Raw genomic sequence first — 115,343 nt, 5'->3', positions numbered from 1 at the left:
CACGAAGGCCCCAGGCACATCGGCAAATCCACTCGTCAGAACCCTGATGTAGTCGTCAACCCAGTCCGGCCAGGCATCGTGCCATTGGGCACCCGCCGGCAGCGGTGCGTCCCTTCCCCAATCAGCATTGCGACAAATCATCTCGCAATCGCTATAGGCATGTCGATAACCCGCCGCCTCGGCCAACGCCCTGTGCGGCGCCCAGACAAGGGTAATGGCGAGCTCACTCGCCTTGGCACCCAACGTCACGGCACGCCGCGCCAGCTCGGCCAGAAGATCCGCAGCGAGGGAGGGACTGAGCTTGCCGCCGGCAAGTCCCACGACTTCGAAAGGAACAGCGCCGTTGCTCCCGATCACGGCATCAAGCAGGACAGCGACGACACCGCGGTCGCGCCAATCGATGATGGCCTGCGGACCGGTATTCAGACGGCCAAGAAAACGCGGCGCATCCATATCCGGGACGGGATGCGCCGCGCAGAACCCGATCAGCGTCTCAAGCGTGGCCGAAAACCCGCTGGAAGATGTCGTCGACATGCTTGAAATGGTAGTCAAGGTTGAAGCATTCCTCGATCTGCTTGGTCGACAGGCGCTTCATGACGTCGGCGTCGGCCTTGAGCTCCGTCATGAAATCCTTGCCTTCAAGCCAGACTTTCATCGCGTTGCGCTGCACCGCCTGATAGGAATCCTCGCGGCTCATGCCGGCCTGGGTGAGAGCCAGCAGGACGCGCTGCGAGTGCACCAGACCGCTATAGCGGTCGAGGTTGGCCTGCATCGAGTCAGGATAGATAATCAACTTCTCAACCAGCCCGACCAGGCGGTTGAGCGCGAAATCCAGAGCGATCGTAGCATCCGGTCCGAAGACACGCTCGACCGAGGAATGGCTGATATCGCGCTCATGCCACAACGCCACGTTCTCCAGTGCCGGATTAACGGCTGCACGCACGACACGGGCAAGGCCGGTCAGATTCTCCGACAGGACCGGGTTACGCTTGTGCGGCATGGCACTCGACCCTTTCTGGCCGGGCGAAAAGAACTCTTCCGCCTCGCGCACTTCGGAGCGCTGCAGATGCCGGACCTCGATCGACAGATTCTCGATCGAACTCGCCACCACGCCGAGGACGGCAAAAAACATGGCATGGCGATCGCGCGGAATGACCTGGGTGGAGACCGGCTCGACCTTCAATTCCATCTTGCGCGCGACATGCGCTTCGACCCGCGGGTCGATATTGGCGAAGGTGCCGACCGCGCCGGAGATGGCACAGGTTGCAACATCATCGCGCGCCGCTGCCAAACGCTGCTTGGCACGGGCAAAGGCAGCGTAATGCGAGGCCAATTTGAGCCCAAACGTCGTCGGTTCGGCATGAATGCCGTGGCTGCGGCCGATCGTCGGGGTGAGCTTGTGCTCGAAGGCGCGCTTTTCCAGCGCCTTCAGCAACCGGTCGAGATCGTCGAGCAGCAAATCAGCCGCCTGGCGTAACTGAACCGCGAGGCAAGTATCGAGCACATCCGATGAGGTCATGCCCTGATGCACGAACCGAGCGGACGGCCCGACATGTTCGGCAAGATTGGTGAGGAAGGCGATGACGTCATGCTTGGTTTCGCGCTCGATTTCATCGATGCGCTCAACTTCCCATTTCCCCTTGGCCCAGATTTCCGCAGCGGCTTCCTTGGGGATGACCCCCAATTCCGCCAGCGCGTCGCAGGCATGGGCCTCGATCTCGAACCAGATGCGGAAACGATTCTCCGGGTCCCAGATCTTGGTCATTTCGGGACGGGAATAGCGCGGGATCATGGGAACCTCGTCGGAAGGGCGTGATTGGCGCCAAATCAGCGGCAAAGGAGCGCAAAGTCAACCTCGATTTGCCGATTTGGGGCCAAAGAGCGGCAAGTTCACCCTTCAAAGCCGGCCCCGGGCGCGATAGGTTCGCCCCAGTTCCCGCCAGTTGACCAGAACGAGCCGAACATGACCTCCTTCGCCCGCCTGTTCCAGCCCTTCGACATCCGCGGCTGCCGCATCAAGAACCGCATCTTCTCGACCGGTCATGATACGACCATGCCGACCAAGGGCGTGCCCAACGAACCGCTCATCGCCTACCACAAGGCCCGGGCCGAAGGTGGTGCGGGCCTAATCATCATGCAGGTTGCCGGCGTCCATGAAACGGCGCGATACACGTCGCACCTCATCATGGCGACGACCGATGATTGCATCCCCGGCTACCGTGCCGTGGTCGACGCCTGCAAGCCCTATGGCACCAGGATTTTCGGCCAACTCTTCCATCCCGGACGCGAGATCATGGAGAGCCAGGACGGCACGGCGCCGGTTGCCTATGCGCCGTCGGCGGTCCCCAATGAGCGCTTCCACGTCATGCCGCGGCCACTCTCAAAGCAGATGATCCAGGAGATCATCGACGGCTATGCCAGTGCCGCCGAGCGTCTGCAGCGCGGCGGCCTCGACGGTGTCGAAATCGTTGCCAGTCATGGCTACCTGCCGGCGCAGTTCCTGAACGAACGCACCAATCTGCGCACCGATGAATATGGCGGCAGTTTCGAGAACCGGCTGCGCTTCACCCGTGAAGTGGCGCAAGCCATCCGCGCCAAGGTCGGTCCCGACATGGTCATAGGCCTGCGCATCAGCGGCGATGACAAGGATTACAATGGCCTGCAGGAGAGCGAGAGCCTGGCGGCGATCGTCGCCCTTGATGACGTGATGGACTATTTCAACGTCATTGCCGGCTCGTCGGCGAGCTTTGGCGGCGCCGTCCATATCGCGCCGCCGATGGCCTTCGCCAATGGCTATGTGGCCCCATTCGCCGCGGCCGTGAAGGCCAAGGTGAAAGCTGCCGTGTTGGTGGCTGGCCGCATCAACCAGCCACAGGATGCGGAGAAGATTCTGGCCGGCGGGTCGGCTGACCTCATCGGCATGACCCGCGCCATGATCTGCGATCCCGAGATGCCAGCCAAAGCCGAGGCCGGCCGGCTCGACGACATCCGAGCCTGCATCGGGTGCAACCAGGCCTGCATTGGCCATTTCCATATGGGCTACCCGATCTCGTGCATCCAGCATCCGGAAACTGGCCGCGAGATTGCCTATGGCACACGCAAGCCGATCCAGCGCAAGAAAAAGATCCTCATTGCCGGTGGCGGCCCCGGCGGCATGAAGGCTGCCGCCGTCGCCTCGGAACGCGGCCACCAGGTCATCCTGTGCGAGGCCGGAGACCGCCTCGGCGGCCAGGCGCTGCTCGCGCAATTGCTGCCGAGCCGTGCTGAGTTCGGCGGCATCATCACCAACCTGACCCGCGAAGTGCAATTGGGCGGTGCCGAGATACGGACGCGAACCAAGGTCACCCGCGCCTTGGTCGACGCGGAGAGGCCAGACGCCGTCATCATTGCAACCGGCGCCAAACCTCGCAGCGCAGTCGACGCTGGCGTGGAAGGCGTTGACAGCGGCCATGTCGTCAGCGCCTGGGACGTCATCCGTGACCAGGTCAATATCGGCAGTTCGGTCGTCGTGGCCGATTGGCGCTGTGACTGGATCGGGATGGGGCTCGCAGAGAAGCTGGCCCGCGCCGGCTGCCGGGTGCGACTCTGTGTCGATGGCTATATGGCCGGCCAACGCATCCACCAATATGTTCGAGACCATTGGGTCGGCGAATTGCACAAACTCAATGTCGAGATCATCCCCTATGCCCGGCTCTATGGCGTGGACGGCGATACGGCCTATTTCCAGCATGCGACCAGCAACGAGCCGATCATATTCGAGGCGGTCGATACCGTCGTCGCCTCCCTTGGCCATGAACGCCAAGGCGAACTCGAGGAAGAATTGGCCAGCTGGGGTGGCGAGATCCATGTCATCGGCGATTGCCTGACGCCACGAACGGCCGAGGAAGCTGTCCTGGAAGGCCTCAAGGCGACGGCCGAGATCTGACGTCCAAGATGGACCTGCCGCTCTCGCCCTCGACCCGCGCCAGGATCCTCTGCCTGCTGCTTGGTGCCGTTGGCGGCGGGGTTTTCTATCTGCTGCACTTGCCGCTGCCCTGGATGATGGGAGCGATGACCTTTACCACGGTCGCCGCTGTCGCTGGCGTGCGCATCGCCCTGATGCCGCGGGTGCGCATGATCTTCGTGGCGATCCTGGGCATCATGCTGGGCAGCGCCTTCACCCCACAGATGCTCGACCATTTGCAATATTGGGCTATCAGCTTCCTTTGGCTCGCCCTCTACGTGGTAGTCACGACCTACCTGGTCCGTCTCTATTACATCCGTTTTGCCGGATATGATGACGTTACCGCCTATTTCGCCGCGGCCCCCGGCGGCCTTTCGGAAATGATCATGGCCGGCAGCGCCTTCGGTGGCGACGAAGCCCGCATTTCGCTGGCCCATGGCGCGCGCATCCTGGTCGCCGTGTTCATACTTTCCTTCGGCTATCGCTGGCTGGGCGGTTACACCCCCGCCAGCGCCATCACCGTTACCAGTTCGCATCCTTTAGAAGTCGCCGATCTGCTTTGGCTTGGGGGCGCCGGCTTTCTTGGCTTCTTCGGTGCCCGCCTGCTGAAGCTGCCGGCCTACGCCCTGGTTGGCCCCATGATCGTCAGCGCCGGATTGCATGTCGCCGGAATCACCGCTTCCCGCCCACCGGCGGAGCTTGTGGCCGTTGCGCAGATCGTGGTCGGATCGATGATCGGCGCCCGCTTCACAGGGTTGCCGCTGCGACTTGTGGTGCGAGGCATTCTGCTGGCCATCGGCGCCACGTCTCTATTGCTGCTCGTCGCAGTCGGTTTCGGCGTTGCTGTCGACGTAACGGCGAACATGCCTTTCGGCTCAGCACTCCTCGCTTTTTCGCCCGGCGGATTGGCCGAGATGAGCCTGATAGCACTTGCCCTCGGCATCGACGCAGCCTATGTCTCCAGCCACCACGTCGTGCGCATCTTCATGATTGTCGTGGCGGCCCCGCTCGTCTTTCGCCTACTGCGCCGCAAGGGTTAGGGCCATCGCTTTTAACCGCTTGAGATCGGTCTTGCCGGTACCGAGAACCGGCAATTCCTCGATACGGTGCAAGTCCGCCGCCTTCGGGACCCAGATCTTCGGTAGGCCAGAACTATTGAGACCCTGCCAGACCAACTCCGGCGCCATGCTCTCATCGGCCATGTAGAAGCCGATCAGTCGTTCACCCTTGGCCGCATCCGGTACGGCAGTCACATTGGCGCCATTGACACCGGGAATTTGCAGCATCGCTTCCTCGACCTTCAGATGCGGCACCATCTCGCCACCGATCTTGGAGAAGCGCGACAACCGGTCAGTGATGCGAATGAAGCCATCTTCGTCAAGCACGGCAATATCGCCGGTCACATACCAGCCTTCGCGGATCACTTCGGCCGTCTTCACCGGGTTGTTGAGGTAGCCGACCATGCGGCCGGGTCCCTTCAGCAACAGCAGCCCCTCCTCGCCTTCCTTAAGATCGGCATAGGTTTCCGGATCGACGATCCGGGCAGCTACACCTGGCACTGGATGCCCCACGGTTCCGGGCTTGTGCCCGGTCTGGCTTTCACCGGCCTCCATGACGTTGGGCACATTGACCGAAACCACCGGCCCCATCTCCGTCGCACCATAGCCCTCCAGCATATCGAGGCCGAACTTCTCCTTGAACGCCACGGCAAGATCCGGCCGCAATCTCTCAGCCCCGACCACGACATGCCGCAAACTGGCGAAGTCCTCCGGTGGGCAGATGCGCAAATAGGCCTGACAGAAGGTCGGCGTCGAAATCAGGATCGTCGCCTTGTACTTGCGAACCAATCCGCCGATCGTTTTCGCGTCCAGTGGATTGGCGTGATAGACCGCGCCGATCCCGATCACCAGCGGCAGGCAAAGCGTGCCGGTAAATCCAAATGAATGGAAAAAGGGCAAGACACCGACCACGCGGTCATCCCGCTGCACCCAGAGAATTTGCGCGATCGCCTCAAGGTTGGAGACGACATTGTGCTGCGACAGCATGACGCCCTTCGGCTCGCCGGTGGAGCCTGAACTGAACATCACGGTGCAGAGGTCATCGACCGATTGCCCGCGCGGTGCCGCGAGGCGCACGAGGAGCGAGGTCGGTGTGAGGAAAGTCACCGCATACATCAGTAGCTGCGCCAGCTTGCTCTGCCCAGCCAGCAACTCCTCGACATAGATCATGTCGGGGCGCTCGGCGAGCTTCGCCTTGGTAAGGAAGGCACGGGCCGTGACGATTGTCTTGATGCCGCATTGTTGAATGGCCGACTCCAGCGACTCCGCGCCGATGGTGAAGTTGAGATTGACCGGAATCTTCCCGGCCAGCATCAGCCCCATATTGACCAAGGCCCCGCCGACGGAGCTCGGCAACAGGACACCCACCATGCGGTCATCAGGCCGCTCTCGAGCAAACCACCGGCCGAGCAGGCGCGATCCCGTCAACGCCGCGCCGAAATTCATTTCGCGACCGAGAGAGTCCGCCAGCGCCATGCGGAACCAGCGTTTCTTGGCCGATTGGATGAAACGGATGGCGACCAAGTCGTCAACCTTGCGGCGGACGCGGAAGGCATCGCCCCCCATTTCCAGCAGCTTCTGCCGCACATTCCAGGCACGCGCACCAGATGGCAGCGGTTTCCCGAAGGTGATCGTGACCGGATAGAACAGCCGGCTCGGCCACTTCCAGAAGAATCTGCCGTCCTTGAAGCTGAAGATCGAACCCCAGACCTGATCCAGATGGACCGGGATTACCGGCACATCGATCCCGTCGACAATACGCTCGAAACCGCGCTTGAAGGGCAGCATGTTGCCGGTGCGGCTGATGGCGCCTTCGGCGAAAATGCAGACGACATGCCCGCCTTCCAATTCCGCGCGCGCCCGCTTGATGGGTTCCAGCACCTTGCCGCCGCCGGTCGGAATGGCGCGCATCAACTTCAAGAAACGGCCGAGACCCGGAATGTTGAAGAACGGCGCATAAACCATGAAGCGCACGAAGCGCTGCACGCAGGAGCCGACCAACAGGCCATCGACGAAGGAGAGATGATTGCACACCAATAGCGCCGGGCCATTGAGTGGCACATTCTCCGCCCCGACGATGCGGATGCGATAGATGGAGTGCGTGAACAACCATAACCCGAAGCGAATGAAAAAGTCCGGCAAGAGGAAGAAGATGTAACCCGTAACCAGGAACGAGAGGATGCCGCCTGCGAAGATGATGAGGTCCGGCGCCAGCCGCATGACGCTGCCGAACAGGAACACGCTGCCAGCGGCGAGCAGGATAGCCGCGAAATTGACCACATTATTTGCAGCGATGATGCGGCCGCGGGATTCGGTCGCCGATTTCTGCTGCAGCATGGCATTGAGCGGCACGGCATAGAACCCGCCGAAGAATCCGAGGAGGGCAAGGCAGATGACGGCACCCGTCGGTGTGTCCGCCCCCACCACAACCAGGGACATGAAGCCCATACCGACCGAGCCGATCGGCACCAGACCGAGTTCCACCTTGTGACCAGACAGGCGCCCGGCGACGATGCTGCCGACGCCGATACCGATCGCAACCGCGCCCCACAACATGCCGGTCAGGCCCTCGCTCAGGCCCAGGACCTGCGTGCCGTAAAGCGGAATCGAAGATTGCAGCAGGGCACCCAGAAACCAGAACCAGGATAGGCCCAGCACCGTCAGCCAGAGCCGACGATTGTGGATCAGTTCGGACATGCCCTTGTCGATGCCGGCAAGCGGGTTGAGCTGGAAGCTCGGCCGCGTCACCGGCACAGGCGTGCGGCCGATGCCGAAGGCGCAGAGCGTCCCGATGACCGCCACGGACAGGGTGAACAGACCGATATAGAGCGGATGATCTGCAGCGGATTGATAGAGCTGCCCACCGATCCAAGTGCCGACGATGATAGCGAGGAAGGTGCTCATCTCGATCAGCGCATTGCCGCGCGAGAGGTCACGATCCGGCAACAACTCGGGGAGCGAGGCGTATTTGGCCGGGCTGAAGAAGCAGGAGTGGGTGGCCATCAGGAACATAACCACCAGCAGCAGACTGAGGTCGCTCCACAGGAAACCGAGGAGGCCGATCAGCATCGCCAGGATTTCCAGTGATTTGGTGACGATGAGGACATTGCGCTTGGAATACCGGTCGGCGAATTGCCCCGCATAACCGGAAAACAGCAGATAGGGCGCCACGAACAAGGCGCCGATGACGGTGATATAGGTCGTCGCCAGCCAGCCATCCGGGTGCTGCGCGGCCAGGTCGATAGCGAAGAACGTAACGGCAAAACGATAGATGTTGTCGTTGAGCGCACCGAGGAACTGCGTCAGCAGCATCCAGCCGAAGCCTGGATCGAGAAAGAGCCGCGCATAGGACCGATCGTTCATCTTCAGACTTTCCCCCATATTACTCTGACAAAATCAGGGTGCCGAGGGGGTGAAGTCAAGTATACCAACCGGAGACTTGTTCACATTCTGCGAGCAGGCCACTAGACTGGCCCGATCATGACAGACAAAACCATCATCAAGACCACCTGCCCGCGCGACTGCTATGACGCCTGCGGGATCGCCGTCGTCAAATCGCCTGACGGCCGCATCAAGGTCCTGGGCGATCCCGACCATGCCGTGAGCCGCGGCGCGCTCTGTGGCAAATGCGCCATTGCCTATAACGGCGCCTATTTGGACCCCAAGGCGCGCCTGACGACGCCGCTCCGCCGCACTGGTCCAAAGGGGTCTGGACAATACGCGCCGGTGAGCTGGGACGCGGCCATTTCCCTGATCGCCGAGCGCTTCAAGGGTATCGTGGCCGAAAGCGGGCCGGAAACGATCTGGCACACGCATTATACCGGCACCTGTTCGGCAATCGCGGGCGGCTTTCCACAGCGATTTTTCCATAGGCTCGGCGCCAGCGAAGTCGATCCAGACAGCATCTGCAATGCCGCCGGGCATGCCGCCCTCAATTATCTCTACGGTACCTCGACCGACGGCTTCGATCCACGGGCGGCCAAGGATGCTGCCTGCATTCTGGTCTGGGGCGCCAATCCGTCCGCTTCCGCCCCGCACCGGCACAAATACTGGCTCACCGAGACACCGGCCAAGGTGATCGTCGTCGATCCCGTGCGCCATGAGACGGCTGCCCGGGCTGATCTGCATCTGCAGCCCTTCCCCGGCTCAGATGCAGCACTCGCCTATGGTCTGCTGCACGTTCTGGTGCGCGAGAAGCTGATCGACGAAGCATTCATCAACGCCCACACTTTTGGCTGGAATGAACTGGCGCCGACCATCGCCATGGCCGATCCCGCCTGGACCGAAAGCATGACCGGCGTCCCGGCCGCGGACATCGTCACCGCCGCAAAGATATATGGCAGCGGACCGGCGTTGCTCTGGCTCGGGCAAGGCCTGCAGCGCCAGCCTATGGGCGGCAACGTGTTCCGCGCGGTCGGCCTGCTGCCGGCAGCGACCGGCAATTTCGCCAAGCCGGGTGCGGGTCTTCTCTATCTCAATGGCGGCGCACGCCGCGGCATAGACGGCGACTATCTGGAAGCCCCGCATCTGCGCTCCAACGAACGGCAGACAGTCAGCCATATGGATCTGGTCGACCTCCTGCGCGACCACAGACGAGCGCGCGCGCTCGTCACCTGGAACATCAATATCGCAGCTTCCAATCCGCGTCAGGCGGATCTGCGAACGGCACTTGCCAGCGAAGATCTATTCCACGTCGCTATCGACCTCTTCCCGACCGACACGGTCGATCATGCCGATATCATTCTGCCTGCCGCGTCTTTCCTCGAATTCGACGATCTGGTGATGTCCTATTTCGACCTCACCCTTTCGGCGCAGGCGGCGGCCACGGCGCCTTTGGGCGGTGCCTTGCCCAACCAGGAAATCTTCCGACGCCTGGCAAAGGCGATGCATTATTCGGAAGCCGAACTGTTCGAAGCCGACGCCGCGATCCTCGACAATATCGCGCGACAGGTTGGCCAACCGGACTTCGCGTCTTTGAAGAAGTCCGGCACGGTCCAACGCTGGTCTGAGCCGGCGCTGCAGTTCCCTGATCTCACTTTCCCGACACCATCAGGCAAGATCGAATTGGCAAGTGTGGCTGCCGAAGCTGCCGGTTACCCACGCATTCCGCTGGCATCGGCGGACAGCAGACCGGCCGGGACGAAGCTGCGCCTGCTCTCACCCGCGTCGCGCTGGCTGATGAACAGCTCCTATCACAACGACCCCAAGATCGCGGCGAAACTTGGGCCTGAACATATCGCGTTGCATCCGGACGATGCCGCCGCACGTGGTCTCCAAGACGGCGAGCGCGCCAAAGTCGGCAACGCGACGGCAACGATCGAAATGATCATCGATATCGTGCCAACCTTGCCGCGCGGGGTGGCCCTGGCCGCCAAAAGCCGCTGGCCTAAGCTCATTCCCGGGGGTCTCAGCGTCAATGCGCTCAACCCCGGCACCAAGAGCGATATGGCGGAAAGCTCAAGTGTGCACGGGATCGAGGTAGAAGTGACGGCGGCCTGATATCAGGCCTTCACTCGCTCCATCTTCGGGTCGAAGAGCGGCTGCAGGCTGACCTTGGCCGGATAACGCTGGCACGCGATCTCCAATTCGTAGGTGCCGCTCAGCACATCCTCAGCACTGACGCCGTTCTGGGGATCGCGCACATAGCCAATGCCGATATTGGTGCCCAGCGTGTAGCCATAGCCACCGGAGGCGAGCCAGCCCACCTGCTTGCCGTTGCGGAAGATCGTCTCGCGCCCGAGCAGCACAACGTTCTGATCGTCGACCGTGAAGCAGGCCAGCAGCTTGGGGAGCTTCTTCTGCGCCAACGCGGTCAGTGCCTCGCGCCCCATGAAGGGCACGTTTTTCTTCAGCTTCACGGCCCAGCCCATGCCGGCTTCAAGTGGCGAATGGTCGGGCGTGATGTCCGACGACCAGGCGCGATAGAATTTCTCCAGGCGCAGACTTTCGATGGCGCGGTAGCCGGCATTGGCGATGCCGTGGGTCTCACCAGCAGCCCAGAGCGCATCATAGACCGCCACCATGGACTCGACCGGGATATGCAGTTCCCAGCCCAATTCGCCGACATAGGTGACCCTTAGCGCCCGCACGATGGCGCCGGCGATCGGAATTTCCTGCGCGGCGCCAAAGGGAAAGGCGGCATTGGTGACATCGCTGGCCGTGACTGCCGACAGCACGTCCCGCGCCCTCGGCCCCATCAGTGACAGGACGCCATAGCCCGACGTCACATCGACCAGCCGCGCGTCGAGGCCGGCCGGAATATGCGACGAGATCCAATGGAAATCATGCGTCGCATAGCCGGTGCCGGTGACGATGTAATAGGCATCGTCCGAAACCCGCGTGACCGTCAGGTCGCATTCAATGCCGCCGCGCTGATTCAGCATCTGGGTGTAAATGATGGTGCCCGGCTTCTTGGCGACATCATTGCTGGCGATCCAGGACAGGGCCGCTTCGGCGTCGCGCCCGACCAGCATGAACTTCGCGAACGAGGTCTGGTCGATCAGCACCACGCGCTCGCGCGCGGCTTTGTGTTCATTGCCGACATGTTCGAACCAATTCTGGCGCTCGTAGGAGTAGACATCCTTCGGTGCGACACCTTTGGGCGCAAACCAGTTGGGCCGCTCCCAGCCGAGCTTCCAGCCGAAGACGGCACCCTGCTCCTTAAGCTTTGCATAGAGCGGCGAGACGCGGACCGGACGCACGCTTTCCAATTCCTCATGCGGCCAGGCCATCGAATAGTGATGGGCATAGGCCTCGAGCGTACGTGTAAGCACCCAATTCTTGTCGCGATGGACTGAACCGAAGCGACGAATATCGACCGGCCACAGATCCATCGGCGGCTCGCCGCCGGCGACCCATTCGGCAAGCGCTCGGCCAGCGCCGCCACCCGAGGCGATACCGAAGGCATTGAAGCCGGCGCCGACAAAGAGATTCTTCACTTCCGGCGCTTCACCGAGGATGAAGTTTCCGTCCGGCGTGAAGCTTTCCGGGCCGTTGATCATCTGCTTGACGCCGGCGGTTTCGAGCGCCGGGACACGGGCCAGCGCCTGTTCCATCAGCTGGCCGAAATGGTCCCAGTCATTCTCCAGCAGCTGGAAGGCGAAATTGCCCGGCAGCGCGTAGCGGTCCTTGCCAGGCAGCCAGGGAATGGGGTTGTGCTCGTATCCGCCCATCACCAATCCACCGACTTCCTCCTTGAAATAGATCAGGCGATCGGGATCGCGGAGGGTGGGTAGGTTCTTTGGCACGCCGGCCATTGGCTCGGTGACGATGTATTGATGCTGGACCGATTGCAGCGGCACGTTGACGCCGGCCAGGGCACCGATCTCGCGTGCCCATTGGCCACCGCAATTGACGATGACATCTGCGGCGATGCGGCCCTTATCCGTCACTACCGCGACCGCGCGCCCCTTTGCCACTTCGATTCCCGTGACTGCCGTTTCCTCGATGATCTTGACGCCACCCTGGCGTGCGCCTTTGGCCAGCGACTGCGCAATGTCTGCCGGATTGGCTTGGCCGTCGGTCGGCAGGAAGGCAGCGCCCACCAGATCGCCGATATCCATGATCGGCCACAGATCCTGCGCTTCCTTTGGTGTCAGCAGGTGCATCTCCAAGCCGAAGGAGTGCGCCGTTGTCGCCTGCCGCTTGATTTCGGTCATGCGGGCCTGATTGCAGGCCAGGCGCAGACCGCCATTCATTTTCCAGCCGGTCGCCAGACCGGTCTCGGCTTCGAGCTTGTTGTAGAGTTCGACCGAATATTTGAGGAGCTGCGTAATGTTGGCCGAGGTGCGCAGCTGGCCGACCAGGCCTGCGGCATGCCAGGTTGAGCCACTGGTGAGCTTGTGGCGCTCGATCAGCACCACATCCTTCCAACCAAGCTTGGCCAGATGATAGGCGGTCGAACAGCCAATAATGCCGCCGCCAATAATGACAGCGCGCGCGGAAGTCGGAAATCCTGACATCAGTTACTCCTCACATATTCCGGAAATCGCCAAGAGCGCGCTCGAAGCGCGCCAAGTTCTCGGCGGTATAGGCGGCGTAATCGAAATCCAGGGTCGAATGGATCTCTGAAATCATGCTCCACATTGTCTCGCGCAGTAGCGAGGCGCATTTCATGGCGTGGTAGCGGCGCATTAGGTCGGCATCCGTCCGGCGCTCGAAATAAGCTTCGATCAGCTTCGCTTCGTCATCCGCCGGCACTTCATTGTTGGAGCAGAGATTGGCGAGGTCGAAGAGCGGCGAGTTGAAGCCGGCATAATCCCAATCGATCAGCCACAAGCGCTCGCCGCCATCGATGAAATTGGTCGGCAACAGGTCATTGTGGCCGTAAACGATTTCGACCGCGCCGACGGCCTTCTCCAGTTCGGCGGCAATGTTCAACAGGCGTGGCAGCGCCGCCACATGGCGGCTGTCGCCGGCTTCCAGCGAGTGACCATAGTCCCGCAGCACATGGAACACCCAGAAGATGAGCGCCGGTCCGGTGACGTAAAGCGGCATTTCGCGGTGGCATTTGCGGATCAGCGGCAGGATGCGCGCGAGCATCTCTGGCCGGCGCACGTCTTCGGCGGCAAGTGTCTTGCCATCGACAAACTCGAAGACCAATGCCCCCGGCTCGGCATGCACAACCTTGGGCGACAGGCCGCATTCGGCCGCGGCCCGGCTGGCGGCAAGTTCATTGAAACGCATCACCCCGTGGACGGGAATGTCGTCGCCGATGCGCACGAAATAGCGCCGACCTGCATCCTCGACCCGAAAATTGGCGTTGGTGATGCCCCCTTTGATGATTTCAGGCTGAACGCGCCCCGACCAGCAGGTCAGAGCCTCAACCCGCGCCATCGCCTCCCGCATATGTGGCCCCTTTATCTGCTCTTTTGCCCATCATTCGCCATCGATTGCGGCAAAAGTCAACAAAGAAGGCACAATCATTGTTGATTCGATGTTGTTATCGTAAATAAATGCTCGCTAAATCATATTTTATCCAATTGAATCAGCGCGCTCGCTTACAACACCCGCACGTTATCAAGGAAGCCCTTCACCAGAGAATCAAGTTCCGCCGACTGGCGCGCGAGTTCGCCAGCCGAGACCCGCACGCTGCTCGCAGCTTCGTTGCTGGCGCGGGCCGCGTCGCTGACGACTGAGATGTTCTGCGTCACCTCCTCTGTACCCCGAGCAGCCTCTTCAACGTTGCGGGCAATCTCGCGTGTCGCGGCAGTCTGTTCTTCGACCGCAGCGGCGATTGTGGCTGAAATCTCGTGACTGCGGCGGATGGTGTCGGAGATCTGACGGATTGCTGCCACCGCTGTGCTGGTCGACCCCTGCACGTCGCCGATCTGCTGACCGATCTCTTCGGTTGCGCGCCCGGTCTGTTGCGCGAGATTCTTGACCTCACTAGCCACGACGGCAAACCCGCGCCCGGCCTCGCCCGCTCGCGCCGCCTCAATCGTCGCATTGAGCGCCAACAGGTTCGTCTGGTTCGCAATGTCCTGGATCAGCGTCACAACCTGCCCGATCCGATCGGTGGCCGCCGAAAGGCCCGTCACTACATGGCTGGTCCGCTCCGCCTCACCGACAGCTTCCTCCGCGACTTTGGTCGACATCGTGACCTGGCTCCCGATCTCGCCAATCGACGCATTAAGTTCTTCAGTGGCAGCCGCCACCGTTTGTACATTCGCGGACGCTTCCGTGGCACCGGCGCTGACCGCCTCGGCACCGGAACTCACTGAGAGCGCCGACTGTGCCATCGATTGCGCGGTTCGCTCCATCTCCTCGACGGCATGGTTGACCGTGCCCAGAGCCGCGGCAACGGCACTGTCAAACTCCCGCGTCAGCGCCTGCATACGCTCTGCGCGTGCAAGCTGATGGCGCTGCGCTTCCGCCTGTTCTGCCGCCAGGCGCTGCGATTCCAGCATGGAGTTCTTGAACACTTCGACGCTTTGCGCCATTTGGCCGATTTCATTGCTATAGTCGGTTGCCGGAATGGTCACGTCCTGGCGACCGCCGGACAGGGCGAGCATCGCCTTCGTCATCGCTGAAATCGGACTGACAATCCTGCCGCCGATCATGGCAGCGACAATGACCGCCAATACAGCTACCACCGCGATTGCCACGGATATCCACAGCCTCGTCTTGGCGCTCAAATCCGCAGCAGCTGTGTTCGCATTAGCGAATGCGGCGCTGATCCGATCAATCATTTCCGTAACAATCGGGTCGACCTTGGCAAATGCCTCGGAGAGCTTCTTCTCATCATCAATGAGACCGAGGCGGGTAGCGGCAACCGATTGAAAGTCCTTGGCATAACCCTGCATCAGAGTCTTGATTCGGTCGCGGTCCGCAGCAGGAATGGACACCGCGTCCATATCCGACAAGAAGGCGGCAGCACCCTTTGAATGCGCCTCCGCATATTTTGGATCGAGGCGCAGCAGAAAATCCTTTTCAGCCCGGCGCAGCATGAGCATTGCAATGGTCATCTTGTCGAGCGAGAGATTCTTCAGCGCCGCCTCGGCCTCGTGCACGGATTTGCGCAACTCGCCGCGCAGCCCGAGTTCGTCCGTCAGGCCGATTTTGATCCAATCTCTGGCCGTGGCGTCAAATGCCGCCTGATATTCGGCGACACCGGCGCGGATGGTCGCTATGGGCTCTCTATATGCACCGTCGCTGTCTGCGGTTTCCAACTCGACCAGATGCAGTTCGATCGACTGCATGACCTCGGCATGCTGCTTGGCGTACTTCTCGTCCAGTCGCAGCAGAAAGTCCTTCTCACGGCGTCGCGCATTCAAGAACTCGTAGCGAAGATCCTGTGCGGTGACAAACACCGCCGTGGCACGATTGGCGATCGTCTGTTCCGATGCACGCGCGCCGTCGGCGATCAGATAGTAGACAAGGATGCCGAGAAAACCGGCAAGCGCCACTAAGCTCACCAGTTGAATCTGCCATGAAATTCTGAACGTCTTGAATACGCCGGTCATGCACGCCTCCTGCCCAACTCATGTCTCACGACCCGCATTTTGCGCGGGGATCAACTGCGTCGTTCGGAACGTCTGGCGCGGAGATTGACTACTCCGGCACCAGATACGCTTTGCCTGCGGCTAGCGAACCTAAGTATTTCAGTAAAATGCGACGGATGGGTTAATTTGGATTCAGAGGCGCATAGTCCTGTCGCGTAAGTATATGATAAGATTAACGTCCTTCAGCGCGACCTAAGCTTACCTCGCAGCTGGCTTAAGATAGCCTCAATTGTCTATCTATCTGATAGAGATTAAATCTGCTTTCGCCGTCACGACTTTTCCAAGGGGCAACTGCCTGGCGGAATCGCTCGTGACAAAAAAGGAGAGCAGACATGTCGCGACCAATCCGACGGCTTCCATCATTGAATGCCTTGCGCGCTTTCTGGGCGGCAGCGCGCCACGGCAGTTTCGCCGCTGCCGCGGAGGAATTGCACGTCACGGCCTCAGCCGTAAGCCTGCAGGTACGGCAGTTGGAAGACGAATTGGGCCAGAAACTCTTTGAGCGCACGCCGCGCGGCCTGTCTCTTACCAGCGATGGCGCCGCGATTTTACCGGGTGTCAGCGAAGCCTTCGCACGTCTCCAGGAAACGCTGATCGACGATCCGGTAAGTGGCGACCAGCAGGTCCTCACCTTATCCGTGGCACCCTCCTTTGCAACCAAATGGCTATTGCCGCGCCTTGACAGCTTCTGCACACAGAATCCCGATTTCGATGTGCGTGTGATGGCAACCCATGAGCTTACGGACTTTGCCAAGGAGAACATCGACCTCGCTATTCGCTATGGCCGCGGTGGCTATACCGGCGTCACCAGCCAATTGCTGATGCGCGAGTCCGTCTTTCCGGTCTGCGCCCCGCGCCTGCTGGAGAGCCATGCCGACGCAGACCTTCGTCAATTACTGCGCTCCCTGCCCCTGCTTCATGACGACAGCCCCGACCAGGATGAAACCTGCCCCGATTGGAAGAGTTGGTTGAAGGCGGCAAGCATCGAAGACATCGATGCCCAGCGCGGTTCCCGTTTCAATCAATCGATTTTCGCGGCCGAGGCCGCTGCGAACGGGCTTGGTGTGGCACTCGCCAAATCTTCACTGGTACAGCAGGATCTTGCCAGTCGCCGACTGGTACGCCTCAGCCATGATGACATGCCGATTGAATTTGCCTATTTCCTCGTCTATCCGCCGGAGCGCAGCAAACGACCCGCGATTGCCGCCTTCCGCAAATGGATTGAGGCCGAGATCGGCGACCACAATCGCAAGATCGGGCCCTCAACATTGGCCGACCAAGGATTCCTGCAATCGGCGCAGAGTTAATCTCGCTTGGGAACCCGCACCGGTTCCCCCTACCATCAAGGCATCAAAGGTAGTTCGTTGCTTCAATCTTTGAAGTGATGAGCCCGCGGCATTTGACGGGAGCAGCTTGCACCGCGACACCAAAGCTAAAGCGCCACGACGGAAGTCGTGGGTTCCCTTTCTTGAAAGGAATACCCGACATGACCACGCCTGAATCTATCCGTTTCCTCATCGTGGCGGATCTTTGCATCTGCCGATGCCAGCCCGGAACCTGTTGTTGAAGATCTTGTTTCAACATTCGCGAAGCCCACGCTTCATCCTGCTGTCATCAATCCCGGCTAAAGAAGAACCGGAAAGCCGGTGAGGAGAATTAGACGTGTCGAACGTTTCCATCAGCCGCGCCGCGGCCAACGAAAATATCCCCGCCTTTGCCATTGAAGTTGCCGGCGTGTCCGCTGGCCTCGCGTTGCGTGAACGGGGCGGCTTCAGCTTCTTTGCGGCCGACCCGCGCTTCCGCATCCTGGACGGCAGCCGGTTCCGCCGCTTGGCGCAGTTGGAGGAAGCTGCGCGCAGCCTCGCCCGCGCCACCGGGGTCTAAAATACTTAAAGACGTTTGAGGGTAGAGCGCTGGCCGCGGACAAGCCAGCGCTCTATCCCTAAATGGCACCGGCTAACTTATTGGCTTGACATCACTTTCTTCGCCTGGAATCGCTTTGCGCAGTTTAAGGTTGACCGCCGGCCAAATACCTAACTACTCTGATAGACTAAATAGATAACAGAGACCGAAGAGACTCCAATGGCCGAGAAGACCCGCCGCCTGCCGCCATTGAACTCGTTGCGCGCCTTTGCGGCCGCGGCGGAGCGGCTGAGCCTTGCCGCCGCCGCAGAGGATCTTCACGTAACACCGTCTGCCGTCAGCCTGCAGATCCGCCAACTGGAAGATCATCTGGGCATTCCGGTCTTCATTCGTACCGGTCGGGGATTGCAGCTGACCAATGAAGGCAAGGCGATCCTCCCCGGTATCCTGGAAGGCTTTGATCAACTGCGCATGGCCTTGTCACTTATCGATCCGAAGGGCGAGGAGAATGTGCTCACCCTTTCCGTAGCCCCCTCCTTCGCTGCGAAATGGCTGTCGCCGCGCCTTGATGCTTTCGCGCAAGCGTATCCACAAATAGACATTCGCATTCTCGCGACTGATCAACTCGTCGATTTCGCCATCGACAATGTCGATATTGCGATTCGCTACGGGAGCGGCGTCTATCCGGGCGTCACCTCGGAGCATCTCCTGGCGGAGCGCGTCTTTCCCGTTTGTGCACCACAGCTGCTGAATGCGATCGAACATCCGCTGGAACTGCTGCGCAGCCACACCCTTTTGCACGACGACAGTCCTGACCAGGACAAGACCTGCCCGGACTGGCGCATGTGGCTGCGTGCGGCACGGATCAGCGGCGTCGACTGGCGACGCGGACCGCGCTTCAATCAATCCAGCCTGGTGCTGGAAGCGGCCCTCAATGGCCGCGGCATCGCGCTGGCCAAGGCGACGCTGGCGGAAGCTGACATTGCCGCCGGCCGTCTTGTCAAACTTGCTGAGATCGATCAGCCGATCGAATTTGCCTATTACCTCGTCTATCCGGCCGAACGGCGGCAGTGGGCGAAATGCGCGGCATTCAGGGATTGGATTCTAGCTGAGGCAAAAGGCCAGACCGAGCAGGCCACGCGTCAGGCCTAGTGCATGAACCGCAAGGCAAAGCGGATCAGGCGCGGCATCATCATTGGCCGCAGCAGACGCTTGTCGTAACCGGCCATCCGCCGGTCATTCTCGCGAAGGCACAGGTCGAAGAACGACCGCTTGGTAAAGCCGCGCGCAATTGTCGCGGCACCAGCGGTCAGAAAGTTCGACTTCACGCCCTTGCGCCGGCGGCGCGTCTCAAGCGCCATGCCGATGCGAGAGGCGAATTGCTCGGTGATGGCGACCAGGCATTTGAGGTCGAACCAACAGCGCCGCAACAGCCCTAGTTTGGCGCGCCGATAGGCCACATAGTTTACAAAGAACATGATATGCCGCGCTTCCTCCTGTATCACCGGCTCGAAGGTTTCGACCAGCGCCGACGGGAAGAAGCCCGAGATTCGCGCCAGATCAAACAGGCCGAAGGCGAAGAATGAATTTATGCACTCGCCAAAGCCCGTGCGCAGGAATCCGAATTCTGGATTCTTGGGCGGCAGATAGACCGGCTCAGGCCCCAATTCGATCCGGTAGAAGGTCAGCATATTGTGCAGAACCTCCTTGTGGCGGCGTTCCTCCGCCGCATTGAGATTGAGGGCCTCGGCAATGCGCGCATCCTTGAGATCGTTCGCCTGCCACTGCATGCGCAGCGATGCCCGCCCTTCGATGGCAACGGCTGTATCCCAGAATGGCAGGGCGGAAAGCCGCGCCAGCTCCTCGGCAGATAGCTGCGGCCAGGGAATGACTGCCGGCTTATAGGGATTGTAGGTGTCCGTCAGGAGCCGGCAGAAGGCATCACGGTGCATCTCGCTGCCTGGCACGAGCCCGCCCAGGACCGGATAGGACCAATTGTAATAGGGCGTCGGATCATAATGACTCATGTCGAGCATGTCGGCTTCCACTTGATAGCTTGGCACCGCCTGCAATCGGGGCGCCTTATGCCATGGCGGCGGAATGCGGACAAGAAGCGGCTGCGACACTTGTGAATGGCCGCTTTCAAATACCCTGCGGCTAAATGACGTCGGCGTTTGGCGTGGCCGAACGGTCGTTAACGATCGTCAGCCAGGATCATCGCGGCCCCCTTTTCGGCGATCATGATCACGGGTGAATTTGTGTTGCCCGAGGTGATCGTCGGCATGATCGAGGCATCGACCACGCGCAAGCCTCGGATGCCGTGGACACGCAATCTGTCATCGACCACAGCCTCGCTGCCCGTTCCCATGCGCGCCGTCCCGACGGGATGAAAGATCGTCGTCCCGATATCGCCAGCGAGCCGCGCCAGGGCGGCATCATCCTGGTATTCTACCCCCGGCTTGAACTCAACCGGCGCAAACGGCGACATGGCCCGCGTCGCCATCAATCGGCGGGCGTGGCGGATTGAATCTGCCGCTACCTTGCGGTCCACGTGGTCTGATAGATAGTTGGGGTCGATCGCCGGCGCGTCGGTTGGCTTCGGCGACATGATCCTGACGCACCCGCGGCTTTGTGGCCGCAGATTGCACACGGACATGGTGATCGCCGGAAAGCGATGCAGTGGTTGCCCAAAGGAATCCAGCGAAAGTGGCTGGACGTGATATTCAATGTTGGCCGTGGCGAAACTCGGATCTGATTTGGCAAAGATGCCGAGCTGGCTCGGCGCCATGGTCATCGGGCCGCGCCGACGCAGCAGATAGTCGGCCGCGATCCGCGCCTTGCCGAACAGGCTTCCAGCCATCTGGTTCAGCGTCCGCGCACCTGAGATTTTGAAAATGGTCCGGATCTGCAGATGGTCCTGCAGATTGCCGCCGACGCCAGCCATTTCATGAATCACCTCGATCCCGGCCGCGCGTATCACCTCACCCGGGCCGATGCCCGAAAGCTGCAGGATCTGAGGTGATCCGATGGCGCCGGCGGCGAGAATCACCTCTTTGCGCGCCGTCATGGCAACGGCATCTCCGCCCATCCGGCATTCGATACCCGTTGCACGGCCTTCTTTCAATCGCAGTCGTTCGACCGTTACCCCCGTCATGACACCAAGGTTCTGTCGATCGAGCGCCGGCCTCAGGAAGGCCTTGGCCGTGTTCCAACGCACCCCCTTGCGCTGGTTGACTTGGAAATAGGACGAACCTTCATTATCGCCGCGATTGAAATCGTCGATTTTGGGAATGCCGACTTCCGCCGCCGCATCGCGCACGGCGTCGAGGATCGGCCAATGGATCCGGGGCTCTTCGACCCGCCATTCCCCCTCGCCGCCATGCATGCCGGATTCCGGCGCGAAATGCCGTTCGGATTTGATGAAGTAAGGCAGCACGTCGTCCCAGGCCCAGCCCTGGTTGCCGAGTTGCCGCCAGCCGTCATAGTCCTGCGCCTGGCCACGCATATAGATCATGCCGTTGATGGACGAGCAGCCGCCAAGGACGCGCCCGCGCGGGTAGTTCAAGGCTCGGCCATTCAGCCCCGGCTGCGGCACGGTCTTCAATCCCCAATCGGTACGGGGATTGTTCATGCAATAGAGATAGCCGACCGGAATGTGGATCCAGATATAGTCATCCTTGCCGCCGGCCTCGACCAGCAATACCCGATTGCCGGGGTCGGCCGACAGTCGGTTCGCCAGCACACAACCGGCCGAGCCGGCGCCGACAACGATATAGTCCCACTCTCCCAGCTCGCGGCGTGCCAACGCTGGCCCCTTGCTCAGTTGCCTTTTGCCAAAGCCTTGTCGCTGAGTGTCGCGAGGACGTCAATGATCTCCGGCACGTAATTCTGCCCCATCCCCGCCGCGTTCGACAGCGCATAGAGCTGATGGATCGCCGAGGCGACGAAGGTTGATACCGGCAGGCTCTCGGCCATCTGCAGGAAGTAGCGCACATCCTTTTGCGCGTTGGCGATGGCAAATTGCAGCTGCGTATTGTCGTTATCAATCTGATAGGCAGCCAGGCGCTGGAACATGACGCTGTTCGCGCCGCCGGCCGTCACGATCTGCCGCAGGGCGTTGAGGTCGACACCCGACTTCTTGGCTGCCGCCAGTGCTTCCGCCGTCACGGCGGCATAGCCCAGAGACAGCATGTTGTTGATGAGCTTCGCCTTATGTGCCGCACCGACACCGCCGCAATAGACGATGGTGTCGGCAAAGCATTCCAGCACGGGACGGATGTCCGCCAGCGTCGCCGGGTCGCCGCCTGTCATCAGCCCCAGCTTGCCGGCCTCGGCTTCCTTCGGCGTGCGGGTCATCGGAATATCCACGAACCGCCCGCCCTTGGCCGCAATCTCGGCGGCGAGCGCGATGCTGGAATCCGGCTGCGCTGTCGTGCAGTCCGCGATGATGCCGCCCGGCTTCAACCCGGCCAGCAAGCCGTCGCCGCGACGGACAATATCCTCCATCTGCGCCGAATTGCCGACCACGGTGATGACCATGTCGCAAGTCTGCGCAAGTTCCGCTGGACTCTTCGCCTCCTTGGCTCCCTTGGCCAACAGGTCATCGACCGGCTTGCGGTTGCGATGCGCCAGCACCGACAGCTTGAAGCCTTTCTCCAGAATATTCTTGCCGATGCCATGCCCCATGAGGCCGACACCGATCAGACCGACATGTTGGATCTTCGCCATTTTATCCTCCAATTAACCGCGGCGCCCGAGCAAGCCGCGTTGGGCCAAATTCTCCATCAGCGCCGTCGTGCCGAAGGTCCAGGGCGCCACATCCGTCGTCAGCCTGACACGATTGACCAGGGCGCCCAATTTCGGTGTCGCAATCGTAACGATGTCATCGATCTTGTGCGTAAAGCCCATGCCTGGCGCACCACGGTCCTTGATCGGCGCGAACATCGTGCCGACATAGAGCACCAATCCATCCGGATATTGATGATTGCGGCTGAGCGTCTGCTTGGCGAGATCGGTGACATCGCGGCTGATCTGCGCCATCGACGATTTGTCATCCAGTACAAACTGATCCAGTCCAGCCACTTTGACCGATAGCTCAGACTGCCGCAGTTCATCTATGTTGAATGTCTCATCAAATAGGCGAATGAAGGGCCCAAGCGCGGCGGACGCATTGTTGTCTTTGGCGCGCCCCAGCAGCAGGGCCGAACGGCCCTCGAAATCGCGCAGATTGACGTCATTGCCGAGTGTCGCCCCGACAATCCGCCCCGTCGGGTCGATCACCAGAACCACTTCGGGTTCGGGGTTGTTCCAACTTGATTCTGGATGAATGCCGATATCGAAGCCGGTGCCCACCGCCGACATCGGCTGTGATTTAGTGAAGACTTCCGCGTAGGGGCCGATTCCGACTTCGAGATATTGCGACCACATACCCCGCTCAATCAGCGCCTGCTTCAGCGTCTCAGCCTCCGCCGAGCCCGGCTTGATACGCCGCAGATCGCCGCCAATTTCCTTGGCGATCACCTGACGAATACCTTCCGCTGCAGTGGGATCGCCTTTCGCTCGCTCTTCGATCACCCGCTCCAGCATGCTGGCGGCAAAGGTGACGCCACAGGCCTTGATCGCCTGCAGATCTGTCGGCGCCAGCAGATAAGGCTTGGCGGGGTTTTGCCTGCCCGTCGGCGTGTTGGCGAGGCATTCTTCCAAGCGGCAAAGCGTCGGCGCCGACTTGGCCGCATGGCGCACGGCCTGCAGCGCATCCGGTTGGGCCAACAGACCCGACATGGTCGGAAAGCTCTGCGAAAGATCCTTGATGTCATCGCCGTTGACCAGCACTACACTGGGCCCGGATGGATTACCCGGCACCCAGGCACGGCCGATCAGAGTGCCAGCAACACCGTCATGCGGAAGAACAGTGGCCGTCGTAAGAGAAACATCCATGATGCATTCCTGTTGCTCGCGCGCCTGGCGCGGAAAGTTATCTCAGCGCTTCTGCGACCCGCTGCTGGCCAAAGTAATCACCGAAATGATGATGAGCCCGGTCATGATGAGCCGCAACCCCGCACTGGCCCCGAACGTATTGAGCATCGTGACCAGCAGATACATGAAAAGAGCCGCGCCCCAGATACCGGGCGCATTGGCGCGACCACCGGCGACCGAAGTGCCGCCAATGACCACGACGGCGATCGACGCCAGCAGATATTCCTCACCCATATTGAGCGATGAACCGCCCGAGAAGCCCGAGAGGAGCAGGCCGCTGAGAGCGGCCAGCACCGCGCTCAACACATATGTGATGAACCGGGTGCGCTCAACCGGTATGCCGGCAAGCCAGGCGGCCCGCATATTCTGCCCAACCGCCAGCACGGACCGGCCATAATAGGTTCGGGCCAGCACGACACCCATGACCGCTGTGAAAACGATGCCGCAGATGGCGAGGATCGGCACGCCGCCAATCTCGGCCGTCGTGAAATCGGCCAAGACGGGCGGTGGCTTGATGCGCAGCCCGCGCCCATAGGCGATGGCCGTCGATTGCACCAGGAAGCTTGCCGACAGAGTGGCGATGATAGGCGGGATGCGCAGCAATCTGATGAGGCCATAATTGAAAAGGCCAACCGTGAGCCCAACGGCAATCGCCACAAGAAAGCCGGTCAGGATCATGCCGTCCTGCGTATCCATGATCTTGGTCGTGATCGCACCGGAAAGGGCCATCGTCGCCGGTATCGAGAGATCGACATTGCCGGGCCCGGTAGTGATAACAAACATCTGGCCCGTGCCGACGATGATGGTAAAGGTGGCGAAGGAGAGCGCCGCGGTGAGCATCTCGCCGCCGCCATGTCCGCCAGTAAAGACAATCGTCGCCACCCAGACCGCCGCGGTCGCGATAAAAGACCAGATCCAGTCACGACTACGCAGGTAATAAAGCATGCTGCCGATCGAGTTCATCGCCGGTCACCTCTGCTGATGAGGGCGCGCAGAGCCAGAACGACGATGAGAATCGCACCCTGTGCACCGATCTGCCAATCCGGCGAGATGCGGAGAAAAATGAGGAAGGATCCGGTCAGGGTAAGCGTCAACGCGCCAAGCACTGCTCCCACCGGCGAGACACGACCACCCACGAATTCCGCCCCGCCCAGGATTGCACCGGCGATGGAATAGAGCGTGTAGCGATCGGCGATATGCGCATCGCCCGAGGTGGTCAGGCCGATCAACGACAGGCCGGACAACACGCCGAAGAAGCCAGCCAGCGCGAACATCACCATCTTGATCGACAGCATCGACCAACCGGCCCGCGCCAAAGCCTTCGGATTGCCACCCGCACCGCGCAGGACCGCGCCATAAGAGGAATGCATCAGGCCGAAATGCACGACAAATCCGATAACGGCGGCGGCAACGATGGGAAATGGAATACCAGGGATCTTAAGGCCCATCAGGGATTTGATGATATCCGGCGATTTGCCGCCTGGTGTCGGCAGGATCAGGACGGCAATCCCCAACCAGACAAAGGACATGCCGAGCGTCACCACGATCGACGGCAGGTCACGCAACTGGATGAGCGCTCCCATTCCCGCATAGATGACGATGCAACCGGCCAGCATCAGCAGGCCCAGGGCCGGTGTATCATGCAAATACGTGGCGCCGATGCAGGCAACCAGCCCCACGAAAGAGCCGATCGAAAGGTCGAGATCATTGATCGTGATGACGAACATCTGCGCCAGGGTCGCCAAGGCAATCGGCACAGCGTATTGCAGCATCAGATTGAGGCCAAAATAGCTGGCGGCATTCGGCTGAACGATGAAAACCGCCACCAGGATGGCGGCCAATGACAAGGCCGGCAAGGCGCTGCGCAGCAACCGGGCATTCAGGAAACCTGAGAGCATCGTTACGCCGCCTCGTGAAAGGAGGCACGCAAGATCCGTTCCTCGGTCATTTCAGCCCGCGGGATATCGTCGACGATCTGCCCACTGCGGAAGACATAAACATGATCGCAATTGCTGAGTTCGTCGATTTCGGTCGTGTACCAAAGGAAGGTGCGGCCGGCGGCAGCCTCCTCCTTCACCAGGTCATAGACTTCGAGCTTGGTACCGACATCGACGCCGCGCATCGGATCGTCCATCAGGACGATTTGCGCATCCGATCCAAGCGCCCGCGCAAACAGCGCCTTCTGCTGATTGCCGCCAGAGAGCGATAGAATATTGTGCTCCATATCCGGTGTCTTGATTCGCATGCGCTGTTGCCAGTTCTTGGCCATCGCGGCGGCTGCCTTGCCATCTATCAGGGCATGTTTGCGCAGGCGGCCGAGCGAGCCGACCGTCACATTCTGGGCAATCGACCATAACGGGAAAATTCCGTCGCTTTGCCGGTCGCCGGCGATAAGGGCGACGGGTGCTGCCACCTTGGTCTCGGTGTAGTGCTTTTTCGCGTTGGAGAAGATCTGCAACAGCATCCGCGTCTGCCCGTGGCCGGCAAGGCCTGCCAGGCCGACGATCTCGCCTTTGTGCGCCACCAGCTTGCGATCGTCGAGTTGGGCTGCTGGCCGCGCGTCGACCATGGCCGGCGACGAGCGGCGAAAGCCAGCGGCGTTCGCCTGATGCGCCTCTTTCTTTTCGGCGACCGTGCCCATCGCCGCCACGAGGGAGTCGCGGGTGAAAGCGCCGGCTTCACGGGCAGCAACCACTGCACCGTCTTTCATCACCACGATGCGGCTGGAACTGCTGAGGATCTCACCCAGCATGTGCGAAATAAGGATCACGCTGAGTCCCTGCCCCACCTCCTTGCGCACGAAGGCCAGCAATTGCTCAGCGGTGACGGCATCCAGCGACGACGTCGGTTCGTCCAGGATCACCAGCCGGAGCGGTTCGTCCGTGACGGTGAAGGCACGTGCGATTTCAACCATCTGGCGCCGGCCGATCGGCAGGTCGCCGACAACGTCCCCGGCTTTGATATCATTGCCGGGAAAGATCTCGTCAAGTTTGACGCGGATCAAATGCGAGGCGCGTTTGCGCCAGCCAATGCCCTTCAGGTTGCGGTGAAAGATCCGCGCATTCTCGGCAACCGTCAGATTCGGGCAGAGCGACAATTCCTGGAACACGCAGCGTATGCCGTGATGATGCGCCACCACGACATTGTATTGGGTCGACAGATCGGCACCACCCACCGCGATACTGCCGCTGTCAGGCGCCAAGGTGCCGGCAAGAGCCCCCATCAGGGTCGACTTGCCGGCACCATTGTGACCCACAAGACCCAGGCATTCACCCGTCGATACCACAAGATCGACGCCTGCCAGGGCGCGGACAGCGCCATAGCTCTTGGCCACGCCGGCCAGATGGACAATCGTTCCTGCGGTATCGGCCATGGTTATTTGCCTGCGATCACTTTCTGCGCGTCTTCCAACGAATATTCGACATTGGCGACGCCACCCTTCTCCGTCGTCTCCAGGCTCTTCTCAAGGTCGGCCTGGTTGATTTGCAGGAAGGGTACGGTCAGGTCTTTCGGCACTTCCTTGCCGTCGAGAATCTGCTGGGCCACCCAGAAGGCCAGTGTCGAGACACCCGGCGCGATGGAAACCGACATGGTTTCATAGCCATTGGCATCCTTCTGCTCCTTCCACCAGGCAAGTTCGTCCTGGCGGTTGCCCATGATGATGAGCGGCGTCGGGCGACCGGCAGCCTTGAAAGCCTGGGCCGCGCCATAGCCGTCGCCACCCTGGGTTACCACGGCCTTGATTTCCGGCAGCGACGGCAGCACGCCGGCGACGGCCTTCTGCGCAACTTCCTGCGCCCAGTCGCCATGGACCGAACCGACGACCTTGAACTGGCTATGCTTGGCAACGCCCGCTTCGATGCCTGAATGGATCGCGTCATCGACGAACACGCCGGCAAGGCCGCGGATCTCGAGCAGATTGCCGCCATCGGGGATGCGTTCATTGAGATAGTCGAGCTGGATGGCACCCATCTGCTTGAAATCGACCGCGATACGCCAGGCACAGGGTTCGCTCACGATACCGTCGAACGAAACGACGACGATGCCGGCATCGCAGGCCTGCTTCACAGCGCCATTTAGCGCATCGGGTGACGCAGCGTTGATGACGATGGCGTTATAGCCCTGCAGGATGAGGTTCTGGATCTGCGCCGCCTGCTCTGTCACCTGGTTCTCGGATGTCGTGAAGGCCGAGGCTTCGGCCACGACCCCATCCTTCACTACCTGGCCGGTGACCTTCTCCCAGCTCTTCAGCATGGCCTGGCGCCATGAATTGCCGGCATAATTGTTCGAGAGCGCGATCTTGGCCGAAGCGGTATCGGCCAAGGCGGTGCCGGCACTGAGGCACAGGCCGATTGCGGCCACGGACAGCAGTTTCAAGCGAATGCTCATTTGTCGTTCCTCCACATGTTTATTTGGTCATCTTGTTGCGTCCGGAAGGTCGACCGGCGTGATGACGCCGCCGATCTCAAGAGGTCCTTTTCAATTGGTTGTATCCCGCGCAGGGCTTCCGCCGCGCTTGGCCACATATTCATCGATATCAGCCCAGGCTTCGTCGATCAGAACCGACATGGCCGCGCGCGCGGCGTCCCCGTCATGCGCCTTGATGGCATGCAATACGTCGCGGTGACGCGGCAAGGATTCCGTCCGCGCTTCCTGTAGCTGGCTGGTGAGCTTGAAGCTGAACAGCAGAGCCGGCTCGATCAAATGGCCGGTCGAGGCGATGAAGGGATTGTTTGTCGCCTCAAGGATGCCCTGGTGGAATTTGAGATCATGGACGATATGCTCGGGCGTCTCTTCCGGCCAGGATTCCATGCCGGCGAATGCTTCCGTGATCTTCTCGATCTGGGCCGGTGTCGCTCGCCGTGCTGCGAGTGCCGCCGCTTCCGGCTCCAGCATGCGGCGCATCTCGGAAAGATGGATCGCATACTGTTCCGCCTCGCGCGACGCGAAGCTCCAGTTGAGGATATCGGGATCGAGCATGTTCCATTGCTCGCGCCCCCTCACTCTTGTGCCGATCTTGGGGCGCGGATCGACCAACCCCTTGGCGGCCAGCACCTTGATCGCTTCGCGCATCACCGGCCGGCTGACCTTGAACTCATCCGACAGCGCGTTCTCGCTGGGCAGAATGTCGCCCGGCATGAATACACCGCTCAGGATTCGCTCGCCGACCTCATTAAGGATCTGACTGTGAATGCTGCGGCGCAGGAACGGCCGCACGGTATCGCGCTTGGTAAGCACGTTGCTCTCCTCCCGACAGAAACCTGACCAACTGGATCAGAGGCGACGATTCTTGCTTGTCCAGCACGTGGGCGTCGCCACACCCCGCACCTTTTTTGTCATACAATATGCTTTAATGCCCCAGGTGACTTTGTCAAGTCAAGGCCACCATCGGAAACCGCGATCAGCCATCCGCGTTTGCGCTGGCATTGGAAGCTGCCAGGTCGAGCACCTGCTTGGCAGCTACCGACGGGACATGCTCGGCCCCGCCCGCTACCTGCACGGTCGGCTGCGCAAAGCTGATCCCGTTCTCGTTGAAGGCCTTGCGGATGAGCGCCAGCGCCTTGCGCCGGATGACGAATTGTTCGCCCGGCTTCGTCATCATCTTCATGCGGATCTGGATCGCGTAGTCACCGAACTGCTCGACACCCTGCATCTTCAGCGGCTCGATGATGAACGGCGCGTATTCCGGATTGGCGGCCAGTTCCTTGCCCACATCCTTGATAAGTTTGCGTGCCTTCTCAAGGTCGGAATCATAGGTGACGCCAATGGTCATCTTGTCGATGACCCAGTCTCGGCTCATGTTCTGCACGGCGCCCAATTCGCCGAACGGCACCGTATAGAGCGGACCGCGGTGATGGCGCAGCTTGACTGAACGCAGGCTGAAGGATTCCACCGTCCCCTTGTAGCTGCCGCTCTGGATGTACTCGCCAATACGGAAGGCGTCGTCGAGCAGGAAGAACATGCCGCTGATCACATCCTTGACCAACGTCTGCGCACCGAAACCGACGGCAACGCCGACCACGCCCGCACCGGCGATCAGCGGCCCGATCTCGACACCCATCGACGACAGGATCATCAATACGGCGATCACCAGGATGACGACAAAGAGGATATTGCGCAGAATCGGCAGCAAGGTCCGCAGCCGCGCCTGCCGCCGCATGTCCTCGCTGTCGGCATGGGCACTTGCCTGACCACCCGACATCTTCGCATCAATGACAGCGCGCGTGAAATGCCAGGCGAATTCCGCGATCAGGGCGATCACGACCGCGCTCAGCAGCCCGCGCACCAGCCGCGTCGTCAGATTGTCCCGCATGGTCATCGCGACGAGGTCGATATGCCAGGCCTTGGCCAGCAACAGCGCAGCGGCAATGATCAACAGCGCGCGCAATCCACGCTCCAGGCAGACTTCCGTAACACTCGGCGCGCTGCCTTGGGCCATCGCGGCACCCGCCGGACGCAGCACATGATTGACCGCGTGCCGTACCCCGCGGATCGCGGTCGGCAGGCCCACGAGGGCGACGGCCATCCAGAAGGTCGGCATGGCCGAAGCAACCCACAACAGCCACAGGAGCGTGAAGTAGGCCGTCAGCAGCCAATTGGTCAGCCCGCGCCCTTCATGATGTCCCTCACGCAGGTTGTCACCCGCAGCCTGCAGCAACGCCGCCGGCCGCCGCCAGACGGCCTCAATCCCAATGGCCAGCAGTATCAAGCCGAGGACATAAGCAATCAGCACGCGCGAACTGAAGGAGAGGCCCAAAGTGCCGAGGAGGCCGACGCTGACCCAGCCGATGGCGAGCCAGCCAACGGCAAGGGCGATGCGACGGTACCAGAACCATGCCGCCTCGGTCTTCATCGGCACCAGCCGGAAGCGTTCGCCGCCGGGCGCCAGTGTAAAGCGGCTTACCACCAGGGTGATGCGCAGCACCAGGAAGGCGGTCAGATAGCCAAGCACGATCTCGCGCAGCAGTGGCGGCCAGGTGAAGGCAAGAAAGGCGCCCACACTGCCCACGGCGAAGGCGACAACCAGCCCGAGCCCAAAGGAGAGCCTGATCCCCGCCGCACGCAGCCTTTCGCCGACCGTGTTGAGCGGCACGCCGACGATCCAACGCTGCAACCCCTGAGTTGCGCGCCGGAACAGCCATTCGACCAGAAACCCCAGGGCCAGAAAGCCGAAGATCAGCGACAAGACCTGCGCTATTCCGCGATCCTGGAATTCGACCATCAGGATATCGCCGGCACGGTCGAATTCGGCGGGCAGGTTCGGCACCGTCATGACCAGATTGTCGATATGCTGCCGGATATCGGCCAAACGCCGGTCCACATATCCGCTGGGGGACATTTCTTCGGTAGCTTGAGCCGCCTGTGCAGGGGCCTTCTGCTGCGCAACCCAGTCGCGGATCACAGGATCGTCGAGGAGCCGCAGCAGTTCCTGGACTTGCGGCGGGGTCACTGTATCGGTCGACTGGGCGACGGCTGGAGCGGCCGCAAAAATGACCGCCGCCAAGCCCAACAGAATCAGCAGCCGGCGCAACATAATTTCCCCCGCATCAGCTTGTTTGAGCCATGCTGCCTCTTTTTTGAGGCAAAGCCCAGGGCTAGCTCATAAGACTGTCGCATTCCCTGCAACAGTACGTTTCGGTATTGCCTATTTCCGAAACAATCTCTCCGCGCCATCTTCTGATCCATGGAAATGGACGTTCGCCCGTAACGAGGCGGCCAACGCGAGGTATTGAACAATGATCGATTTACGACCCTTTAAATCCCTGGGCGGCGCCCATCACGGCTGGTTGGATGCCAAGCACCACTTCTCCTTTGCCGACTATTACGACCCCGACCGCATGGGCTGGGGCGCCTTGCGCGTGTGGAATGACGACACGATCGCGCCAAAGAGCGGCTTTCCGCCTCACGGCCATGCCGATATGGAGATCATTACCTATGTGCGTGAAGGGGCGATCAGCCATAAGGACAGCGAGGGCAATCAGGGCCGCACTTCGGCCGGCGACGTTCAGGTCATGAGCGCCGGCACCGGTATCCGCCATTCGGAATATAATCTTGAGGATGAAACGACGCGCATCTTCCAGATCTGGATCATGCCGTCGCGCCGCGGCACCGCCCCCAGCTGGGGCGCCAAGCCGTTCCCGAAAGGCGACCGCTCGGGACGCTTCGTGACACTGGCCAGCGGCTATGAAGCCGATGTCGAGGCGCTACCGATCCGCACCGAGGCACGTGTGCTCGGTGCGACGCTGAAAGCCGGCCAGACCGCCGAATATGCTCTCGGAAAAGGCCGCCACGCCTATCTGGTGCCGGCCACGGGCGCCATTGAGATCAACAGTGTCCGGGCCACTGCCCGCGATGGAATTGCGATCACGGACGAGCCGATCCTGCGCGTGACAGCGCTTGAGGAAGCCGAGCTGGTGATGGTGGATTCAGTCTGAGGTTTGGCCTCAACGATCGAGCCGAGGGCGGATGCCGCCAGATAGAGGCAGCATCCCTCCTCGGCTTGATCTATCTCAACACGGCAATCCGGCACGACATGTCATTCTTTGCGTGTTCTCACAGACCGGACAGAAATGAAAGCTAACTTACGAGGCGCTGGCTCGACCCTCCTCATCGCGATGACGCTTCTCTCGAGCGCCGGCTGTACCCAGCCGCGCCCGATAGCCGGCAGTTCAACGCCCGCACCCGCTTTTGTAGCCGCGCCGATGGATGTACCGGCGACGATACCCGCAGCAGAACCCGCACCACCGACACAACCCGAAGACATCCTGCGCCTGCGCACGGCCATCGCCGCCTATCGACAATTGATCACGAACGGCGACTGGCCGCGCATATCTGGACCGGGCAAACTGGAAATCGGCGACTCTGGCGATGCTGTCCGCAGCCTTCGGGCACGCCTCGCCGCCAGCGGTGACCTTGCGTCCAAGACGGAAAGCGATGTCTTCGATGCCGACCTGGACGCAGCGTTGCGGCGCTTTCAGCAACGCCACGGCCTGTCGGTCGACGGAAAATTTGGGCCGAAATCTCTCGCGGCACTCAACGTCCCTATCGGCGAGCGTCTTCGCACGCTTGAGATCAATCTCGAGCGGCAGCTGGCCGAGCGCCGCCAATGGGGCACGCGCTATATCGTCGTCAACACAGCTGCCGCGACCTATCGCCTGGTCGAGGCTGGCGAAATGGTCTTTGAACGCCGCGTGATCGTCGGTCGCCCCAATTGGGCGACGCCGCCGCTTTATGGCGAAATCGATACAATCGTCTTTCACCCGACCTGGACCGTTCCAACCCGCATCGCGCAGCTGGAACTGATGCCCCGCATCCGCCGCGAGCCTGGCTACATGGCCGAACATCATATGCGCATGGTGGATGGCATGATCCGGCAGGCGGCAGGTCCGGACAACCCTTTGGGCAAGCTGAAATTCGTCTTTCCCAACGATGACAGCATCTATCTGCACGATACGAATGCACCGTCCCTCTTTGAGAAGGCGGAGCGCCACCTTAGCCATGGCTGCATCCGCGTCTCCAACGCCGAGGAACTTGCCCGCCATCTGCTGGCAGGAGAGCCGGGCTGGAGCGACGCACGAATTTCAGAGAAGCTTGGCACAGCTCAGACCGAGAATGTCCGCCTCAACCGGTCAGTCCCAGTACATATCATTTACGATACGGCCTGGGTCGACCCGGACGGTACGGTCAATTTCCGTGACGACGTCTACCAGCGCGATGGCCCGCAATAACCCCTACTGTCCGCCGCGGGTCTTTTGGATCTGTGTACCCAGCGGCCCCAGGCGCTTCAGAATTTCCGGTACCGTCATCCAGGTCATATCCGTATTGCGGGTCAGGACGACCCGGTCAACGATAGCCGCCGGCAAGGCGGCCTTCAGGGCGGCGCCAATCTTGGCCGGCGCCACGATGGCCAACTGGTCGAAACGGGTGCGCCCACCCTTCAGATAGTCCGCGAGGCGGGCGACGAAGAGGTCCTTTTCATGCTGCTTCAGCGACACGCGCGGCTCAATGCCATGGCGCGCGGCGTTGGCGCTTTCCTGGGCACGCGGCAGGCGACCAGCTGCCAGCTTGCCGCCCGTGAGGCGCGCATCCGAACTCATATCGAGGCGGACAGATACGCCGGCGTGAGCGGAATCGCTCTCCAGTATCCGCGCTTGGCCACCATCGGCAACCACGACCCAGACCCGTTTATCCTTCCCTCGGCCCGATTTTGCCGCCGTTACAGCCTTCATGACGATCCTCCTGCTGAAAGTTAAGAAATTCTAGCCTTGAGCCCGCGTGCCATATTGATGCAGGTCAAAGCTGTTTCCCTGCTTGCGGGCGCAGATTTCACATCGAGAGAAGAAGGGCTCATTCCGCCAGGTTCTGGAGAATAAGCATGCCTTCGCAGCAAGGCGACGTGAAAAAGACACGGACCCAACCGAGGCAACCCGGCAGCGATGCCGCCAACGAAGGGATGTGACCTACATGCCGGATCCCGACGAACAATCCGCTGTTATCGACTTTCTATCTCGTCCCAGCAGCTATCCGGACTCCATCGGTGCCGTCGAGGCGATCACCACCCATGCCTCGGTCGTCTTCCTGGCCGGCGAGCGCGCCTACAAGCTGAAGCGCGCGCTGAAATACTCCTATCTCGACTACTCGACCCTCGCGGCCCGGGAACAGGCCTGTCGTGACGAACTCCGTCTTAACCGGCGCACGGCCCCGACGCTCTATCTCGATGTCCAGGCTCTTGTGCGCGATTCCGCCGGCGGCCTGCGCCTGGGCGGTGATGGCACCGTTTTGGATTGGGTCGTCATCATGCGCCGCTTTCCGCAAGAGGCACTCTTCAGCGCCCTCGCCGAAAGCGGTGGGCTCAGCGTCCCTCTCCTCCTCCACCTCACCGACCGCATTGCCGCCTTTCATGCGGCGGCCGAGATTGTGACTGACGAAGGCGGTGCGGCCGGCATTGCGGCCGTGATCGCCATCAATGACGAGAATCTCCGTCGTACGCTGCCGGATCCAGCCTCGACCATCCGGATCGACGCGCTCAACCGCCAAACCCAGGCGGCCTTTACGCAGTATCGCGACCTTCTCGACCGGCGGCGCCTTGATGGTCGCGTGCGCCAATGCCATGGCGATCTGCATCTCGGCAACATCTGTTTGGTTGACGGCGAGCCGACATTGTTCGATTGCATCGAATTCAGCCGCCTCATAGCCTGCACCGACGTTCTCTACGATCTCGCCTTCCTGCTGATGGACCTGCTCTATCGGGATATGCGCCAGGCCTGCGGGCGCGTCTTCAACCGCTATCTGGACCTCAGCCGTGACGAGACCGGGCTGCCATTGCTGTCGCTTTTCCTCTCCCTGCGCGCATCGGTCCGCGCCCATGTCACGGCGGCGGCCGCTCCTGCCGCAGGCAACGCGGCACAGACCCGGGAGAAGCTGAGGATTGCCGACGCTTATCTCGGCTTGGCCGCGACCCTTCTGGAACCGCGAGCCCCTTCTCTGGTCGCCATCGGCGGCCTGAGCGGCAGCGGGAAATCCAGCGTCGCCGCTGCCCTTGCCGGCGATCTGGGGCGGGCGCCGGGAGCCAGGGTCTTGCGCAGCGATGTCGTCCGAAAGCAGATTTTCGGCTTGGCCCCCGAACAGAAACTTCCGGCCGGCGCCTATCGATCGGAGGTGAATGAGAAGGTCTATGCCGAATTGTTGGCGCGCGCCGAATATGCGTTGTCCAGCGGTCACAGCGTCATCATCGACGCGGTTTCCGCTCGGCCCCAAGAGCGGAAGATGATGTCCGATTTCGCGGAGCGGCAAGGCGTCGCCTTCTCCGGCATTTGGCTCGACGCCACTGCCGGCAAACTGCGCGATCGCATCGCCGGACGGCGGAAAGACGCTTCCGACGCTACCGTGGACGTGCTCGACCGCCAATTGACTTACGATCTGGGACCGATGGACTGGAACCGACTGGACGCGAACCGCGCGCCGGAAAAGGTGGTCGCTGCCGCCAAGCGACTTCTTGATCTGGCCTAGCGGGCGTTTTGCAGCTGGCGGTGCCCGTCTGCTGTCAGAGCGTAGCCGCCTGGGATGGGTTCGATCAGCCTCATCAGGCGCAACTCATCAAGCCGCAAACCGTCGACCGGCGCATGAGCCGCATTGATGGAAAGGGCACGCAAGGTCGCAACATGATTGCGTCCAAGCTCCATTTCGCAGACGGAAGCGCACATTCCACAGGCACTCATCCCTTGGCCTCCTTGGGTCATCCAACCCAACCCAATGCGGCGCAACGGCCCAAGTTCCCGACGCAAATCTCCGAATCGTCCATGGCTCAGTTCTGATTGCCGCCCTTGATCCGCTTGGTATCCGTCGCCTCACGGGCCGCGGCGAGGATCGCCACTGCCTCCTGATCGGTCACCTGCGAAAAATCCTGGTAAAAGGACCCGACGGCATCGAACCAGGCAGGCGTCTCAAGGCAAATGAGTTCGTCCACTTCCGTTTGCAGATCGGCCACCGTATCGCGCGGTCCCACCGGCACGGCCAGGACCAGGCGTTTGGGATGCTGGCGGCGAAGGGCATGCACCGCCGCCCGCGCTGTAGCACCCGTCGCCAATCCATCATCGACGATGATCGCGACCTTGCCACCGGCCGGCTCGGGCTTGCGTCCCGGCAGATAGATCGTCCGCCGTCGCTCAATCTCCTTCAGTTCGAGCGCTGCCGCCGACTTAATCGCCTCCTCGGTCGGCTCATAGTCGCCCGGCATTTCGTTGAGGACGATCTCCGGTTTCTCGCCGTCGACGATGGCCCCCAGGGCCAATTCGGGCTGAAACGGCGCACGGATCTTGCGCACCAGAATGACGTCTAGCGGGCAACCAAGCGCCTTCGCTACCTCGTAGCCGATCGGCAATCCACCGCGCGGCAGCGCGTAAACAACCACGTCATCGCCGGCGAATTTACCCAGCGCCTTGGCCAGTTGCCGGCCCGCCTCGGTCCGATCGACGAATGCCATGTCCGCCTCCCCAGCCCTTAAATCTGCCGGCCCTTAAATCTGGCCCGATCAACCTTTATTGGGATCCGGCCGCAAGAATATCCGCCTGGGGCCTGAGAGGAAACTGATCTGGATCAGGATTGTTGAGGTGATCCGTTGCCGGCGATAGCCGCCAGGACATCCTCACGACGGCGCGGCAGCGCCGCATCGGCCGGCAGGGCACCGGTCGCCCGCAGGGCTGTGGCGATCTCCCAGATCAAAGGCGGCGCCAGACGCAACCGGGCCAGCAGCGCCCGGTCCGCAAAGACGGTCTCCGGTTCCCCCGCCGCGGCGATCCGCCCCGCGCCGAAAATGAGGATGCGGTCTGCCCAGGCATAGGCGGCATCCATGTCATGGGTCGCCATGAGGATGGCCGTCCCAGCCGCTGAAATATCCTGCAGCGAGGCCATCAATTGCGCGATGCCGTCCGGGTCGAGCCCGGCGCTCGGTTCGTCAAGCAGCAGATAGCGCGGCGCCATGGCCAGAATACCGGCGATCGCCACGCGCTTGCGCTGGCCGAAACTCAGCATATGTGTCGGCCGCCGAGCGAGGTCCAGGATCTGCATGGCAGTGAGCGCCGCCTCGACCCGTGCTTCGATCGCCGGCGCGGCAAGGCCCAGATTGGCCGGTCCGAAGGAGACATCTTCGAACACACTTGCGGCGAAGAGCTGGTCGTCTGGATCCTGCAGCACCATGCCGACCGTCTGCCGCAACTGGCGCAGGCCCTGTCGGTCATAGCCGACCGGTACGCCGTCCAGCCGGACAGAGCCGCGGCTCGGGCGGAACGTGCCATTGAGCATGTTGAGCAACGTCGTCTTGCCGGCCCCGTTGGCGCCTAGTACCGCAACCTTCTCGCCGGGTCGGATGGCAACGTTGATCGCCGACAAGGCCGCGATACCGCCGGGATAGGCATAGTCGACATCGATCACTTCCAGCATCAGATGACGATCCGCCCCAGAATGGCCATGGCGACGATGAGGCCGGCAGCGGCGAGCAGCCGCCGGTAATCAGCCCCCTCTTCACGGGTGATAAAGGTGAGTTCCCCGGTATAGCCTCGGGCTGCCATACCCGCCTCCAGCCGATTTGCGCGCCCCATCACCCGGGGCAGCAAATTGGCGAGCAACATGCCGGTCGAGCGCAGACTGCGCCGGTAGCCGACGAAGCCCAGCCGGTTTGCCTGCGCACGGCGGCTGCTTTCCAGGCAATCGAGGGTCAGCCAGACGAAGCGGAACATCATCAAGGCGATGTCGCTCACCTCGGCACTGAGCCCGGCCCGGCGCAACAGGCGCAGGATATCGGTCAGCGGCGTGGTCAGCGCCAGGAACAGCAAGGCGCTGACCCCGGCAAGACTGCGCAGGCCGATGAAACAGGCCGGCCCAAGCGCCGCCACCGAGATACCGACTTGCGGGACAAAATGATCGATCCGCACTGTCAAAATCTGCGCCAGACTGCTGGCCAGGATGAAGCCAGCCGGCACGCTGGCCGAGACCAGCATGTCGCGCAGCGGCACGCCGGCCCCGACAAATGTCAACGCCAGCATTGTCGCAACAATCAGTCCCTGCACGGTCCAGGATGGGCTGAGCAGTGCCAGAACGATCATGCCGAGTGAGAACGCAACTTTCTCGATGGCGGCAACCCGCCGCCACCGGTTGGTCTGCGCGTTACGATCGATGAGACGCACGGCCCGCCGTTTCGCCGGACGCTTCGGCGATGCCACGCCGACGACCGAAATAGTACCCGAGCAATCCGGCGCCGATCGCCGCCTGCAGCGCAAACAGGAGACTTTCGATCTCGCTGCTCGGCGGCTCCCAGAACGGTGCCGCCCAGGGTTTGTAATCCGGATGCGCTTGCGTGATCAGCGCCTCGGCCTGGCCGTCCGATCCGGAAAATGCGGCGTCGGAGCCGTGATAGACCAGCGGTCCGATCGCCAGCGCGATGACGGCCGCGAGCAGCAGCAGGTTCCGCCTCCACATTACGCGATCCTCCGCTTCAGCTTGTCGAGCACGGCGATCTCGCCGCTGCTGTATTTGGTAAGCAGGTTCCAGACGATGACCGTCAGCAGACCCTCGCTGATTGCCAGCGGCACCTGGGTAACGGCAAAAACGCCAAGGAATTTGGCCGCTGCGCCGCCGATGCCGCTGACGGCATCCGGAAAGGCCACGGCGAGCTGCAGCGAGGTAACGGCATAGGTCGACAAGTCTCCCAGCGTCGCCGCGACGAAGATGGCGAGTGCCGCGCCGCCGCCCAGCGATCGCATGGCGCGATAGATTCCATAGGCCACGAATGGCCCCACGATACCCATCGAGAAGATATTGGCACCGAGCGTGGTGAGGCCGCCATGGGCCAGCAGCAGGGCCTGGAACAGCAGCACGATGGCGCTGAGCACGGTCGTGATCGTCGGCCCGAACAGCGACGCGGCCAATCCTGTTCCGGTCGGGTGCGAGCAGCTGCCCGTCACCGACGGCAATTTCAGCGCCGACAGAATGAAGACATAGGCACCCGAGGCCGCCAGCAACATTTTGACTTCGGGATGCTCACGCACCACGCGCTTGATTCGATAGGCGCCGTAGCCGACGAAGGGCGCCGACGCCAGACTCCAGCCGATCGCGTGCGCCGCCGGCAGGTAACCTTCCATGATATGCATAAACCCTCCGATGCATCTGGCTGTTGCCATGCCGGTTTCGGTTCCGGCGGAGATGCCGTAGGGGGACGTGCGATCGAGGATCGCGTCCGGCCCCGCAGCGCCCCGCTGGGTTGCCTAACTCTGGCACGACGATGGCAGGTCTCCTGACTCGCGGGTCTTGCGCGCGATGCCTGCCTTCCCGGTTGCCCAGTGGCGTGTCGGCATCGCACTAGCCGCTTACAGTTGCGGGGGCAGCCACGGTTTAGGCCCCGATTGGGTCGTCCGCACCGTGTTCCCTATTAATCCCCTGGAATTCATCCGTCGGGGAACCATCGTCGGCGCAATTTATGCTTCCCTCCCCGCTCCCGTCAACGTCGCCGACGCCACAAAATGGCGGGATTCGGACAGGCTAGACCATTTATGTCGCCTGCCACTTCCCGCCAAAATTGACGTGCATCAAAGGCATAGGCCCGATGCCTTGGCAGGATAGGATGCCATTGAGGCGGCTAAGACGGAAGGATGCCCATGAACTGGCCAGCGGATTTCATTTGGGGCGTTTCCACGTCGAGTTACCAGATCGAAGGCGCCGTCGCGCTAGGCGGCCGCAAGCCCAGCATCTGGGACACGCGCTGCCGCACCGCCGGCAAGGTCGCCAACGGCGATACCGGCGACATCGCCTGCGACCATTATCACCGCTACCCCGAAGACATCCGCTTGATGAAGGAACTCGGGGTTGAGGCCTACCGCTTCTCGGTCGCCTGGCCGCGCGTACTGCCGCTCGGCAAGGGGGCCGCCAATGAAGCGGGCCTTGCCTTCTATGACCGTCTGATCGACGGCCTGCTCGAGGCGGGGATCGAGCCCTGGCTCTGCCTATATCATTGGGACCTGCCACAGGCCCTCGAGGACCTCGGCGGCTGGACCAATCGGGACATTGCCGGTTGGTTTGCCGACTACACGACGCTCGTCGCGCATCGTTATGGCGACCGGGTGAAGCGCTTTGCCACCATCAATGAGCCGTCCGTCTTCACCCTGTTCGGCTATGCGATGGATTGGGGCGCGCCCGGCATCATCGACCGGTCGGCACATCTGCGCGCCATCCATCACGTCAATCTTGCCCATGGCGCCGCAGTGGACGCTCTGCGCGCCGGTGTCACAAATGCCTTCGTCGGCGCCATCCACAACCGGCAGCGCATCGTGCCGCAATCGGACAGTGAGGCGGACAAGGCTGCCACGCGCACGCTCGACGCCTTCTGGAACAACGCCTTTCCGGAACCGCAATTGTTGGGCAGCTATCCCGCGGCCATCGCCGAAGCCGTCGCCCCCTATGTCGAGGCGGGTGACATGGCGCGAATCTGCCGGCCTTGCGACTTTTTCGGCCTCAACCATTACGGTCCGATTTTCGCCAAGGCCGATCCGGCCTCGCTGTGGGGATTTGCCTGGGGCAGCGCCCCGGACGACGCGCCCAAATCCGATATCGGCTGGCCGATCTATCCGGACATGTTCCGCGATGAACTCATCGACCTCTCGCGACGCTACCGGCTGCCCATCTACGTGACAGAAAACGGCTGCGGCGGTCGCGCCGACAAGGGCAACGAGCTCGACGACCAGCACCGCATCAAATATCTCGGCGCCTATACAGCGGCGATGCACCAGGCGATGGCAGCCGGCGCCGATGTGCGCGGCTATTTCGTCTGGTCGCTGCTCGACAATTTCGAATGGGGTTCCGGCTACGGCAATCGCTTCGGCCTGGTCTTCGTCGATTTCACCACCGGCAAGCGCACGCCCAAGGCATCGGCACGCTGGTATGCCGACCTGATTGCCGGCCGCTAAGGCGTCTCGCGCACCACGAAGACGTCGCCTTCGCGCAAGATTTCCAGGCTTCGTGTGGCGAGGCCGCCCAGCGCATCGCTATGGCCAATGGCTATGATGGTGGCCTTTGCGAATTCCTGTTTCAGCAATGCCACCATGTCGCGCTGCCCCTGAATATCGAGCGCCTCGGTGGCGTCTTCCAGGAAGATCCAATCCGGCCGATGCAGCAGCAGGCGCGCAAAACCCAGCCGCTGTTGCGCATCCGCGGTCAGCACCTGGTCCCATTTCGCCGTCTCACCCAGCCGAGCAATGAGCGCCTCGAGCCCGACCCGGCGCAGCGCCGCCATGATGGCCGCCTCGCCCTTCTCTTGAGGCGCTGCCGGATAGCAGAGCACATTGCTCAACGTATCGGCTGGCATATAGGGACGCGGCGGCATGAAATAGAGGTCCGCCCCGGCCGGTATTTCGACCCGGCCGCGGCCCCACGGCCACAAGCCCGCCACGACCTTCAGGACGGTCGAGGCAGCGCTGGTTTCGCCAGTCACCAGCAGATGCTCGCCCGGCTGGATCTCCGCATTGATGCCGACAATCTCCGCCTGCCCCGCCGCATTTGCCGTCGAGAAGTCACGGAAGGCGAGGACCGGCTTGTCCGACAGCACGCGCTCGATGCCGCCGCCTTCGTTGGTGAGTCGCTGCGCGTCGATGCGCCTGATCGAATCATGGAGGCTCATCATGCGCTCGACCGAGGCGCGCCAATCGGCGAACTTGCCGAGATTGTCGATTGCCCAGGAGAGCGCTGCCACGGTCTGCTGGAAGGCCTGCGCCGTCTGCATCAGGGCGCCCAGGCTGATCATACCCATCATGTAGCGCGGCGCCATGATGAGGGTCGGAAAGACCTGCGACAGCACCGACCAGCTGGAGCTGAAATAGAACATATGCGCCAAGGCGGCCGTGACGCCGTCCCAGGCTTCCCGTACACGCGTAAACAGCGTGCGGAAATTAAGCCGTTCATTCGCCTCGCCTTCCGCGAGCGCGATGCGCAGAGCATTCTCCCTGGCATGCACCAGGCCAAAGCGGAAATCCGCTTCGCTCGTCTGCCGCCGGTCCACGGCCCGCACCAGGAACCGCCCCAGGGTGAGTGCCACGACCGTGCCGGCGCCGGCATAGAGGATGGCGATCCAGACCAGATAGCCCGGCAGGTCGATGGCGACATTGTCGAAGATGAGATAAGGGGGTGCCGACAGCGACCACAGGATTTTCGTGAAGCTGATCAGCAGCAAGGCGTCGTAGAGCAGCGTATGCGCCAGATCGATCGCATATTCGGTCGCGTTGTGGACGTCCTCGGCGATGCGCCCGTCGGGATTGTCATGGGCGCCCGGCATGTAGGTCAGCAGGTAATGCTTACCGCCGACCATCCATTCGTCCGAGATCTTGTGAGTCAGCCATTCCCGCCAGCCGATCTGCAGCCGCCGCTTCACCCTGAGATGCAGATTCACGATGACGACATTGGCGAGGACGATGAGCAGCAGGAAGCCGATCAGGTAGGAGAATCGATCGATCTCATGACCTTCCAGCGCATCGAACAGATTGAGAATCCAGAAATTGATCGCGACCGGCACCCCGATCTGGGCGGCCGTGAGGGCGACCAGGGTCATCGTCAGGAAAGTGGCATACCAGCGCTGCTCCGATTGCCAATACGGCCCCGCGATGCGCAGAAACTGCCGGATGACCCCGAACCAACCCATCAAGCCGCCAACCAGCTCCGCACCGGAAGCCCCCCGATATTTAGCGGGCCTGCAAGAGCCCAAACGCGAGAAAGCCTAGCATATTCAGCCAGGCTTTCCTGTGCGAGAACGAAGGCAAGTCGATCGGCCGGCGGCCCTCAGGAGGCGGCAGCGGCTTTCTTGGCCTTTTTGGCTGCCGGGGTCGGTTTGGGCGCCAGCTTGATCGCCTCGCGATCGGCGGCTTCCTTCTGCATGCGCAGGGCACGCAGCTGCAGCCGCTTCTCGGTATGGACGGCGTCGGTCTTGGCCTTCTCCTTCAGTGCGTCGGCCGTGCGCTGACGGTCCCGTTCGCGCTCCTCTTTGGCCTTGCGCTGTGAGTCTTCGGCCGCTTTGGTCATCCGCGATAGCATGTCTCGTACCTCTCTAAAGCTGAACCTGGAAAATGCTTGCCCGCAAGCGGCGAGCGGTCTCGATATCGGCGGCGCGCCCAAAGACAGGGGCAGGAATAAGGCGCTCTCGCGAACTGCAGCCGCCCCGAAATTGTTCGCAAGGCCATCAGATGCCTGGCAAAGGCCCTCCGGATAAGGACAGGGGCATTCGACGCTGAAGAAGATGGCGTCGCTATTTCACCGGATGACGAAAATGGCGCCGCTTGATGCAAGCGCCTGCCGAGCAGCCCTTCGAAATCATGCCCTGGCAGTCAACCTTGGGCCGGCTGTCGTGCCGACGTTCTTCGCGCTACCTTAGCGCATATGCCTAAATTGCACCAGCGATGAGCGCCGCGGCAAATGAGCCGCCAAATGATCGGTGCCGTTCCGGCAGCCTAAGCTACTGAAACAATGGCGCGACTGTACCAGCAGGGGGCGTTCGGCATGTTGAAATGATGGCGGGTCAGGCCAGAAAAGCAATGACTGAGACGCACCAGCAGGCCGCAACCACGAGCGACACAAAGCTCCAGGCACTACCGATCACGTGATGGCCGGACTTGGTTTGCTGAAGAATGTCTTCGTAACGGTCGGGGACGAACATGATGCCCTCCAGGGTCTGATCCTGAGCTAGCAAGTGGGCGCATCTGTCGCAGGTTCAAGGCGGGTCGGCCGTATTTGCCGGCCCTGTGACCGCCATCACAGGTCGCGGCGGATTTCGGGAATTATTCCGCTGCAGTGGCGACGGCGCTCGCAGGCAGCGAAAAATGGGGAGAACTCCCGATGTGCTGGCCCGCCACCCTGGATAGCGTCCATCCGTCACCGGAAGGAATGGCAACGTCCCCTTTGGGTCAGGATCGCTGACGCCAGGCGCATGGCAAGACCGCGCCTGGCGCAGGGTCGATCATTGCCCGGTTTCCTTCCGGTCCCAGCAACCGCAATCATCCGGAGCCTTGAAATTGACCATTCGCAAAACCGCGACCACCTTGGCCGCAATCCTCGCCGCCACATTTGTTACCACCGCCGGCCTTGCCCTCGCCGCCGACAGCCAGACGCTGCCGCAAAGCGTGCGCAAGGCCAATGACCGCTTTCAGGACGTCGCCATCGCCATCAAGGAAGGCTATGCGCCCATCCCCTGCGCCAGCGGCATCGAAGGCGGCGCCATGGGCATCCACTATGTGAATGCCAACCTCATCAACGAGACCGTCGAACTCGGCAAGCCCGAGGCCGTGATGTACGAGCCGATGAAGGACGGCAAGCTCAAGCTTGTCGCCGTCGAATACATCGCCACCAAGGGTCCGGCGACACTGGGCGGCCAGCTGTTCAGCTTCACCAATGCGCCCAACCGCTATGGCCTCCCCGCCTTCTACGAACTCCATGTCTGGGCCTGGAAGAAGAACCCCAAGGGTCCCTTCGCCGACATGAATCCGGAAGTCTCCTGCGAAGCGGCGATGGATATGGCGCACTGAACCGATGACAGCGGCACTGGGCGCATGGGCCCGGTGCCGCTACGCAGCCAGAGCTACGCAAGTTGGACTTTACGCAACTTGGACAATACGCAACTTGGACAATGCCGTTGTGTGATGCGCACCAAGTCTGACCGCTGTTGTGCAAAATAGACGCTGTGACTGGACAAAGTGCCCGGGCGATACCACATCTTACAAATGTTCATTGTTGAGGAACAAACACGACCCTGCGCGGTTTAACAGGATCAGGGGGAACTCGTGCTTGCGGCCCTCATGTCCCGAGCAACAGGAGACTGTTATGAAACGCGTCATGGTCTTATGTGTGGCTGGTTTGATGGCATCGACCGGTGTGGCGATGGCCGACGGTTCTACTTTCCTGCAAACGGCGCAGGCGGATGCCGGACGCTTCACTGTCCTGTTCCCGTTCAACAAATCGACGCTGGATGCTGACGCGCTTGCCGTGATTGCCTCAGCAGCGCAGGAATTCCAGCGAACCGGATCGGCCCGCATTTCGGTCCGCGGCCACACCGATACTTCGGGCAGCGACGCCTACAACCAGGCGCTGTCGGAGCGCCGCGAGCAAGCAGTCGCCAATGAACTCATCCGCCAAGGTGTCCCCGCCGGCGCCTTGACCACCGAGGCGGTGGGCGAAAGCGACCCGGCCGTGCAGACCGGCGACGGCGTCAAGGAAGCGGCCAACCGTCGCGTCGAAATCGCGGTCGAACTGCCGCCCGCCCCGGTCGCCCAAGTGGCGCCAACCCCAGCCCCTGCCCCGGCTGCAGCGCCACCGCCCCCGCCGATGAAGCGTGACCGGATCTTCAGCGTCGGCGGCTTCTATGGCTTCAATCTGGAGGATGAGGCCGGCAACACCAGCCATCTGGGCGGCCTCAATCTCGCGGTCGACGTGCCCGTCTTGCCTTGGCTGTCCGTGGGCGCCGAGCAGGCCGGCTTCTATCATTTCGACACGCCGAACGACGGGTTCGGTGGTCGGACCGTCGCCAGCCTCGACCTCACCATGGGCGATGATGATTTCCGGCCCTATATCGGCGCCAATATTGGCTACCTCTATGGTTCCGGCTTCAATGATGATTTCATCGTCGGCCCGGAAGTGGGTCTCGCCTCCGGCCCCTTCATCGCCAAGCTCGCCTACGACATCCCGTTCAACCGCGACGGCGACGAAGGCATCATCAACGCCACCTTCGGCTTCCGCTTCTAAACGGTCGCACATTCATGGCCCCCGCGCTGGTCAAGTCCGGCGCGGGGGCCATTCGCATTTCAAAGATGTGAGTCAGCGCCGCGCGGCAATCTGCTCCGCCACATAATCGGCGTCATGCCAGACACCCCAGATAAAGGCTGAGGCCCGACGCGACAGCCAACTCAACCCCAGAAAATAGAGCCCGGGCACCTCGGAAACGCCGCGCTGGTGCTGCGGTGTCCCCTTCGCGTCATAAGTACCTGCCTTCAGCCAGCTGAAATCGAGGGCAAAGCCCGTGGCCCAGATGATCGAGGTGATTCCGGCCGCGCGCAGATCGAGCTGCAGAAGGGGATCCGTCACGCAGGCCGGATCGGCCTCCATCCTGCGGGCATCCGGCTCTTCCGGGAAATCGAGGCCGTTCTTGGCGATATAGGCATCAGCCGCGTTGAGCACCGAGAGATAATTCGCATCGCCCTGCGCGATATTGCGCGCAAGGTCCGGCGCGAAATGCAGCGCGCCGTCCCTGAATTCGCCGGCCCGCCCCACCAGGACCATCCCCCGCGCACCGAGGCGCCGGAAGTCGACGGTGTGGCCGCCATAGGCGCCGCTCACCGAGATCGTGACATGTTCCATGCCCGGCTCGCGCGCCTTGGCATCCCACAGGCCCAGCGCTCCCAGCCACCAGACGAAATCCTTCCCGCGATAGGCGCGCGGCGGCCGGTCATGCGGCCCGATCGACAGATAGACCTGGCGCCCGGCGCGCAGCAGCTCGTCGGCGATCTGTCCACCAGACGAGCCGGCACCCACCACCAGCACGGCGCCATCGGGCAGCTGGCCGGGATTGCGATAGGCATTGGAATGGATCTGCAGGATGCCGGTATCCGCCGGCACGACGGTGGGGATGATCGGCCGTTGAAACGGCCCCGTGGCGGCGATGAGGTTCCTGGCCTCGATCTTGCCGGCCGAGGTTTCGACGATGAAGCCCGACCCGTCTTCCTTCCGCCGCGCCGCCTTCACCTCGACACCGCAATGGATGGGTGCGGCGATCTCCCTGGCGAAATCCTCGAAATAGGCGACGACCTTGTCCTTGGGCGCGAAGGCGTCGGGATCGACATCGGCAAAGGTCTTGCTGGGGAACCGGTCATGCCAGGCCGGCCCGTTGGCCACCAACGAATCCCACCGCTCCGACCGCCACCGCTCGGCAATCCGATGCCGCTCGAGGACCAGATGCGGCACCCCCCGCTTCCCCAAATGCTCACTCGCCGCCAACCCCGCCTGCCCGCCGCCGACAACCAACGTGTCGATCTTGTCGAGCAGGGCATTTTCACTCGTCATCCCAGTCTCCCCCACGGTGTTTCCCTGGCGCCGGCAGCGCTTGTTTGATGCGATGACGGCACAGGGGAAGCGATACGCTTGGCAGTTTGCCGACTACCTGAAAGCTCGCCTACGCTCTGCCAGCGACTCTATCCAGAGCGCCAATCGGTGCGAAAGGCGAATTGCACTCTGCTCGACTAGGGGCACGAGCAAAGCGGCAACAATCAGACTGCAGGCAACTGAAACAGCGGTGGCCGCGCTCGCGGCCACGACGTAGCCAAATTTGGGCATCATGTGGGCCAGGACAAAGCAGCCGACAGACGCAATGACGATTCCATGAATTAAATAGAGTGGGAACGATATCTGTCCGAGCCAGCGAACGAGCGGACCACTAAGCGGCTGTCGGAATGCAGGCGTTAAGCAAAGCGCGGCCACAACCAGCACGGCTCCGATCTGCTGCGCCTCAAACCTCTTGATGTCCATGATGGGATTGAGCAGCCAGGTGAAAATCAGATGCGCACCGGGCAGCGCTGGATCCTTCACCAGCCATCCACCCAGCGACACGCCGAGAAGCAGCACGAAAAATCCAGTGATAGGAGACCAGTTGAGCCAGCGCGACCGACGGTCGCGTACCGTCACGAGGTCGAACAGAAGGATCCCGCACGGAAACAATTGCAGCCCCTGGAGCGTGCTGCTCTTCTTGAGGAAGCATAGACCGACCGTCAGGCACAGGCAGACGGCAACACGCCACAGGCGCGTCGGGCAGATCTTCCAGACCAGAAAAACCAGCAGCGACCCAGCAATCTCAACCTTCATCGACCACAAGACACCGTTGAAGGCCGATTGGCCGGTCAGATAGGTCCGAAATAGAGAATCGGAGATGACATCCCACAGGCTCGGGCGAAAATCGGCCGGATAATATTGTCCCATGCCAGGCGCCACATCGGCTACGGCAAGGTTCCAGGTCAGGTCCAAACGGATCAGCAGGAAAGCGATGAGCGAGGTCGCGAGAATGGGGAGCGTCAGGCGCACATAGCGTTTGGGCAGCAGTGCGAGCAAGGATTGCCCGCTGCGCGACACGCCGATCGAGAGCACGAAGCCACTGAGTACAAAGAATATCCAGACGCTGAAACGTCCGTTGTAAATCCCTGCCAGCGGCGAAGAGGCCACGATCCGCACCCAGAAATCGGTCGGATCCGACTCGATAAAAGGTGTGAAGAAGAAATAGATCAGGTGATAGATCAACACGATGAAGGCCGCGACACCGCGCAGGCCGTCAAGATGCGTGTACCGTTCATGGCTATCGGTCGCGTCATTCATGGTCGGAGTTTCACCTGCATCAATTCGGCCGTCGATTTCTTCAACTATCAGAACAAGCTCTTGTAGGCACGCAGAAATTCTCCAGCAACATGCGACCGTACCTGCAAATGGCGTGATTCGGCCGTCCAGCTCCGGCGGAGAAAGCGGGGCCAAGGAAATAGAGGTGAGGGAAATCGAGGTCGGGCGGCGATTTCGCAACCAGCTGCGCAAAAGATATGCATCCCGCTCCCCTGACCGGCAGCCCGTTCGAGCCACGCGATCACCAAGGCCTCATCCTGGGGAACGTCAAGGGCCATCCGTAGGCTTGGTCCCACCGGCCTCACTCTGTCTGCGGCGCATGACGTCGGCTTTGGCAAACGGATTTGCGGCAGGCGTGCAACTCACCATGATTGCGCCCAGCAGAACCGCACAGATAATTTTCGGCGCCCGGCGGGTTTCTCTCCGCACCGAATGCCCGTTTCAACGCGTCACCAAGGTTGCTTGAAAGAGTGGCGTCCCCAACGGGATTAAACGCCGCAGTACATCCGGCCAAACGTTCTGAAATGACTATTTGAGTTCAAAGACAAACCCAGGCAAGCGACCTACCGCAGCCTTTTGCTGCGCTCTTGCTTGCTTCTCGTCGGCAGCGCCAAAAGCGATCGGTCGATTTACCCTGACAGGCCTTTTCGCCACCATGCTTGGAACAAATCAGAAGCTAAGGGGTGGTCCAAACCGGAGGTCTGTCGCGCCTGGAGCCGGCCATTTACCATCCGCCACAGCTTGACCAGTTGATGATTTCCTTAACTTGATATCGACACGTTTTCACAGTAACAACAAGATGATACTCAACTGTTTGGTGTGTCTGCGCGTGCGCTAACCGACGTTAGTGGTTTCATTTCGCCCGCTGTCCCTGAAATATTGAAGCATTGGCTGCAAAAATCGAAGGGGCGGCCATCCTCGTTGGCGATACGGTGCGCCAACAGGTGCCCCGGAGCAAACGATCGTGCAAGGTTGCGCAGGCGATCAAGAGGCTTGCTTACCTGCCGCCACAGACCGCACTTGCATCGAGGGGAGCTGGATTCGCGCTTCAAATCCTCTGTCCGTGCCTGGAATAGGAGAGAGTAGTTCGAGGCGTGTGCCGGCGCCGGAAGCGATCGCGTCGGCTATCGCTAACCCGAGGCCGGAACCCTTGGATGTTGTCTTGCCGCGCTCAAAAGGCTGCGTGAGCCGAGCCAGTATGTCTGCCGGCACTGCCGGACCGCCGTTGGAGACGGACAATACGCCTTGTTCACTCAGAGAGATCGTAACTGGCTCGCTCGCCGCCCCATGCCTGACGGCATTCTCGACCAGGTTTCGGACCAGGATTGCGAAGGCATCGGCATCCAGCTCCGACAGGAGCGGTCGCTTCGGTAGCAAAAGCCGGACACGTGAGCCGTCAGTTGCGCGCCTGAGCTCCTCCACAACAAGGCTGACGATTGGCACCAGATCGTGTTCCGTCTCCGATAACACGCCCCCGCCCTCTGCCTTGGCGAGCTGCATCAGCTTTTCCGTGATACGCGCCAACGAGCGGAGCGAGTTCTGGATCTGCCGCGCTCGATCTTTAAGTAACGGGTCTGAAGCCTCGGCTATCAGCCGCTGCGCTTGGGCAAGGGCGGCGGCGATCGGTGTTCGGAGCTCATGCGCGCTGTTCGCGGCGAAGCTCCGCTCCGATTCGAGCGCACGGCGCAGGCGTCCCATCAGGCGGTTCACCGCATCCGCAATTGGACCGATCTCTGCAGGCAACGAGGCGGTGCCGATAGGCCTGAGGTCGCCATGTCCGCGGGTCTCGATTGCGTCACGGAAACTGTGAACTGGCCGCAGGCTCACGCGCGCCCACCACCAAACGGCGGCAATACTCGCCGGGACCAGGACAAGCAACGGCATGGCCAGCGCCAGGGAGACTTCGAGTGCTGCCTGGCGCCGGTGGGTCAGCGGTTCGGCAACCGTCACCGCGATCGTGCCTTGCACAGCCGCCTCGGTATAGAGCCGGTGCGTGTCGGTCTCGGTGAACCCGCGTTCGGCGACCGAGGGGAAGTCTGCTGGATCGGCATCGTGAGAGCGGAGGAGAATGTTGCCTGCGCCATCTCGCACGACATAGGTGAGATATTCCTGATGCGGGCGAACAAGAGGAATCCGCTGGGTCGCGAGCGGCCCCTCTCGATTGACGATCTCCACGACCGCCAGCGGTAGAATGCGCTGGGCTGTTTCCTGGATTGCGCTGTCGAATGCTTCGTCTAGCCCATGACGGACCAGCAACCCAGCGGCAATGGTCGCGGCAAGCCACGTGATCGTGACGCCGAGCGCGAGTCCCAACGCGAGACGACGCTGAAGGCTTCCCTTGCGGTTCATCTGCGCCCCAGCCGATATCCTATGCCGCGGACTGTATCAATGATGTTGGCCCCCAGCTTCTTGCGGAGCCGGCCAACATGGACCTCGAGAAGAACCCACGCGCGTGACGTCAAGGGCACGGGCCGCCCAACGCGCATGACCGTGCGGGGCGCCAGGTCGATGCCGAGATCGCCCAAGACAATCAGAGGGTTCGGGTTTCCGGAGTATCGGCGGGCAACCGCTTTCAGCCGGGCCGAGAATTCGGAGGGGGCGAAAGGCTTCACCAGATAGTCGTCCGCTCCAGCGTTCAAGCCCGCGATCCGGTCGGAGATCTGGTCCAGAGCGGTCAGGACGATCACCGGCATGTCATCACCGGCATGTCATCACCGGCCGCGCGACGGCCGCGCAAAAAATCGATCCCGCGGCCATCGAGCAGAAGGAGGTCAAGCAGTACAAGTTCGTAAGGAACAATCCGGACATAATCACTCACCTCATCCAGGCGGCTGGCCCAGTCGACCCCATGCCCCTCGGCCGCGACATGATGGCACACCGCGGCACCCAATCCGGCATCGTCCCCGACGAGCAACATCCGCATGCGACGGCCATTTTCTCCTGAAGCAAGGCTATCCCGTGAACCTGAAGCCGAGCTGAAGAGATATTTTGGCTCGCTTCAGACTGGCTTCAGCTTGGCGCCCCACCTTATGGCCATCGGAACCCCTGTTTAGGACGAAGCACCATGAGACACCCTGTCCTGATCGCCGCGCTGACCCTGACGACGCTTTGGGTGGGCACGGCTCTTGCCGACGATGACTGCGAAGCGCCCATGGCCGACTGGCAGCCGCGCAGCGCGGTCCATCAGCTGGCTCAGTCCAAAGGCTGGACCGTCCAGCGCATAAAGGTCGATGACGGCTGCTACGAAGTCAAAGGCCGAGACGCCAACGGGCAGCGTATCGAGGCCAAGATCCACCCCGCGACGCTCGCAGTCGTGGAGCTTGAGACCGACGAAGAAGACGATGAAGGGGAGAAGAGCGAGGAGGAAGGTGCGGGCAATTCCTTCCCTGGGACACAGAACTCTGAGGGCACCGCGCCGACTGCCAACCCAGCGCCGAGGAACCCGCTGATCAACGGCAACAGCCTACCATCTGGTGTTGTGCAATGACCCTTTGCCTCCGGGCATCCGAAACCCTGCCCATGATCGACAATAGCTGGAGAATATCGATGAAGAAGACTGCAGCCGCATTGGCGGTGATTGCTGCGCTTGGATTCCCCGCACTGGCCGAGGCGCGTGAGATCACCTTCACAACCAAGCTGAAGCCGTATGGCGGATCGGCCGCCTATATCGCGCTCTATGTGACGGATGGAAACGGCCAGTACCAGGGCACGCTGTGGGTGGCCGGCGGCCAAGCCAAATACTACCGCCACCTCAGCGACTGGAAGCGCGCCACGAGAGGGGATCTGCGCGAGATCGACGGAATCACGGGTGCGAGCGTCGGCAGCGGCAAGACCCTGACCGTCACGGTCGATCTCGCCGACGTGCTGATCGATGCGGGCTATCAGGTCCGGGTCGATGCGGCCGTGGAGGATATGGGCGACAGCCCTGGCGAGATCGTCGTGCCCCTGAACTCGAACGCTGCGGGACAGCCCGTTGCCGGGAGCGCATACGTCGAGTCCTTCAGCTACTCCATGTGATCAATAGGCGGTAACCACGCATCATGCTGCGCCGGATCCACTCCCTTCCTGGATTGATTGCCGCTGTTCTGGTTTCAGTCCTTGCCCTGACAGGGGCGATTCTGTCGATCAATCCCGCACTGGAGCGGGCACGTTCATCGATTCCATCTGCGGGCGAGATCAACATCGCCGATCTCGCCCAAAACGTGGTCGCACACTACCCCGGCGCAGATCGAATCGTCCGCAAGGCCTCGGGCGCGATCGTCGTCTACTACTTCAAATCGGACGTGCCTGGGGCGGAGGTGGTGGACCCAAGGACGGGCGTTGGGATCGCTCCTTATGCTCCATCGGGCTTCACGCGCTGGGTGACCGACCTTCATCGGTCTTTGCTGCTGGACGACGGCGGGCGCGCAGCCACCGGAATTGGGGCCCTGGCGATGGTCGTGCTCAGCATCTCGGGCGCTATCATGCTGGCAAATCGTCTCGGTGGATGGCGACGGCTCTTTGGTCACATCCGTGGAAGTAGAACGCAGCGGCTTCACGCCGAGATCGGTCGTTACGCAATCCTGGCGCTGGTCCTGACCTCGCTGACTGGCGGCTACATGTCATTGGCCAGGTTCGGGGTCGTTCCAGACGGGATGGACGCCGAACCCGCATTCCCATCAGTAGTGGATGGCGCCGCGCCGATGCCTGTTGGCGATCTCCCCGCCCTGAAGGCAATTGACCTCGCGGATCTGCGGGAGCTTACATTCCCCTATGACGGGGATCTGACGGATGCCTACGCGCTGACAACGACGCAGGGCACCGGGTATGTCGACCAGGCCACTGGCGCGATGCTCAATTATCTGCCACATGGCCTCGCGCGGCAGGTTTACGAAACCATCTACATGCTGCACACGGGCGAGGGGCTGTGGTGGCTGGGACTCCTGCTCGGCGTCTCGGCGCTCACGATCCCGGTTATGACTGTAACAGGTGCCGCGATCTGGTTGAAGCGCCGGCGTACCACGCCGCAGATCAGCTCGAACGTGAGGGCATCCGCAGCGGACACGATCATTCTCGCGGGCAGCGAAGGAAACAGCACATGGGGGTTTGCCAAAACGCTGCACGATGCTCTGACTAAGGCTGGTCACCGTGTGCATACCGCGCCGATGAATCGGCTCTCGGGCGGGTACCGCGGCGCGAAGCGGATGCTGATCCTCACCTCGACTTATGGCGACGGGTCGGCCCCGGCATCGGCCAGGCAGTTTCTTACGCGCCTGGAACAACTAGACGTCGCGACTAGCCTGCCGGTGGCGATGCTGGGCTTCGGCGATCGCCAGTTCCCTGGTTTCTGCCAGTTCGCGAAGGATGTCGACGCTGCGCTTTCCGCGAAGGGTTGGCCGCAGCTCTCTCCGCTGCATACGATCGACCGGCAATGCGTGCAGGCGTTCGCGCGCTGGGGCGCCGAGATTGGCGCTCGGATCGGAACACCACTGAACCTGATACACACGCCGGCGCGGCCCCGCACCTTGTCCCTGCAACTGGTCGAACGCTTCGACTATGGCGCGGAGGTGCAGGCGCCGACGGCCGTGCTGCGCTTTGCTGTGCCGGAAGTTCATCGCAGGATGTCGCGGTGGCTTGCGGGGCCTGGCCTGCCCCGGTTCGAAGCAGGCGATCTATTGGGGATACTCCCACCAGGCAGCCCGCTGCCGCGCTTCTATTCCCTCGCTTCCTCGTCCTCGGACCGGATCCTGGAGATCTGCGTGCGGAAGCATCCGGGCGGCCTGTGCTCAGGTTTTCTCCACGCGCTCAATCCGGGCGATACGATCGATGCCTTCGTGCGGCCGAATCCTGCCTTCCGCCCGGCTAGGAGCAGGGCACCGGTGATCCTGGTCGGCGCCGGCACAGGAGTCGGTCCTCTGGCCGGGTTCATCAGAGGGAATACCGGCAGGCGCCCGATGCATCTCTACTTCGGAGCACGCGACCCGAAGTCCGATTACCTCTACGCAGCCGATCTGCAGGCGTGGTTGGCCGACAAGCGGCTGACCCGACTAACCACTGCGTTCTCCCGCGCAACGGACCACGCCTACGTGCAAGATCGTATCGCTGCCGATGCGGACACACTCAGAGTCCTCGTTGCTCGAGGCGCACAGATCATGGTCTGCGGCGGGCGCCAGATGGCTCAGGGAATTGAACGAGCCGTCGAGGAGATCGTCAAACCCCTCGGGCTGGATCTCATGACGCTCAAAATGCAGGGTCGGTATGTCGAAGATGTCTACTGACTTGCAGGCACCCCAACGGTCCGTCCATCTCATCGGCGGCAAGACCATGGGAACCCACTATTCCGCTCGATTCGTCGCGGACCAAGTGGACCAGGCGTCGGTCGGCGCCGCGCTCTTCGCGGCGGTCGACGCGGTCGACCGGCAAATGTCGACCTGGAAACCGGACTCGGACCTGACGCGTCTCAATGCCGCTCCCGTCGGACAATGGGTCAAAGTGCCTCCGGAAATGGCCCTTGTGCTTTCCGAGGCATTGCGCATCGGTCGAGCTTCCGGCGGAGCCTTTGACATCGCTGTTGGCGATGCCGTGAACGCCTGGGGATTTGGCTCTGCAGGTGCACGTGAAGGGCGGCAGCCCAGTGTCGCGCCCGCAAGCGTGAGACCCGCGGCAACCGATAGCCTGGAGTTTGACGGCGCTCGCGAATACGTCCGGACACTCGCACCGGTCAGTCTCGACCTGTGCGGAATCGCCAAAGGCTTCGGCGTGGACGAGCTCGCCCGCTGCCTGGAGCGCTTTGGCATCACATCCTATCTGGTCGGCATTGACGGCGAGCTGCGCGCGCGAGGCCGCAAACCGAATGGAACGCTGTGGACTGTGGCGATCGAGCGTCCGGATTACGAACTGCGCGACGTCATGGGCGTTTTAGAACTATCCGACACTGCGATCGCAACGTCGGGCGACTACCGTCACTGGGTCGAGATGAATGGCGCAAAGCTCTCGCATACGATGGATCCCCGAACCGGAGAGCCACTGCGCAATGGTATTGCATCGGTGACCATCCTTGCCAGCAACTGCATGGAAGCGGATGCCTGGGCTACGGCCCTGATGGTCATGGGGGAAGATGCCGGTCTGGAATTCGCACGCGCCCGGGGGCTCGATGCGATCTTTGTTATCCGGGAGGGATCTCATCTGGTGGAACGGGGTGTGGGGCGCTTCGCTTTCGAAACGAAGTGTTAGTAGGCACCGAAGTATGCCCCCTCAATTGTCAATCAATCCGGGAAGTTAACATGCCGAACGGCGCCGAAACCCCACGCCGAACCACAGACGGTCTACCACTTAAGGCCGGAGGAGTTCGCGACTAGCAGGCATGAAATATACTGTATCGGTGGCGTCCCCAACGGGATTTAGCCGATATCACTTGCTACCCAGGAGGACGATCCGGATCAAGCTGTAGCATTTCACTAAGCAAAACGACGACAAGCGTTGGATTCGAGATCTCAACAGCAAGGTCCATTTATCTAATTGATTTTAATCTTATATTTTTAGATTCCATTAAATTGATCGGTGTCTGATACCGATCCATCTTCGGGGAGCCAGGATAAGGCCGGACCCGCACAATGATCGCGGTCGTATCCATTGGGACTACCGTTAGCGGTTGCAAAACTGAACTGCTGCTGGTTCTCGCCGGGGCAGGGCACCGCTCTGCCCTACTTCGCCGCTTTCTTCGCGCTCTTCTTAGCTGGCTTCTTGGAGCCTTTCTTCGCCGCCTTCTTAGCACTCTTCATGACTGGCTTCTTGGAGCCTTTCTTCGCAGCCTTCTTAGAACTCTTCATGACTGGCTTCTTGGAGCTTTTCTTTGCCGCTTTCTTAGTGCTCTTCTTGGCTGGCTTCTTGTAGCCTTTCTTCGCCGCCTTCTTAGTGCTCTTCATAACAGGTTTCTTGGAGCCTTTCTTCGCCCCCTTCTTTGAACCTTTCTCGGGACTTTTCCTTACTGACTCCGCGAAGGTTCTTTCTTTTGACGGAGCCACAGAAGATGAGTTTACCTGCACAGATCTTGCCACCCCAAAGAACTCTTGAAGTTGCTCTTCGGTCGGATTCCGCTTTTCGCTAAAAATGGCATTCTGCCAAGTTCCGTCGCGCAGCCAGTACACTCCGGTATGATCGACGCTTCCGCCAAAGCCGTAACCGTGGTTCGCTCCCCCATACACCGCTTTCTCGCCGGCAACGAGCCATATCGCGGATAGATCCGCCTCTTCCAGCATTGCGAGGAATGCTGCCTTATTTACTAGCCCGGCCGTCGTGCCCTCTTGATTAGAGGATGGATCAAAGAAGATCACCTCACCTGACGAAGTTTCAAATCGTAGGTCTCGACCGTTTGTGAAATTCATTCCCAGTGCACGCGCCATCCATGGGGCAGGCAAGGTAATATGCGATGACCGCTTAACTGATTGGTCATAGCTGCTCATTTCGCATGAATATTGGACTGTCGGCGTACGGACTGGAACTTTTAGCTTTGACCATTTATCTGGCTCGATCCAGTCCCCAAACATCTCGGCGTCCGGATGCCATGACAATTCTCCAAGATACCAGCTTCCATAAAGTTCTACCTTTGGGATGACATTTGGATCGACAAGTATTTGGTTGCGGAGATTCTCAATGGCGAGTTTCTGATCTTGCCGCTTGACGACGATGCAATTCAGCCTGAACCAAGCGTCTTTTTGTAACTCCTTTGCGGCTCTGTTCACTCCGTGACCACGCCAACTCGCAAAACTGTTTAACGCCAACCACTCTTTCCCAGTTTCTGGTTGCTTAATATCTATAAGCTCGGAGCCATTTACGATCCCATCTTGGCTACCTAACCAGGCCAAACGCTCGAATGGGTTCGTTTCTTTCAATTGTGGTTGAGCCGGAACCCACCACGTCTTGTCAAAATGACGCCATCCGTCATCGCCAGTCTCCCACCGTAGCATCGACGGATCAATTTGCCTCAATCCCGCGTCCCGTGCGGAGCCGCTTTGTTCGGCCTCATCGCCAAACTCATCACCAAGGAGCGGGAGATGATCTTCCATTCGGGCGATTAGCTCATAGAGTGAGATCCATTGGTATTTTTTCCCGACACGTTCAATCGTATGTGTGTGGCGGTCGTGCGTGATTTCCCTATCGAAAGCCTCAAATAACTCGTTGGTCCAGCCTAGTTCATGTGCTCGCTGACAGACCCATCGGCGCGCCCATCCGTTGTTAAAGCGCGCGACCTTATCCTCATCCAATGTGATGCTGTCGGGATAGACGACAACATTGCGAGCGCGAACCCGATAGTCTTCCCATTGTTGAGCAGACAGCGAATGTCGGAATTCACTCTCAATCTCAGTGAACTTGCCCTCTCGCTCATGATGCGGCGTACTACGGCTCTTGCCGGAATACTCCGCCAAATCACGCACCATTCCTTCGAAAATCGCTAGTTGTTGCTCACTCGCAAAATGAAGAAACTCTTCTGTCCAAGATTCATAGATGTCTTTGTGCGAGGGGCGCCGCTTTCCACTTGCCGCAGGGGCAGCCCAACGCCGGACTATTGGGTCAATTACGTATCGAGCAAAATCGCCGTCGTTGACACAGGAAGCGACGATACGATCGCCAAAGATGTTTCCGTTCCCATAGTCAGTTTTGAACACTTCGATCATTTCGTCTGTAACCAACTCAAGGGGCCACTTACTTGAGTAGGGCGGCTGAAAGTCACGGCATTTTATGCTATCAGGCAATGCCCCTTGCGCATTTGCGAACGCCAATATCCCGTAAGCACTATCGCGCGTCAGCGCATTCAATGGCGGGGTGACAGCCCGAAAAAAAGTCTCGTAAGTTGACTTAGCGAGATCTTGAAGCTCTATTCTTGCTCGGTTTTGCATCGCCGCGCCGTATGCAGCCGTTACTAACCGCTCAATCACGTACGGATCGTTTACTGTAGAGAAGCGCTCCAACAATGAACTCGCCAATTTCAGTCTACTAGCAAAAAGGACGGCGAGGGCTTTCGTCGCTCTATCACGAACTAATCTATTTGTCGTCGCAAGAAGCCACGACAACGCTATCCCAGCTAGCTCGGCCCGTTCTGGATCGATTGGGCCAAAACCGTCGTCGAAGACCCAAGTCACCAATGCATTCACGGTGCTATCATCATCTCCAAGATGAGAAACGACGACAGACCAACGCAAGTCTCTTTCCGGCATCGACATCTTGCGCAAATACTCATCGAGATACCGAGCGCCGTACCTATTTGTGGGTTCGGTCGCGATAGCAACGAGGACGGAAACGAATTCTTCCGGCCTCCCTTTAGAAACAAATTGTAGTGTCCGGTCAGTGAATGCGTGCTGATCGCGAAGCAACAGGCTTTCGTCAAACGCGTAGCGAATTCGGTGACGCTCCGGGCATAATTCCAATATTTCACGGCCGGTCCGCTCAGGAATCTGAACTGCGAGAGCCTCTAGAACTCCCTGAAATTGACTCGAAGATTGGCCAACGGCGAACTTGTAGATTGCTGTTTCTGGCGAAATTTGTTTGATATCGCCACCATCGCGAAGGTGATCATCAAGCAGACTCTTGGCTATTGCGTGATCACTCATCCGCTCAAATGTAAAGCGAACGTAATGGCGCGCGCCCCCTCCTTTGATGGGCATTAGCTCAACGGAGAGCAAGCCTTCACTCTCCAATTGGACTAGAAGTGAGCGGTCTACAGCCCCACGACTCTCTAGAATTTCTTCAAAGCAAACGATGGCTTCTTGCTGTTCAATATAAGTGGAACGTGCGGCGATTAGGCGATCTGTGAACGCTCGAATTGCTTTTTGGACCACCTCGTATGGCGGCGCGAGATTCATTCGACGATTTAGAGCGTTGACAATGGCGTCGTAGTAAAAATCGAAGACCGCAGTTATTCCATGCAGTCCTTTGGGGATTTCGTGGAGCCCTTCTTTTTCGAGAGCATCGCAACACGATTTCAGGAATAGTGGATTGTTGAATTCCTGTAGGAAGTTTGGAACTGTCGGACGTACGATACCGCGCTTTCGCAAGTACTCTTTGGCTACCGAGCCACCTTGTGAAGCGAATCCAGGATGCCTCAGGCGCGCAATTGAGTGACGGATCTCAGACGGGAGTACGTATTCTATGAAGGTTGTTCTACACGACAGGACTACGCAGATGCGCTGAAATGGCTCTACTGTTTTTAGGAATGCGGCTACTCGGTGTGGCCAAATATCTATTCCATGGCGTTCATTGATCGCGTCCACACAGATTATCGCGCGCACATTTGCGGCTTCGGCGGCCGCGTCCACACTTCCTAGAAAATGACTCACGTTCTGGCCGGTTGGTAGATCCAATTGGACCATGATTTGCCGCCAAGGCTCGTCATCAATTAGTGAACTTCCCAGTATCATTAGCCCAGGCTGGCCCCCGTAGACTTGATGGGCAACGACGTCAGCCAATAGGTGCGACTTGCCAATCCCCGCCGGGCCTTCAAGCAGAATGGAATTTTTGTTCGCAAGTTGCCAAGAACTGGCAGAAAAGGCTGAGTGAACCTCATCAACGACGTTCATAAGTTCGAATACTGAACTCTCAGCCGATTGTATTGGGTCGGAGTAAAATGATTTAGGCTTGTTTTGTCTTGGCAGTCCGTAAAGCCACTCAAGCGCTTCTTGAAGAGCTTGCTGACATTCTACCGCTCGGTCGATCCACTTTTTCAGAGGGTAGGGCTTATCAGGAGTGACAATCTCAGCGGCAATACCTTTCCAAAGGGCTTCAATCTTCTCATCTAGACCCTTTGGGCATGAAGATCGCCTGCTTGGAGATACCTCACTCAAGCTCTCAGTGCATTTGCCTCCCGCAATTCTGAGGGAAAATACCCAACTATCAAGTTGCCTTTGCAAACTGGTATCGCGGGTAATGGCGCGAAATGTCTGCCGAATTGGTAGGTCAACGTTTGTCTCAGGTGTATACCTCGACCCGAGAGCCGCTCTCGCCTTTGCAAGCTGAGCGTCAAACCAGTCGGGCGTAAGCCATTCTATTCCAAACCAGTATAAGATTCGCCCAGCGAAGGCAGGATGCTGCTGTGCCAATAATTGTGAGATATGGCTCTTGCTCCAAAGAGATATTGCTAGGGGGCGCTTCGCTTTCTTCGCAGCCGCTTGCCACTTTTGTTTCCATAGTTCCCATTTTTGTTGCGCGCTTCTTGCCTTTGAACTCCGCGCATCTGGCAGGTCAAACGGCAAACACACAATGTACTCGGTAAGCTTGGGGTGCTTCGCTAGTGCAGTCTTTATGGAATCGTTTAGTTGGGATTCTAGTGAGTTGTCCCACTTAAAAACATATTTGGCTTGCCATCCTCGTTCGCAACCATTTGAGAACCGCTTAAAGCATTCGACGCCAGCATCACTGCCTTCGCCTTTTCGAAAGAATGTCGATTGGGTGGGGTCACTCTCCAATGCCGCAATCTGACAACAGAGCTCTTCAAAACCTTTGTGTCTGCTGCCATCTTGTGCCCGGATTTGATGGAAATTGATGTCCGGCAATACCACGGGGATCCCCCAGTTTGATTCTAACCTCAACCAAAAATCGACTTTATCATTTTTCTTGCCGCCTTAGAAAGCTAGCAGTCGATTCCTTTCCCCTCTGCTACCGTCAACAAGGGTTCGCCACCAAAAATCACGCGCATTCACGACGCTACAGTTAATCTCCTTTTCTGGCTCGTCGCGGCTGCACCCGAGCGCCACCTTGCCTCTGCAATCCTGAGGGTCTGCGACGGTTGCCGATCTGCGTCCTCTGGCCGCCGCAATATGGCGACCCGGATTGTTCGCCCACGTTGGCGCTAGCGAGTTGCGCCGACATAATTATCCACGCGTGAACCACCAGATACACGACCTCAAGTGCAGAGAGAGCCGGACGCCGGTTTGAAATGTTATAAAAAAAATCCAGCCCGTCTGAAATACTATGCTACGCGGCGATTTATTAGGGCTCGCGCTCCCCCCCCTCCCCCCGTCGCTGCAAAAGCCAAAAAAACACCGCGAGTCAACGCAACGTCGCGTCGCGCCTTGGCGAGCTTCAACGCATATCGCTTACCGTCGGGCTGCCAACCATTTTTGTCCGGCAGCATTCGGTTGATTGCTGCGCAATGCGCTTCATATCTCAGCTCTTCGCGACTCTTCGTGCTCGGGATCAATCGCTGAGCGAGGGTATCGAGACTTTGCGAGCCGCCAAGTTCGAATAAGTCGGTATGCCGCTTTTGCAGTAGCGCCTGCACACCAGCGCCATCACACACCTGCTCTAGAATCAGGAGATCCACCAACTTCCCACTGTGCGAAACCAATTGGTCAGCTAACAGAAGCCTATTGACCAATCTCTCAGCGGTTTTGAACGAGTGGTATTTGCCTGAGGCGGAGTCGTATGCGACGGCGCAATCAAAGCGAAACTTGTTCTTTGCTATAAACTCACGCTGCTCTGCTAGCGTGGCGAACCCGTCTCGCTTATCTCGATAATACGCACTCTCTGTATCAAAGCAGATGTATCGCATTCGGCTCTCCGAGGTCTTCCAAACTATACCTTACGACACCCATAAGTTGACAGGGTCCGTTTCATGTCTCATTATACGAGTCTTGTAACATTTAAAAGGTTATGAGCCATGTCAGTTGTAGGCTATGGACGTGTGTCAACCACCGGCCAGACACTCGCGGTCCAGCAGGACATGCTAAAGGCAGCCGGCTGTGAGAAGATCTACACTGAGAAGAAATCCGGCCTCGATGGCAAACGTGTCGAGCTTAGCAAGTGCCTCGATTACGTTCGCGATGGTGACGTATTGCTGGTGACGAAGCTGGACCGCCTCGCCCGCTCGACGTCGGACTTCTATGCGATCCTTGCTCGCCTGAAAGACAAAGGCGTGGGCTTTCGTTGCCTCGATCAGAAGGAACTCGACACCACGACAGAGCATGGAAAGCTCATGGTTGGCCTTCTTGCGCTCATCGCCGAATTCGAGGCCGATATTCGCAAAGAGCGACAGCTAGAAGGCATTGCGAAGGCCAAGGAGCGTGGGGTGGCCTTTGGGCGTCAACGCACCCTGTCAGATGACCAGGTGGCCGAATTGAAGGCCCGGCGAGCCAGTGGTGAGCTAATTCGCGACCTGATGGCCTCTTACGGCCTCTCCAAGCCCTCCATCTACCGGCTGCTGGCGTCGCCGCCGGGTTGACAGCGTTGGCCAGCTACCTCTAGATCATCCGCAGAAACTCTCACCCAATTTCCCAACCTCGGATAGCGTGCCGCATCGGCATGCTCTTGCATGTCCAGAGGTTACCCATGAAAGCAATCGAAGATCTCCGCCAGAGCGCCGCCTCCGTGGCCGTCTATTACGATGTATTGACGCGTCTGTTTGATGACGCAGAAGCCAAAGCTGGCGTCTACTTCGACCGTGAATGGCACTGTTCGCTCATCGCCACGGCCGCTATGTACCTCGCCTACCAGCGCGGCGCCGAGTTCTTCTCTGTTATGGAGGCGACCGTTATTCGCGACAGGCTGCACAATACCGTCGATGGCGTCTATTTGCTTCTCGGGCACAATCGCGTCTCCGACCCCATGCGCGACCGCCCCAACAAGCCGGAAATCTGGCCGGACCCCTTCGAATAGCAACTGCCGAACCTACCTCTAAACTACCTGTCTTTTGTCGAGGTATTTTGGCTAGCTCACGCCCGTACGCTGTTCAACAACTGGACAGGCGCAACACCTATCCCACGAAGGTGTTGCGCCCCATTCAGGCACGTTAAGGGCCGATCCACCTGATCGATGGGCCAGCTTGTTGCCCGTCCCTCGCCTTGTGGCAACGCGTGGGTAGGGCAATCCATGTGTGGGCGCTGGTCTTGCGTTGGTAACCAAGAAAGCTGTGTCTCGGGTAGAAGCCCGCTATGCATGACGTCGAAGACGAACTCCGCCAGCTCGGGCACCTTTTTCAGGTCCACATAGCCCGCCTTGGCCCGCGCAGCCCTATCGATCCCTCGGGTCAAACCACATCGTTTGAATGGGATGTTGCCTTGTCCGCTGCGTGTTATGCCGATCCCCTCGAATGCGGGTGCCCAGTCGGCGTTGTAGTGGTCTACCCCTTTCAGGGAGTAGCTCGCCCAGCGAACCCGATCTGACACCTTTGCCAGCCTCTTAAAGTACGGCATGCCCGGCAGAACCAACCCGGTGTCTGATCTTAATTGCTTAACGCAATGCTCCTTGAACGCGGTGATCAGGTGCGCAGGCACGGCCACGCCGATATGGCTATGTAAGCCTACCCTCAGATCGCGCTCGAAGGCCCAGAAGGCCGCCGGCACGATCCCTCTGTAACGAAGCCAGTGCTGAATGCTCTCCATGAAGGCTTGGTGGTGTTTGAATATCTCCTGGGGGTCCGCTGCGGGGTAGCGGCGACGCCAGGATATCGTCAGCGCCAAGGTGAACTCTTGACGGATCGCCTCGCAGAAAAGCGTGGCGTTCAACAGGTTCGCGACTTGGCGATCCTGGATACGCGAATACAAGCTCTAGACACTTTCATAAGCTCATTTCTGCTTCCTCTAAATGTAAGGGGCTAAATGCGCGGCAACCATGTAAGAAAGCCAGTATTCACCGGCTTCGGCGATGACTCACCCGCCGCAATCTGGCGCAGAAAATGGAAATTTCTTGTTCAGTGGCCCGCCCAAATTGCCTTTGGCAGATGCGCGGAGCAGCCTCCTGAGAGGCGATGTCGGGGCCGAATGAACATCGGCAACCTACATTATCATGCCGACTGGGTGTTCCCAATAGCAGTCTCAGATTTTTCTTTTGGCATTCGACATGCCCCAACATATGCGGCATCCAAATTCTTAGGCCGGCGAACAAGCGTCACAGCCGATTGCTGAGAGGGTTTCTCGGCAGGCCCCTGGGAGGCCCTAGAAGGCCCTAGAAGGCTCTAAAGGCCGGTTGGCGACTTCAACGTATCAAACTTGGACAACTGATCTCCGACCGTGGGTTGGCGTAAAAAAAGCTGAGACTGGTATTGGGGATTGGCCATCTCCCTGTCAGAATGAGGGCGGGCGATACCAGTTGAGAACCATGTTCCACTGCGTATGCCGAGAGAACCCAACATTCCAATTTAAGAGTGAATGAGCGAAACAAATATACATGCTTTTGCGGCCGCGATTCTGCCCCACCCCAACCTCCTGGCAATTGCGCGTTTGCTGGCCCGCCAGGCGGCGACTGCAAAGTACCTACCGTCTCCCACGTCTTTCGACCGGACACGGAACATGACAACCAATGACAATGAGAACGTGGATGAAGCGGGCAGCGATATACGCGCGGTACAGTAGCGACCTCCAATCGCCGACTTCCATTGAAGACCAAGTGCGCCTTTGCCGGCGGCGAGCGGCCGAAATCGGCGCGGAGGTAGTTGATGTCTACAGCGACGCGGCCATTTCCGGAGCGCGCCTGCTGGGACGTCCCGGGATTGACAGAATGCTGAAAGACGCCAAGGCGGGGCGGATCGATATCGTGATCGCGGAAGCGTTGGATAGGCTTAGCCGTGACCAGGAGGATATTGCCGGTATCTATAAGCGGCTTGTTCATGCGGGTGCCAGCGTCCTTACCTTGGCGGAGGGCGAAATCAGCCCGATGCACATCGGCTTTAAAGGGACAATGAATGCGCTTTTCCTGAAAGACCTTGGAATGCGCGTCCGGCGTGGCCAAAGCGGACGCGTCAAAGCAGGTCGCGCTCCGGGCGGACTTGTTTACGGATATAGGGTTGTGCCCAAATTCGACGAAAGAAACGAACCGATCAGGGGGCTTCGTGAGATCGATCCGGACCAAGCAGCGGTGGTCGTCCGCATCTATGAGAGGTATGCCGCCGGCGTATCTCCTCGCGCTATCGCAGGAGCGCTGAACGCAGACGGCATCCCTAGCCCCCGGGGCAAGACGTGGAACGCATCTACCATTACCGGTCAGAGGAAGCGCCTTAACGGCATTTTGCACAATCCGATCTATATCGGTCGCATCGTCTATAACCGCCAGGGTTTCCGGGTAGACCCGGATACCGGCTCTCGAACGGCCGTTACGAACCCGGAATCCGACCGGGAGGAGCAAGAGGTTCCAGCACTAAGGATCATTGACGACGAACTGTGGCAGAAGGTGCAGCACCATTTGATACTTCGGCGCTCTGGCTCGGAAAATCCGGGACGCCAGCGGCGCCCGAAACATTTACTGTCCGGCCTCGTCAGTTGTGGTTCCTGCGGTAGCACCTACATCAAGGTGGACGGCGAGTATCTGGGGTGCGCTCGCCACAGGGAAAGCGCCGACTGCTCGAACGGACGACGCATCAAGGCTTCACGCTTGGAAAGCGATGTCATTTCGGGGCTGCGTCAGCATCTTATGCAGCCCGAGGCAATCGCGGCCTTCGTGGATGAGTATGAAGCCCGAGCGCGGGCTATTTCGGCCGCTACGAAACGTCACCGCGCCTCCACGGCGAAGCGGGAGCGTGACACCTCGGTGCAGATCGAGCGATTGGTGACCGCTATTGCGGACGGCACGCACTCGCCCGCGGTGCGGCAGCGCCTTATCGATCTCGAAAGGCAATTGGAAGAAATCCGGGCGGAAGCGGCAGCAGCCGCGACAGATGGTATGGTAGCACTGCATCCCAATCTGGCCGACCTCTACCGTGCCCGCTTGGACAGCCTCCGGGAGGCGCTGAGCGAACCGGGTGAGCGGGTAGAAGCTGCGACGCTCATTCGGGGGCTTATCGATAGGATCGTGCTACATCCGACTGCCGGCAAGCGCGGGCTGGAAGCTGAAATTGTGAGCCAGATGTCGGCATTGTCGGCTTTGGCACAGGGCAAGAACAAAGCCAAACCGGAACTAGTGATATCGGTGGCGTCCCCAACGGGATTTGAACCCGTGTTACCAACGTGAGAGGCTGGTGTCCTAGGCCACTAGACGATGGGGACCCTCGAGGCCGCGGGGTAAAATCACGCGGCGCGGGCGAACTCTTAGAGGATCGGGGCGTTTCGATCAAGCCCGATCTAACTGGCTGCTTTGGCTAGGCTATTTGCCGTGCCGATGAAGGCGGCCACGTCTTCTGCCCGGGTGGCAAAGCTGGTCACCAGGCGGATCGTGCCGGGGGCGGCGCCCGGCCAGTCGTAGAAATCGAAGCCGGCGCGCCGGAGGCCGGCCACGATCTCGAGCGGCAGGCGGATGAAGATCTCGTTGGCCTCGACCGTGTGCAGCAGGTGAACGCCGGGGATGGGCTTGAGGCCCGCCACCAGATCGCGCGCCATCGCGTTGGCGTGGCGCGCCAGTTTCAGCCACAGATCGTTTTCGAGATAGGCGTCGAGCTGGGCGGAGACAAAGCGCATCTTGGAGATGAGATGCCCGGCCCGCTTCCGCCGGAAGCCGAAGCTTGCCGCCAGCTCTTCGTCGAAGAAGACGACGGCTTCGGCCGCCAGCGCGCCGTTCTTGGTGGCGCCGAAAGAGAGGACGTCGACGCCCGCCTGCCAGGTCATCTGCGCCGGCGTCACGTTGAGATGCGCCACGGCGTTGGCGAAGCGCGCGCCGTCCATATGCAGCTTCACCTTGTGACGTTTTGCTATCTCGCCGATGGCGCCCACCTCGGTCGCGGTATAGGCGGTGCCGCATTCGCTGGCCTGCGTCAGGCTGATCGCCGCCGGCTGCACATGATGCACGTCGCCGGCACGCGCGTTATCGAGCGCATGCGCCACATCCTTTGCCGTCATCTTGCCGCCAGCGCCCGCGATCGGCACCAGCTTGGCGCCGCCGGTATAGAACTCCGGCGCCCCGCATTCATCGACCATGATATGCGCTTCCGGGTGGCAATAGATGGCGCCGTAAGGCGGCGTCAATGTCGAGAGGGCGAGTGCGTTGGCCGAGGTGCCGGTGCTGACCGGAAAGGCCCAGACCCGGCGCTCGAAGAGATCGCCGAGGCGCTGCTCGACCCGGGCGGTAATCGCATCGGCGCCATAGGACGGCATGGCCCCCTGGTTGGCCTTCTGGATCGCGTCCATGATTTCGGGCGCCACGCCCGCCACATTGTCGCTGCAGAAATTCATGATCCTACCTTCAGGGAGTCTTCAATTCGAATTGGCCGATGAGCTTGCCGCTCTTCATATCCGCGATCAGCACCCGGCGGCAATCATCCCGCCCGCCAACGGAGAGTATGAGCCGCTCGCCCTCGGTCGCTATCTGCTCCACCCGGCAACCGTCCGGCACCGGCAAAGTGGCGAGGTCGAAGCCCGGTTTTCCCATCCTTGAGAGCCCGACGGCGATCAGGATGCCGGCGGCGGCGAGCAGGAGAATGGCGAAGCCGATCACCAATGCCTTGAGTAAGCGCATCTGCCGGGGTACTTCCCTGCTGGGTACTTCCCTGGTTTCCACATTCATCTGGCACCCCAAAATGACCTCGACCACCCCACTTCAGCTCAGCATCCCGGAAGACGCGTCCGGCGAGCGCCTCGACAGGGCGCTGGCGGCACTTCTGCCGGACATGTCGCGGAGCCGGCTCAAGGCCTTGATTGAAGCGGGTAATCTCACGCTCGAGACGAGCGGCGCGACCATAAACGAGCCCTCCTTCAGGGTCAAACCGGGCCAGACCTATCTGCTCAATGTACCCGATGCCGCCCCGCCCGTGCCGCAGGGCCAGGATATCCATCTCGACATCGCCTTTGAGGATGCCGACATCATCGTCGTCGACAAGCCGGCCGGCATGGTGGTCCACCCTGCCCCCGGCAATCCCGACAGGACGATGGTCAACGCCCTCATCGCGCATTGCGGCGACAGTCTCTCCGGCATTGGCGGGGTGAAGCGGCCCGGCATCGTGCACCGGATCGACAAGGATACCAGCGGCCTCATCATCGCCGCCAAGAACGACGCGGCGCATCACGCCCTGTCCGAGGCCTTCGCCGCCCACGACATTACGCGCGCCTATAAATGCCTGGTCTGGGGCCTGCCCAGCCCCAAGGCCGGCACGATCGAGACGCTGATCGGCCGCCATCCCACCCACCGCCAGAAAATGGCCGTGGTCAGTCGGAACGGCAAGGAAGCCATCACGCATTACCAGGTCGAGCAGAGCTTCGGCCTCGGGGCGGCCCTCGTCGAGTGCCGGCTGGAGACCGGCCGCACGCACCAGATCCGCGTGCACATGACCCATATCGGCCATCCGCTGATCGGCGATCCGGTCTATGGCCGCGCCACCATCGCAAGGCGCGCCCAGCTCTCCGATGCCGCCCGCGAGGCTGCCAAGGCCTTTCCCCGTCAGGCCCTGCATGCGGCCCTTCTCGGTGTAATCCACCCCCGCACCGGCACGTATATGGAGTGGGAGTCGGACATACCGGCCGACATGGTCGAACTGGCCCGGCTCCTCGGAACCAAATAAGCTTTTGATTTGTTTCAGGTTTCGACGGGACTTGAAGAACGGATTTGTTAACCTATCTTAATCATATCGATAACCGAGCTTCCCGGTCAGTCTTTGCCATAAAGTGGCCAAGATCTCCGGCGAAGATTGGGTATCGACAGAGAGATTGGGGAAAAAATGGCAAGCGCAACGACGACACTTCCCGCCCTTGTCGGCGAGAACAGCCTGGGCCGGTACCTCTCGGAGATCCGCAGGTTTCCGATGCTGGAGCCGACCGAGGAGTTCATGCTCGCCAAGCGCTGGCAGGAGCACCAGGACCCGGAAGCGGCGCACCGCATGGTGACCAGCCATCTGCGTCTCGTGGCGAAGATCGCCATGGGCTATCGCGGCTATGGCCTGCCCATGTCCGAAGTCATCTCCGAAGGCAATGTCGGCCTCATGCAGGCCGTGAAGCGCTTCGACCCCGATAAGGGCTTCCGCCTCGCCACCTATGCGATGTGGTGGATCCGCGCCGCCATCCAGGAATACATCCTGCACAGCTGGTCGCTGGTGAAGATCGGCACGACCGCAAGCCAGAAGAAGCTGTTCTTCAACCTCCGCCGCGTCAAAGGCCAGATCAAGGCGCTGGAGGAAGGCGACATGACGCCGGAGAACGTGACCGAGATCGCGACGCGCCTCAATGTGAGCGAGAACGACGTCATCGACATGAACCGCCGCCTGATGGCGCCGGATCATTCCTTGAACGCGCCCTTGCGCATCGACGGCGAAGGCGAGTGGCAGGATTGGCTGGTCGACGAGACCGAGAGCCAGGAAACCCGCGTCGCCGACGATCAGGAATTCGGCATGCGCAAGAAGCTGCTCGACAAGGCGATGCTGACCTTGACGCCGCGCGAGCGCAAGATCCTGGTCGAACGCCGCCTGAAGGACGAGCCGACGACGCTCGAGGACCTCTCGACCGAATTCGGCATCAGCCGCGAACGCGTCCGCCAGATCGAAGTCCGCGCCTTCGACAAACTGCAACGCTCGATCCGCAAACAGGCGATCGACGAAAAACTGATCGGCGAGATGGCGTAGAGCTTCTCACCGAGACCGGAACGGAAAAAGGCGAGCCCAAAAGGCTCGCCTTTTTGGTTTGGGTGCGTCAGCAATGCCCCCCTCCCAACCCTCCCCCCTGAAGGTGGGAGGGCTTTGCTCTCATCTCCTCCCCCCTTCAGGGGGGAGGCCGGGGGGGGGGCCGCAACCGATGACTCCCCCACCTCAATCCGCGCCCCCTTAGCTGACGATCTGGATAAGGACGCCAGGGCTGGTCACGCGGTGGCCGCCTTCTTCGAAATCCGCGACCACGCGGCCGCCATCGTCGCCCGTCCAGTAGGGGAAGTTGGCGGCGATCACCAAGCCGATCGTACCGCCCGGCTTGACGATATAGAGCGATGTGTCGAGATCGAAACCGCGGAACACGTCCTTCGCCGCGATGGCGCCGACTGCACCGAAGCCGCCATCGGATTCGTTCAAGGCCGCCGCCGTCTGGGTCAATGTGGTGGCGCTGGGTAAGAACGGCGCCTGCCCCCAATCATGAACACTCATATAGCCCTGCACCGACAGGCTCGCGGCGCGGTCGCCCGGCCAGAAGCCACCATTGACGCCCACTTCGATATAGCCATCGAAGATGACGTAGCCATGCGCGTTGATGAGCACGTACTTGTCGGTCGGGTTCTGCCAGACATAGGAGAAATGCACCCGCGCCGCGCTGTTGCGGCCGCTGCCGAAGACAAAGCCGAAGCGCGCGAAGGAGGTCCCGGTCTGGATTCGGTGCTCCGTGAGGTTGGCACCCACCAGCGAAATCTCGAACGGCGTCTGCAGCAGGAAGCGCGGCGTATCGCTGGTGAGATTGTTGAGGCCGCCCACTGCCTGAAAGCCCTTGATGCGATCGCGGCCCATGGCGTTGCGCAATGCCCCGCGCTTCCGGGAGGCCGCGACGGCAGCCTTGCGCTGCCTGGCGGCCTGCGCCTCGGCCTCTGCCGTTGCCTTGGCCGTGACGGCATCGAATTCACGCTTCAGCGCCTTCATGCCATCTTGTTGCCCCAGTATCTGCGCGACCGATTTCCGCGTGGCGGTCGATTTCGGACGCCACGTCATATCCGTCGGCGCAACCTTATCGTTGCGGGCAATCATCTTCTTCACGCGCGCGCGTTCCGTGGATTTCATGTGCCTGATCCTCCCCTGTCATTTCATTGTGGATGATGGACGCGAAGCTGGCGGGCGATGAACGCGCAAAAATCCAAGCACCGTTGGCAAGGCGCCGTCACGCAAGATGAGCGCACGCCAAGGGCCCGTACGCGAATGTCACAAGGGATTGCGTATCGCCGTGTGTGAACGCAGCGAATGCATAAAGAGCGTGGTTGCGCGGCAGATACAGTTCGTGGACTAGGATTGCGGCATTCGATGAAAGACAGAAGATGGAGCGTAGAGAATTTAAATGCGAGCGCGAAGCAAAACCCGTCTTACCTTTAGTGGAGAGGGCTAGTCGGGGGCCGGCAGCGACAACTCTCTCCTGAAAGAGTTCCCCCACCATCATGGTCGGCCGTCGGCTGCGGTCAACCATCTGCGAGTTTGTCACCGACGAGCGAAGGCACCGCATCCCTATCCGTCATGCCCGGGCTTGACCCGGGCATCCAGTATTACTGAGCGCGCAACAACTGAAAAATCGGAGTCTGACCCTGATTTTTACCCTCGGTCAGATTTTTCCCTCCATCGCTCGCTCCTTTAGCTCCTTCAAAAGCTCCTCTGGCGTCATCTCGTGGAGTTCTCTCATGATTTCGTGAAGGAAACGAGCAAGTGACGTCAAGTTCCAAGTGAGCCGATGGATATCAGCTGCCGCCTTCTTAATTTGATTCAGCCCTAAAAGCTTCTTCGTCTGCACAGTAGTGTTGCGGCGTGTATCATCCATCGTAAAGACGACTTTGTTCCGCTTAGTATCAAACGCCGTGATATAGCCGTGAGCGATTGTATGACGTATATCGATGATCGGGTTCAACTCCGCTATCAGCTTTGCACCACGCTCCTTGTGCGTCGAAAGATAGTATCGCTTTGCAAACCCCTTCTTCATGAAATCGCGCTTTTCTTCAAGCGTTCGAGGCTTCTTCGCCTGTATATGGCGCCCTTCCCCCATCAGATACAACATATCGATATTGTGATTGAGCACGGTTTCAAATATGGCGAACGACACCATTAGCTTGCCGATGGGCTGATAGAATGTTTCAAGCGTCTCGTTGTCGATTTCTTTTAGGTGAGGAGGTCCCACCCCAGTATCTGGTTTGCGGCCCATAGCGTTCTCGGTGCTAGTCTAGCGATTCATGTACCGCGATAGCTCCTTGCGCAAGGCGCGCCGCAGATTGAAGCCTTAACCACACCTCGCGCTCGGCATCCACATCGCCGATAGGTGGCTGAAAGAATAATTCAACGTCCCGCAACGCTGCGTAGACTTGCTCAATTCGTTCGATGATATCGACGCCAAGCAGTGCGTGATTCTCCCACTCACTAGGCGTCAACTCGTTAGGGATTTCGAGGTCTGTCGTGTAACCGCGCTCCGTCTCTTCCTGCAACGCAACGTCACAGCTTTCAAGCTCAGCATCAGCTACCACTTCGATACTTCTCATGATGCTCTTGATATGAAAGCGATACGCTCGCACCTTCGCCTTGTGTTGGTTCTCCGCTAGCGCTATCTGTCGCACCGCACTTTGATATGCCTTCACGCCACCATAGATCGCTCCGCCAGCCGCGATCAGAGCCGCAAGTAGCGTTAGCCCGCCCCCGATCCAGGCCGCGTCAATCGTCGCCTGGGCTTGAAGTATTGCGTCTTCGGTCATTTCCTACCCCGTCACTTCTTCAAGATCACGTCGCTCCAATTGCCCGGGTTCAACCCCTTAGCGCGCGGGTCATCCCTATCGATCACGAACGCTCTCAGCTTTACACCTTGCGGCGTTTGCTGTTCACCTGTGACGATCAGCTGGTCCTGGCGCACAATCCCTAGATCAACATCGTCGTCAGGAAGAATCATCGTCATACGATCACCGTTCTTGATCATGACTTGACCTTGATGAGGTAAAGCCGCGTGTGCCCACGTCTTGATTTGTCTGTAGTATGGGTCCTTGCGCCAGGCATCCGCTCGACCCGGATCCACAGCAATGGTGATCCTGTTTCCGCCATTGTCAGCAGTCAGAACCATCTTAGACTTGCCTGGATACCATTCGTCACCGAACTTCGAGTCGCTCAGCCAGCCGCATTGAAACGTGGTGCATTCGCTTGGCTTCGTCGCGTAGATTTTGCAACCGACGCCCACGTCACAGTGAGGGCACCATACGTTGACCGGCTTCGCGATCTCGTCAATCGCCATCACCTTGCAGCACATGGTGCAACCACCACACTGTCTTGCCATTTGCTAGCCTCCCCTACTTGCTCCCACCAAATTCCAGCCCAGATTTGTGTGCCGATTCCGCACAGGACTTTCGGTTGATTTTGATACAGTATACCACCATCAAGTGCAGCACCAGGGGTCACACCATGAGCAAAACGATCCTCATGATTGCCGATCACTTCTACAACGCTTACCGGCTGTTAGAAGATAACGAGCAAGCAGTCGCCGCAGAGATCGAAAGGGTCATGGGTGATCGCTTAGACCCAACAGACGAATTCATAGAGCGCGTCAACAATCGCACCTTTCGTCAGACAGGCATCCCAGGCGTCACGTGCATAGCATTCGCAACGGAGCTCTATCTCAAAGCGTTGGCGATGTTCACCCAAGGGAACAACGACAGGATCAACGGGCACAATACGAAAGTTCTGTTCGACAATCTTCCAGCCGCAGCCAAGCAAGAGTTGGTCGCCGCGATCCTTGCGCTGCTTCCAGAGGACAATGAAGAGTCGATTGGGCAGCGCCTAGCCGTCAATGCAAGAGCGTTCGAGGAGTTTAGATACTTCCACGAGGAACCAACCGGCAGAGACTATATGCAAGCCTTCGCCGTCGTGATCGTCATTTGCTTGCGTCGTGTGCTGGCACCGCATTACCCGCACATAACGAAAGAGCAATGGGTTGCAGATGCGTTAGCGCAACAGCAGCATTGACCCGAGATCAGCGCAGCGTTCGTCAGCTCTCAAGGCGCTCGATACCAAGTCTGATTCATTCACAAGCGCATAGACGCTATGAGACCTCGGTCATATTCACCCATCGATCAGAGACTGTTCCTATTTTGTTCTTGACTCTGCCATAGGAATCCGTTACTATACAAACTGCGCGCACTTGATCACGAGTACGGCCGGTTCGCCGGTCTTGGGCAATCGTTCGACTGTTCGCCGGCACAGGCTTCAGCTCTCCCGTGGGGTGACCCGCGGGCAGGTCGGTGGGGATCAACCCGGTGTTCCGCGCGTCTTGCGGCATGCCTGGGCCCCACGTCAGGCCGTGGCGATACATCGGCAGCCTGGAACGACCCCGCTTGAAAGCCGGGGGATAACCGTCGTTCCCGCCAGGATCCGGGCGCAATCCGATCCCCTGTGAGCCGCCTCAAGGTTACGCGGCTCCCCTGCGGGCCGCCCGGGTCAATCGGCCTTCCGCACGCCCGCGCTGGATCAAGCGGCGTCCCCTCGTCCCGCTGGGTGATGCGGTTCCCTGTGATCGGCAGGCCAAGCGATCGGCGCAGCCGGCGGTCACGCGTCGTCCCACCGCCTACTGTTCGAGCGATTGCCCCCGACCGATTGATGGCCGACTGGCTTGCAACACCGACGCAGAGAGCCGCCAAGGCGGACGACACGACAATCGAAAGGGTAGCAACCATGCCTCATGACCGCCTGCGCGGCTTGCACGGCTCCGTTCCTTGACCCTCTTCGCCGCCTGCCATATGACATTTTCGACACATAACCATAGGCAGCGGGCAGCCGAAGGCCCGCGCGCCCGAAGGAGAAAATCATGCCCGCTTACCGTTCCCGCACCACGACCCATGGCCGCAACATGGCCGGCGCCCGGGGCCTCTGGCGCGCCACGGGCATGAAGGACGGCGATTTCGGCAAGCCGATCATCGCCGTGGTCAACTCCTTCACCCAGTTCGTGCCCGGCCACGTCCACCTCAAGGATCTGGGGCAGATGGTGGCGCGGGAGATCGAGGCGGCGGGCGGTGTGGCCAAGGAGTTCAACACCATCGCGGTCGATGACGGCATCGCCATGGGCCATGACGGCATGCTCTATTCCCTGCCCTCGCGCGAGCTCATCGCCGACAGCGTGGAATACATGGTCAACGCCCATTGCGCCGACGCCATGGTCTGCATTTCCAATTGCGACAAGATCACGCCGGGCATGCTGATGGCGGCCCTGCGCATCAACATCCCGGTTGTGTTTGTGTCGGGCGGGCCGATGGAAGCCGGCAAGGTGATCCTGAAGGACAAGACCGTGGCGCTCGATTTGGTCGATGCAATGGTCGCGGCGGCCGACGACAAGTATAGCGACGCCGAAGTGGAATCGATCGAACGTTCCGCCTGCCCCACCTGCGGCTCCTGCTCCGGCATGTTCACGGCCAATTCGATGAACTGCCTCACCGAAGCCTTGGGGCTGTCGCTGCCCGGCAACGGCTCGACGCTTGCGACGCATGCGGATCGGAAAAACCTCTTCCTCGAAGCCGGCCGGTTGATCGTTGATATCACCCGTCGGTACTACGAGGAGAACGATGCCAACGTGCTCCCGCGCAATGTGGCGACCTTCAAGGCGTTCGAGAACGCCATGAGCCTCGACATCGCCATGGGCGGCTCGACCAACACGGTCCTCCATCTCCTCGCTGCGGCACACGAGGCCGGCGTCAACTTCACCATGGAAGACATCGACCGCCTGTCGCGGAAAGTCCCGTGCCTGTGCAAAGTGGCCCCGGCCAAGTCCGACGTGCATATGGAAGACGTGCACCGTGCCGGCGGCATCATGGCGATCCTGGGCGAACTCGACCGCGCCGGCCTGCTGCATGGCGACGAACCCACCGTGCATTCGACATCGCTGCGCGACGCCCTGCGCCGCTGGGACATCGCCCAGACCAACAGCGAGAGCGTGCAGAAATTCTTTCTCGCCGCCCCCGGCGGTGTCCCGTCGCAAACCGCCTTCAGCCAGGACAAGCGCTGGAAGGAACTCGATCTCGACCGCAAGGGCGGCGTCATCCGCAATGCCGCGAACGCTTTTTCGAAGGATGGCGGCCTCGCCGTCCTCAAAGGCAATCTGGCACTCGATGGCTGCATCGTGAAGACCGCCGGCGTCGATGAGAGCATCCACGTCTTCGCGGGTCCCGCCCGTGTCTATGAAAGCCAGGACGATGCCGTCTCCGGCATTCTCTTAGGCGAAGTGAAGGCCGGCGACGTCGTCGTCATCCGGTACGAGGGCCCACGTGGTGGGCCGGGCATGCAGGAAATGCTCTATCCGACCTCGTATCTGAAGTCGAAGGGCCTCGGCAAGGAATGCGCGCTCATCACCGATGGGCGTTTCTCCGGCGGCACCTCCGGCCTCTCCATCGGCCATGTCTCGCCGGAAGCGGCCGAGGGCGGGCTCATCGCCCTCGTCGAGAATGGCGACCGGATCGAGATCGATATTCCCTCGCGCGGCATCAAGCTTGCCGTCGCCGACAATGTGCTGGCAGAGCGCCGCAAGGCGATGGAGGCCAAGGGCAAGGCCGGCTGGAAGCCCAGCAACAACCGCAAGCGCAACGTCTCGCCGGCGCTCCGCGCCTACGCCGCCTTCACCACCAGCGCCGCCCGCGGCGCCATCCGCGATGTCGATCAGGTGAAGTAAGAGCGGGGCCTGAACCAGCCCCCCACCCGACCTCCTCCCTGAAGGTGGGAGGAGATTTGAGCGAGCTGTTGGCGTGAAGCCCTCCCACCTTCAGGGGGGAGGGTTGGGAGGGGGGCCGGGGCCTGTCTCACTCCTCCGCTTCTTCCTTCACGACCTGCTGCACGCCGTAGATGCCGCGCACGGGCTCGCCCCATTCCTCGACGAGGCGGTCCTGCTCCTTGAGGACATGGCGCATGCGCAGCGCCGTCTGAGTTTCGGCGATCTTGGCGATGACGATGGGCATGCCGCCGAAGACGACCCAGCCGACCCCGGCACCGGTCAAGGCGCTGAGCCAGCCCAGGCTGTCGCTCAAGGTCGGGCGGATGTCGCCCATCCCCTGCCCGGCCGCCCAGATAGCGTTTAGGAAATAGAGGCAGCCGATGAGATTGAATCCGCCCACCGTGATCGAGAGGCGCTTCCCCGGCGAGCTGTCGACAACGCGCGCGACCAGGGTGGGCAGCATGCCGACCCCCACGACCACGGCGCTGGGCAGGAATACCAATCCGATGAGCAGCACCGGGATGAACAGCACCCAGGGCTTGATTCCGGTCGGCGCGCCGGCATTCGCGTTATCGGCCATGTGCGAGCCTCCGCATCCTAGAACAGCACCGCGTAAAGGCCATAGGCAGCCAGCCCCGCGCTGCAGCTCAGTGTTGCGATCATTGCCGCCGCCTTATGGGCGATGCCGCGAACGCGCGAGGTTTCGGTCAGGCCACCATTGACCAGCCACGAACGGCCGCGTTCGAGATTGGCATATTGCTGGACCGCCTGGGCGAAGCCATCATCATCGGCGCGGCGCAGCGATCCGTCGCCGTCGAGCAGCAGCAGCATCTCGTCGAAGCGGCAGTCCCTGGCATGAGTCTCGATCTCGCTGCGGATGTGGTTGCGCATCCCCGTATTGTGGAAGGAAGCGATCACCGGCTCCAGCATCTCGACGATCACCTGCGCGAGGCGCGGCAGTTCATATTGCTGGTGCACGCGCTGCACGATGGCGATGAGGCGCAGGATGGCCGTGCGATAGCCGATCTCGTCGGCGCGATTGGCGAGCCCGATCATCTCGTTATCCATCGAGCGCTTCATGTTGGTGGCGATGAAGGCGGCGATGTGGCGGTCCATCGGCAGCGTGCCATGCGGGGCACCCGGAATGGCCGCGTCGATCGCCGGCAGCAGATCCGCCGTGTTGACCACGTAATAATCGCTGATCAGCGATGATTTGCAGGGCGTGCCGCGATCCAGTTCATAAAGCACGCGTTCGATGCCGTAGCCGGGCGCCTGGCGATCGATGACCTTGTCGATCATCTCCAGCGCGCGGCGCATCTGCATCTGTTCCGGGCGCAGATTGGGCTGTTCCTCGAACCAGGCATGGGGCAGGCGCGCATTCATCATGTCGGCGATCTGCTGCACCTTCTCCTTGCGCTCGTAGTAATGCGAGAGCATGGCGCCCATGCCCATGATCGTGGTGCGGATGTCCTTGTAGCAAAGCGGCAGCTGCACGCCCATATGGATGATGAAGCGCGCCACCGTGCGGTCGCGGATGCCCGATTGCGGGCCGTAGGCTGCCGAGAGGCCCTGGATGCGCAGCATCTTGTCCGGCGCCTTTTCGTCGCCGAAGCCGCGCTTGTACCAATTGTCGAAGTCGCCCCCGGCCAGAAGTGCAATCGCCTCGTTCCAGTGCCGCGACATGGCATGTGCCATCGCCGGCTTGTTGAGGTATTCGCCGCCGCAGAACTTCAAGGGCCGGGAAGAGCGCTGCGGTATGCTGGGCAGGGTCGGGTTGAAATGGGCACCCGTCATCCAGCCTTCGAGATGCTTGATGGTCCAGCGATCCGAGACCTTGTCGCAGAGCACGCCACGGAACAGTTCAGCCAGGCTCGGCGCCAGCTTCTCGCCGCCGGCCAGTGTCGAGAAGGAGCCGGAATTGATCTTGGCATTGATGATCTGCTCGTCGCTGAGATGCGCCACCGGGTCGCGGCCCATATAGAGCATCAACGCGGTGACGCCGATCGCATAGATGTCGTCGGCGATCGAACCGACACCGCGTCCGATCGGATCGGACATCGCATTGTCGATTGTCTCCAGCGCCGCCGGCTGACTGGCGCCCGGCGGCGAGGCAAGGCAGTCGCCGAACATCAGGTCGCCCGAATTACCGCTCTGGAAATAGATGTTCTGCGGCCTGATGGCGCGGTGCGGCGCGCTGATCAGCACCAGGTCGCGAACGAGCTGTATGGCCGGTTGGATGAAATTCTTGATCAGCTGCGTTTCGCCGAGCTGCGGCAGCTGGCCGTTGGGCCCCATCAGCTTCTCGCCGGCCGGGATCGAATAGATGAAGGCCGGGCGGCGGCCCCACAGGATCTCGCTGCCTTCGACGCCGACCGGCCAGTCGATGATGGCGGCCGAGACCGGCCACATCAGATAGCTGCCAGCGGCATTGCGGGCCGGGAACAGGCCAAGGCCGCGGTTGGAAAGATGACCCGGCGAAATCAGGGCAAAGACCTTGCGCGAGGGATCGACGCGGTCGGTGGCGGCGTAGGCTTCGGCCATCCCGCTATCCATGGCAGGCAGGCGCTGACCCGGCGCGATCTCATAGCGATCGCCCAGTTCCACCGCTTCCTTGATGCTCACCGCCGCCATCAGCCCATCCCGGTCAGGCAAATTCTGCCGCGCCACGGAGGGATTCCGGGCGGGTCCAGGGTAACCCAGGATACCAATGCAGTTTTGATGCCGGACTGGTTAATAAGGGGTTAGGCCCCAGACGAAAATCCTAGGGGCCGAAATCCGAGAAGGCGGCGGTTATTTCCCCACCGCCAGGGTGAGCTTGGCGACGCCGGCGGCGACGTTGACGCCGATGCTGCCATTGACGGTGACCGGCTGCAGGGCGATCTGGCGCGCGTTGCCGCCAAAGAGCGCGTTGGCGCCCACGCCGAGGCCCGCCGCCACGTCGGCACCCGCACCGGCATAGGTGCCGGAAAGCGCACCCGGTTCGACATGGCCAGGCGCCAAGACGCCCCAGAACATGCGCGATTCGCGGCTGAAGCCGATATCGAGGCCCCAGCGGCGGATTTCACCGTGGTAATGCTCGGACGTCCCGTCAGCGCGCTTGAAGATGCAGGCCACGCTCCGGTTCGACCCGATGATATAGCCGACCCCCTCGCCCACCTGGCAATCGAGCACGCCGATATTGACGCCCGTGCCGGCCGCCTTGGCCGACGGCAGGGCCGGAACCAGCAGGGTGGCGGTGCAGGCAAGGGCTGCGATCAATCGCGACAAGCTCATCTCTCTCTCCCGAATCGGCGGCGCTGCCGGTTAGTCCAGTGTATGCGCCGCCTGCCCCCCTCAACAGGCCCTTTCGGAGAAAGTTCCACCTCGTTTTGGCGCTCCTGCGGGACCTGGGAATCGATTAAGACTGGCAGGATCCCCAGGAAAGAGGCCTGCCTCCATGCCGCTCGAACTCAACCGACGAACCGACCTCACGCTCGCCACCTATCGCCGGGTTGCCTGGGAAGGCGCCGCGGTGCGTCTCGGGCCCGTGGCGCAGGCAGCGATGGCCAATGCGCGCGCAGCCTTCATCGCGCTCCTCGATACCGATCCGGACATCACCATCTATGGCGTCACCAGCGGCTACGGCCAGCATGCCAACAAGCGCTTCACCGGCGAGGCGCGGCGCCAGCATGCCCAGCGCCCGCCGCGCAGCACGGCCGTGGCATTCGGACCGCCGGCGCCGGAACGGGTCGCCCGCGGCATCATCCTGGCGCGCCTCGCCAACTTCATCGAGGGCCATGCGGCGGTGACGCCGGCCCTGGCCGATCAGGTGGCGGGCCTGCTGGATGGCGCCCCCCTGCCCCAGGTCTCCATCAGCGGCCAGGGTGGCGCCGGCGAAATCCTGTGGATGGCGCCGCTCATCATCGATCTCGCCGAAAAATTTCCGCTGGGCGAGAAGGATGCGCTGTCGCTGATCAACGGATCGCCCGCGGCAAGCGCCCTCATCGCCGATGCGGCGATCGCCATGCGGCGGCGCCTCGATCTCGCCGAACGTGTCTTCGCGCTGTCGGCCGAGGCGATCAAGGCACCGCTCGAAGCCTATGACGCAGCCTTCGAGGATCTGTGGGGCGATCCCTTTGAAGCACAGGCGTTGCAGCGGCTGCGTGAGCTGCTGGCCGGCGGGACCACGCCGCGCCGCCCCTATCAGGCACCGGTCTCCTATCGCATCCTGCCGCGCGTCCTCGGGCAGATGCGCCGTGCCGTCGTGCAGGCCGAGGAGATCGCGCAAGGCTCGCTGCAATCGGTCACCGACAACCCAGTCTTCCTGATGCCGGATGCAGCGCATGCCAAGCCCCGCGTCTACAGCAATGGCGGCTATCACAATGCACGCGCCTATCCGGCGCTCGACAATCTCGCCGCCGCCGCGACCGACCTTTGCATTCTTGCCGAGCGGCAGAACACCAAGCTGCTCGACGGCCGCTATTCCCTGCTGCCCGACCAGTTGCAGGCGGCGGACGAGGCCTATATCGGCATCGTCGGCTTCGTCCAGGTTGGCTATGCCGAACAGGCCAAGCGCGCGGCCCAACGCACCTTCCTGCCGGGAAGCGAAGCCGGTGGCTTCGGGCAGAACGACGTGGCGCCGCTCACCGGCCTTGCCTGGAAGGCGCAGGAGGAAGTGGGAGTATGCCTTGAAGCCGCCCTGGCGATGCTCGGTGCCGTCGCGTCGCAGGCGCTCCACATGACCGAGCGCGCGGCGCCGCCCGCTTTGGCGTCGACATTGACGACGATCCGCGCCGCCTTCCCGCCGATGACCGCCGCGCGCGTCTTCGGACCCGACCTCAAGGCGCTGGCCGACACATTCCGCGCGGAAATCTATGGAAATGTCCCATGACAGACGCCCTCTATCTCGAAGATCTCACTGTCGGCCAGACCTTCGTCAGTCCGACCCACGCGCTCGACGCGGCGCAGATCAAGGCCTTTGCCGGTGCCTTCGATCCGCAGCCCTTCCATCTCGATGAAACGGCGGCCAAGGGAACCTTCTTCGGTGGCCTCGCCGCCAGCGGCTGGCATACGGCGGCCATCACCATGAAACTGCTGACGGCGACCACGCCCGGTATCGCCGGCGGTCTCATCGGCGCCGGCGGCGAAATCTCCTGGCCCCAGGCAACGCGGCCCGGCGACGTGCTGCAGGTCACGAGCGAAATTCTCGAGGTGAAGCCGTCACGATCACGGCCCGAGCGCGGCATGGTGACGATGCGCAGCGAAACGCGCAACCAACGCGGCGAGGTTGTGCAGGTGCTGGTTTCGAAGCTGGTGGTACCGAAGCGGCACCCCGGCTGAGCCTACAGCCGACGCAGCGCGGCGCGGTCCAAGATCTCCAGCCGGCCGCGATGGAGCGAAAGCACGCCCTCGCTGCGGAAGCGGCGCAGCACGCGCCCGGCATGAATCGCGGTAAGCCCCAGCGCGTCGGCGATGTGCGTCTGCCCGAGCGGGAAGAACATCGGGTTGCCGGTGGCGATGCCCTTGGCTTCCATGCGCGTGACCAGTTCCAGGATCAGCCGGCCGACCCGTTCATAGGCCGTGCGCCGTCCGAGATCGGTCAAGCGTTCATCTGCGGCGGCCTGTCCGGCCATGCACCAGACATCGGCCTGGCGCGATACCTGCGGATGGCCGGCCACGAAGTCAGCAAAGCAATGGCGCTCAAACGCGCAGGCCGTCACCGAAGTCAGCGACTGCACCGAGAAGGCTAGTCGGTCGAGTGTCAGCAGCGGCAGTGCAATCGGATCGCCGGGCAAAAGGAAAGAGAGAATCTGGCGACGGCCACCGGGCAGCAACTTATAGCGGAACGCCCAGCCGTCGAAGATAACCAGCATTTCAGGTGCGACTTCACCTTCGCGATAAATCGTACGTTTGGCTGGGAAGTGACGATGACCGGTGCGTAACCCTTCCATCTCGGAAAGAGTCTGCTGTTCACTGCGGTAAAAGGCGGTCTTCAATCGTGGACATTGGGCACAGGAGATGGGCAAGGCGGACATTACCGTCATTCAATCGCACTCACTCGATCACTTTTGCTGAGTTCACTCACTACGCCCAGGCACTATTGTTAGTCCGAATTCTTAAAAATTTGACACCTGCGCGCGGTCGACAATGTCAACGTGACGTAATGACAAGTCCAACAGCTCTTTGCATACCTAAGTACATCACCCAGATTTTCATCATTCCCCTGCATTTGTGACCAATTCTAATTATCATGCAGAGACGCGGACAAATCGTCGCAGATCGACACCGCGCGAGTTGAACACCTCCCTCTAAGAGGCGCGCAAGAGATGTAGCATGGCAGCCAAACAGCCAGCTTCTCGAGCATTAGATAGAAATACAAATCGCCTGAACAAGGCCGTCGCCCCGCGTGATTTTGGCACGTCCTTGATCATCGATGGCGCCACCAGCGCCACCATCCTCATTCGCCCCAATGGTCGCATCGCGCATTTCGGCGACGGCGCAAGGCGATTGTTCAAATATAAAGTCGAAGACATCATCGGCGAGCCGGTCAGCCGACTCATGCCACAGATCGACAATCTGCTCGAACATGCCACGAGCAGCACCCGACAACCGCCGGTGTGGCGGCGCATCACCGGACTGACCAAAAGCGGCCGCAACCTCGAATTGAAAGTATCCTGTCGGCGCCTGCGTTTCGACGGCAAGCCCTATATTGCTGTCACGCTCGATGATACCGCACCGGCCAGGCGCATGCGCGAACAACTGCGCGCGACGCAGACGCATCTCGCCAAGATCGCCGAACTGAGCGATGACGGCATCATCTCCGTCACCGTCGACGGGACCATCAAGCTGTTCAGCCACGGCGCAGAGCGCATGTTCGGCTATGAGGCGCGTGATGTCATCGGGCGCAAGCTCGACATGCTGTTACCGGCGAGCCTCCGCGCGATGCACGCCAAGCATATGAGCGATTTCGTCGCCAGCAAGGGCCAGACGCGCCGCATGGGGCAGCGCACCGAGATCCTTGCCATGCGCAAATCCGGCGAGACCTTTCCGGTCGACGCTTCGATCATGCATTTCACCTTCGGCGGCCAGAGCATGCTGACCGCCATCCTGCGCGACGTGACCGAGCGCAAGCGCAATGAGCAGGCGCTGAAATCGAGCGAGCGCCTGTTCCGCGCCGTCTTCGAGCAGACCTTCCAATATGTGGGCCTGCTGACGCCGGAGGGAATCGTCGTCGAACTCAATCGCAGCGCCCTCGAAATCGGCGGCCTCACCCGCCACAGCACGGTCGGCCGCCCCTTCACCGAAGCGGCCTGGTGGCACCAGAAGCCATCCGCCGGCAGGCAAGAGCTTGAAACCCTGATTGCGCGCGCTGCGGCCGGCGAGACCGTGCGCCAGGAGTTGGAGATCCAGGGCGTGGACCTGCGCACCCATGTCGTCGATTTCTCCCTGAAGCCCATCCGCGACGAAAACGGCGCCGTCACTCTCTTGATCGCCGAAGGGCGCGACATCAGCGAAAGGGTCGGCGCCGAAATTGCGCTGCGTGAGGCGATGCAGCATGCCGAGCTGGCCAATCGCGCCAAGTCGGAGTTCCTCGCCAACATGAGTCACGAATTGCGCACGCCGCTCAATGCCATCATCGGCTTTGCCGAGGTCATGCAGCGCGAAACCTTCGGGCCGCTCGGTTCCTCGCGCTACCGAACCTATTGCACGGACATCCACGCGGCCGGCACCCATCTCCTCAATGTCATCAACGACGTGCTCGACATGGCCAAGATCGAAGCCGGCAGGCTCATGGCGCATGACGAGGAAGTCGACATAGGCAGCGCCATCTCGACCAGCGTGCAGATGGTGCGCGACCGTATCGAGGCCGCCGGCCTCTATCTGACTCTGGAGGTGGCACCCGAGCTGCCGCTGCTGATCGCCGATGAACGGCTGCTGAAGCAGATGCTGCTCAACCTTCTTTCCAATGCCGTCAAATTCACGCCGAAGGGTGGCATCGATGTCAGCGCCCGCCTGGCACCGGATGGCAAACTGGTTATCGCGGTCGCTGATAGCGGCATCGGCATGGCGCCCGCGGACATCCCCAAGGCGATGCAGGCTTTCGGCCAGATCGACAGTGCCTTGAACCGCAAATTCGGCGGCACAGGGCTCGGCCTGCATCTCGTACGCAACATGGCCGAGTTGCAGGGCGGCACGCTGCAATTGGAAAGCGCCCTTGGCGTCGGCACCACGGCGCGGCTCGTGTTCGAGGGCACCCGGTTGCAGCCGATTCCGACCGCGGGCCAATCCGAGGCACGGTCCGAGACACGAGCAAGCGGGCGCTAGATATCGTTAGGAGCACCACGACGCACGATCAGCTTATCCGTCGAACCTTCAAACAAGCAGGGGAGTACGCGAATTGGAACAGATTGCGGCCAAGGCCATACCGGCCACAGAAGAACATGCCGAACGATTGAGCTATCTCGGCATCACGGCAGAAACGTGCCGCCTGCTGCGGGATTTCTGGCCGACCGTGGCACCGGCACTTCCGGGCATACTCGAAGACTTCTATAATCATGTCGCCCAGATTCCGGCACTCGCCGCTCTCATCGGCACTCAACGCGCGCGCCTGATGAAGGCACAGTCCGCACATTGGGAAACACTCTTCTCCGGACGCTTCGACCAGGGCTATTTCGACAGCGTGCGCGCAGTCGGTCATGCGCATAACCGGATCGGCCTCGCCCCGCGCTGGTATATCGGCGCTTATGGCTTTGTGCTCAGGAAGCTGCTGCTGCTCGCCGCCCGGCAATATCCCTTTTCCCGCGCGCAAAGCGGCGCCTTGAGCGGCGCCGTCACCACGGCTGTGATGCTCGATGTCGATCTGTCGCTCTCGACCTATCAGGAAGCGCTGATGGAGGAACGGCAGAAGCGGCAGAAGCAGGTGACCGAAGCCGTCAACGATTTCGCCGGCATCATCCAGAACGCGCTGCAATCGGTCGACGGCGCGGCGGTGGAATTGCAGGCCATGGCGAAATCTCTGGGCGACAGCACTACCTTGACGACGAACACAGCGCGCACCGTCACCGACGCATCGCAACAGGCAACCAGCAACGTCCATGCCGTGGCGGCGGCGACCGATCAGCTATCAGCCTCGATCGTCGAGATCAGCAACCAGGTACAGCAATCGAAGGGCATTTCCGGCCAGGCGGTGACGGAGGCGCGTAATGCCGACGGTTCCGTCCAGGGTCTGGCACTGGCGGCCGAAAAGATCGGCGATGTGGTGAAGCTCATCAACGCGATTGCCGAGCAGACCAACCTCCTCGCCCTCAATGCCACGATCGAAGCGGCCCGCGCGGGCGAGGCCGGCAAGGGCTTCGCCGTCGTCGCGTCGGAAGTGAAGAATCTGGCCGGACAGACCGGCCGCGCCACCGAGGAGATCGGCGGCCAGATCTCCACCATCCAGGAGGAGACGCGGAAATCCGTGACGCTGATCGACAGCATCACCGGCACCATCGCCCGCATGAGCGAAGTCACCTCGACCATCGCGGCGGCGGTCGAGCAGCAGAGTGCCGCCACCCAGGAGATCGCCCGCAACGTGCAGCAGGCCGCCGACAGCACCAGTTCCGTGGCCGGTCACATCAACGGCGTCAGCAATTGCGCCGCCGAAGCCGGCGAATCCGCCACCAACATGCTCGTTGCCGCCAACGAACTCACCCGCCAGACGACCCTGGTCCGCCGGGAGATCGAGACGTTCTTGCAGCGGGTGGAGGGATGTTGAGTTTTTGCACAACTGTCATGGCCCGCGTAGGCGGGCCATCCACGAGTTTGCAGCCGCGTAAATAAAGTAACTCGTGGATGCCCCGGCCAAGCCGGGGCATGACAATGAACTGAAGAGTGGCCGCGCTTAATCCGCGAACGGATCCTTCACCAGGATCGTGTCGTCGCGTTCCGGGCTGGTCGAGAGCAGTGCCACCGGCACCTCGATCAGTTCTTCTACGCGGCGGACATATTTTATCGCGGTCGCCGGCAGCTGCGCCCAGGAGCGGGCGCCCTGGGTCGATTCGGACCAGCCTTCCAGCGTTTCATATACCGGCTTGGCGCGAGCCTGCAGGTCGGAGGCGGCGGGGAGATAGGCATAGGGTTTGCCGTCGATCTCGTAGCCGGTGCAGATCTTCAGCTCCTTCATGCCATCGAGGACATCGAGCTTGGTGAAGGCGATGCCGCTGATGCCGGCGACCTTCGCGGCGCGGCGCACCAGGGCGGCGTCGAACCAGCCGCAGCGGCGCTTCCGGCCGGTCACCACGCCGAATTCCTTGCCGCGGGCACCCAGCAATTCACCGATCTCGTCGGTGAGTTCCGACGGGAACGGGCCGGAGCCGACGCGCGTCGTATAGGCCTTAGTGATGCCGAGCACATAGCCGATCCCTGAGGGGCCGATGCCGGAGCCCGTGGCCGCCTGCCCCGTCACCGTATTGGACGAGGTGACGTAAGGATAGGTGCCGTGATCGACGTCGAGCATGACGCCTTGCGCGCCTTCGAACAGGATGCGGTCGCCGCGCTTGCGGGCGGTATCGAGCATTTCCCACACCGGTCGCACAAAGGGCGCGATCTGCGGCGCGATGGCGCGAAGCCTGGCCAGCAGATCGGCGCCATCGACCAGCGGCGCGCCCATGCCCTTCAGCAGCGCATTGTGGTGGCGCAGCAGGTTCTCGACCTTGGCCTCGAGGCCCTTCCCGTCAGCCAGATCGCAGACGCGGATGGCGCGGCGCGCCACCTTGTCTTCATAGGCCGGGCCGATGCCGCGCCCCGTGGTGCCGATCTTGGCGCCGCCTTCGGCCGCCCCTTCGCGCAGCTTGTCGAGCTCGCTGTGCAGCGGCAGGATCAGCGCCGCGTTTTCGGCGACGACCAGATTGTCCGGATTGATGGTCACACCCTGCCCGCGCAATCCGTCCATCTCCTTGAGGAGATGCCAGGGATCGACCACGACGCCATTGCCGATGACCGAGAGCTTGCCCGGCCGCACGATGCCGGAAGGCAGCAGCGACAGCTTGTAGGTGACGCCGCCGATGACCAGCGTATGGCCGGCATTGTGGCCACCCTGAAAGCGCACGACGACGTCAGCGCGTTCGCTGAGCCAATCGACGATCTTGCCTTTGCCCTCGTCGCCCCATTGCGAGCCGATTACCGCTACATTGGCCATGATATTCCTCTAGAGATCAGTTGCCGGTGGCCGCGACTTGGCCATCCAGCAGGAAATGGGAACAGCGCAGGCGCCGGGCTTCGGCGCGCGCGTCGGCGGATTGCAGGCCTTGCACCGTCACCCAGCCTTCGGTGCGCAACTTGAGCGCCGCCTTGGCGTCGGCGCCGAACGGCACGAAGACGCGCTTGGGTTCGGCCGGCATCGGCAGGGTCGCCAGCAAGGTGTCGAGATAGAGCGAGAAGCCGGTCGCCGCTTCGCCGGCATGATTGACATAGCGGCCGCCGCGCCCGAACTCGCCGCGCACACCGCGCCCCAGCAAGGTGAAGGCGATGCCGGAGTGATACTCGAAGCCGCGATGGTCGGTGACGTCGATGGTGAGGGTGAGATCCGGTGCCGCCTTGCGGATGAGGGCGATGGTCGCTGCCAGGTTGGCGCGGACCTCGGCCCCTTCTGCCGGCAGCGCGAGGCCTTCCAGCACCGGCAAGGCCGTTTCGACCGGACCAACGGCGCGCAGCAGGCCAGAAAGAAGCGCCGCTTGATCGCCCGCCCGTTCGGCCACGCGCGCCGTGTCCTTGCGGTCGAGGGCGGCGATGAGGTCGTTGCGCTGCGGCGCCGGCAGATGCTGCAGGATGCTGGGCGCCAGGCGCGGCACGTTGATGTCGACGGCAAGGTCGGGGACACCGAGGCTGGTCAGAGCCTCAACCGCAAGAAGCACCACTTCGGCATCGGCGGCGGCCCCTTCGGCGCCAATGAGTTCGACCCCGACCTGGCCCAGCTGGCGTTCCGGGCGCATCTGCTCGCCCTTCACGCGCAGGACCTGGCCGGCATAAGAGAGGCGCAACGGGCGCGGCATCTTCTGCAGGCGGCTGGCGGCAATGCGCCCGACCTGCGGCGTCATGTCGGCGCGCAAGCCCATCATGCGCTGCGAGATCGGGTCCATCAGGCGGAAGGTGTGGGCGGCCATCGCCTCGCCGGGACCGGCAAGGAGCGAATCCTCGAACTCGATCAGCGGCGGCTTGACGCGCTCATAGCCCCAGCGCGCGAAAGAGGCCACCAGGCGCTCGACCATCGCTGCTTCGAAGCCGGCTTCCGGCGGCAGGCCGTCGCCGAGCCCTGCGGGCAGCAGGAACTTTTCGCCGCTGTTATCGGTGGGGACGCTGGTCATGGGTCGTTCGGCTCGGTAAATCCGGAGATTACCCAAACCGATGAAACGCGCGGGGTGCTCGGCCCCCATCGCATGACCGCTTGGGCAAGGGCTATTAGCGCAAAGCCTTTCGCGGTGCAAGAGCGGCCGGGGAGGCAGATGCCTGGTGCGGCCATCCGCCTCCTGATCTTAAACGCTTAATTTACCTCGATTTCCCCTGAGAGAACGCAGACTGCATGGCCGGCGATCTTGAGGCGGTCTCCGGCCAGGGTCAGCCACAGATCGCCACCCCGGCGCGACACCTGGCGGGCGTGGAAGCTGTCCTTGCCAAGCTGCCCTTGCCAATAGGGGGCCAGCACGCAATGCGAGGAGCCGGTCACTGGGTCCTCGGGAATGCCGTGGAGCGGCGCAAAGAAGCGGCTGACAAAATCGACGCCCTCCGCCTTGCCGTCCGCGGTGATGATGAGGTCGCGGCCCAATTGTTCCAGCGCCGGATAATCGGGCACCGCTGCGCGGACGGCCGCAACGCTCTCCAGCCGCGCCAGGAACGCGTCATAGACCGGGCTTACCACGACATCCACCGGAAGCTGGCCGATCGCCTTACCGATGCGCGCCGGGATTGACGTGTCGGCATTGGCCTCGAACGCCAAGACCGGGAAGTCGAGTTCGAAACGCGCGCCGTCGGCGCGGACATGCAACGGGCCGGAAAGCGTGTCGAAGCGCATCGCCTTGATGGTGGGATCGATCAGCCGGTTGAACACGAAAGCCGAAGCCAGCGTGGCATGGCCGCACAGCTTCACCTCGACCGTGGGCGTGAACCAGCGCAGGTGATAGCCCTCGCCCTTCGGCACGAAGAACGCGGTCTCCGCCAGATTCATCTCCGCGGCGATCGATTGGAGCGTTTGGTCCGGCAGCCAGGTTTTGAGCGGCATCACCCCGGCCGGATTCCCGGCGAAAGCGCGGTCGGTGAAGGCGTCTACCTGATAAATCGGATATTTCATGGACCAATTCTCCTCAATCTTCGCAGCGTGCAGAAGCCGCGCTCAAGCAATCGTCATCGCCAATAGGGGCGCGAGATTTCCGCTTCGACGTCACAGCGCGTGAGGCCGATATCCTTCAACATGCGCTCGTCGAGCGCCTCCAGGGCCCGGCGCTGGCGGTAGATTTCCAGGCAATCCATCAGAAAGGCCGCGAAGCGGCGTGGCAGTGTCGCGGCACCGCCCGGACTAGATCGACCAAACCAGGAGGGGCCGCTGAGAGCGGGAAACTTGTATCGAGACATTTTGTTCACCTTTTCTGTCATATTTTGAGGCATTCGGGACATTGTTCAACATTGTACCCGCGCCCACATAATTGTTTTGACATCAATTCAAGTCAATCGATACATTGTCACCATGACAAACTGGCAACCCGATCTGTCGACTTTCCCCGGACCGCGCTATCTCGCGATCGCCGATGCGCTGTCCGAAGACATCCGTCAGCAACGCATGGCGCCGGGCACGCGCCTGCCGACGCATCGCGAACTCGCCTATCGCTTGGGCGTCACGGTCGGCACCGTCACGCGCGCCTATGCCGAGGCGGAGCGGCGCGGCCTCATCGGCGGTGAAGTCGGCCGCGGCACCTTCGTGCGCCCCGACGTGCGCCGCCGCCCGGAAATGCCGCTCGACCGCGAGGTCGAGGCGGATGCTGGCGGCTTCGTCGATCTCTCCATCAACTTCCCCACCCCGCGCGCCAACGACGCCCTGCTGTCGACGGCGCTGCAGCGGGTGGCGGCGCGGCCGGGCATCGATTCCCTGCTCGACTATCATCACCATGTCGGCATGCCGCGGCATCGCGCGGCCGGCGCACAGTGGTTGAGCGATCAGCGCTATCCGGTGCCGGCCGAGCGCGTCATCGTCACCGCCGGCGGCCAGCACGCCATGACCGCGGCGCTGGGCGCCATCACCGAACCCGGCGACGTAGTGGTCACGGAATGCATGACCTATCCGGGCCTGCGGCGCTTGGCCGACTTCCTGCGCATCCGCCTCCATGGCGTGGCAATGGATGCCGACGGCGTCGATCCGGAAGCGTTCGAAGCGGCCTGCATCAACCTGCGCCCCAAGGCGTTCTATTGCGTCGTCAACATGCACAACCCGACCGGCATCGTCGTCTCGGTCGAACGGCGCCGCGCGCTTGCCGAAATCGCGCGCCGCCACGGCGTGAAGATCGTCGAGGACGATGTCTACGGCTTCCTGCTCGGCACAAGGAACATCGAACCCTTGTCGGCGCATGCCCCGGAACTGGGGCACTATTTCACCAGCGTCTCGAAATCCATGGCGCCGGGCCTGCGCGTGGGCTATCTCGCCATTCCCGAGGGTGCGCTCGACAGCTTCGCGCAGGTGGTACGCTCAACCACCTGGATGGCCGCCCCCCTCACCGCCGAGATCGCCGCCGATTGGGTCGAGGACGGCACCGGCATGGACCTGGCGGAAGCGCATCGCATCGAAGCGATCGCGCGGCAGCGCCTGGCGCGCCGAATCTTAAGCGACTGGCAGATCTGCGGCGACGAATCCAGCTATCACATCTGGCTGAAACTGCAGGAACCGTGGACCTCGGACGGGTTTGCCTTGCAGGCGCGCCTGAAAGGCGTCGGCGTCTCGCCAGCCACGATCTTCTCGCTGACGCGCAACGCCCACAATGGCGTGCGCCTGTGCCTCTGCGCCCCGGCCGACCGGCGCATCCTGGAGGTGGCGCTGCAGCGCATCGCCGAGATCCTGCGCACGCGGCCCGGCGGCTCCTACGGAATCGTGTGACCCGATGACCGACACCGCGAAGACCGACCGGATGATCGGCTCCGAGATCGGCCGTGGCTTTGTGGCGACTTTGCCGGTGATGATTTCGGCCTTTCCGTTCGGGCTCATTTTCGGCGCGCTGGGCATCGCCAAGGGTCTCTCGCCACTCGCCGTCATGAGCATGTCGCTGTTCGTCTTCTCCGGCTCGGCGCAGTTCATCGCCGTCCTGCTTCTGGGCACGGGCTCCGGTCTCGGCGTCATCTGGCTGGCGACCCTCATTCTCAATCTCCGCCACCTGCTCTACGCAGCGACGCTGGTCGATCACGTGCGCCACCTCAACCAGGTATGGCGCTTCGGCCTCTCCGCCTGGCTGACCGACGAAACCTTCGCCGTGATGGAACGGCGTTACCGCATCGAAGGCGACGCCCCGCACGCACATTGGTACTACCTGGCATCCTGCCTCGGCATGTATCTCAACTGGGCCTTCTGGACCTGCATCGGCATCGTGCTGGGAACCCAGTACAAAGGCATCGAGAAATGGGGGCTTGAGTTCGCCATGGTGGTGACCTTCATCGGCATCGTCATGCCGGCCTTGCGCTCCAGGCCCTATTGGGCGGCGGCCATCGTCGCGGCACTGGTCGCAACCCTGGGACATGCCCTGCCCTTCAAGCTGGGCCTGATGCTGGGCGCCCTCGCCGGCATCGGCGCGGGACTTGCGCTGCAGGAAATCAAGCGCCGCAACGCGGCTGGCGAGGTGGTGTGACATGAGCGCTTTCGAAATCGCGGTCATGATCGCCGGCATGGCGCTCATCAACCTCGCCATCCGTTGGCCGGTCTATCTGTTCGCCGATCATGTGCGCTTTCCGCCCATCGCCGAGCGCGCGCTCGCTTTCGTGCCGGTAACTGTGCTGACAGCAATCATCGTGCCGATGGTGCTGTACCCGACCGATGGCGGGGACATTCAGTTGAGCTGGCGGAATCCCTACCTCATCGGCGCCATCGTGGCGGCGATCATCAGCTGGCGCTGGCACAGATTGATGCCGACCATCCTCATCGGCATGGCCGTGTTCTTCGCGGCACGCTGGGCGCTGGGCGTCTGACAGCCAAGTCGAAGCCCCGCGCCCGTTTAGGATGAGGCTCTTTCGATAGAAGCGAGTTAGGTGCGTTAGCGGTCGCGGATCATCGCCGCGAAGGTGGCCTCGGCGACGACCTGGCCGTCAACCTTGGCGGTGCCCACGAAGCGCCAGACCGGACCGCGGGCGCGGTCCTTCTTCACTTCGAGACGCAACTGGTCGCCGGGCGTCACGGGCCGGCGGAAGCGGCAATCGTCGATGCTCATGAACAGGACGATCTTGCCCTCGGCTTCCGACCCGAGCGCATGCACGGCGATGACGGCCGCCGTCTGCGCCATGGCTTCGACGATGAGCACGCCGGGCATGACCGGGGCGCCCGGGAAATGACCTGGAAAGAACGGCTCGTTGACGGTCACGTTCTTGATGCCCGTGGCGCTGTCGCCGGAAACGACGTCGATCACGCGGTCGATGAGGAGGAACGGATAGCGATGCGGGATCATGCGCATGATCGACGCGATATCGATGACCCCACCCGTGGCAACTTGCTCTGCCATCAAGAAACCCTTTTCCCCGCAAACCCGAAAATCAAGCGCGCCGCCTCATGGGACGGCGCGCGGCCCAACCGGACCTTTACCCGCCTTACATTTTGACGGCGGGCAGCACCTTGTTCAGCTGCGCCAGGGCCGAGTCACTGATGTCCCAGGCCTGGGCACTGACAATTACCACGGATTTGTTAAGAACCAGGGTCAGGCGCTTTTGGACCGCGATGTCGCCGATGACCTTCTGCAGGGTCTCGAAAATCGTCTTCTGGGCCTTGTTGTACGAAGACTCAAAAGCCTTCTGCTTCTGCTCGGCACCCTGGCGCCAGGCATTGAGCTTCTGCTGGAACGCCTGCTGCTTGGCACCGAAGTCGGCCGGGCTCAGCGTGGCGCGCTGGGCGTTCAGCTGATCGTTCTCGGCCCGCAGCTTCTTTTCTTCAGCCAGGAGCTCGGTCTGGTTCTGCTTGCGGCGGGCATCGGCCTGTTTCTTCAGCGACTGCCCCGCCGTCGACTTCTTGACGACTTCCTGGACATTCACGATGCCGATGGCGACCGGGATCGATGCCGCCGGGGCGGGCGCCGCCTCCTGGGCATAGGTCGACTGGATCGGCGACAGAACGATCAGCGCCGCAGCGAGGGCCATGGCGGCCTTCGTCATCATTCGGAATTTGAACACGCGCGTAACTCCACTGACAAAACGATTAAGACTTAGAACGAGGTACCGACACTGAAACGGAACCACTCCGTATTGTCGTAGCTCTCCTTCATGAGCGGATAGGCGACGTCGACGGCAATCGGGCCGAAAGGCGACACCCAGGTGAGCCCGATACCGGCCGAAACGCGGAGGCTCGCATCATCATCAATGTTGATATTGCTCTCGAGATCCGTCTCGGTCAGCGTACCAAAATCCGTAAAGGCACGGCCGCGAACGTTGAACTCCTCCGGCAGGCCCACCGGGAAGCTGGCTTGCAGAGTGCCGTCGAACAGGAGCTGGCCGCCGAGCGAGTCATTGGTATCCGCATCGCGGGGGCCGACACCCGAGGATTCAAAGCCGCGCAAGGTCTGGCCGCCCAAGGTGAAGGAATCCGTCACACGCACGTTGCCGCTGCCCAGGGCGCGGATATAGCCGGCTTCGGCCGAAATGCCGATCGAGATGTCATCGGTGATGGGGTAGAAATAACCACCCTTCACCAAGGTCTGCAGGTTGAAATCCTCATTCGAGAAATCCGGGCGAATGGAGATGAGGTCGTTGGACAACGACACGAAATAGCCATCGCGCGGGTCATTCGCATTGTCGCGGCGATCGTAGATGATATCCGAGCTGAAAGTCGTACGCAGCGTCCAGCCCTTCTCGTCCTGAATGGCCTCGGAGAGGTCATTGTCGACGTCCGAAATCTTGTCGGCGCTCACGCGGAAGCCAAGGGTCTGGCGCGTATATTCGGTCAGCTCGTAGCCCATGCGCAGCCCGAAGCCGGATTGCGACAGATCGTAATTATCACCGCGCACGTCGTTGTAGCGGCGGTGGAAGAGATCGACGCCGGCCGAGAGATCCTTGTCGAGGAAGTAAGGATCCGTGAAACTCACGTCGACCTGCGAGCGCTTGCCCGACAGCGTGAAGTTGGCGCGGAGATCCTGGCCCTTGCCGAGCAGGTTGCGTTCGCGCACGCCGATATTGCCCAAGGGACCGTCAGCGGTCGAGAAGCCGGCACCGAAGGTCAACTCGCCGGTCGATTGCTCGGCCACCTTCACCTTGATCACGGTCTTGTCCGGGGCGCTGCCGGGGGTGGTCTGGATGTCGACCGCCTCGAAGAAGCCCAGATTGCGCAGGCGCTGTTCGGTGCGCTTCATCTTGGCGGTCGAGAAGGCGTCGCCTTCCGCCAGGCGGAACTCGCGGCGGATCACCTTGTCCTGCGTGCGGATGTTGCCGGTGATGTCGATGCGCTCGACATAAACCTTGGGGCCTTCCTGGATGTCGTAAGTGAGATCCAGGATGTGGTTCTCCGCATCGCGCTTAATACGCGGGCGCACGTCGACAAAGGCGTAGCCAAGCGAACCGACGCGATCGGCGATCGCCTGGACGGTCTTGTCCACCAGGGTTGCGTTATACCAATCGCCTTCGCCGGTCTGCACTTCGCTCCAGAGCGAATCCGGGTCGAGGTCCTTGAGCGTCGATTTGATTTCGACCTTGCCGAGCTTGTAGCGCTCACCCTCTTCCACCGTGAAGGTGATGAAGAACGCCTCCTGGTCGGGCGAGAGCTCGGCCACGGCCGAAATCACGCGGAAGTCGGCATAGCCCTCTTCCAGATAGAACTTGCGCAGGTTTTCCTTGTCGACCGTCAGGCGGTCGGGGTCATAGGTGTCGCTGCTGCTGAGGAAGCGGAACCACGCGCTTTCGCGGGTAATGACCACGTCGCGCAGATCGTCGTCATCGAAGACCTTGTTGCCGACGAAGTCGATGCGCTCAATGTCGGTGGTGTCGCCCTCGTTGATCTCGAAGACCAGATCGACGCGGTTCTGGTCGAGCTTGATGACCTTGGGGTCGACGGTCGCGGCGAAGCGGCCGTTGCGGCGGTAGAGATCGAGCAGGCGCTTCACGTCCGACTGGACGCGCTGCTGGGTGTAGACGACACGCGGGCGCAACTGGATCTCGGTCTGCAGCTGCTCGTCCTCCAACCGATCGTTTCCTTCGAAGGCGATGCGGTTGATGATCGGGTTTTCCGTCACCTGGACGATGAGGGTGCTGTTCTCGCGGCGGAAATTGACGTCGGCAAAGAGGCCGGTCGCGAACAGGTTCTTCAGTGCCCGGTCGATCGCCTTGGCGTCGAACGGATCGCCCGGGTTGATCGCCATATAGCTGCGCACGGTGTCCGGCTCGATTCGCTGGCTGCCCTCGATCCGGATCTCCTGGATCGCGTCACCGGCGCTGATCGATTGGGCCAGCGCCGCTTGATGCACCGCACCCAGGCTGGGCGTCAGCAAGGCCACCAGCAGCAAGGCCCGCAGAACAGGGCGGGAAATGCCGGCAATCCCCCTGGGGGCGCAAAGCAGCGTACGCAAAAAAGCCATTTTACGCATCATCCGATCAGGTGAAGAGCCCATGGAAAAAATCGACGACTTTCAGATAAACCAAGTCATTCCATGTGGCAAATAACATGAGGCTAAGTACCATGGCGAGGCCGATTTTCAGCCCCCATTCCTGAGCGCCCTCGCTCAAGGGCCGCCCCCGCGTAGCCTCGACCGCATAATAGGCAAGATGCCCGCCGTCCAGCATGGGGACGGGGAAAAGGTTGATCAGTCCGAGATTGAGGGACAGCATCACGGCCCAGAGCGTCAATTCGTAGAGGCCGATACCGGCCACGGCGCCGGAAACGGTGGCAATCCTCAGGACACCGCCGATCTCGCTGGCGGGCCGGACGCCCGAGACCATCTGCCAAAGTCCCTGCAGCATGTTGACCGTCTGGTTGTAGGTATAGCTGACCGCCGCCTGCGCAGCCTCAAGCGGCCCGAGCTGTACTTTCGGCCCGCCATGCTTGCTGATGACACCCAGACGCGCCACGCGGGTGTCACGGCCCATGATGTCTTTCTGCACGATGATCTTGGGCGTGGCCGTCATCGTCTGCTCGGCCCCGTTCCGCTCGACGGTGATCCGCAGGGGCTGGTCGAGGTTGAGCTGGATGAACTCGGCAATCTCTTCAAAGGTCGTGATACGCCGGTCATTAAGGGCCACGATCTTGTCGCCCGGGAGCAACCCGGTCTCCTCCGCCGCCGAACCGGGGCTGATTTCGTCGATCAAGGGCGAGGTGGACTGCTTCCCGAAACCCCAATAGAGGGCCGTGAGGACCACGATCGCGAAAATGAAATTGGCGGCGGGACCGGCGGCAACGATGGCGGCGCGGCGGCCGACGCTCTTGTGCATGAAGGAGACGGCCCGGTCCTCCGACGACATGTCGACCGGCTTCTCGCCGCCTTCCAGCTCGTTGGGCGCCTGGCCGAACATGCGGACATAGCCGCCCAAAGGCAGCAGGCTGAACTTCCAGCGGGTGCCGTGCTTATCCGTGAAACCGAAGAGCTCGCGGCCGAAGCCGATCGAAAAGACCTCGACCCGCACGCCGCACCAGCGCGCCACCAGGAAGTGACCAAGTTCGTGGACGAAGACCAGCGGCGTCAAAAGAGCCAGGAATATAAAGCCGTTGCGCGAGAAAATCTCGACGATATCCATACCAGCTCAGCTCCCTGTTACCGTAACCCGTTATGCGACAGCAACCTGACGCTTGCCTGTCGAACCATTGGCCTGGCCAATCCGGCCTAGCTGTTTTTGCGCCGCGCCGCCACCTCGGCCCTGGCCACATTCCGGGCCTCGCCATCGGTTGCCAGCACATCGTCGATGCTGGTGAGGGTACCCACCGGCAGCTTTTCGAGAACCGTTTCGACCACGGCGGCAATGTCGGTAAAGCGGATCTCGTTACCGAGGAAGGCAGCCACGGCGATCTCGTTGGCGGCGTTGAGGATGGTGGGCGCCCGCCCGCCGGCCTTCAGCGCCGCACGCGCCAGGCGCAGCGCCGGGAATCGTTCCGGATCAGGCGCTTCAAAAGTGAACTGCGCGATCTTGACGAAGTCCAGGCGCGCCGAGGGCGCCTCGATCCGGTTGGGCCAGCCCAGGGCATAGGCGATCGGCGTGCGCATGTCGGGCGTGCCGAGCTGCGCCAGGACCGAGCCGTCGCGATAGGCGACCATGGAATGGATGACCGATTGCGGATGCACCAGGATCTCGATCTGCTCTTCCGGCAGGCCAAAGAGATGATGCGCCTCAATGAGTTCGAGGCCCTTGTTCATCATCGAAGCGGAATCGACCGAGATCTTGGCCCCCATCGACCAGTTGGGATGGGCGACCGCCTGGGCCGGGGTCATTGCCGTCATCTCGGCATAGGTCTTGGTGCGGAACGGGCCACCCGAGGCGGTGAGGATGATCTTCTCGATGGCCGGAATCTTGTCGAAATCGAATACCTGGAAGATGGCGGAATGCTCGGAATCGACCGGCAGCATGGTGGCCTTGTGTTTGGCCACCTCCTTCATCATGAGCGAGCCGGCGCAGACCAGCGTTTCCTTGTTGGCCAGGCCAATAAGGGCGCCGCGGCGGACGGCGGCCAGGGTGGGCTCCAGTCCGGCAGCGCCGACGATGGAGGCCATGACCCATTCGGCCGGGCGCTGGGCGGCTTCGATCACGGCGGCGCGGCCGGCGGCGGCCTCGATGCCGGTCCCGGCCAGGGCCGCTTTGAGCTTCTCGTAATTCTCCGGATTGCCGGTGACGGCGAGGCGGGGTTTGAGGCGCAGGGATTGCTCGATCAGCAAATCGACATTGTTATGGGCGGTCAGCGCCTCGACCCGGTAGGCGCCGGGGCTGCGCTCGATCATGTCGATGGTGTTGCACCCGACCGAGCCGGTGCAGCCCAGGACGGTGACGCTGCGGGGGCCTGACACGGGAGCGCGAAGCTCCGTCACCGAACCAGTCATAACCATGAGAGCACACTACCTTCGCCAAAATAGTCCAACGCCGCCACGGCAACCGATACCGTGAGCAAGCCATCAACCCGGTCGAGCACGCCCCCATGCCCGGGGATTATATGGCTGCTGTCCTTCACGCCAAAGCGCCGTTTGAAGGCGGATTCGAGAAGGTCGCCGACCTGCTCTATCACAGCCAAGCCGGCGCTCAAAATCATTAATTTCCAGGGACTTGAGAGATCCAGCCACAATCCGGCGATAAGCCCGACTATGGCCGCTGAAACCATGCCGCCGATCAGCCCCGCCCAGGTCTTGTTGGGTGAGATGGCCGGGGCAAGCTTCGGCCCGCCGATCGAGCGCCCGGCGGCATAGGCGCCGGTATCGGTGGCGATCACCAGGGCCAGGATCCAGGCCAGGAGCTCGATCCCCTGCCCCGTCACCGGATCGTCGCGGACCCAGAGAACTGCGAGCGAGGGTGCCAGAATATAGATGACGCCGATCCCGAACCAAATCGCCCGACTGCGATGTTCTGGAAAGCCGAAGAGGATGGCTCCGCTGACGGTCAGAATGGTAATGTTGACAATATCCCAGAGGGACAGATCGACCTTGGCTGGCCAGCCTGCAATCAATGGCCCACGCACCGTCACCAAGGCATACACGACCACGAAGATCAGCATGCATCCCGCAAGCGACCAATCGCGCACCGGCAACCGAGCCGCCGGGCTAGGATCGGCCGGGTTGCGGCGCCGCCCAGCGATGCGGGCCCACTCCCAGGCCATGATCGCGGCGAAGAGGATCACCAGGGCGTCGAACCAGGGATGGCCGACATAGGCGGCGGCCACGACGACCGGGATCAGCACCAGCGCCGAGAGGACCCGGACGACGAGGTTGCTGGGCTTCTTACTCGGAGGCGCCATAGCGCCGGTTCCGGCCGAGATATTCGGCGATGGCCGATTTGAGGTCGTCCTGGCCGAAATCGGGCCAATGCTTCTCGAGGAAGACGAACTCGGCATAGGCGCATTGCCAGAGGAGGAAGTTGCTGATGCGCTTCTCGCCGCTGGTGCGGATGAGGAGGTCCGGGTCCGGCATGTCGGCGGTGAAGAGGAAGCGTTCGAAGCGCGCCTCGTCGATCTGGTTGGGCGAGAGCTCGCCGCGCTGCACGGCTTCGGCGAGGCGCTTGGCCGCCAGCACGATCTCGGCCCGTGACCCGTAGGAGAGCGCAATGGTAAGGGTGAGCTTCTTGTTGGCGGCGGTCTTCGCCTCGGCCGCTTCGATCAGCGCCACGACGTCGGTCCCTAAGCGCGAACGGTCGCCGATGACCTGCATCCGGACGCCGTTCTGGTGCAGTTCCTCGATCTCGCGCTTGAGATAGAGCTTCAGGAGCCCCATCAGATCGTCGATCTCGGCGGTGGGGCGCTTCCAGTTTTCGGACGAGAAACCGAACAGCGTCAGGTAGTCGACGCCGCAGGCCACCGCCCCTTTGACCGCCTGGCGAACTGCCTCGGCGCCGCTGTTATGGCCGACCGTGCGCGGCAATCCGCGCGCCCGCGCCCAGCGGCCGTTGCCATCCATGATGATGGCGATATGGCGCGGCGGGCGCGACGAACCATGGGCGGCCTGACTGTTGCCAGAAACCGCCGCGACCGGCTCGGCTATGAGGCGCGGCTGGCTCACATCAGACCTGCAGGATTTCCTTTTCCTTGAGCGCCAGCACCTCGTCGACCTTCTTCACATGCTCGTCGGTGAGCTTCTGCATGAGGTCGGCGAGCTTCTTGTGCTCGTCCTCGGTGATCTTGTGGTCCTTTTCCTGCTTCTTCAGGAAATCCATGCCGTCGCGGCGCACGTTACGGACAGCAACGCGGCCCTGCTCGGCATATTTGTGGGCGACCTTGGTCAGTTCCTGGCGACGTTCCTGCGACAGTTCCGGCAGCGGCACACGGACCGTGGTGCCGTCGGAAGCCGGGTTGAGGCCGAGGCCGGCATCACGGATGGCCTTCTCGACCGCCGAAACCATGCCCTTGTCCCAGACCTGGACCGTGATCATGCGCGGCTCCGGCACGCTCACGGTGCCGACCTGATTGAGCGGCATACTGCTGCCATAGGCGCTGACCTGGACCGGGTCCAGCAGGTTTGCCGAGGCGCGACCGGTGCGCAGGCCCGTGAACTCCTTGCGCAGGGCCTCCAGCGCGCCGTCCATGCGGCGTTTGTAATCTTCGAGACGCGGATCGCTCATGGAACCCTCTCCTACCCTTTTAGCTCTTAGATCTTTTCGTGCCGGTTGCCGATCACCGTGAAGCGGCCGCGATCCTGCAGGACCTCAGCCATCATGCCCGGCGAGTGAATCGAAAACACGATGATCGGAATGCCGTTGTCGCGCGCCAAGGCGATCGCCGTCGCGTCCATGACCTTGAGGTCGCGCGCCAGGACGTCCTGATGGCTCAGTTGCTGGTAGCGCTCGGCATCCTTGTGGAACTTCGGATCGGCGCTGTAGACGCCGTCGACCTTGGTCCCCTTGAGGAGCGCCTGGCAGCCCATTTCCGAGGCGCGCAAGGCGGCGGCCGTATCGGTGGTGAAATAGGGATTGCCGGTGCCGGCAGCAAAAATGACGACGCGGCGCTTCTCAAGATGGCGGACGGCGCGGCGGCGGATATAGGGTTCGCAGACCGATTGCATCGGAATGGCGGAGAGGACGCGGGTGTCGACGCCCAATTGTTCGAGCGCGTTCTGCATGGCGAGCGCGTTCATGATGGTGGCCAGCATGCCCATGTAATCGGCCGAGGCGCGCTGCATGCCTTCGGACGCGCCGGCGATGCCGCGGAAGATGTTGCCGCCGCCGATCACGAGGCAGCATTCAACGCCCAGCGCATGGACCGCCTGGACTTCCTTGGCGACGCGGTTGACGGTCGCCGGTTCCAGGCCGTAGTCGCGCTGGCCCATCAGGGCTTCGCCGGAGATTTTGAGGAGGACGCGCTTGTAGAGGAGTCCGGGAGGTGGCGATGCCGGCGCGTGTGCAACGGACGGATGTTCACCTTCAGCGACCGTCGACGATGCACCAGCCTTGGACATACGCAATTCTCCCTGCGCCATTTGTACTATATGGCCCGGCTTGGACAATCTGCCGGACAGCCGCCCGTGGCGGGCGGCAGGCGGGCGATGCCGGCCCCCTAAAGGGTGACATCGCCCGCCGAACTATACCCCGATTCGGCGGCGCAGGAAGCCCGCCGAAACTGAGACTTCAAGCGCGCAGCTGGGCCGCAACCTCGGACGCGAAGTCCTTTTCTTCCTTCTCGATGCCTTCGCCCAGCGCCATGCGGGCAAAACCAACGAGCTTCACCGGCGCGCCGATCTCCTTGGCGGCCTTCTCGACGACCTGCTTCACGCGGCTTTCGCCGTCGATGACATAGAGCTGCTCGAGGAGGACGACGTCCTCGTAGAACTTGCGGACGCGGCCTTCGACCATCTTGCCGATGATCTCTTCCGGCTTGCCCGAGGCACGGGCCTGCTCGGTCAAGACGGCGCGCTCACGCTCGAGGCTGGCCGGATCGACTTCGGCGATGCTCAGCGACTGCGGGTTGGCAGCGGCCACATGCATGGCGAGCTGCTTGCCCAAAGCCTGGAGCTTCGCGGCGTCGCCAGTCGATTCCAGCGCCACGAGCACGCCGATCTTGCCCATACCAGGGGCGGCGGCGTTGTGGACGTAGGAGGCGACGATGCCGCTCCCGACCGCCAGACGCTGCACGCGCCGGAGGTTCATGTTCTCGCCGATCGTCGCCACCAGGGTGGTGAGCTTTTCGGTGACCGTGCCGCCTTCCGGGTGCTTGGCGTTCTTCAGTGCTTCGATGTCGCCATGGGCAAGGGCGAGACGCGAAACGGCGGAGACGAAGCCCTGGAACTGCTCGTTGCGGGCGACGAAATCGGTTTCCGAATTCACTTCCACGAGCGCGCCGACATTGCCTTCGGCAACGGCGCCGACGAGGCCTTCGGCGGCGACGCGGCCGGCCTTCTTGGCGGCGGCGGCGAGGCCCTTCTTGCGCAGCCAGTCGATCGCTGCTTCAATTTCACCATTGTTCTCGGCCAGCGCCTTCTTGCAATCCATCATGCCGGCGCCAGAGGCCTCGCGCAGCTCCTTAACGAGTGCCGCAGTAATCTCGGCCATGGTCTCTTCCTTCCGTCAAAAGTCGGTATCTTCAGGTGTTACTAGATGTGGCAATGGGGTCCGGCGCAGGCAATGCCCCGGACCCCATTCAATGCCGGAGCAGATTTACGCCGACGCCGCGTTTTCAGCGCCGTCAACCGACGGCAGCTGTTCGGCCGGCAGTTCCTCGGACTCACCGATATCGGCGCCCGAAGAGATCGCTTCCTGCTGCAGACCGTCGAGCACGGCGCCCGAGAACAGGTCGCAATAGAGCGAGATCGCGCGGATCGCATCGTCATTGCCCGGGACCGGGAAATTGATGCCTTCCGGCGAGGAGTTCGAATCAAGGATGGCGACGATCGGAATGCCAAGCTTGTTGGCTTCCTTCACCGCGAGCGATTCCTTGTTGGTGTCGATGATGACGAGGACGTCGGGCTGGCCGCCCATGTCCTTGATGCCGCCCAGCGCGCGCTCGAGCTTGTCGCGGTCGCGGGTCATCATGAGGAGTTCTTTCTTGGTGAGGCCGACGGTGTTGGTCGTCAGCTTCTCCTCGATCTCGCGCAGGCGCTTGATCGACTGCGAGATGGTCTTCCAGTTGGAGAGCATGCCGCCCAGCCAACGATGGTTGACGTAATACTGGCCGCAACGCTTCGCTGCTTCGGCGACCTTGTCAGCGGCAGCGCGCTTGGTGCCGACGAACAGCACACGACCACCGGCTGCGGCGATGTCGCGCACGGTCTTGATCGCTTGTTCGAGCATCGGGGCGGTGTATTCGAGATTGATGATATGCACGCCGTTGCGCACGCCGAACAGATAGGGGGCCATCTGCGGGTTCCAACGACGGGTGTGGTGACCAAAGTGAACGCCAGCTTCCAAGAGCTGACGCATGCTGAATTGTGGCAGCGCCATTCCAAAAGTCCTTTTCCGGTTAAGCCTCTGCGGGTTTTGCGTTAAAAATCTCAATTATTCCTGAGACTTAGAACACCGGAGCGAAGTCTGCCGGGATGTCTCCCCGAGCAGCGCGCGAACCCGCATGCGGTTTGTTAGCGGCGGTGGAATACAAGGTTCCGGCTGAAATGGCAAGTGGCCCCCCCGGAGCAGCATCGATACACTTGCTTGATCCGGAAATATTACCTGGATAGGAACATCTACGCGTGTTGTCAGGGATGGGGACAAGCAAATGATTCGGAAGGCAATTCTACTCGCTGGCTGCTGCCTCGGCCTGGGCTCAGGACAAGCGGCTGCGCAATCCGCTTCCGAGATCGACTGGTCCGGTTTCAGCATCACCGCCCTGGCCGGCGGCGGCATCCTGACGCCGGAGACGGAAGCAGAAGGCGTCAAAGATCCGAACAGCTACTTCAATGTGGCCAGCGACTTAAAGCAAGTGAAGAATGCCGGAAGCGGTAGCCCGACCGACTGGGATTGGTCGGGCAGTTTGCAGATGGGGTATTCGCACCAGATCGGCAGCGTCGTCCTCGGCATCGGTGTCACCGGCGATCTACTGTTGTGGGACGAAACGCGCAGCAGCTCTCAGGAATGGATCAGCGCTCCGGGAGCGGACTTCAAGCTGACGCAGCGGGTTGAAGCCGATTGGATGGCGACTCTGCGCCCCCGCATCGGCTGGGCGCAGGACAATTGGCTGGTCTACTTCATGGCCGGCCCCGCCCTCAGCCGGGTAAAAGTAGAAACCGATTTCTCCGACACATTTGGTTCCGGCGCAGACGGCCATGGTTCGGACACAGAAACGCAGCTCGGTTATGTCGTGGGCCTTGGCGGCGAGCTTGCGCTTGGAGAGAACTGGTCCGTCTCCGCGCAATATTCCTTTACCGACCTGGGGACCGTCGATACGCGTACGCATGTGGTAAATCCTGATTCCCCGGCCACCCCTGGCGATATTGACAGCTCCGTCGATCTGTCGAGCCACATGGCGATGATTGGCTTCACCTACCGGTTCGATACGTTCTAACCCGGCGAGCGGCTCAGGTATCCATCACTTCCGCCACACCGTGCATGGCGCGGATGGCGCCGCGGACGGCGGGGGTGACGGCGAAGTGGTCGCGGAGCACGATGTCGACTTCGCGTTTCTGTTCGGGGATGTCGATGACGAAATCGATACGGCCCTTGCCGCGGCCGGCTTTGCCGAGGATCTGCTTGATCGTCTCCACCGGGCTGGCGTCCTTGAGGAAGATCTTGAGGCCCGCAGCGGTCGCGGCGGCGGCCTGATCGAGGCTGGAAACCTCGTTCACCATGAGGCGGAGGCCCCCTTCCTCGTCCTGGCGGCAATCGACATTGAGGAGGAGCGCCCGGCCCGGTTCCAGCATCTCGCGCGCGGCGGTGAGGCGTTCGGAGAAGATCGTCGCTTCATACATGCCGCTGGCGTCGGTCAACTGGATGAAGGCGAAGCGGTTGCCCTTCTGCGAAGTGCGCTCCTGCTTGCCGACAACGAGGCCGGCGACGCGGGCGCGGGCAGCGCCCTTGGCCTTCAGCCATTGCGGCAGATCGGCGAAAGAGACGACATCGAGGCGCTTCAGGCTGGCGCCATAGGAATCCAAGGGGTGCGCCGAGAGATAGAAGCCGATCGCGGCGAATTCGTGCTGCAGCCGTTCCATCGGCAGCCAATCCGGCAAGGGCGGCAGGGTGAGACGCACCTGGGTCGTCTCAGCGAACATGCTCGACTGGTTGCTGCCCTTGGCCTCGTGCGCGGCCTGGGATTGGCGCAGCATCTGTTCGACGCTGTCATGGACCTGGCGGCGATTGGGGTTGATGCTGTCGAAGGCACCGGCCAGCACCAGGTTTTCCAGCTGCCGCTTGTTGAGGCCCTTGGGGTCGATGCGTTCGCAGAAATCCTCGAGATTCTTGAAGGGCCCGCCCTCTTCCCGCGCCTTCACCATGGCCTCGACCGGACCCATGCCGACATTCTTCACCGCACCCAGCGCATAGCGGACAGCCAGGGCGCCATCGGCCTGCTGTTCGACCACGAAGGTCGGTTCCGATTTGTTGACGTCGGGCTGCAGCAGCTTGATGCCGAGGCGATTGAGTTCCTGGCGGAAGACATTGAGCTTGTCGGTATTGCCCATGTCGTAGGTCATGGACGCTGCGAAGAATTCGACCGGGTAATTGGCCTTCAGCCAAGCGGTCTGATAGGCGACCAAGGCATAGGCCGCGGCATGGCTCTTGTTGAAGCCGTAGCCGGCGAATTTGTTGACCTGGTCGAAGATCTCGGCCGCCTTGTCGGCATTGACCTTGCGCTCGACCGCGCCGTCGACGAACAGCTTGCGCTGTGCCTCCATCTCCTCCTTGATCTTCTTGCCCATGGCGCGACGCAAGAGATCGGCGCCGCCGAGGCTGTAGCCGGACAGGACCTGGGCGATCTGCATCACCTGCTCCTGATAGATCATGATGCCGAAGGTTTCCTTCAGGATGCCTTCGAGCGAGGGATGCAGGTAGTCCGGCTGTTCGCGGCCGTGCTTGCAATTGATGTATTTGGGGATGTTGTCCATCGGGCCGGGGCGATAGAGCGCCACGACGGCGATGATGTCCTCGAACCTGTCGGCCTTCAGCTTGCGCAAAACGTCGCGCATGCCGGAACTTTCCAGCTGGAACACGCCGGTTGAATCGCCCCTGGCCAGCATCTCGAAGGTGTTGGCGTCATCGAGCGGCAGATGGTCGATGTCGAGCTCGATGCCGCGCTTCCTGAGCAGCTTGTCGGCGGTGCGCAGGACCGAGAGCGTCTTGAGGCCGAGGAAGTCGAACTTCACGAGGCCCGCTTTTTCGACATCCTTCATGTTGAACTGGGTGACCGGCATATCCGAGCGCGGATCGCGGTACATCGGCACCAGTTCATCAAGCGCGCGGTCGCCGATGACGACGCCGGCGGCATGGGTCGAGGCGTGGCGGTAGAGCCCTTCGAGCTTCTGCGCGATTTCCATCAGCCGCTTGACGCTGGGGTCCTCGTCCATCGCGTCGCGCAATTGCCGTTCGCCCTCGATCGCCTCCTTCAAGGTGATCGGGTTGGCCGGGTTGTTGGGGATGAGCTTGGAGAGCCGGTCGACCTGGCCATAGGGCATCTGCAAGACGCGCCCCACGTCGCGCACGGCGGCGCGGGCCTGCAGCTTACCGAAGGTGATGATCTGCCCGACCTTGTCGCGCCCGTAGCGCTCCTGCACATGGCGGATCACCTCTTCGCGGCGGTCCTGGCAGAAGTCGATGTCGAAGTCGGGCATCGAGATGCGTTCGGGATTGAGGAAGCGCTCGAACAGCAGCCCCCAGCGCAAGGGATCGAGATCGGTGATGGTGAGCGCCCAGGCGACCACCGAGCCGGCACCGGAACCGCGGCCGGGGCCCACCGGAATCTCATGCGCCTTGGCCCATTGGATGAACTCGGCAACGATGAGGAAATAGCCGGGAAAGCCCATCTGGATGATGACGCCGAGCTCGAATTCGAGGCGCTCGCGATAGGGCTTCTGCTGTTCCTCGGAAAGGCCCATCGTGCTGAGCCGTTCGTCGAGACCCTTATGCGCCATCTCGCGCAGCGCCTCGTCCTCGCTCTTGCCGTCGGAAAAGGCCGGCAGGATGGGCTTGCGCGACGGCGGCATGTAGGCGCAGCGCCGGGCGATGACCAGCGTGTTGTCGATCGCTTCCGGCAAATCGGCGAACAGCGCCTTCATCTCGGCGCCGGATTTGAAGCGATGCTCGCGCGTCACCTTTCGGCGATTGCTCTCCGCCACATAGGTGCCGCCGGCGATGCAGAGCAGCGCATCATGTGCCAGATACATACCTTCGTCGCTGAAATAGACGTCGTTGGTCGCGACCAGCGGCAGGTTGTGCGCGTAAGCGAGGTTGATGAGGCTTTCCTCAATGCGCGTTTCCTCATCGAGGCCGTGGCGCATCAATTCGATATAGAGGCGCCCGGGATAGAGGGAAGCCAGGTGCCGCAAGGCAGCTTCGGCAGCTTCATCCTGGCCTTCCAGCAGCAGGCGACCGACCAGACCCTTCGGCCCCCCGGTCAGCGCGATGAGGCCTTCCGCATGCGCGGCGAGATCGCCCAGCGACACCTGCGGCGGCGTCCCCGGCTCGCCCTTCAGATAGGCGTCGCTGGAAAGCTTGGTGAGATTGGCATAGCCCTTCTCATTCTGCACCAGGAGGACGATCTGGTCCGGAGCCGGGATCTGTATCTGGTGTGGATCGCGCTCACGCGCGAGGCCCAATTGGCAACCGATGATCGGCTGGATGCCGGCATCCTTGGCATAGCCGGAGAACTCCATCGCGCCGAAGAGGTTGCCGCTGTCGGTGACGGCCACGGCCGGCATGGCGTTGCGGCGGCACAGATCGACCAGTTGCTTGTTCTTGAGGGCGCCTTCCGACAACGAATAGGCGGAATGAACGCGCAAATGGACGAAATCGGCGTGCGCCATGGGGGTATCGGCTTTTGAGTCGCTGGGATGGCGGAGTCTAGAGAGATTCCGGGCAGGATGAAAGGACGCGAAGTCGGCGGAAACCCGTCACTTGGCGCCCCCACCCTACCCTCCCCCTGAAGGGAGAGGGTTTCCGACCGAGATCGCACCGATCACCTCGCTCAAAGCCCCTCTCCCTTCAGGGGGAGGGGTTGGGGTGGGGGCGGTCACATACGCTTTTTCATGAGCGCAGCCCACAAAAGAAAAAGCCCTCCGTGGACAGGACGGAGGGCTTCAGTGAGGCCGGGATCGATCGTTCGGGGGATGATCACGGCTTGACCCGGACAAAGCGGCCGGGACGGGAAAGCAAAAGAAGATTGAAAGCTGAGGTTATTGCCAGGGTTGCGAGAACAGGGCGGCAAGACCCGTCGGCATCTGTTCGGCCGCCGGCGTACCGAAGCCGTAGCTCATCGGCGCGTCCTGCTCGGTCCAGGCGAAACGGCGCGCCTGCCGATAGCGATGCTGCCCGATGCTGGGTGGTGTCAAATCGAGGGTCAGCGGTTCGTTGCCGCCGGTCGCAATCATGCGCAATCCACCGGCATTGTTGAGCGGCGTCAGGGCGAAGAGACGGCGCAGCGGCGTGGCGCCAAGGCGGCGCGCTTCATGGCGCACCTGCTGAACGTCGCGGGCGCCGGCGACCGGGATCCATTCGAGGATGCCGTTGGCGACGAAGCGCGCCACGGCAACTTCGCCGCAATCGATCAAGGCACTGAGGCTCAGATGATTTTCAAGCGCGCGCGCAGCGACGACGCGGTAGAGGAAAATATCGCCATCGACATCGATCGCATAGGCCAGGCCGTTGGCGATATCGACCAAGGCGGTGCCGATACCGAGGCGCTGGCGCGCCAGGCGCTGCCAAACGAGGTCCGTATCGCGATCCGAAACGTTGTGTTCGGTCAAGTCGTCAAGCACATGGCCGCTTTCCGGCCCATCGAGCCAGCGGTCGCGGCGCAGAGCGACGATTTCGGGAAGATCCGGGCTCAGGCCAATGGCGGGGCTGGCCGATCTGCTGTCGATCCCTATGACATTCGGCTGCACGGTCATGACGGCACCTCTTCCGATCCTGCGATGCCCTAGCTCCGGTGGCTTTTCCAGGGATCTGCCACCGGAGCCAGGCACCCTCTCTAGGGAGCACCATGACCGATTCTGATTGCCGGTCGCTTGCAGGCAGATGACAAGTCGGTGACCGGAAATGAAAGCGCCCGACGGAAGTCTTCCGCCGGGCGTTGTTAAGGCAAGGTCGGACGCGATCAGCCGCCGATTTCGCCGCCGTCCTGTTTGGTGATTGCGACGACGGCGGGACGCGGCAGGCTGTCGCCGAAGTCCGGCCAGCGGGTGGTGAGCTTGTCCGTGTTCTCCGAATTCTCGGCCGGATGCTGGACCGAGACGAAGAGAGTCTTTCCGTCCGGCGTGAAGGCCGGACCGCACAACTCGGCGCCCGTGGGACACGCGAAGAAGAAGCGCGGCAGCGCACGGCCGTCGCCCACGGTATCGGCGCCGTAGAGACCGTCGGCGATGTCGAAATCGTTGGCCCCATCGCTGGCGATCCAGATGCGGCCCTTGGGATCGAATGCGATGTTGTCGGGGGCAACGAACCAGCCGTCAGCGCTGATACCCGGATTGTATTTGGCACCCTCCTCCGGCTTCGCGGGATTGCCGGCCAGCAGGAACACGTCCCATTTGAACGTGTCCGCCGCATGATCGGCATCCTTGCCCTCGCCCGGCGGGAGCATTTCCAGGATATGGCCGTATTTGTTTTCGGCGCGCGGATTGGCGGCGTCGATCTCATCGGCCGTGCGCTTCTTGTTCTTGGTCATGACCGCATAGACACGGCCGGTGACCGGATTGGGCTCGATGTCTTCGGGGCGATCCATCTTGGTGGCGCCCACTTGGTCACCGGCCAGACGTGCCTTGATCAGCACCTCGGCCTGGTCGGCAAAGCCGTTCTCCGGCGTCAGGCCGTTCTGGCCATGAATCAGCGGGATCCAGGTGAGCGTGCCGTCCTCGTCGAACTTCGCCACGGAAAGCGTGCCTTCATCGAGCAGCTTCTTGTTGGCGGCGCGGTTCGCCGGATCGAACTTGCCGGTGCTGACGAAGCGGAAGATGTATTCGAAATAATCGTCATCGCCGGTGTAGACGACGATGCGGCCGTCGGCATTGACGATGCAGGTCGCCGCCTCGTGACCCATGCGGCCCAGAGCCGTACGCTTCACCGGCATTTCCGTGGGCGCATAGGGGTCGATCTCGACCACCCAGTCGAACCGGTTTGGTTCGTTCGGCACCTTGTCGAGATTGAAACGCTCTTCGATGCGCGCAAAGCCGTAATAGTCGGAACCGTCATAGCTGTAGCGCTCGAGCAGCTTCGGATCGCCGCCCTTGGCCGGATCGCCGCCGAACGTGTCGGAGAGACCTTCCTCGCAGCTGAGGATCGTACCCCAGGGGGTGACGCCGCCGGAGCAATTATAGCCAGTGCCGAAGACCCTGGTTCCGGTCTGATCGGCCGCCGTCTGCAGCAGCGTGTGGCCGGCGGCGGGACCGGAGATCGCGATCTCGGTCGTGCCGGTGATGCGGCGGTTGAACTTGCTGTCCTTCACCGTCTGCCACTTGCCGTCCACCTTCCTGATCTCGACGATCGAGTGGCCCCAGGATTCGAAGGCCGCGTTGATCTGGTCCGCATTCATCATCTTGGGCGCATCGTCCTCGGTCATGCCGGGGAACATCACGTGCGGGTTGGGATATTCGTTGTTGACGCAGAGCAGCCCGTGCTCGCTGTTGTCCGAGCCGAGCGGCAGCGGCATGTAGCCGATGAAATCGCAGTTGTAGCCGAATTGTTTGGCCTGGTCGGTGGCGTTCTGGTTAGCGGCATCGAGTTCCTTGCCGCCCGCGACGATCGCCTCGCCCCAGCGCACCAGGATGTCGGCATTGTAGCCTTCGGCGACGTGATGGGTCTGGTCATAGACCTTTTTCAGTTCGGGGAAAGTCAGCGTCGAGGAACTGGCCGCGGCCTGTGCGCCGGCCAAGCGGAAGGACATGGCCGACGCGGCCGCGACGCCGGCGGCACCGAGCAGCACGGTGCGGCGCGAGAATCGGTTCGCCACCAATTGGGCGTAAGTGGGTGTCGATGCATTCTGCGGATGATCCGCCATCGTTGCCTCCTGTCCTGTTTGTCAGTGAAGGCACCCTGGGTAGACCCGGGAAATGACGGGGAATCGACCCGACTCATGAAAGATATGTGACAGAAAAAAGCCCGGCCGAAACTGAGTTCGGCCGGGCTCCAATCGTTTGCGGTTTATGTCGGCTCAGGCGCCGATTTCGCCGCCATCGTCCTTGGTGATCGCGACGACCGCGGGACGCGCCGGCATGCCGTCCTTGAAATCCGGCCAGCGGGTCGAGGGGGCGGCGAAATTGGCCCCCTTCTCCTCGCCCGGATGCTGGATGGCCACAAAGAGCGTCTTTCCATCCGGCGTGAAGGCCGGGCCACAAAGCTCGGCGCCGCGCGGACAGCCCAGGAAGTGGCGGGTGATCGCCCGCCCCTCGCCTTCCGTCTCCGTCACCCAGAGGCCGTCATGGACGCCGTGGTCCGGGAAACCGTCGGTGGCGATCCAGAGGCGGCCGGCGGCATCGAAGGCCACGTTGTCGGGATTAGCAAACCAGCCGGCCTGGCTCACCGCGCCGCCATAGGCAGCCCCCTGTGCCACGTCATCCGGATTGCCTGCCTGGATGAAGGCGCTCCAGGTGAAACTGGTGGCGGCATGATCCGCTTTGCCACCTGCCGTCGGCGGCACCATCTCGACGATGTGGCCCCATTTGTTTTCGGCCCGCGTGTTGGCCGCGTTGAGATCATCGGCCTTGCGCTTGTCGTTCTTGGTGAGGACGACATAGACCTTGCCGGTCTTGTCGCTGGTTTCGATGTCTTCCGGGCGGTCCATCTTGGTGGCACCCAGGAGATCGCCGGCACGGCGTGCCTCGATCAGCACATCGGCCTGGCTGTTGAAGCCGTTGGCGGCGGTCAGTTCACCTTCGCCATGGACCAGCGGCATCCAGGTCACATTGCCATCGCCGTCGAACTTGGCGACATAGAGCGTGCCGTCATCCAGCAAGCTGGAGCTGGCGCGCCCCTTGGCGGCGTCGTAGGTGCCGTTACTGACGAATTTATAGACATATTCGAAACGCTCATCGTCGCCGGTATAGACGACGAGGCGGCCGTCGCTGTTGATGACCGTGGTCGCCGCCTCATGCTTGAAGCGGCCGAGCGCCGTGTGTTTGACCGGTGTCGAGGCCGGGTCGTAGGGATCGACCTCGATGATCCAGCCGAACCGGTTGGGCTCGTTGGGCTCCTTCGAGATATCGAAACGGTCGTCGAACTTGCCCCAGGCATAAGAGGGCTCGCCCTTGATGCCCATGCGCTTGGCATTGGCCGCTTCGGCGGTGCCGCTGGGATCGCCGCCGAAATACTGATGGGTGTTCTCTTCGGCCGACAGGATCGTGCCCCAGGGCGTCCAGCCGCCGGCACAATTGTTCATCGTGCCGAGTACCTTGGTGCCGGTGGCATCGGCCGAGGTCTTGACGCGGTCATGGCCGGCAACCGGGCCGACCAGGGTCATTTCCGTGGCCAGGGTGATGCGGCGGTTGAACTTGCTGTCCTTCACCAGCGCCCAGCCCGACGCCTCCTTCTTGATCTCGACCACGGAAAGGCCGTGGGCCGCCTGTTCATAGGCCGCCATCTCGGCAGTGGTCCCTTCCAGCGCCGCCTTGCCATCGGCAAAGCCCGGGAAGATCATGTGCGCGTCGGTGTATTCGTGATTGACCACGAGCAGGCCGTGATCGCTGGCGTCGGAGCCTTCCGGCAGCGGGGCGAAATGCACGAAGTCGTTATTGTAGCCGAACTGCTGCGCCTGCGCCGCGGCATCGCGCGCCGCGGCATCGAAATCCGGCGCGCCGGCGATGATCGGCTCGCCCCAGCGCAGGATCGGGTTGGCGGTGTAGCCGGCCGGAATGTGCAGGTTTTCATCATAGGCGTGCGGAATCTCCTCGAAGGAGAGGCCCATCGCCGCCTTGGCCGGACGGGAAACGAGACCGGTGCCGGCGCCGATGGCACCGATGGCGGCACTGGCCAGCAGGCCCTTCAATGCCGTGCGACGCGAGACACGCTGGGCGATGAGGTCGGTCATGGAAGGACCGGCACTCGGATTGGACGGATTGGCATCGTCCTCGTTGTTGATGCTTACCGGCATGCGGTAATGACGATCGGTCATCGCGTGAGCCTCCTTCTGTCAAAAGCGATCAACGCGCTATAACGGCGTTGCGTGACAGTTTCGGGTCCGGCGCATGACGTGGCCATGACCGGACCCAGGACGTCAGAGGGCGACCAGTTCCCCGTCGCGCAAGGTGACGATCCGGTCCATGCGCTCGGCAATTTCCATATTGTGCGTGGCGATCAGGGCGGCAACACCGAGATCGTGCACCAGCTGGCCCAGCATGGCGAAGACTTCTTCCGCCGTGTGGTGGTCGAGATTGCCGGTGGGCTCGTCCGCCAGCAGGATTTTCGGATTGTTGGCGAGCGCCCGGGCGATCGCCACGCGCTGCTGCTCGCCGCCCGAAAGCTTGCCCGGGCGATGGTCGAGACGCTTACCGAGACCCACGCGGGTCAGCAATTCGACAGCGCGCGGGGTGGCGTCCTTCCGTGACTTGCCGGCAATCATCTGCGGAATGATGACATTCTCGAGCGCCGAGAATTCCGGCAGCAGATGATGATGCTGATAGACGAAACCCATGGTTTCACGCCGCACCGCCGTCTTAGCATCGTCGCCCAGCGCCGTCATCGTCTTGCCGGCGATGGCGATCTCGCCGCCCACGGCCTTTTCGAGCATGCCGGTGATGTGCAGCAGTGTCGATTTGCCGGAGCCGGATGGGCCGATCAGAGCCACCATCTCACCGCGCCGCAGCGTGAGGTCGGCGTTGCGGATGACTTCCAGCCGGCCCTCCGCCTGCGGAAAGCTCTGCCGGATGCCCTTCAATTCGAGGACGATATCGCCGTTATTGGCGTGACCCTTGCTCATGGCCCCATTACTCATAGCGAAGGGCCTCCACCGGATCGAGGCGGGCGGCACGCCAGGCGGGATAAACCGAGGCCAGCAAGGTGAGGACCAGGGACATTGCCGAGATCAGCACGACTTCCAGCGGATCGACGATCGCCGGCAGTTTGGAAAGGAAATAGATCGTCTCGTTAAAGACATTTGTGCCGGTAATGCTCTCAAGGCCGCGCCGGATGGATTCGATGTTGGCGGCAAAAGTGACGCCGAGCAGGCAGCCGAAGATCGTACCGACAATGCCGATGCTGGCGCCGGAGAGCAGGAAGATGCGCAGGATCATGCCTTGCGTCGCCCCCATGGTGCGCATGATGGCGATATTCCGGGCCTTGTCCTTCACCATCATGATCTGGCCACTGATGATGTTGAAGGCGGCGACGACGATGATCAGCGTCAGGATCAGGAACATGACGTTCCTCTCCACCTCGACGGCGGTGAAGAAGTCGCGGTTCGCTTCCTGCCAATCGCCGATATGGAAGCCCGGACCGATGGCGGAGACGATCTCGTCCTTCACGCGCGGCAGGTCGTTGA

The 115,343-nt window shown here is 61.5% G+C and carries 96 protein-coding genes, 1 tRNA gene and 1 riboswitch (2 of these 98 cut by a window edge); of the genes, 31 read left to right on the top strand and 66 right to left on the bottom strand.

The genetic code is table 11. The features are described 5' to 3' along the window. A protein-coding gene (locus ACE3OA_RS05810; RefSeq protein WP_374308846.1) for a GNAT family N-acetyltransferase crosses the window boundary here: on the bottom strand, nt 1-534 show its 5' portion. Its footprint begins 327 nt before the window's first position; the window shows 534 of its 861 coding nt (coding positions 1-534); its start codon is at nt 532-534; its stop codon lies off the left edge, out of view. Then, a complete protein-coding gene (purB, locus tag ACE3OA_RS05805) occupies nt 494-1,792 on the bottom strand; it encodes an adenylosuccinate lyase (protein ID WP_374308844.1) in 1,299 nt (432 codons plus the stop codon). Before purB ends, ACE3OA_RS05810 begins: the two co-directional genes overlap by 41 nt. Nucleotides 1,793-1,963: 171 nt before the next feature. On the opposite strand from purB, the gene ACE3OA_RS05800 reads away from it, so the two are divergent. Both ACE3OA_RS05800 and ACE3OA_RS05795 read left to right on the top strand, forming a co-directional pair. After that, a complete protein-coding gene (locus ACE3OA_RS05800; protein WP_374308842.1) occupies nt 1,964-3,925 on the top strand; it encodes an FAD-dependent oxidoreductase in 1,962 nt (653 codons plus the stop codon). An 8-nt stretch (nt 3,926-3,933) separates the two neighbouring features. Further along, nucleotides 3,934-4,983, top strand: a complete 1,050-nt coding sequence (locus tag ACE3OA_RS05795) for an AbrB family transcriptional regulator (RefSeq protein WP_374308840.1) — start codon at nt 3,934-3,936, stop codon at nt 4,981-4,983. Here the strand turns inward: ACE3OA_RS05795 and ACE3OA_RS05790 are convergent. After that, nucleotides 4,963-8,364, bottom strand: coding sequence for an acyl-[ACP]--phospholipid O-acyltransferase (locus ACE3OA_RS05790; RefSeq protein ID WP_374308838.1), 3,402 nt, complete (start codon nt 8,362-8,364; stop codon nt 4,963-4,965). The genes ACE3OA_RS05795 and ACE3OA_RS05790 overlap by 21 nt on opposite strands. Nucleotides 8,365-8,481: 117 nt before the next feature. Here ACE3OA_RS05790 and ACE3OA_RS05785 point away from each other — a divergent pair, with 117 nt between their 5' ends. Next, nucleotides 8,482-10,500, top strand: a complete 2,019-nt coding sequence (locus ACE3OA_RS05785) for a molybdopterin-dependent oxidoreductase (protein WP_374308836.1) — start codon at nt 8,482-8,484, stop codon at nt 10,498-10,500. A 2-nt stretch (nt 10,501-10,502) separates the two neighbouring features. Here the strand turns inward: ACE3OA_RS05785 and ACE3OA_RS05780 are convergent, their stop codons facing one another. The 3 genes from ACE3OA_RS05780 to ACE3OA_RS05770 all read right to left on the bottom strand — a co-directional run bounded on the left by ACE3OA_RS05780 (nt 10,503) and on the right by ACE3OA_RS05770 (nt 15,965). Then, entirely contained in the window at nt 10,503-12,962 is a 2,460-nt protein-coding gene (locus ACE3OA_RS05780; protein WP_374308834.1) for an FAD-dependent oxidoreductase, read from the bottom strand. A gap of 10 nt (nt 12,963-12,972) precedes the next feature. Beyond that, on the bottom strand, nt 12,973-13,836 hold the full coding sequence (locus ACE3OA_RS05775) for a phosphotransferase (RefSeq protein WP_374308832.1): 864 nt from the start codon (nt 13,834-13,836) through the stop codon (nt 12,973-12,975). 164 nt (nt 13,837-14,000) lie between these two features. Next, nucleotides 14,001-15,965, bottom strand: a complete 1,965-nt coding sequence (locus ACE3OA_RS05770) for a methyl-accepting chemotaxis protein (protein WP_374308830.1) — start codon at nt 15,963-15,965, stop codon at nt 14,001-14,003. A 371-nt stretch (nt 15,966-16,336) separates the two neighbouring features. Here ACE3OA_RS05770 and gcvA (ACE3OA_RS05765) point away from each other — a divergent pair, with 371 nt between their 5' ends. The 3 genes from gcvA (ACE3OA_RS05765) (at nt 16,337) to gcvA (ACE3OA_RS05755) (ending at nt 19,019) form a co-directional block, all read left to right on the top strand. Continuing rightward, nucleotides 16,337-17,311 carry a transcriptional regulator GcvA gene (gene gcvA / locus ACE3OA_RS05765; protein ID WP_374308828.1) on the top strand — a complete coding sequence of 325 codons (975 nt, stop codon included), beginning with the start codon at nt 16,337-16,339 and terminating at the stop codon, nt 17,309-17,311. Between the two features lie 355 nt (nt 17,312-17,666). After that, on the top strand, nt 17,667-17,888 hold the full coding sequence (locus ACE3OA_RS05760; RefSeq protein WP_374308826.1) for a hypothetical protein: 222 nt from the start codon (nt 17,667-17,669) through the stop codon (nt 17,886-17,888). Between the two features lie 198 nt (nt 17,889-18,086). Then, nucleotides 18,087-19,019, top strand: coding sequence for a transcriptional regulator GcvA (gene gcvA, locus ACE3OA_RS05755; RefSeq protein ID WP_374308824.1), 933 nt, complete (start codon nt 18,087-18,089; stop codon nt 19,017-19,019). On the opposite strand, the gene ACE3OA_RS05750 is transcribed toward gcvA (ACE3OA_RS05755), so the two are convergent. From ACE3OA_RS05750 to ACE3OA_RS05705, 10 genes are all read right to left on the bottom strand, one after another. After that, nucleotides 19,016-19,903: a ferritin-like domain-containing protein gene (locus ACE3OA_RS05750; protein ID WP_374308822.1), complete on the bottom strand. Its 888-nt coding sequence runs from the start codon at nt 19,901-19,903 to the stop codon at nt 19,016-19,018. The genes gcvA (ACE3OA_RS05755) and ACE3OA_RS05750 overlap by 4 nt on opposite strands. 158 nt (nt 19,904-20,061) lie before the next feature. Continuing rightward, a complete protein-coding gene (locus ACE3OA_RS05745; protein ID WP_374308820.1) occupies nt 20,062-21,672 on the bottom strand; it encodes a GMC family oxidoreductase in 1,611 nt (536 codons plus the stop codon). A gap of 14 nt (nt 21,673-21,686) precedes the next feature. Then, the gene (locus ACE3OA_RS05740) at nt 21,687-22,595 is read right to left on the bottom strand and encodes an NAD(P)-dependent oxidoreductase (RefSeq protein ID WP_374308818.1); all 909 of its coding nucleotides are present in this window, start codon (nt 22,593-22,595) and stop codon (nt 21,687-21,689) included. A 12-nt stretch (nt 22,596-22,607) separates the two neighbouring features. Continuing rightward, the gene (locus ACE3OA_RS05735) at nt 22,608-23,804 is read right to left on the bottom strand and encodes a fumarylacetoacetate hydrolase family protein (protein WP_374308816.1); all 1,197 of its coding nucleotides are present in this window, start codon (nt 23,802-23,804) and stop codon (nt 22,608-22,610) included. A gap of 42 nt (nt 23,805-23,846) precedes the next feature. Further along, nucleotides 23,847-24,806, bottom strand: coding sequence for an ABC transporter permease (locus tag ACE3OA_RS05730; RefSeq protein WP_374308814.1), 960 nt, complete (start codon nt 24,804-24,806; stop codon nt 23,847-23,849). Then, nucleotides 24,803-25,741: an ABC transporter permease gene (locus ACE3OA_RS05725; protein WP_374308811.1), complete on the bottom strand. Its 939-nt coding sequence runs from the start codon at nt 25,739-25,741 to the stop codon at nt 24,803-24,805. The genes ACE3OA_RS05730 and ACE3OA_RS05725 overlap by 4 nt, the downstream gene beginning before the upstream one ends. A 2-nt stretch (nt 25,742-25,743) precedes the next feature. After that, nucleotides 25,744-27,216 (bottom strand): ATP-binding cassette domain-containing protein, encoded by a 1,473-nt coding sequence (locus ACE3OA_RS05720; RefSeq protein WP_374308809.1) that lies wholly within the window; start codon nt 27,214-27,216, stop codon nt 25,744-25,746. Between the two features lie 2 nt (nt 27,217-27,218). After that, on the bottom strand, nt 27,219-28,232 hold the full coding sequence (locus ACE3OA_RS05715) for an ABC transporter substrate-binding protein (protein ID WP_374308807.1): 1,014 nt from the start codon (nt 28,230-28,232) through the stop codon (nt 27,219-27,221). 90 nt (nt 28,233-28,322) lie between these two features. Next, nucleotides 28,323-29,081 (bottom strand): FadR/GntR family transcriptional regulator, encoded by a 759-nt coding sequence (locus tag ACE3OA_RS05710; protein WP_374308805.1) that lies wholly within the window; start codon nt 29,079-29,081, stop codon nt 28,323-28,325. 163 nt (nt 29,082-29,244) lie between these two features. Continuing rightward, nucleotides 29,245-31,377, bottom strand: coding sequence for a mechanosensitive ion channel domain-containing protein (locus ACE3OA_RS05705; protein WP_374308803.1), 2,133 nt, complete (start codon nt 31,375-31,377; stop codon nt 29,245-29,247). Between the two features lie 202 nt (nt 31,378-31,579). Here ACE3OA_RS05705 and ACE3OA_RS05700 point away from each other — a divergent pair, with 202 nt between their 5' ends. After that, nucleotides 31,580-32,278: a pirin family protein gene (locus tag ACE3OA_RS05700; protein ID WP_374308801.1), complete on the top strand. Its 699-nt coding sequence runs from the start codon at nt 31,580-31,582 to the stop codon at nt 32,276-32,278. Nucleotides 32,279-32,413: 135 nt separating this feature from the next. Further along, nucleotides 32,414-33,571: a murein L,D-transpeptidase gene (locus tag ACE3OA_RS05695; RefSeq protein WP_374308799.1), complete on the top strand. Its 1,158-nt coding sequence runs from the start codon at nt 32,414-32,416 to the stop codon at nt 33,569-33,571. Between the two features lie 3 nt (nt 33,572-33,574). Here the strand turns inward: ACE3OA_RS05695 and ACE3OA_RS05690 are convergent, their stop codons facing one another. After that, complete coding sequence (locus ACE3OA_RS05690; RefSeq protein ID WP_374308797.1) at nt 33,575-34,072, bottom strand: host attachment protein; 498 nt, start codon at nt 34,070-34,072, stop codon at nt 33,575-33,577. A gap of 235 nt (nt 34,073-34,307) precedes the next feature. Here ACE3OA_RS05690 and ACE3OA_RS05685 point away from each other — a divergent pair, with 235 nt between their 5' ends. Continuing rightward, nucleotides 34,308-35,852, top strand: coding sequence for an AAA family ATPase (locus ACE3OA_RS05685; RefSeq protein ID WP_374308795.1), 1,545 nt, complete (start codon nt 34,308-34,310; stop codon nt 35,850-35,852). Here ACE3OA_RS05685 and ACE3OA_RS05680 read toward each other — a convergent pair. From ACE3OA_RS05680 to ACE3OA_RS05655, 6 genes are all read right to left on the bottom strand, one after another. Then, nucleotides 35,849-36,061 (bottom strand): hypothetical protein, encoded by a 213-nt coding sequence (locus ACE3OA_RS05680; protein WP_374308793.1) that lies wholly within the window; start codon nt 36,059-36,061, stop codon nt 35,849-35,851. The genes ACE3OA_RS05685 and ACE3OA_RS05680 overlap by 4 nt on opposite strands. Before the next feature lie 86 nt (nt 36,062-36,147). Then, nucleotides 36,148-36,825 (bottom strand): phosphoribosyltransferase, encoded by a 678-nt coding sequence (locus tag ACE3OA_RS05675; RefSeq protein WP_374308791.1) that lies wholly within the window; start codon nt 36,823-36,825, stop codon nt 36,148-36,150. A 113-nt stretch (nt 36,826-36,938) separates the two neighbouring features. After that, nucleotides 36,939-37,781, bottom strand: a complete 843-nt coding sequence (locus ACE3OA_RS05670) for an energy-coupling factor ABC transporter ATP-binding protein (RefSeq protein WP_374308789.1) — start codon at nt 37,779-37,781, stop codon at nt 36,939-36,941. After that, nucleotides 37,781-38,524, bottom strand: a complete 744-nt coding sequence (gene cbiQ, locus ACE3OA_RS05665; RefSeq protein WP_374308787.1) for a cobalt ECF transporter T component CbiQ — start codon at nt 38,522-38,524, stop codon at nt 37,781-37,783. Before cbiQ ends, ACE3OA_RS05670 begins: the two co-directional genes overlap by 1 nt. Further along, nucleotides 38,505-38,816, bottom strand: coding sequence for an energy-coupling factor ABC transporter substrate-binding protein (locus ACE3OA_RS05660; RefSeq protein ID WP_374308785.1), 312 nt, complete (start codon nt 38,814-38,816; stop codon nt 38,505-38,507). The genes cbiQ and ACE3OA_RS05660 overlap by 20 nt, the downstream gene beginning before the upstream one ends. After that, nucleotides 38,816-39,487: an energy-coupling factor ABC transporter permease gene (locus tag ACE3OA_RS05655; protein WP_374308784.1), complete on the bottom strand. Its 672-nt coding sequence runs from the start codon at nt 39,485-39,487 to the stop codon at nt 38,816-38,818. Before ACE3OA_RS05655 ends, ACE3OA_RS05660 begins: the two co-directional genes overlap by 1 nt. A gap of 115 nt (nt 39,488-39,602) precedes the next feature. Beyond that, nucleotides 39,603-39,815: riboswitch (cobalamin riboswitch) on the bottom strand. Nucleotides 39,816-39,991: 176 nt separating this feature from the next. Between ACE3OA_RS05655 and ACE3OA_RS05650 the strand changes: the two genes are divergently transcribed. Further along, entirely contained in the window at nt 39,992-41,296 is a 1,305-nt protein-coding gene (locus ACE3OA_RS05650) for a GH1 family beta-glucosidase (RefSeq protein WP_374308782.1), read from the top strand. On the opposite strand, the gene ACE3OA_RS05645 is transcribed toward ACE3OA_RS05650, so the two are convergent. The 3 genes from ACE3OA_RS05645 to ACE3OA_RS05635 all read right to left on the bottom strand — a co-directional run bounded on the left by ACE3OA_RS05645 (nt 41,293) and on the right by ACE3OA_RS05635 (nt 44,028). Then, nucleotides 41,293-43,020: an ABC transporter ATP-binding protein/permease gene (locus ACE3OA_RS05645; RefSeq protein ID WP_374309224.1), complete on the bottom strand. Its 1,728-nt coding sequence runs from the start codon at nt 43,018-43,020 to the stop codon at nt 41,293-41,295. The genes ACE3OA_RS05650 and ACE3OA_RS05645 overlap by 4 nt on opposite strands. Nucleotides 43,021-43,157: 137 nt before the next feature. After that, nucleotides 43,158-43,397: a hypothetical protein gene (locus tag ACE3OA_RS05640; protein ID WP_374308780.1), complete on the bottom strand. Its 240-nt coding sequence runs from the start codon at nt 43,395-43,397 to the stop codon at nt 43,158-43,160. Nucleotides 43,398-43,890: 493 nt separating this feature from the next. Continuing rightward, entirely contained in the window at nt 43,891-44,028 is a 138-nt protein-coding gene (locus ACE3OA_RS05635) for a hypothetical protein (RefSeq protein WP_374308778.1), read from the bottom strand. Between the two features lie 355 nt (nt 44,029-44,383). Here ACE3OA_RS05635 and ACE3OA_RS05630 point away from each other — a divergent pair, with 355 nt between their 5' ends. Next, nucleotides 44,384-44,893, top strand: coding sequence for a hypothetical protein (locus ACE3OA_RS05630; protein ID WP_374308776.1), 510 nt, complete (start codon nt 44,384-44,386; stop codon nt 44,891-44,893). A 295-nt stretch (nt 44,894-45,188) separates the two neighbouring features. Beyond that, on the top strand, nt 45,189-46,106 hold the full coding sequence (locus ACE3OA_RS05625) for an OmpA family protein (RefSeq protein ID WP_374308774.1): 918 nt from the start codon (nt 45,189-45,191) through the stop codon (nt 46,104-46,106). A gap of 72 nt (nt 46,107-46,178) precedes the next feature. On the opposite strand, the gene ACE3OA_RS05620 is transcribed toward ACE3OA_RS05625, so the two are convergent. The 5 genes from ACE3OA_RS05620 to ACE3OA_RS05600 form a co-directional block, all read right to left on the bottom strand. Continuing rightward, nucleotides 46,179-47,420: a flavin-containing monooxygenase gene (locus ACE3OA_RS05620; protein WP_374308772.1), complete on the bottom strand. Its 1,242-nt coding sequence runs from the start codon at nt 47,418-47,420 to the stop codon at nt 46,179-46,181. 93 nt (nt 47,421-47,513) lie between these two features. Continuing rightward, nucleotides 47,514-48,929 (bottom strand): acyltransferase family protein, encoded by a 1,416-nt coding sequence (locus ACE3OA_RS05615; RefSeq protein ID WP_374308770.1) that lies wholly within the window; start codon nt 48,927-48,929, stop codon nt 47,514-47,516. Between the two features lie 792 nt (nt 48,930-49,721). Beyond that, nucleotides 49,722-51,086: an ATP-binding protein gene (locus ACE3OA_RS05610; protein ID WP_374308768.1), complete on the bottom strand. Its 1,365-nt coding sequence runs from the start codon at nt 51,084-51,086 to the stop codon at nt 49,722-49,724. After that, nucleotides 51,083-51,430: a response regulator gene (locus tag ACE3OA_RS05605; protein ID WP_374308766.1), complete on the bottom strand. Its 348-nt coding sequence runs from the start codon at nt 51,428-51,430 to the stop codon at nt 51,083-51,085. Before ACE3OA_RS05605 ends, ACE3OA_RS05610 begins: the two co-directional genes overlap by 4 nt. Further along, nucleotides 51,421-51,660: a hypothetical protein gene (locus ACE3OA_RS05600; RefSeq protein ID WP_374308764.1), complete on the bottom strand. Its 240-nt coding sequence runs from the start codon at nt 51,658-51,660 to the stop codon at nt 51,421-51,423. Before ACE3OA_RS05600 ends, ACE3OA_RS05605 begins: the two co-directional genes overlap by 10 nt. Nucleotides 51,661-51,801: 141 nt before the next feature. Here ACE3OA_RS05600 and ACE3OA_RS05595 point away from each other — a divergent pair, with 141 nt between their 5' ends. The 4 genes from ACE3OA_RS05595 to ACE3OA_RS05580 are packed head-to-tail and all read left to right on the top strand — an operon-like array spanning nt 51,802 to nt 55,949. Next, nucleotides 51,802-52,224 carry a PepSY domain-containing protein gene (locus ACE3OA_RS05595; protein ID WP_374308762.1) on the top strand — a complete coding sequence of 141 codons (423 nt, stop codon included), beginning with the start codon at nt 51,802-51,804 and terminating at the stop codon, nt 52,222-52,224. Between the two features lie 59 nt (nt 52,225-52,283). Then, a complete protein-coding gene (locus ACE3OA_RS05590) occupies nt 52,284-52,754 on the top strand; it encodes a DUF2271 domain-containing protein (RefSeq protein WP_374308760.1) in 471 nt (156 codons plus the stop codon). Nucleotides 52,755-52,777: 23 nt separating this feature from the next. Next, a complete protein-coding gene (locus ACE3OA_RS05585) occupies nt 52,778-54,994 on the top strand; it encodes a PepSY domain-containing protein (protein ID WP_374308758.1) in 2,217 nt (738 codons plus the stop codon). Then, a complete protein-coding gene (locus ACE3OA_RS05580) occupies nt 54,975-55,949 on the top strand; it encodes an FAD:protein FMN transferase (protein WP_374308756.1) in 975 nt (324 codons plus the stop codon). The genes ACE3OA_RS05585 and ACE3OA_RS05580 overlap by 20 nt, the downstream gene beginning before the upstream one ends. A 470-nt stretch (nt 55,950-56,419) precedes the next feature. On the opposite strand, the gene ACE3OA_RS05575 is transcribed toward ACE3OA_RS05580, so the two are convergent. Then, on the bottom strand, nt 56,420-61,267 hold the full coding sequence (locus tag ACE3OA_RS05575; RefSeq protein ID WP_374308754.1) for a hypothetical protein: 4,848 nt from the start codon (nt 61,265-61,267) through the stop codon (nt 56,420-56,422). 410 nt (nt 61,268-61,677) lie between these two features. Further along, nucleotides 61,678-62,259 carry a hypothetical protein gene (locus tag ACE3OA_RS05570; protein WP_374308752.1) on the bottom strand — a complete coding sequence of 194 codons (582 nt, stop codon included), beginning with the start codon at nt 62,257-62,259 and terminating at the stop codon, nt 61,678-61,680. Nucleotides 62,260-62,367: 108 nt separating this feature from the next. On the opposite strand from ACE3OA_RS05570, the gene ACE3OA_RS05565 reads away from it, so the two are divergent. Beyond that, a complete protein-coding gene (locus tag ACE3OA_RS05565) occupies nt 62,368-62,928 on the top strand; it encodes a recombinase family protein (protein ID WP_374308750.1) in 561 nt (186 codons plus the stop codon). Between the two features lie 107 nt (nt 62,929-63,035). Then, nucleotides 63,036-63,362: a hypothetical protein gene (locus tag ACE3OA_RS05560; protein WP_374308748.1), complete on the top strand. Its 327-nt coding sequence runs from the start codon at nt 63,036-63,038 to the stop codon at nt 63,360-63,362. A gap of 56 nt (nt 63,363-63,418) precedes the next feature. Here the strand turns inward: ACE3OA_RS05560 and ACE3OA_RS05555 are convergent, their stop codons facing one another. Beyond that, the gene (locus ACE3OA_RS05555) at nt 63,419-64,249 is read right to left on the bottom strand and encodes a hypothetical protein (RefSeq protein ID WP_374308746.1); all 831 of its coding nucleotides are present in this window, start codon (nt 64,247-64,249) and stop codon (nt 63,419-63,421) included. 754 nt (nt 64,250-65,003) lie between these two features. Here ACE3OA_RS05555 and ACE3OA_RS05550 point away from each other — a divergent pair. Continuing rightward, nucleotides 65,004-66,647, top strand: a complete 1,644-nt coding sequence (locus ACE3OA_RS05550) for a recombinase family protein (protein WP_374309222.1) — start codon at nt 65,004-65,006, stop codon at nt 66,645-66,647. Here ACE3OA_RS05550 and ACE3OA_RS05545 read toward each other — a convergent pair. From ACE3OA_RS05545 to ACE3OA_RS05535, 3 genes are all read right to left on the bottom strand, one after another. After that, a tRNA-Glu gene (locus tag ACE3OA_RS05545) sits at nt 66,607-66,682 on the bottom strand. The two genes, ACE3OA_RS05550 and ACE3OA_RS05545, sit on opposite strands and share 41 nt — an antisense overlap. 75 nt (nt 66,683-66,757) lie before the next feature. Further along, nucleotides 66,758-67,801: a low specificity L-threonine aldolase gene (locus ACE3OA_RS05540; RefSeq protein ID WP_374308744.1), complete on the bottom strand. Its 1,044-nt coding sequence runs from the start codon at nt 67,799-67,801 to the stop codon at nt 66,758-66,760. Nucleotides 67,802-67,811: 10 nt separating this feature from the next. Further along, a complete protein-coding gene (locus ACE3OA_RS05535) occupies nt 67,812-68,084 on the bottom strand; it encodes a hypothetical protein (RefSeq protein WP_374308742.1) in 273 nt (90 codons plus the stop codon). Between the two features lie 61 nt (nt 68,085-68,145). Between ACE3OA_RS05535 and ACE3OA_RS05530 the strand changes: the two genes are divergently transcribed. Further along, nucleotides 68,146-69,123 (top strand): RluA family pseudouridine synthase, encoded by a 978-nt coding sequence (locus ACE3OA_RS05530; protein WP_374308740.1) that lies wholly within the window; start codon nt 68,146-68,148, stop codon nt 69,121-69,123. Between the two features lie 156 nt (nt 69,124-69,279). Then, entirely contained in the window at nt 69,280-70,176 is an 897-nt protein-coding gene (rpoH, locus tag ACE3OA_RS05525) for an RNA polymerase sigma factor RpoH (RefSeq protein WP_374308738.1), read from the top strand. 198 nt (nt 70,177-70,374) lie between these two features. On the opposite strand, the gene ACE3OA_RS05520 is transcribed toward rpoH, so the two are convergent. The 4 genes from ACE3OA_RS05520 to ACE3OA_RS05505 form a co-directional block, all read right to left on the bottom strand. Continuing rightward, nucleotides 70,375-71,307 carry a hypothetical protein gene (locus ACE3OA_RS05520; protein WP_374308736.1) on the bottom strand — a complete coding sequence of 311 codons (933 nt, stop codon included), beginning with the start codon at nt 71,305-71,307 and terminating at the stop codon, nt 70,375-70,377. A 529-nt stretch (nt 71,308-71,836) separates the two neighbouring features. Continuing rightward, entirely contained in the window at nt 71,837-72,427 is a 591-nt protein-coding gene (locus tag ACE3OA_RS05515; protein WP_374308734.1) for a hypothetical protein, read from the bottom strand. Nucleotides 72,428-72,440: 13 nt separating this feature from the next. Beyond that, nucleotides 72,441-72,968, bottom strand: a complete 528-nt coding sequence (locus ACE3OA_RS05510) for a hypothetical protein (protein ID WP_374308732.1) — start codon at nt 72,966-72,968, stop codon at nt 72,441-72,443. 11 nt (nt 72,969-72,979) lie between these two features. After that, the gene (locus tag ACE3OA_RS05505) at nt 72,980-73,495 is read right to left on the bottom strand and encodes a hypothetical protein (protein ID WP_374308730.1); all 516 of its coding nucleotides are present in this window, start codon (nt 73,493-73,495) and stop codon (nt 72,980-72,982) included. 167 nt (nt 73,496-73,662) lie between these two features. Here ACE3OA_RS05505 and ACE3OA_RS05500 point away from each other — a divergent pair, with 167 nt between their 5' ends. Both ACE3OA_RS05500 and ilvD read left to right on the top strand, forming a co-directional pair. Continuing rightward, nucleotides 73,663-74,223: a hypothetical protein gene (locus ACE3OA_RS05500; protein WP_374308728.1), complete on the top strand. Its 561-nt coding sequence runs from the start codon at nt 73,663-73,665 to the stop codon at nt 74,221-74,223. A gap of 838 nt (nt 74,224-75,061) precedes the next feature. Then, nucleotides 75,062-76,912: a dihydroxy-acid dehydratase gene (ilvD, locus tag ACE3OA_RS05495; protein WP_374308726.1), complete on the top strand. Its 1,851-nt coding sequence runs from the start codon at nt 75,062-75,064 to the stop codon at nt 76,910-76,912. A gap of 127 nt (nt 76,913-77,039) precedes the next feature. On the opposite strand, the gene ACE3OA_RS05490 is transcribed toward ilvD, so the two are convergent. From ACE3OA_RS05490 to ACE3OA_RS05480, 3 genes are all read right to left on the bottom strand, one after another. Further along, nucleotides 77,040-77,531, bottom strand: coding sequence for a hypothetical protein (locus ACE3OA_RS05490; protein WP_374308724.1), 492 nt, complete (start codon nt 77,529-77,531; stop codon nt 77,040-77,042). A 17-nt stretch (nt 77,532-77,548) separates the two neighbouring features. Further along, complete coding sequence (locus ACE3OA_RS05485; RefSeq protein ID WP_374308722.1) at nt 77,549-79,618, bottom strand: hypothetical protein; 2,070 nt, start codon at nt 79,616-79,618, stop codon at nt 77,549-77,551. 123 nt (nt 79,619-79,741) lie between these two features. After that, complete coding sequence (locus tag ACE3OA_RS05480; RefSeq protein WP_374308719.1) at nt 79,742-80,224, bottom strand: DUF992 domain-containing protein; 483 nt, start codon at nt 80,222-80,224, stop codon at nt 79,742-79,744. 163 nt (nt 80,225-80,387) lie between these two features. On the opposite strand from ACE3OA_RS05480, the gene ACE3OA_RS05475 reads away from it, so the two are divergent. Then, on the top strand, nt 80,388-81,821 hold the full coding sequence (locus tag ACE3OA_RS05475; RefSeq protein WP_374308717.1) for an aromatic amino acid lyase: 1,434 nt from the start codon (nt 80,388-80,390) through the stop codon (nt 81,819-81,821). Beyond that, nucleotides 81,818-82,270, top strand: a complete 453-nt coding sequence (locus ACE3OA_RS05470) for a MaoC family dehydratase (RefSeq protein ID WP_374308715.1) — start codon at nt 81,818-81,820, stop codon at nt 82,268-82,270. The genes ACE3OA_RS05475 and ACE3OA_RS05470 overlap by 4 nt, the downstream gene beginning before the upstream one ends. 2 nt (nt 82,271-82,272) lie before the next feature. On the opposite strand, the gene ACE3OA_RS05465 is transcribed toward ACE3OA_RS05470, so the two are convergent. Then, on the bottom strand, nt 82,273-82,965 hold the full coding sequence (locus tag ACE3OA_RS05465; RefSeq protein ID WP_374308713.1) for a Crp/Fnr family transcriptional regulator: 693 nt from the start codon (nt 82,963-82,965) through the stop codon (nt 82,273-82,275). Nucleotides 82,966-83,353: 388 nt separating this feature from the next. On the opposite strand from ACE3OA_RS05465, the gene ACE3OA_RS05460 reads away from it, so the two are divergent. After that, entirely contained in the window at nt 83,354-85,255 is a 1,902-nt protein-coding gene (locus tag ACE3OA_RS05460) for a PAS domain S-box protein (RefSeq protein WP_374308711.1), read from the top strand. A 73-nt stretch (nt 85,256-85,328) separates the two neighbouring features. Further along, nucleotides 85,329-86,687 carry a protoglobin domain-containing protein gene (locus tag ACE3OA_RS05455; protein WP_374308709.1) on the top strand — a complete coding sequence of 453 codons (1,359 nt, stop codon included), beginning with the start codon at nt 85,329-85,331 and terminating at the stop codon, nt 86,685-86,687. A gap of 126 nt (nt 86,688-86,813) precedes the next feature. Here the strand turns inward: ACE3OA_RS05455 and ACE3OA_RS05450 are convergent, their stop codons facing one another. From ACE3OA_RS05450 to ACE3OA_RS05435, 4 genes are all read right to left on the bottom strand, one after another. Next, on the bottom strand, nt 86,814-88,109 hold the full coding sequence (locus ACE3OA_RS05450) for an adenylosuccinate synthase (protein ID WP_374308707.1): 1,296 nt from the start codon (nt 88,107-88,109) through the stop codon (nt 86,814-86,816). 16 nt (nt 88,110-88,125) lie between these two features. After that, nucleotides 88,126-89,274: an ATP phosphoribosyltransferase regulatory subunit gene (locus tag ACE3OA_RS05445; protein ID WP_374308705.1), complete on the bottom strand. Its 1,149-nt coding sequence runs from the start codon at nt 89,272-89,274 to the stop codon at nt 88,126-88,128. 176 nt (nt 89,275-89,450) lie between these two features. After that, nucleotides 89,451-90,254, bottom strand: a complete 804-nt coding sequence (locus ACE3OA_RS05440) for a PhzF family phenazine biosynthesis protein (protein WP_374308703.1) — start codon at nt 90,252-90,254, stop codon at nt 89,451-89,453. Between the two features lie 53 nt (nt 90,255-90,307). Then, complete coding sequence (locus tag ACE3OA_RS05435) at nt 90,308-90,535, bottom strand: DUF1127 domain-containing protein (protein WP_374308701.1); 228 nt, start codon at nt 90,533-90,535, stop codon at nt 90,308-90,310. Nucleotides 90,536-90,647: 112 nt separating this feature from the next. On the opposite strand from ACE3OA_RS05435, the gene ACE3OA_RS05430 reads away from it, so the two are divergent. Genes ACE3OA_RS05430 through ACE3OA_RS05420 form a run of 3 tightly spaced genes read left to right on the top strand, consistent with a single transcriptional unit; the run spans nt 90,648 to nt 93,124 of the window. After that, entirely contained in the window at nt 90,648-92,045 is a 1,398-nt protein-coding gene (locus ACE3OA_RS05430) for a PLP-dependent aminotransferase family protein (RefSeq protein WP_374308699.1), read from the top strand. 4 nt (nt 92,046-92,049) lie between these two features. Further along, the gene (locus ACE3OA_RS05425) at nt 92,050-92,787 is read left to right on the top strand and encodes an AzlC family ABC transporter permease (RefSeq protein ID WP_374308697.1); all 738 of its coding nucleotides are present in this window, start codon (nt 92,050-92,052) and stop codon (nt 92,785-92,787) included. A gap of 1 nt (nt 92,788) precedes the next feature. Then, complete coding sequence (locus ACE3OA_RS05420) at nt 92,789-93,124, top strand: AzlD domain-containing protein (protein WP_374308695.1); 336 nt, start codon at nt 92,789-92,791, stop codon at nt 93,122-93,124. Between the two features lie 65 nt (nt 93,125-93,189). On the opposite strand, the gene fabZ is transcribed toward ACE3OA_RS05420, so the two are convergent. The 11 genes from fabZ to rpsB form a co-directional block, all read right to left on the bottom strand. Continuing rightward, nucleotides 93,190-93,651 carry a 3-hydroxyacyl-ACP dehydratase FabZ gene (gene fabZ, locus ACE3OA_RS05415; protein WP_374308693.1) on the bottom strand — a complete coding sequence of 154 codons (462 nt, stop codon included), beginning with the start codon at nt 93,649-93,651 and terminating at the stop codon, nt 93,190-93,192. 85 nt (nt 93,652-93,736) lie between these two features. After that, a complete protein-coding gene (locus ACE3OA_RS05410; RefSeq protein WP_374308691.1) occupies nt 93,737-94,312 on the bottom strand; it encodes an OmpH family outer membrane protein in 576 nt (191 codons plus the stop codon). Between the two features lie 32 nt (nt 94,313-94,344). Then, nucleotides 94,345-96,702, bottom strand: a complete 2,358-nt coding sequence (gene bamA / locus ACE3OA_RS05405) for an outer membrane protein assembly factor BamA (protein WP_374308689.1) — start codon at nt 96,700-96,702, stop codon at nt 94,345-94,347. Nucleotides 96,703-96,718: 16 nt separating this feature from the next. Continuing rightward, the gene (locus ACE3OA_RS05400) at nt 96,719-97,855 is read right to left on the bottom strand and encodes an RIP metalloprotease (protein WP_374308687.1); all 1,137 of its coding nucleotides are present in this window, start codon (nt 97,853-97,855) and stop codon (nt 96,719-96,721) included. Nucleotides 97,856-97,941: 86 nt separating this feature from the next. Continuing rightward, nucleotides 97,942-99,147, bottom strand: coding sequence for a 1-deoxy-D-xylulose-5-phosphate reductoisomerase (locus ACE3OA_RS05395; RefSeq protein WP_374309220.1), 1,206 nt, complete (start codon nt 99,145-99,147; stop codon nt 97,942-97,944). Next, nucleotides 99,144-100,052: a phosphatidate cytidylyltransferase gene (locus tag ACE3OA_RS05390; protein WP_374308685.1), complete on the bottom strand. Its 909-nt coding sequence runs from the start codon at nt 100,050-100,052 to the stop codon at nt 99,144-99,146. Before ACE3OA_RS05390 ends, ACE3OA_RS05395 begins: the two co-directional genes overlap by 4 nt. Continuing rightward, the gene (locus ACE3OA_RS05385; RefSeq protein ID WP_374309218.1) at nt 100,036-100,791 is read right to left on the bottom strand and encodes an isoprenyl transferase; all 756 of its coding nucleotides are present in this window, start codon (nt 100,789-100,791) and stop codon (nt 100,036-100,038) included. The genes ACE3OA_RS05390 and ACE3OA_RS05385 overlap by 17 nt, the downstream gene beginning before the upstream one ends. A gap of 19 nt (nt 100,792-100,810) precedes the next feature. After that, complete coding sequence (gene frr, locus ACE3OA_RS05380) at nt 100,811-101,368, bottom strand: ribosome recycling factor (RefSeq protein ID WP_374308683.1); 558 nt, start codon at nt 101,366-101,368, stop codon at nt 100,811-100,813. 26 nt (nt 101,369-101,394) lie between these two features. Further along, nucleotides 101,395-102,201: a UMP kinase gene (gene pyrH, locus ACE3OA_RS05375; RefSeq protein WP_374308680.1), complete on the bottom strand. Its 807-nt coding sequence runs from the start codon at nt 102,199-102,201 to the stop codon at nt 101,395-101,397. A gap of 169 nt (nt 102,202-102,370) precedes the next feature. Beyond that, nucleotides 102,371-103,291, bottom strand: a complete 921-nt coding sequence (gene tsf / locus ACE3OA_RS05370) for a translation elongation factor Ts (RefSeq protein WP_374308678.1) — start codon at nt 103,289-103,291, stop codon at nt 102,371-102,373. A 105-nt stretch (nt 103,292-103,396) separates the two neighbouring features. Further along, the gene (gene rpsB / locus ACE3OA_RS05365; RefSeq protein ID WP_374308676.1) at nt 103,397-104,179 is read right to left on the bottom strand and encodes a 30S ribosomal protein S2; all 783 of its coding nucleotides are present in this window, start codon (nt 104,177-104,179) and stop codon (nt 103,397-103,399) included. 271 nt (nt 104,180-104,450) lie between these two features. On the opposite strand from rpsB, the gene ACE3OA_RS05360 reads away from it, so the two are divergent. Then, a complete protein-coding gene (locus ACE3OA_RS05360) occupies nt 104,451-105,236 on the top strand; it encodes an outer membrane protein (protein ID WP_374308674.1) in 786 nt (261 codons plus the stop codon). Between the two features lie 13 nt (nt 105,237-105,249). Here ACE3OA_RS05360 and dnaE read toward each other — a convergent pair whose 3' ends face one another. The 6 genes from dnaE to ACE3OA_RS05330 form a co-directional block, all read right to left on the bottom strand. Beyond that, the gene (gene dnaE, locus ACE3OA_RS05355) at nt 105,250-108,684 is read right to left on the bottom strand and encodes a DNA polymerase III subunit alpha (RefSeq protein ID WP_374308672.1); all 3,435 of its coding nucleotides are present in this window, start codon (nt 108,682-108,684) and stop codon (nt 105,250-105,252) included. Nucleotides 108,685-109,053: 369 nt separating this feature from the next. Then, entirely contained in the window at nt 109,054-109,767 is a 714-nt protein-coding gene (locus ACE3OA_RS05350; RefSeq protein WP_374308670.1) for a hypothetical protein, read from the bottom strand. A gap of 206 nt (nt 109,768-109,973) precedes the next feature. After that, complete coding sequence (locus ACE3OA_RS05345; protein ID WP_374308668.1) at nt 109,974-111,869, bottom strand: PhoX family phosphatase; 1,896 nt, start codon at nt 111,867-111,869, stop codon at nt 109,974-109,976. 153 nt (nt 111,870-112,022) lie between these two features. After that, the gene (locus ACE3OA_RS05340) at nt 112,023-113,978 is read right to left on the bottom strand and encodes a PhoX family phosphatase (RefSeq protein WP_374308666.1); all 1,956 of its coding nucleotides are present in this window, start codon (nt 113,976-113,978) and stop codon (nt 112,023-112,025) included. Between the two features lie 102 nt (nt 113,979-114,080). Beyond that, nucleotides 114,081-114,782 carry an ABC transporter ATP-binding protein gene (locus ACE3OA_RS05335; RefSeq protein WP_374308664.1) on the bottom strand — a complete coding sequence of 234 codons (702 nt, stop codon included), beginning with the start codon at nt 114,780-114,782 and terminating at the stop codon, nt 114,081-114,083. A 7-nt stretch (nt 114,783-114,789) separates the two neighbouring features. Further along, nucleotides 114,790-115,343: the 3' portion of a lipoprotein-releasing ABC transporter permease subunit gene (locus ACE3OA_RS05330; RefSeq protein ID WP_374308662.1), read on the bottom strand. Its footprint extends 694 nt past the window's final position; the window shows 554 of its 1,248 coding nt (coding positions 695-1,248); its start codon lies off the right edge, out of view — the gene reads right to left on this strand; its stop codon occupies nt 114,790-114,792.

The organism is Dongia sp. (genome assembly GCF_041906375.1).
Lineage (GTDB): Bacteria > Pseudomonadota > Alphaproteobacteria > Dongiales > Dongiaceae > Dongia.
This window is presented reverse-complemented; position numbering and strand designations above follow the sequence as displayed.

Excerpts from the sequence above, each read along its gene's own strand:
- purB (WP_374308844.1), bottom strand. The coding sequence starts at position 1,792 with ATGATCCCGCGCTATTCCCGTCCCGAAATGACCAAGATCTGGGACCCG.
- ACE3OA_RS05800 (WP_374308842.1), top strand. The coding sequence starts at position 1,964 with ATGACCTCCTTCGCCCGCCTGTTCCAGCCCTTCGACATCCGCGGCTGC.
- ACE3OA_RS05795 (WP_374308840.1), top strand. The coding sequence starts at position 3,934 with ATGGACCTGCCGCTCTCGCCCTCGACCCGCGCCAGGATCCTCTGCCTG.
- ACE3OA_RS05790 (WP_374308838.1), bottom strand. The coding sequence starts at position 8,364 with ATGAACGATCGGTCCTATGCGCGGCTCTTTCTCGATCCAGGCTTCGGC.
- ACE3OA_RS05785 (WP_374308836.1), top strand. The coding sequence starts at position 8,482 with ATGACAGACAAAACCATCATCAAGACCACCTGCCCGCGCGACTGCTAT.
- ACE3OA_RS05780 (WP_374308834.1), bottom strand. The coding sequence starts at position 12,962 with ATGTCAGGATTTCCGACTTCCGCGCGCGCTGTCATTATTGGCGGCGGC.
- ACE3OA_RS05775 (WP_374308832.1), bottom strand. The coding sequence starts at position 13,836 with ATGGCGCGGGTTGAGGCTCTGACCTGCTGGTCGGGGCGCGTTCAGCCT.
- ACE3OA_RS05770 (WP_374308830.1), bottom strand. The coding sequence starts at position 15,965 with ATGACCGGCGTATTCAAGACGTTCAGAATTTCATGGCAGATTCAACTG.
- gcvA (WP_374308828.1), top strand. The coding sequence starts at position 16,337 with ATGTCGCGACCAATCCGACGGCTTCCATCATTGAATGCCTTGCGCGCT.
- gcvA (WP_374308824.1), top strand. The coding sequence starts at position 18,087 with ATGGCCGAGAAGACCCGCCGCCTGCCGCCATTGAACTCGTTGCGCGCC.
- ACE3OA_RS05750 (WP_374308822.1), bottom strand. The coding sequence starts at position 19,903 with ATGCTCGACATGAGTCATTATGATCCGACGCCCTATTACAATTGGTCC.
- ACE3OA_RS05740 (WP_374308818.1), bottom strand. The coding sequence starts at position 22,595 with ATGGCGAAGATCCAACATGTCGGTCTGATCGGTGTCGGCCTCATGGGG.
- ACE3OA_RS05735 (WP_374308816.1), bottom strand. The coding sequence starts at position 23,804 with ATGGATGTTTCTCTTACGACGGCCACTGTTCTTCCGCATGACGGTGTT.
- ACE3OA_RS05730 (WP_374308814.1), bottom strand. The coding sequence starts at position 24,806 with ATGAACTCGATCGGCAGCATGCTTTATTACCTGCGTAGTCGTGACTGG.
- ACE3OA_RS05725 (WP_374308811.1), bottom strand. The coding sequence starts at position 25,741 with ATGCTCTCAGGTTTCCTGAATGCCCGGTTGCTGCGCAGCGCCTTGCCG.
- ACE3OA_RS05720 (WP_374308809.1), bottom strand. The coding sequence starts at position 27,216 with ATGGCCGATACCGCAGGAACGATTGTCCATCTGGCCGGCGTGGCCAAG.
- ACE3OA_RS05715 (WP_374308807.1), bottom strand. The coding sequence starts at position 28,232 with ATGAGCATTCGCTTGAAACTGCTGTCCGTGGCCGCAATCGGCCTGTGC.
- ACE3OA_RS05705 (WP_374308803.1), bottom strand. The coding sequence starts at position 31,377 with ATGTTGCGCCGGCTGCTGATTCTGTTGGGCTTGGCGGCGGTCATTTTT.
- ACE3OA_RS05700 (WP_374308801.1), top strand. The coding sequence starts at position 31,580 with ATGATCGATTTACGACCCTTTAAATCCCTGGGCGGCGCCCATCACGGC.
- ACE3OA_RS05695 (WP_374308799.1), top strand. The coding sequence starts at position 32,414 with ATGAAAGCTAACTTACGAGGCGCTGGCTCGACCCTCCTCATCGCGATG.
- ACE3OA_RS05690 (WP_374308797.1), bottom strand. The coding sequence starts at position 34,072 with ATGAAGGCTGTAACGGCGGCAAAATCGGGCCGAGGGAAGGATAAACGG.
- ACE3OA_RS05685 (WP_374308795.1), top strand. The coding sequence starts at position 34,308 with ATGCCGGATCCCGACGAACAATCCGCTGTTATCGACTTTCTATCTCGT.
- ACE3OA_RS05680 (WP_374308793.1), bottom strand. The coding sequence starts at position 36,061 with ATGAGTGCCTGTGGAATGTGCGCTTCCGTCTGCGAAATGGAGCTTGGA.
- ACE3OA_RS05675 (WP_374308791.1), bottom strand. The coding sequence starts at position 36,825 with ATGGCATTCGTCGATCGGACCGAGGCGGGCCGGCAACTGGCCAAGGCG.
- ACE3OA_RS05670 (WP_374308789.1), bottom strand. The coding sequence starts at position 37,781 with ATGCTGGAAGTGATCGATGTCGACTATGCCTATCCCGGCGGTATCGCG.
- ACE3OA_RS05660 (WP_374308785.1), bottom strand. The coding sequence starts at position 38,816 with ATGTGGAGGCGGAACCTGCTGCTGCTCGCGGCCGTCATCGCGCTGGCG.
- ACE3OA_RS05655 (WP_374308784.1), bottom strand. The coding sequence starts at position 39,487 with ATGCATATCATGGAAGGTTACCTGCCGGCGGCGCACGCGATCGGCTGG.
- ACE3OA_RS05650 (WP_374308782.1), top strand. The coding sequence starts at position 39,992 with ATGAACTGGCCAGCGGATTTCATTTGGGGCGTTTCCACGTCGAGTTAC.
- ACE3OA_RS05645 (WP_374309224.1), bottom strand. The coding sequence starts at position 43,020 with ATGGGTTGGTTCGGGGTCATCCGGCAGTTTCTGCGCATCGCGGGGCCG.
- ACE3OA_RS05640 (WP_374308780.1), bottom strand. The coding sequence starts at position 43,397 with ATGACCAAAGCGGCCGAAGACTCACAGCGCAAGGCCAAAGAGGAGCGC.
- ACE3OA_RS05635 (WP_374308778.1), bottom strand. The coding sequence starts at position 44,028 with ATGTTCGTCCCCGACCGTTACGAAGACATTCTTCAGCAAACCAAGTCC.
- ACE3OA_RS05625 (WP_374308774.1), top strand. The coding sequence starts at position 45,189 with ATGAAACGCGTCATGGTCTTATGTGTGGCTGGTTTGATGGCATCGACC.
- ACE3OA_RS05620 (WP_374308772.1), bottom strand. The coding sequence starts at position 47,420 with ATGACGAGTGAAAATGCCCTGCTCGACAAGATCGACACGTTGGTTGTC.
- ACE3OA_RS05610 (WP_374308768.1), bottom strand. The coding sequence starts at position 51,086 with ATGAACCGCAAGGGAAGCCTTCAGCGTCGTCTCGCGTTGGGACTCGCG.
- ACE3OA_RS05605 (WP_374308766.1), bottom strand. The coding sequence starts at position 51,430 with ATGCCGGTGATCGTCCTGACCGCTCTGGACCAGATCTCCGACCGGATC.
- ACE3OA_RS05600 (WP_374308764.1), bottom strand. The coding sequence starts at position 51,660 with ATGCGGATGTTGCTCGTCGGGGACGATGCCGGATTGGGTGCCGCGGTG.
- ACE3OA_RS05595 (WP_374308762.1), top strand. The coding sequence starts at position 51,802 with ATGAGACACCCTGTCCTGATCGCCGCGCTGACCCTGACGACGCTTTGG.
- ACE3OA_RS05590 (WP_374308760.1), top strand. The coding sequence starts at position 52,284 with ATGAAGAAGACTGCAGCCGCATTGGCGGTGATTGCTGCGCTTGGATTC.
- ACE3OA_RS05585 (WP_374308758.1), top strand. The coding sequence starts at position 52,778 with ATGCTGCGCCGGATCCACTCCCTTCCTGGATTGATTGCCGCTGTTCTG.
- ACE3OA_RS05580 (WP_374308756.1), top strand. The coding sequence starts at position 54,975 with ATGTCGAAGATGTCTACTGACTTGCAGGCACCCCAACGGTCCGTCCAT.
- ACE3OA_RS05570 (WP_374308752.1), bottom strand. The coding sequence starts at position 62,259 with ATGCGATACATCTGCTTTGATACAGAGAGTGCGTATTATCGAGATAAG.
- ACE3OA_RS05565 (WP_374308750.1), top strand. The coding sequence starts at position 62,368 with ATGTCAGTTGTAGGCTATGGACGTGTGTCAACCACCGGCCAGACACTC.
- ACE3OA_RS05560 (WP_374308748.1), top strand. The coding sequence starts at position 63,036 with ATGAAAGCAATCGAAGATCTCCGCCAGAGCGCCGCCTCCGTGGCCGTC.
- ACE3OA_RS05550 (WP_374309222.1), top strand. The coding sequence starts at position 65,004 with ATGACAATGAGAACGTGGATGAAGCGGGCAGCGATATACGCGCGGTAC.
- ACE3OA_RS05540 (WP_374308744.1), bottom strand. The coding sequence starts at position 67,801 with ATGAATTTCTGCAGCGACAATGTGGCGGGCGTGGCGCCCGAAATCATG.
- ACE3OA_RS05535 (WP_374308742.1), bottom strand. The coding sequence starts at position 68,084 with ATGCGCTTACTCAAGGCATTGGTGATCGGCTTCGCCATTCTCCTGCTC.
- ACE3OA_RS05530 (WP_374308740.1), top strand. The coding sequence starts at position 68,146 with ATGACCTCGACCACCCCACTTCAGCTCAGCATCCCGGAAGACGCGTCC.
- rpoH (WP_374308738.1), top strand. The coding sequence starts at position 69,280 with ATGGCAAGCGCAACGACGACACTTCCCGCCCTTGTCGGCGAGAACAGC.
- ACE3OA_RS05520 (WP_374308736.1), bottom strand. The coding sequence starts at position 71,307 with ATGAAATCCACGGAACGCGCGCGCGTGAAGAAGATGATTGCCCGCAAC.
- ACE3OA_RS05515 (WP_374308734.1), bottom strand. The coding sequence starts at position 72,427 with ATGGGCCGCAAACCAGATACTGGGGTGGGACCTCCTCACCTAAAAGAA.
- ACE3OA_RS05510 (WP_374308732.1), bottom strand. The coding sequence starts at position 72,968 with ATGACCGAAGACGCAATACTTCAAGCCCAGGCGACGATTGACGCGGCC.
- ACE3OA_RS05505 (WP_374308730.1), bottom strand. The coding sequence starts at position 73,495 with ATGGCGATTGACGAGATCGCGAAGCCGGTCAACGTATGGTGCCCTCAC.
- ACE3OA_RS05500 (WP_374308728.1), top strand. The coding sequence starts at position 73,663 with ATGAGCAAAACGATCCTCATGATTGCCGATCACTTCTACAACGCTTAC.
- ilvD (WP_374308726.1), top strand. The coding sequence starts at position 75,062 with ATGCCCGCTTACCGTTCCCGCACCACGACCCATGGCCGCAACATGGCC.
- ACE3OA_RS05490 (WP_374308724.1), bottom strand. The coding sequence starts at position 77,531 with ATGGCCGATAACGCGAATGCCGGCGCGCCGACCGGAATCAAGCCCTGG.
- ACE3OA_RS05480 (WP_374308719.1), bottom strand. The coding sequence starts at position 80,224 with ATGAGCTTGTCGCGATTGATCGCAGCCCTTGCCTGCACCGCCACCCTG.
- ACE3OA_RS05475 (WP_374308717.1), top strand. The coding sequence starts at position 80,388 with ATGCCGCTCGAACTCAACCGACGAACCGACCTCACGCTCGCCACCTAT.
- ACE3OA_RS05470 (WP_374308715.1), top strand. The coding sequence starts at position 81,818 with ATGACAGACGCCCTCTATCTCGAAGATCTCACTGTCGGCCAGACCTTC.
- ACE3OA_RS05465 (WP_374308713.1), bottom strand. The coding sequence starts at position 82,965 with ATGTCCGCCTTGCCCATCTCCTGTGCCCAATGTCCACGATTGAAGACC.
- ACE3OA_RS05450 (WP_374308707.1), bottom strand. The coding sequence starts at position 88,109 with ATGGCCAATGTAGCGGTAATCGGCTCGCAATGGGGCGACGAGGGCAAA.
- ACE3OA_RS05445 (WP_374308705.1), bottom strand. The coding sequence starts at position 89,274 with ATGACCAGCGTCCCCACCGATAACAGCGGCGAAAAGTTCCTGCTGCCC.
- ACE3OA_RS05440 (WP_374308703.1), bottom strand. The coding sequence starts at position 90,254 with ATGAAATATCCGATTTATCAGGTAGACGCCTTCACCGACCGCGCTTTC.
- ACE3OA_RS05435 (WP_374308701.1), bottom strand. The coding sequence starts at position 90,535 with ATGTCTCGATACAAGTTTCCCGCTCTCAGCGGCCCCTCCTGGTTTGGT.
- ACE3OA_RS05430 (WP_374308699.1), top strand. The coding sequence starts at position 90,648 with ATGACAAACTGGCAACCCGATCTGTCGACTTTCCCCGGACCGCGCTAT.
- ACE3OA_RS05425 (WP_374308697.1), top strand. The coding sequence starts at position 92,050 with ATGACCGACACCGCGAAGACCGACCGGATGATCGGCTCCGAGATCGGC.
- ACE3OA_RS05420 (WP_374308695.1), top strand. The coding sequence starts at position 92,789 with ATGAGCGCTTTCGAAATCGCGGTCATGATCGCCGGCATGGCGCTCATC.
- fabZ (WP_374308693.1), bottom strand. The coding sequence starts at position 93,651 with ATGGCAGAGCAAGTTGCCACGGGTGGGGTCATCGATATCGCGTCGATC.
- bamA (WP_374308689.1), bottom strand. The coding sequence starts at position 96,702 with ATGGCTTTTTTGCGTACGCTGCTTTGCGCCCCCAGGGGGATTGCCGGC.
- ACE3OA_RS05400 (WP_374308687.1), bottom strand. The coding sequence starts at position 97,855 with ATGGATATCGTCGAGATTTTCTCGCGCAACGGCTTTATATTCCTGGCT.
- ACE3OA_RS05395 (WP_374309220.1), bottom strand. The coding sequence starts at position 99,147 with ATGACTGGTTCGGTGACGGAGCTTCGCGCTCCCGTGTCAGGCCCCCGC.
- ACE3OA_RS05390 (WP_374308685.1), bottom strand. The coding sequence starts at position 100,052 with ATGGCGCCTCCGAGTAAGAAGCCCAGCAACCTCGTCGTCCGGGTCCTC.
- frr (WP_374308683.1), bottom strand. The coding sequence starts at position 101,368 with ATGAGCGATCCGCGTCTCGAAGATTACAAACGCCGCATGGACGGCGCG.
- pyrH (WP_374308680.1), bottom strand. The coding sequence starts at position 102,201 with ATGTCCAAGGCTGGTGCATCGTCGACGGTCGCTGAAGGTGAACATCCG.
- tsf (WP_374308678.1), bottom strand. The coding sequence starts at position 103,291 with ATGGCCGAGATTACTGCGGCACTCGTTAAGGAGCTGCGCGAGGCCTCT.
- rpsB (WP_374308676.1), bottom strand. The coding sequence starts at position 104,179 with ATGGCGCTGCCACAATTCAGCATGCGTCAGCTCTTGGAAGCTGGCGTT.
- ACE3OA_RS05360 (WP_374308674.1), top strand. The coding sequence starts at position 104,451 with ATGATTCGGAAGGCAATTCTACTCGCTGGCTGCTGCCTCGGCCTGGGC.
- dnaE (WP_374308672.1), bottom strand. The coding sequence starts at position 108,684 with ATGGCGCACGCCGATTTCGTCCATTTGCGCGTTCATTCCGCCTATTCG.
- ACE3OA_RS05350 (WP_374308670.1), bottom strand. The coding sequence starts at position 109,767 with ATGACCGTGCAGCCGAATGTCATAGGGATCGACAGCAGATCGGCCAGC.
- ACE3OA_RS05345 (WP_374308668.1), bottom strand. The coding sequence starts at position 111,869 with ATGGCGGATCATCCGCAGAATGCATCGACACCCACTTACGCCCAATTG.
- ACE3OA_RS05340 (WP_374308666.1), bottom strand. The coding sequence starts at position 113,978 with ATGACCGATCGTCATTACCGCATGCCGGTAAGCATCAACAACGAGGAC.
- ACE3OA_RS05335 (WP_374308664.1), bottom strand. The coding sequence starts at position 114,782 with ATGAGCAAGGGTCACGCCAATAACGGCGATATCGTCCTCGAATTGAAG.